The organism is Pseudomonas sp. B329 (assembly GCF_023127835.1).
In the GTDB taxonomy this organism is placed as follows: domain Bacteria; phylum Pseudomonadota; class Gammaproteobacteria; order Pseudomonadales; family Pseudomonadaceae; genus Aquipseudomonas; species Aquipseudomonas synxantha_A.
Genome location: NZ_SPKP01000003.1, coordinates 57,091 through 168,234 on the forward strand (window position 1 = coordinate 57,091; position 111,144 = coordinate 168,234).

Annotated in this window: 114 protein-coding genes, 2 tRNA genes and 3 pseudogenes (2 of these 119 cut by a window edge); 62 read left to right on the top strand and 57 right to left on the bottom strand. The window is 59.3% G+C overall.

The annotated features are described in order from the left end of the window. Together E4P00_RS00800 and E4P00_RS00805 are read right to left on the bottom strand one after the other, a co-directional pair. Window positions 1-807, bottom strand: the beginning of a protein-coding gene (locus tag E4P00_RS00800) for an efflux RND transporter permease subunit (protein ID WP_032877315.1). The gene continues 2,355 nt to the left of window position 1, outside the view; the window shows 807 of its 3,162 coding nt (coding positions 1-807); its start codon is at window positions 805-807; the stop codon falls past the left edge of the window. A 3-nt stretch (window positions 808-810) separates the two neighbouring features. Next, window positions 811-1,959 (bottom strand): efflux RND transporter periplasmic adaptor subunit, encoded by a 1,149-nt coding sequence (locus E4P00_RS00805; protein ID WP_078820508.1) that lies wholly within the window; start codon window positions 1,957-1,959, stop codon window positions 811-813. Between the two features lie 265 nt (window positions 1,960-2,224). Between E4P00_RS00805 and E4P00_RS00810 the strand changes: the two genes are divergently transcribed. Continuing rightward, a complete protein-coding gene (locus tag E4P00_RS00810; RefSeq protein WP_005785903.1) occupies window positions 2,225-2,857 on the top strand; it encodes a TetR family transcriptional regulator in 633 nt (210 codons plus the stop codon). A gap of 301 nt (window positions 2,858-3,158) precedes the next feature. On the opposite strand, the gene E4P00_RS00815 is transcribed toward E4P00_RS00810, so the two are convergent. Genes E4P00_RS00815 through E4P00_RS00825 form a run of 3 tightly spaced genes read right to left on the bottom strand, consistent with a single transcriptional unit; the run spans window position 3,159 to window position 5,737 of the window. Then, complete coding sequence (locus tag E4P00_RS00815) at window positions 3,159-4,214, bottom strand: alkene reductase (RefSeq protein ID WP_248130495.1); 1,056 nt, start codon at window positions 4,212-4,214, stop codon at window positions 3,159-3,161. Window positions 4,215-4,241: 27 nt separating this feature from the next. Beyond that, a complete protein-coding gene (locus tag E4P00_RS00820; RefSeq protein WP_005785906.1) occupies window positions 4,242-5,408 on the bottom strand; it encodes an MFS transporter in 1,167 nt (388 codons plus the stop codon). 14 nt (window positions 5,409-5,422) lie between these two features. After that, window positions 5,423-5,737 (bottom strand): helix-turn-helix transcriptional regulator, encoded by a 315-nt coding sequence (locus E4P00_RS00825; RefSeq protein ID WP_032877312.1) that lies wholly within the window; start codon window positions 5,735-5,737, stop codon window positions 5,423-5,425. A gap of 155 nt (window positions 5,738-5,892) precedes the next feature. On the opposite strand from E4P00_RS00825, the gene E4P00_RS00830 reads away from it, so the two are divergent. After that, complete coding sequence (locus tag E4P00_RS00830) at window positions 5,893-6,477, top strand: ACP phosphodiesterase (RefSeq protein WP_032877311.1); 585 nt, start codon at window positions 5,893-5,895, stop codon at window positions 6,475-6,477. Between the two features lie 107 nt (window positions 6,478-6,584). Here E4P00_RS00830 and E4P00_RS00835 read toward each other — a convergent pair whose 3' ends face one another. Both E4P00_RS00835 and olsB read right to left on the bottom strand, forming a co-directional pair. Further along, on the bottom strand, window positions 6,585-7,376 hold the full coding sequence (locus E4P00_RS00835; RefSeq protein ID WP_032877310.1) for a lysophospholipid acyltransferase family protein: 792 nt from the start codon (window positions 7,374-7,376) through the stop codon (window positions 6,585-6,587). Then, window positions 7,376-8,131: an L-ornithine N(alpha)-acyltransferase gene (gene olsB, locus E4P00_RS00840; RefSeq protein WP_005785912.1), complete on the bottom strand. Its 756-nt coding sequence runs from the start codon at window positions 8,129-8,131 to the stop codon at window positions 7,376-7,378. The genes E4P00_RS00835 and olsB overlap by 1 nt, the downstream gene beginning before the upstream one ends. Before the next feature lie 184 nt (window positions 8,132-8,315). Between olsB and E4P00_RS00845 the strand changes: the two genes are divergently transcribed. From E4P00_RS00845 to E4P00_RS00880, 8 genes are all read left to right on the top strand, one after another. Then, window positions 8,316-9,389, top strand: a complete 1,074-nt coding sequence (locus tag E4P00_RS00845) for a serine hydrolase (protein ID WP_248130496.1) — start codon at window positions 8,316-8,318, stop codon at window positions 9,387-9,389. Beyond that, window positions 9,386-9,700 carry an amidase gene (locus tag E4P00_RS00850; protein ID WP_078820511.1) on the top strand — a complete coding sequence of 105 codons (315 nt, stop codon included), beginning with the start codon at window positions 9,386-9,388 and terminating at the stop codon, window positions 9,698-9,700. Before E4P00_RS00845 ends, E4P00_RS00850 begins: the two co-directional genes overlap by 4 nt. A gap of 258 nt (window positions 9,701-9,958) precedes the next feature. Continuing rightward, a complete protein-coding gene (locus E4P00_RS00855; RefSeq protein WP_248130497.1) occupies window positions 9,959-11,134 on the top strand; it encodes a M20 aminoacylase family protein in 1,176 nt (391 codons plus the stop codon). Window positions 11,135-11,194: 60 nt separating this feature from the next. Further along, window positions 11,195-12,505 (top strand): citrate-proton symporter, encoded by a 1,311-nt coding sequence (locus E4P00_RS00860; protein ID WP_248130498.1) that lies wholly within the window; start codon window positions 11,195-11,197, stop codon window positions 12,503-12,505. After that, window positions 12,502-13,944, top strand: coding sequence for an amidase (locus E4P00_RS00865; protein WP_248130499.1), 1,443 nt, complete (start codon window positions 12,502-12,504; stop codon window positions 13,942-13,944). Before E4P00_RS00860 ends, E4P00_RS00865 begins: the two co-directional genes overlap by 4 nt. A 65-nt stretch (window positions 13,945-14,009) precedes the next feature. Next, on the top strand, window positions 14,010-14,768 hold the full coding sequence (locus E4P00_RS00870; protein WP_078820513.1) for a helix-turn-helix domain-containing protein: 759 nt from the start codon (window positions 14,010-14,012) through the stop codon (window positions 14,766-14,768). A gap of 171 nt (window positions 14,769-14,939) precedes the next feature. Continuing rightward, window positions 14,940-15,521: a YceI family protein gene (locus E4P00_RS00875; RefSeq protein ID WP_248130500.1), complete on the top strand. Its 582-nt coding sequence runs from the start codon at window positions 14,940-14,942 to the stop codon at window positions 15,519-15,521. A gap of 1 nt (window position 15,522) precedes the next feature. Then, a complete protein-coding gene (locus E4P00_RS00880; RefSeq protein ID WP_005785930.1) occupies window positions 15,523-16,680 on the top strand; it encodes a phosphatidylserine/phosphatidylglycerophosphate/cardiolipin synthase family protein in 1,158 nt (385 codons plus the stop codon). Between the two features lie 128 nt (window positions 16,681-16,808). Here the strand turns inward: E4P00_RS00880 and bglX are convergent, their stop codons facing one another. Continuing rightward, a complete protein-coding gene (bglX, locus tag E4P00_RS00885) occupies window positions 16,809-19,100 on the bottom strand; it encodes a beta-glucosidase BglX (RefSeq protein ID WP_032877304.1) in 2,292 nt (763 codons plus the stop codon). Between the two features lie 238 nt (window positions 19,101-19,338). On the opposite strand from bglX, the gene E4P00_RS00890 reads away from it, so the two are divergent. The 4 genes from E4P00_RS00890 to E4P00_RS00910 all read left to right on the top strand — a co-directional run bounded on the left by E4P00_RS00890 (window position 19,339) and on the right by E4P00_RS00910 (window position 22,785). Beyond that, window positions 19,339-19,950, top strand: a complete 612-nt coding sequence (locus E4P00_RS00890; protein ID WP_078820514.1) for a LemA family protein — start codon at window positions 19,339-19,341, stop codon at window positions 19,948-19,950. A gap of 18 nt (window positions 19,951-19,968) precedes the next feature. Then, window positions 19,969-20,697, top strand: coding sequence for a TPM domain-containing protein (locus E4P00_RS28955; protein ID WP_032877302.1), 729 nt, complete (start codon window positions 19,969-19,971; stop codon window positions 20,695-20,697). Between the two features lie 31 nt (window positions 20,698-20,728). Further along, complete coding sequence (locus tag E4P00_RS00905) at window positions 20,729-21,346, top strand: TPM domain-containing protein (protein ID WP_078820516.1); 618 nt, start codon at window positions 20,729-20,731, stop codon at window positions 21,344-21,346. A gap of 221 nt (window positions 21,347-21,567) precedes the next feature. After that, complete coding sequence (locus E4P00_RS00910) at window positions 21,568-22,785, top strand: SAM-dependent methyltransferase (protein ID WP_078820517.1); 1,218 nt, start codon at window positions 21,568-21,570, stop codon at window positions 22,783-22,785. 105 nt (window positions 22,786-22,890) lie between these two features. Here the strand turns inward: E4P00_RS00910 and E4P00_RS00915 are convergent, their stop codons facing one another. The 5 genes from E4P00_RS00915 to E4P00_RS00935 form a co-directional block, all read right to left on the bottom strand. Next, window positions 22,891-25,449 carry a TonB-dependent receptor gene (locus E4P00_RS00915; protein WP_248130501.1) on the bottom strand — a complete coding sequence of 853 codons (2,559 nt, stop codon included), beginning with the start codon at window positions 25,447-25,449 and terminating at the stop codon, window positions 22,891-22,893. A gap of 127 nt (window positions 25,450-25,576) precedes the next feature. Next, entirely contained in the window at window positions 25,577-26,545 is a 969-nt protein-coding gene (locus tag E4P00_RS00920) for a FecR domain-containing protein (RefSeq protein ID WP_216090870.1), read from the bottom strand. Next, entirely contained in the window at window positions 26,542-27,081 is a 540-nt protein-coding gene (locus tag E4P00_RS00925; protein ID WP_032877298.1) for an RNA polymerase sigma factor, read from the bottom strand. Before E4P00_RS00925 ends, E4P00_RS00920 begins: the two co-directional genes overlap by 4 nt. 137 nt (window positions 27,082-27,218) lie before the next feature. Beyond that, window positions 27,219-28,091 (bottom strand): dihydrodipicolinate synthase family protein, encoded by an 873-nt coding sequence (locus E4P00_RS00930; RefSeq protein WP_078820521.1) that lies wholly within the window; start codon window positions 28,089-28,091, stop codon window positions 27,219-27,221. A gap of 29 nt (window positions 28,092-28,120) precedes the next feature. Then, window positions 28,121-28,903: an aldolase gene (locus E4P00_RS00935; protein ID WP_005785944.1), complete on the bottom strand. Its 783-nt coding sequence runs from the start codon at window positions 28,901-28,903 to the stop codon at window positions 28,121-28,123. 160 nt (window positions 28,904-29,063) lie between these two features. On the opposite strand from E4P00_RS00935, the gene E4P00_RS00940 reads away from it, so the two are divergent. Next, the gene (locus tag E4P00_RS00940; RefSeq protein WP_005785945.1) at window positions 29,064-29,591 is read left to right on the top strand and encodes an XRE family transcriptional regulator; all 528 of its coding nucleotides are present in this window, start codon (window positions 29,064-29,066) and stop codon (window positions 29,589-29,591) included. 125 nt (window positions 29,592-29,716) lie between these two features. Here E4P00_RS00940 and E4P00_RS00945 read toward each other — a convergent pair whose 3' ends face one another. Further along, a complete protein-coding gene (locus tag E4P00_RS00945) occupies window positions 29,717-30,733 on the bottom strand; it encodes a DUF4917 family protein (protein WP_248130502.1) in 1,017 nt (338 codons plus the stop codon). 123 nt (window positions 30,734-30,856) lie between these two features. On the opposite strand from E4P00_RS00945, the gene yiaY reads away from it, so the two are divergent. After that, entirely contained in the window at window positions 30,857-32,005 is a 1,149-nt protein-coding gene (gene yiaY, locus E4P00_RS00950) for an L-threonine dehydrogenase (protein WP_078820523.1), read from the top strand. 87 nt (window positions 32,006-32,092) lie between these two features. Next, window positions 32,093-32,767, top strand: a complete 675-nt coding sequence (locus E4P00_RS00955) for an NAD(P)H-binding protein (protein WP_216090871.1) — start codon at window positions 32,093-32,095, stop codon at window positions 32,765-32,767. Here E4P00_RS00955 and E4P00_RS00960 read toward each other — a convergent pair. Then, window positions 32,739-33,215 (bottom strand): DMT family transporter, encoded by a 477-nt coding sequence (locus E4P00_RS00960; RefSeq protein ID WP_032877293.1) that lies wholly within the window; start codon window positions 33,213-33,215, stop codon window positions 32,739-32,741. The two genes, E4P00_RS00955 and E4P00_RS00960, sit on opposite strands and share 29 nt — an antisense overlap. A gap of 77 nt (window positions 33,216-33,292) precedes the next feature. On the opposite strand from E4P00_RS00960, the gene E4P00_RS00965 reads away from it, so the two are divergent. From E4P00_RS00965 to E4P00_RS00980, 4 genes are all read left to right on the top strand, one after another. Continuing rightward, the gene (locus tag E4P00_RS00965; RefSeq protein ID WP_177327396.1) at window positions 33,293-34,210 is read left to right on the top strand and encodes a LysR substrate-binding domain-containing protein; all 918 of its coding nucleotides are present in this window, start codon (window positions 33,293-33,295) and stop codon (window positions 34,208-34,210) included. A 15-nt stretch (window positions 34,211-34,225) separates the two neighbouring features. Next, window positions 34,226-34,642 (top strand): fosfomycin resistance glutathione transferase, encoded by a 417-nt coding sequence (fos, locus tag E4P00_RS00970; RefSeq protein WP_248130503.1) that lies wholly within the window; start codon window positions 34,226-34,228, stop codon window positions 34,640-34,642. Between the two features lie 47 nt (window positions 34,643-34,689). Next, a complete protein-coding gene (locus tag E4P00_RS00975) occupies window positions 34,690-35,331 on the top strand; it encodes a LysE family translocator (protein ID WP_248130504.1) in 642 nt (213 codons plus the stop codon). Window positions 35,332-35,449: 118 nt separating this feature from the next. Beyond that, window positions 35,450-35,977 (top strand): DUF4142 domain-containing protein, encoded by a 528-nt coding sequence (locus E4P00_RS00980; RefSeq protein WP_005785958.1) that lies wholly within the window; start codon window positions 35,450-35,452, stop codon window positions 35,975-35,977. Between the two features lie 53 nt (window positions 35,978-36,030). Here the strand turns inward: E4P00_RS00980 and E4P00_RS00985 are convergent, their stop codons facing one another. The 5 genes from E4P00_RS00985 to E4P00_RS01005 form a co-directional block, all read right to left on the bottom strand. Continuing rightward, window positions 36,031-36,447: a low affinity iron permease family protein gene (locus E4P00_RS00985; protein WP_103733494.1), complete on the bottom strand. Its 417-nt coding sequence runs from the start codon at window positions 36,445-36,447 to the stop codon at window positions 36,031-36,033. Window positions 36,448-36,548: 101 nt separating this feature from the next. Beyond that, window positions 36,549-37,049: a methylated-DNA--[protein]-cysteine S-methyltransferase gene (locus E4P00_RS00990; RefSeq protein ID WP_032877289.1), complete on the bottom strand. Its 501-nt coding sequence runs from the start codon at window positions 37,047-37,049 to the stop codon at window positions 36,549-36,551. Between the two features lie 139 nt (window positions 37,050-37,188). Continuing rightward, the gene (locus E4P00_RS00995; RefSeq protein WP_032877288.1) at window positions 37,189-37,599 is read right to left on the bottom strand and encodes a type II toxin-antitoxin system HicB family antitoxin; all 411 of its coding nucleotides are present in this window, start codon (window positions 37,597-37,599) and stop codon (window positions 37,189-37,191) included. Between the two features lie 22 nt (window positions 37,600-37,621). After that, window positions 37,622-37,804, bottom strand: a complete 183-nt coding sequence (locus tag E4P00_RS01000) for a type II toxin-antitoxin system HicA family toxin (protein ID WP_078820528.1) — start codon at window positions 37,802-37,804, stop codon at window positions 37,622-37,624. Between the two features lie 167 nt (window positions 37,805-37,971). Beyond that, window positions 37,972-38,865, bottom strand: coding sequence for a LysR family transcriptional regulator (locus tag E4P00_RS01005; RefSeq protein WP_078820529.1), 894 nt, complete (start codon window positions 38,863-38,865; stop codon window positions 37,972-37,974). Window positions 38,866-38,960: 95 nt separating this feature from the next. On the opposite strand from E4P00_RS01005, the gene E4P00_RS01010 reads away from it, so the two are divergent. Next, window positions 38,961-40,130, top strand: coding sequence for an MFS transporter (locus E4P00_RS01010; RefSeq protein WP_078820530.1), 1,170 nt, complete (start codon window positions 38,961-38,963; stop codon window positions 40,128-40,130). Window positions 40,131-40,224: 94 nt separating this feature from the next. Here E4P00_RS01010 and E4P00_RS01015 read toward each other — a convergent pair. The 4 genes from E4P00_RS01015 to E4P00_RS01030 form a co-directional block, all read right to left on the bottom strand. Continuing rightward, window positions 40,225-40,298: transfer RNA gene (locus tag E4P00_RS01015), tRNA-Gly, on the bottom strand. Window positions 40,299-40,409: 111 nt separating this feature from the next. Continuing rightward, window positions 40,410-41,294 (bottom strand): alpha/beta hydrolase, encoded by an 885-nt coding sequence (locus E4P00_RS01020; RefSeq protein WP_005785967.1) that lies wholly within the window; start codon window positions 41,292-41,294, stop codon window positions 40,410-40,412. Between the two features lie 304 nt (window positions 41,295-41,598). Continuing rightward, on the bottom strand, window positions 41,599-42,291 hold the full coding sequence (locus tag E4P00_RS01025) for a pseudouridine synthase (RefSeq protein ID WP_216090875.1): 693 nt from the start codon (window positions 42,289-42,291) through the stop codon (window positions 41,599-41,601). Further along, the gene (locus tag E4P00_RS01030) at window positions 42,281-42,493 is read right to left on the bottom strand and encodes a cysteine-rich CWC family protein (protein WP_216090876.1); all 213 of its coding nucleotides are present in this window, start codon (window positions 42,491-42,493) and stop codon (window positions 42,281-42,283) included. Before E4P00_RS01030 ends, E4P00_RS01025 begins: the two co-directional genes overlap by 11 nt. A 244-nt stretch (window positions 42,494-42,737) precedes the next feature. On the opposite strand from E4P00_RS01030, the gene E4P00_RS01035 reads away from it, so the two are divergent. Both E4P00_RS01035 and E4P00_RS01040 read left to right on the top strand, forming a co-directional pair. Then, window positions 42,738-43,097 carry a hypothetical protein gene (locus tag E4P00_RS01035; RefSeq protein WP_081883289.1) on the top strand — a complete coding sequence of 120 codons (360 nt, stop codon included), beginning with the start codon at window positions 42,738-42,740 and terminating at the stop codon, window positions 43,095-43,097. Window positions 43,098-43,253: 156 nt separating this feature from the next. Then, entirely contained in the window at window positions 43,254-43,706 is a 453-nt protein-coding gene (locus E4P00_RS01040; protein WP_078820534.1) for a DUF3757 domain-containing protein, read from the top strand. Here E4P00_RS01040 and E4P00_RS01045 read toward each other — a convergent pair. Continuing rightward, entirely contained in the window at window positions 43,692-44,804 is a 1,113-nt protein-coding gene (locus tag E4P00_RS01045) for an enoyl-CoA hydratase/isomerase family protein (protein WP_248130505.1), read from the bottom strand. The genes E4P00_RS01040 and E4P00_RS01045 overlap by 15 nt on opposite strands. Window positions 44,805-44,940: 136 nt before the next feature. Between E4P00_RS01045 and ung the strand changes: the two genes are divergently transcribed. After that, window positions 44,941-45,633, top strand: coding sequence for a uracil-DNA glycosylase (ung, locus tag E4P00_RS01050; protein ID WP_032877279.1), 693 nt, complete (start codon window positions 44,941-44,943; stop codon window positions 45,631-45,633). A 15-nt stretch (window positions 45,634-45,648) separates the two neighbouring features. On the opposite strand, the gene E4P00_RS01055 is transcribed toward ung, so the two are convergent. The 6 genes from E4P00_RS01055 to E4P00_RS01080 all read right to left on the bottom strand — a co-directional run bounded on the left by E4P00_RS01055 (window position 45,649) and on the right by E4P00_RS01080 (window position 52,083). After that, on the bottom strand, window positions 45,649-46,584 hold the full coding sequence (locus E4P00_RS01055; RefSeq protein ID WP_248130506.1) for a YncE family protein: 936 nt from the start codon (window positions 46,582-46,584) through the stop codon (window positions 45,649-45,651). 118 nt (window positions 46,585-46,702) lie between these two features. Beyond that, on the bottom strand, window positions 46,703-47,731 hold the full coding sequence (locus E4P00_RS01060; RefSeq protein WP_248130507.1) for an AbrB family transcriptional regulator: 1,029 nt from the start codon (window positions 47,729-47,731) through the stop codon (window positions 46,703-46,705). Continuing rightward, a complete protein-coding gene (locus E4P00_RS01065) occupies window positions 47,724-49,238 on the bottom strand; it encodes a tripartite tricarboxylate transporter permease (protein WP_057701193.1) in 1,515 nt (504 codons plus the stop codon). The genes E4P00_RS01060 and E4P00_RS01065 overlap by 8 nt, the downstream gene beginning before the upstream one ends. A gap of 1 nt (window position 49,239) precedes the next feature. Next, window positions 49,240-49,698 carry a tripartite tricarboxylate transporter TctB family protein gene (locus tag E4P00_RS01070; protein WP_078820537.1) on the bottom strand — a complete coding sequence of 153 codons (459 nt, stop codon included), beginning with the start codon at window positions 49,696-49,698 and terminating at the stop codon, window positions 49,240-49,242. Between the two features lie 61 nt (window positions 49,699-49,759). Continuing rightward, window positions 49,760-50,743 carry a tripartite tricarboxylate transporter substrate binding protein gene (locus E4P00_RS01075; protein ID WP_248130508.1) on the bottom strand — a complete coding sequence of 328 codons (984 nt, stop codon included), beginning with the start codon at window positions 50,741-50,743 and terminating at the stop codon, window positions 49,760-49,762. Window positions 50,744-50,790: 47 nt separating this feature from the next. Beyond that, the gene (locus tag E4P00_RS01080; RefSeq protein WP_078820539.1) at window positions 50,791-52,083 is read right to left on the bottom strand and encodes an OprD family porin; all 1,293 of its coding nucleotides are present in this window, start codon (window positions 52,081-52,083) and stop codon (window positions 50,791-50,793) included. A 247-nt stretch (window positions 52,084-52,330) separates the two neighbouring features. Here E4P00_RS01080 and E4P00_RS01085 point away from each other — a divergent pair, with 247 nt between their 5' ends. Both E4P00_RS01085 and E4P00_RS01090 read left to right on the top strand, forming a co-directional pair. Then, entirely contained in the window at window positions 52,331-53,002 is a 672-nt protein-coding gene (locus tag E4P00_RS01085; RefSeq protein WP_005785982.1) for a response regulator, read from the top strand. Next, window positions 52,995-54,380: a sensor histidine kinase gene (locus tag E4P00_RS01090; protein WP_078820540.1), complete on the top strand. Its 1,386-nt coding sequence runs from the start codon at window positions 52,995-52,997 to the stop codon at window positions 54,378-54,380. The genes E4P00_RS01085 and E4P00_RS01090 overlap by 8 nt, the downstream gene beginning before the upstream one ends. On the opposite strand, the gene E4P00_RS01095 is transcribed toward E4P00_RS01090, so the two are convergent. Continuing rightward, window positions 54,381-55,202 carry an HDOD domain-containing protein gene (locus tag E4P00_RS01095; RefSeq protein ID WP_032877272.1) on the bottom strand — a complete coding sequence of 274 codons (822 nt, stop codon included), beginning with the start codon at window positions 55,200-55,202 and terminating at the stop codon, window positions 54,381-54,383. It abuts the gene before it with no gap. A gap of 36 nt (window positions 55,203-55,238) precedes the next feature. Further along, a complete protein-coding gene (locus tag E4P00_RS01100; RefSeq protein WP_248130509.1) occupies window positions 55,239-56,180 on the bottom strand; it encodes a folate-binding protein YgfZ in 942 nt (313 codons plus the stop codon). A 139-nt stretch (window positions 56,181-56,319) separates the two neighbouring features. On the opposite strand from E4P00_RS01100, the gene E4P00_RS01105 reads away from it, so the two are divergent. Continuing rightward, window positions 56,320-56,574, top strand: coding sequence for a succinate dehydrogenase assembly factor 2 (locus E4P00_RS01105; protein ID WP_005785986.1), 255 nt, complete (start codon window positions 56,320-56,322; stop codon window positions 56,572-56,574). Continuing rightward, the gene (locus E4P00_RS01110; protein WP_248130510.1) at window positions 56,558-57,004 is read left to right on the top strand and encodes a protein YgfX; all 447 of its coding nucleotides are present in this window, start codon (window positions 56,558-56,560) and stop codon (window positions 57,002-57,004) included. Before E4P00_RS01105 ends, E4P00_RS01110 begins: the two co-directional genes overlap by 17 nt. On the opposite strand, the gene nadB is transcribed toward E4P00_RS01110, so the two are convergent. After that, window positions 56,973-58,589: an L-aspartate oxidase gene (gene nadB, locus E4P00_RS01115; RefSeq protein ID WP_078820542.1), complete on the bottom strand. Its 1,617-nt coding sequence runs from the start codon at window positions 58,587-58,589 to the stop codon at window positions 56,973-56,975. The two genes, E4P00_RS01110 and nadB, sit on opposite strands and share 32 nt — an antisense overlap. A gap of 461 nt (window positions 58,590-59,050) precedes the next feature. Here nadB and rpoE point away from each other — a divergent pair, with 461 nt between their 5' ends. From rpoE to E4P00_RS01135, 4 genes are all read left to right on the top strand, one after another. Further along, window positions 59,051-59,632: an RNA polymerase sigma factor RpoE gene (gene rpoE / locus E4P00_RS01120; RefSeq protein WP_003172477.1), complete on the top strand. Its 582-nt coding sequence runs from the start codon at window positions 59,051-59,053 to the stop codon at window positions 59,630-59,632. 32 nt (window positions 59,633-59,664) lie between these two features. Continuing rightward, the gene (locus E4P00_RS01125) at window positions 59,665-60,252 is read left to right on the top strand and encodes an RseA family anti-sigma factor (RefSeq protein WP_005786011.1); all 588 of its coding nucleotides are present in this window, start codon (window positions 59,665-59,667) and stop codon (window positions 60,250-60,252) included. A 16-nt stretch (window positions 60,253-60,268) separates the two neighbouring features. After that, window positions 60,269-61,228: a MucB/RseB C-terminal domain-containing protein gene (locus E4P00_RS01130; RefSeq protein WP_216090882.1), complete on the top strand. Its 960-nt coding sequence runs from the start codon at window positions 60,269-60,271 to the stop codon at window positions 61,226-61,228. 235 nt (window positions 61,229-61,463) lie between these two features. After that, window positions 61,464-62,900, top strand: a complete 1,437-nt coding sequence (locus E4P00_RS01135; protein ID WP_005786015.1) for a DegQ family serine endoprotease — start codon at window positions 61,464-61,466, stop codon at window positions 62,898-62,900. An 80-nt stretch (window positions 62,901-62,980) separates the two neighbouring features. On the opposite strand, the gene E4P00_RS01140 is transcribed toward E4P00_RS01135, so the two are convergent. After that, window positions 62,981-64,414: a M48 family metalloprotease gene (locus E4P00_RS01140; RefSeq protein WP_032877266.1), complete on the bottom strand. Its 1,434-nt coding sequence runs from the start codon at window positions 64,412-64,414 to the stop codon at window positions 62,981-62,983. 95 nt (window positions 64,415-64,509) lie between these two features. Here E4P00_RS01140 and E4P00_RS01145 point away from each other — a divergent pair, with 95 nt between their 5' ends. Further along, complete coding sequence (locus tag E4P00_RS01145) at window positions 64,510-64,749, top strand: sulfurtransferase TusA family protein (protein WP_148852374.1); 240 nt, start codon at window positions 64,510-64,512, stop codon at window positions 64,747-64,749. 19 nt (window positions 64,750-64,768) lie between these two features. On the opposite strand, the gene E4P00_RS01150 is transcribed toward E4P00_RS01145, so the two are convergent. After that, the gene (locus tag E4P00_RS01150; RefSeq protein WP_005786022.1) at window positions 64,769-65,242 is read right to left on the bottom strand and encodes a peroxiredoxin; all 474 of its coding nucleotides are present in this window, start codon (window positions 65,240-65,242) and stop codon (window positions 64,769-64,771) included. Window positions 65,243-65,252: 10 nt separating this feature from the next. Beyond that, window positions 65,253-65,813, bottom strand: coding sequence for a glycine cleavage system protein R (locus tag E4P00_RS01155; protein WP_003189463.1), 561 nt, complete (start codon window positions 65,811-65,813; stop codon window positions 65,253-65,255). Between the two features lie 262 nt (window positions 65,814-66,075). Between E4P00_RS01155 and dapA the strand changes: the two genes are divergently transcribed. The 6 genes from dapA (at window position 66,076) to E4P00_RS01185 (ending at window position 71,465) form a co-directional block, all read left to right on the top strand. After that, window positions 66,076-66,954, top strand: coding sequence for a 4-hydroxy-tetrahydrodipicolinate synthase (gene dapA, locus E4P00_RS01160; RefSeq protein WP_032877264.1), 879 nt, complete (start codon window positions 66,076-66,078; stop codon window positions 66,952-66,954). A gap of 17 nt (window positions 66,955-66,971) precedes the next feature. Then, window positions 66,972-68,087, top strand: coding sequence for an outer membrane protein assembly factor BamC (gene bamC / locus E4P00_RS01165; protein WP_078820545.1), 1,116 nt, complete (start codon window positions 66,972-66,974; stop codon window positions 68,085-68,087). Window positions 68,088-68,091: 4 nt separating this feature from the next. After that, on the top strand, window positions 68,092-68,850 hold the full coding sequence (locus E4P00_RS01170; protein ID WP_005786028.1) for an MBL fold metallo-hydrolase: 759 nt from the start codon (window positions 68,092-68,094) through the stop codon (window positions 68,848-68,850). Between the two features lie 27 nt (window positions 68,851-68,877). Beyond that, on the top strand, window positions 68,878-69,591 hold the full coding sequence (gene purC, locus E4P00_RS01175) for a phosphoribosylaminoimidazolesuccinocarboxamide synthase (RefSeq protein WP_005786030.1): 714 nt from the start codon (window positions 68,878-68,880) through the stop codon (window positions 69,589-69,591). Window positions 69,592-69,674: 83 nt separating this feature from the next. Beyond that, window positions 69,675-69,764: transfer RNA gene (locus E4P00_RS01180), tRNA-Ser, on the top strand. A 550-nt stretch (window positions 69,765-70,314) separates the two neighbouring features. Further along, window positions 70,315-71,465 (top strand): IS3 family transposase gene (locus E4P00_RS01185; protein WP_248130511.1). Its coding sequence is split into 2 segments (ribosomal slippage): window positions 70,315-70,549 and window positions 70,549-71,465, totalling 1,152 coding nucleotides; the frame shifts between segments, so codons are not numbered across the junction. A gap of 16 nt (window positions 71,466-71,481) precedes the next feature. Here E4P00_RS01185 and E4P00_RS01190 read toward each other — a convergent pair. The 4 genes and pseudogenes from E4P00_RS01190 to E4P00_RS01205 all read right to left on the bottom strand — a co-directional run. Further along, window positions 71,482-71,760: pseudogene (locus tag E4P00_RS01190) on the bottom strand (hypothetical protein); the annotation flags it as partial. A 92-nt stretch (window positions 71,761-71,852) separates the two neighbouring features. Continuing rightward, window positions 71,853-72,182, bottom strand: a complete 330-nt coding sequence (locus E4P00_RS01195) for a hypothetical protein (protein WP_248130512.1) — start codon at window positions 72,180-72,182, stop codon at window positions 71,853-71,855. Window positions 72,183-73,119: 937 nt separating this feature from the next. Next, a complete protein-coding gene (locus E4P00_RS01200; RefSeq protein WP_248130513.1) occupies window positions 73,120-73,746 on the bottom strand; it encodes a LysE family translocator in 627 nt (208 codons plus the stop codon). A gap of 81 nt (window positions 73,747-73,827) precedes the next feature. Further along, on the bottom strand, window positions 73,828-74,541 hold the full coding sequence (locus tag E4P00_RS01205) for an autoinducer binding domain-containing protein (protein WP_248130514.1): 714 nt from the start codon (window positions 74,539-74,541) through the stop codon (window positions 73,828-73,830). A 355-nt stretch (window positions 74,542-74,896) separates the two neighbouring features. Here E4P00_RS01205 and E4P00_RS01210 point away from each other — a divergent pair, with 355 nt between their 5' ends. The 15 genes and pseudogenes from E4P00_RS01210 to E4P00_RS01280 all read left to right on the top strand — a co-directional run bounded on the left by E4P00_RS01210 (window position 74,897) and on the right by E4P00_RS01280 (window position 89,244). Then, a complete protein-coding gene (locus E4P00_RS01210) occupies window positions 74,897-75,685 on the top strand; it encodes an indole-3-glycerol phosphate synthase TrpC (protein ID WP_248130515.1) in 789 nt (262 codons plus the stop codon). 5 nt (window positions 75,686-75,690) lie between these two features. Then, window positions 75,691-76,740 carry a Gfo/Idh/MocA family oxidoreductase gene (locus E4P00_RS01215; RefSeq protein ID WP_282443160.1) on the top strand — a complete coding sequence of 350 codons (1,050 nt, stop codon included), beginning with the start codon at window positions 75,691-75,693 and terminating at the stop codon, window positions 76,738-76,740. Window positions 76,741-76,751: 11 nt separating this feature from the next. After that, window positions 76,752-77,885 carry a DegT/DnrJ/EryC1/StrS family aminotransferase gene (locus E4P00_RS01220; protein WP_248130517.1) on the top strand — a complete coding sequence of 378 codons (1,134 nt, stop codon included), beginning with the start codon at window positions 76,752-76,754 and terminating at the stop codon, window positions 77,883-77,885. Then, a complete protein-coding gene (locus E4P00_RS01225; protein WP_248130518.1) occupies window positions 77,882-78,997 on the top strand; it encodes a DegT/DnrJ/EryC1/StrS family aminotransferase in 1,116 nt (371 codons plus the stop codon). Before E4P00_RS01220 ends, E4P00_RS01225 begins: the two co-directional genes overlap by 4 nt. Further along, window positions 78,981-79,850: a sugar phosphate isomerase/epimerase family protein gene (locus E4P00_RS01230; RefSeq protein ID WP_248130519.1), complete on the top strand. Its 870-nt coding sequence runs from the start codon at window positions 78,981-78,983 to the stop codon at window positions 79,848-79,850. The genes E4P00_RS01225 and E4P00_RS01230 overlap by 17 nt, the downstream gene beginning before the upstream one ends. Next, the gene (locus E4P00_RS01235; protein ID WP_248130520.1) at window positions 79,834-81,108 is read left to right on the top strand and encodes a M20/M25/M40 family metallo-hydrolase; all 1,275 of its coding nucleotides are present in this window, start codon (window positions 79,834-79,836) and stop codon (window positions 81,106-81,108) included. The genes E4P00_RS01230 and E4P00_RS01235 overlap by 17 nt, the downstream gene beginning before the upstream one ends. 10 nt (window positions 81,109-81,118) lie before the next feature. Beyond that, window positions 81,119-82,204, top strand: a complete 1,086-nt coding sequence (locus E4P00_RS01240; RefSeq protein WP_248130521.1) for an Ldh family oxidoreductase — start codon at window positions 81,119-81,121, stop codon at window positions 82,202-82,204. After that, a complete protein-coding gene (locus tag E4P00_RS01245; protein WP_248130522.1) occupies window positions 82,201-83,118 on the top strand; it encodes a Gfo/Idh/MocA family oxidoreductase in 918 nt (305 codons plus the stop codon). Before E4P00_RS01240 ends, E4P00_RS01245 begins: the two co-directional genes overlap by 4 nt. Next, on the top strand, window positions 83,115-83,531 hold the full coding sequence (locus E4P00_RS01250) for a hypothetical protein (protein WP_248130523.1): 417 nt from the start codon (window positions 83,115-83,117) through the stop codon (window positions 83,529-83,531). Before E4P00_RS01245 ends, E4P00_RS01250 begins: the two co-directional genes overlap by 4 nt. Then, window positions 83,528-84,091: pseudogene (locus E4P00_RS28960) on the top strand (B3/4 domain-containing protein); the annotation flags it as partial. The gene E4P00_RS01250 and the pseudogene E4P00_RS28960, both read left to right, overlap by 4 nt. 87 nt (window positions 84,092-84,178) lie before the next feature. Continuing rightward, a complete protein-coding gene (trpB, locus tag E4P00_RS01260; protein WP_248130591.1) occupies window positions 84,179-85,405 on the top strand; it encodes a tryptophan synthase subunit beta in 1,227 nt (408 codons plus the stop codon). Beyond that, the gene (gene trpA / locus E4P00_RS01265; protein ID WP_282443150.1) at window positions 85,402-86,202 is read left to right on the top strand and encodes a tryptophan synthase subunit alpha; all 801 of its coding nucleotides are present in this window, start codon (window positions 85,402-85,404) and stop codon (window positions 86,200-86,202) included. Before trpB ends, trpA begins: the two co-directional genes overlap by 4 nt. Before the next feature lie 22 nt (window positions 86,203-86,224). Further along, window positions 86,225-86,791: a phosphoribosylanthranilate isomerase gene (locus E4P00_RS01270; protein ID WP_248130525.1), complete on the top strand. Its 567-nt coding sequence runs from the start codon at window positions 86,225-86,227 to the stop codon at window positions 86,789-86,791. 74 nt (window positions 86,792-86,865) lie between these two features. After that, window positions 86,866-87,924: an anthranilate phosphoribosyltransferase gene (gene trpD / locus E4P00_RS01275; protein WP_282443152.1), complete on the top strand. Its 1,059-nt coding sequence runs from the start codon at window positions 86,866-86,868 to the stop codon at window positions 87,922-87,924. Between the two features lie 27 nt (window positions 87,925-87,951). After that, window positions 87,952-89,244, top strand: a complete 1,293-nt coding sequence (locus tag E4P00_RS01280; protein ID WP_248130526.1) for a nucleotide sugar dehydrogenase — start codon at window positions 87,952-87,954, stop codon at window positions 89,242-89,244. Between the two features lie 300 nt (window positions 89,245-89,544). Here the strand turns inward: E4P00_RS01280 and E4P00_RS01285 are convergent, their stop codons facing one another. The 3 genes and pseudogenes from E4P00_RS01285 to E4P00_RS01295 all read right to left on the bottom strand — a co-directional run bounded on the left by E4P00_RS01285 (window position 89,545) and on the right by E4P00_RS01295 (window position 91,609). Then, complete coding sequence (locus E4P00_RS01285) at window positions 89,545-90,813, bottom strand: integrase arm-type DNA-binding domain-containing protein (protein WP_248130527.1); 1,269 nt, start codon at window positions 90,811-90,813, stop codon at window positions 89,545-89,547. 273 nt (window positions 90,814-91,086) lie between these two features. After that, window positions 91,087-91,380: pseudogene (locus tag E4P00_RS01290) on the bottom strand (type II toxin-antitoxin system RelE/ParE family toxin). Further along, window positions 91,370-91,609 carry a type II toxin-antitoxin system RelB/DinJ family antitoxin gene (locus E4P00_RS01295; protein ID WP_014717442.1) on the bottom strand — a complete coding sequence of 80 codons (240 nt, stop codon included), beginning with the start codon at window positions 91,607-91,609 and terminating at the stop codon, window positions 91,370-91,372. The pseudogene E4P00_RS01290 and the gene E4P00_RS01295 overlap by 11 nt, the downstream one beginning before the upstream one ends. A gap of 651 nt (window positions 91,610-92,260) precedes the next feature. Between E4P00_RS01295 and E4P00_RS01300 the strand changes: the two genes are divergently transcribed. Then, the gene (locus E4P00_RS01300; protein ID WP_248130528.1) at window positions 92,261-92,515 is read left to right on the top strand and encodes a DUF3077 domain-containing protein; all 255 of its coding nucleotides are present in this window, start codon (window positions 92,261-92,263) and stop codon (window positions 92,513-92,515) included. Window positions 92,516-92,589: 74 nt separating this feature from the next. On the opposite strand, the gene E4P00_RS01305 is transcribed toward E4P00_RS01300, so the two are convergent. The 4 genes from E4P00_RS01305 to E4P00_RS01320 all read right to left on the bottom strand — a co-directional run bounded on the left by E4P00_RS01305 (window position 92,590) and on the right by E4P00_RS01320 (window position 95,706). Continuing rightward, entirely contained in the window at window positions 92,590-93,816 is a 1,227-nt protein-coding gene (locus E4P00_RS01305) for an MFS transporter (RefSeq protein WP_248130529.1), read from the bottom strand. A 238-nt stretch (window positions 93,817-94,054) separates the two neighbouring features. Then, window positions 94,055-94,342, bottom strand: coding sequence for a NadS family protein (nadS, locus tag E4P00_RS01310; RefSeq protein WP_003189536.1), 288 nt, complete (start codon window positions 94,340-94,342; stop codon window positions 94,055-94,057). A gap of 2 nt (window positions 94,343-94,344) precedes the next feature. Next, window positions 94,345-94,659: a type II toxin-antitoxin system RelE/ParE family toxin gene (locus E4P00_RS01315; protein WP_248130530.1), complete on the bottom strand. Its 315-nt coding sequence runs from the start codon at window positions 94,657-94,659 to the stop codon at window positions 94,345-94,347. 105 nt (window positions 94,660-94,764) lie between these two features. Further along, window positions 94,765-95,706 (bottom strand): LysR family transcriptional regulator, encoded by a 942-nt coding sequence (locus E4P00_RS01320; RefSeq protein WP_248130531.1) that lies wholly within the window; start codon window positions 95,704-95,706, stop codon window positions 94,765-94,767. 157 nt (window positions 95,707-95,863) lie between these two features. On the opposite strand from E4P00_RS01320, the gene E4P00_RS01325 reads away from it, so the two are divergent. The 3 genes from E4P00_RS01325 to E4P00_RS01335 all read left to right on the top strand — a co-directional run bounded on the left by E4P00_RS01325 (window position 95,864) and on the right by E4P00_RS01335 (window position 99,596). Further along, the gene (locus E4P00_RS01325; RefSeq protein WP_103733515.1) at window positions 95,864-97,180 is read left to right on the top strand and encodes an MFS transporter; all 1,317 of its coding nucleotides are present in this window, start codon (window positions 95,864-95,866) and stop codon (window positions 97,178-97,180) included. Between the two features lie 11 nt (window positions 97,181-97,191). After that, entirely contained in the window at window positions 97,192-98,424 is a 1,233-nt protein-coding gene (locus E4P00_RS01330) for a Zn-dependent hydrolase (protein ID WP_248130532.1), read from the top strand. Between the two features lie 134 nt (window positions 98,425-98,558). Further along, window positions 98,559-99,596: a histone deacetylase family protein gene (locus tag E4P00_RS01335; RefSeq protein WP_248130533.1), complete on the top strand. Its 1,038-nt coding sequence runs from the start codon at window positions 98,559-98,561 to the stop codon at window positions 99,594-99,596. A gap of 18 nt (window positions 99,597-99,614) precedes the next feature. Here the strand turns inward: E4P00_RS01335 and E4P00_RS01340 are convergent, their stop codons facing one another. Together E4P00_RS01340 and E4P00_RS01345 are read right to left on the bottom strand one after the other, a co-directional pair. Continuing rightward, on the bottom strand, window positions 99,615-99,968 hold the full coding sequence (locus tag E4P00_RS01340) for a type II toxin-antitoxin system RelE/ParE family toxin (protein ID WP_248130534.1): 354 nt from the start codon (window positions 99,966-99,968) through the stop codon (window positions 99,615-99,617). Next, window positions 99,965-100,369 carry a type II toxin-antitoxin system ParD family antitoxin gene (locus E4P00_RS01345; RefSeq protein WP_248130535.1) on the bottom strand — a complete coding sequence of 135 codons (405 nt, stop codon included), beginning with the start codon at window positions 100,367-100,369 and terminating at the stop codon, window positions 99,965-99,967. The genes E4P00_RS01340 and E4P00_RS01345 overlap by 4 nt, the downstream gene beginning before the upstream one ends. A 210-nt stretch (window positions 100,370-100,579) precedes the next feature. Here E4P00_RS01345 and E4P00_RS01350 point away from each other — a divergent pair, with 210 nt between their 5' ends. Then, window positions 100,580-101,482, top strand: a complete 903-nt coding sequence (locus tag E4P00_RS01350; RefSeq protein WP_248130536.1) for a LysR family transcriptional regulator — start codon at window positions 100,580-100,582, stop codon at window positions 101,480-101,482. On the opposite strand, the gene E4P00_RS01355 is transcribed toward E4P00_RS01350, so the two are convergent. Both E4P00_RS01355 and E4P00_RS01360 read right to left on the bottom strand, forming a co-directional pair. Next, complete coding sequence (locus E4P00_RS01355) at window positions 101,474-102,232, bottom strand: substrate-binding domain-containing protein (RefSeq protein WP_078820596.1); 759 nt, start codon at window positions 102,230-102,232, stop codon at window positions 101,474-101,476. The genes E4P00_RS01350 and E4P00_RS01355 overlap by 9 nt on opposite strands. Then, window positions 102,229-103,536, bottom strand: coding sequence for an MFS transporter (locus E4P00_RS01360; protein ID WP_032877256.1), 1,308 nt, complete (start codon window positions 103,534-103,536; stop codon window positions 102,229-102,231). The genes E4P00_RS01355 and E4P00_RS01360 overlap by 4 nt, the downstream gene beginning before the upstream one ends. Before the next feature lie 532 nt (window positions 103,537-104,068). On the opposite strand from E4P00_RS01360, the gene E4P00_RS01365 reads away from it, so the two are divergent. After that, window positions 104,069-104,989: a LysR substrate-binding domain-containing protein gene (locus tag E4P00_RS01365; RefSeq protein WP_032877255.1), complete on the top strand. Its 921-nt coding sequence runs from the start codon at window positions 104,069-104,071 to the stop codon at window positions 104,987-104,989. Window positions 104,990-105,017: 28 nt separating this feature from the next. On the opposite strand, the gene E4P00_RS01370 is transcribed toward E4P00_RS01365, so the two are convergent. The 3 genes from E4P00_RS01370 to E4P00_RS01380 all read right to left on the bottom strand — a co-directional run bounded on the left by E4P00_RS01370 (window position 105,018) and on the right by E4P00_RS01380 (window position 109,053). After that, entirely contained in the window at window positions 105,018-105,959 is a 942-nt protein-coding gene (locus E4P00_RS01370) for a LysR family transcriptional regulator (protein ID WP_032877254.1), read from the bottom strand. Window positions 105,960-106,096: 137 nt separating this feature from the next. After that, window positions 106,097-107,284: a cyanate transporter gene (locus E4P00_RS01375; RefSeq protein ID WP_103733519.1), complete on the bottom strand. Its 1,188-nt coding sequence runs from the start codon at window positions 107,282-107,284 to the stop codon at window positions 106,097-106,099. A 131-nt stretch (window positions 107,285-107,415) separates the two neighbouring features. Then, a complete protein-coding gene (locus E4P00_RS01380; protein WP_248130537.1) occupies window positions 107,416-109,053 on the bottom strand; it encodes a 5-guanidino-2-oxopentanoate decarboxylase in 1,638 nt (545 codons plus the stop codon). A 111-nt stretch (window positions 109,054-109,164) separates the two neighbouring features. Between E4P00_RS01380 and E4P00_RS01385 the strand changes: the two genes are divergently transcribed. Continuing rightward, window positions 109,165-110,034, top strand: coding sequence for a LysR substrate-binding domain-containing protein (locus tag E4P00_RS01385; RefSeq protein WP_032877251.1), 870 nt, complete (start codon window positions 109,165-109,167; stop codon window positions 110,032-110,034). Between the two features lie 38 nt (window positions 110,035-110,072). Here the strand turns inward: E4P00_RS01385 and E4P00_RS01390 are convergent, their stop codons facing one another. Both E4P00_RS01390 and E4P00_RS01395 read right to left on the bottom strand, forming a co-directional pair. Further along, window positions 110,073-110,687 (bottom strand): NAD(P)-dependent oxidoreductase, encoded by a 615-nt coding sequence (locus E4P00_RS01390; RefSeq protein ID WP_216090891.1) that lies wholly within the window; start codon window positions 110,685-110,687, stop codon window positions 110,073-110,075. Between the two features lie 34 nt (window positions 110,688-110,721). Next, a protein-coding gene (locus E4P00_RS01395; protein WP_216090892.1) for an MBL fold metallo-hydrolase crosses the window boundary here: on the bottom strand, window positions 110,722-111,144 show its 3' end. Its footprint extends 444 nt past the window's final position; only the last 423 of its 867 coding nucleotides appear in the window; its start codon lies beyond the right edge, outside the window; the stop codon is at window positions 110,722-110,724.

Consider the following 111,144-nt stretch of genomic DNA (forward strand, 5'->3'; position numbering starts at 1 on the left):
TTCGATACGCGCGACGTCACCTAGGCGAACCTGGGAGCCGTCGGTGTTCACCTTCATCAGGATCTTGGCGAATTCCTCTGTGCTTTGCAGGCGCGTCTTGCCGATGATGGTGGCGTTCAGTTGGGTGCCGGGCAGCGCAGGCAGGCCGCCCAGTTGGCCGGTGGCCACCTGCACGTTCTGGGCCTTGATGGCATTGCTGACGTCCACTGGCGTGAGCTGGTAATTGTTCAGTTTGGCCGGGTCGAGCCAGATACGCATGGCGTACTGCGAACCGAACACCTGGAAGTCACCCACCCCCGCGGTACGGGAGATCGGGTCCTGGATGTTGGACACGATGTAGTTGGAGAGGTCGTCCTTGGTCATGCTGCCGTCTTCCGACACCAGACCGATCACCATCAGGAAGTTCTTCACCGACTTGGTGACGCGGATACCCTGTTGCTGCACTTCTTGCGGCAGCAGCGGGGTGGCCAGGTTCAGCTTGTTCTGTACCTGAACCTGGGCGATATCCGGGTTGGTACCCTGGTTGAACGTCACGGTGATGGTCATGCTGCCGTCGGAGTTACTGTCCGAGGAAACATAACGCAGGTTGTCGATACCGTTGAGCTGTTGCTCGATGACCTGCACCACGGTGTCCTGCACGGTTTGTGCGGAAGCGCCCGGGTAGGTCACCTGGATATCAATGGCCGTTGGCGCAATGGCCGGGTATTGGTTGATGGGCAACTTCAGGATCGAGAGTGCCCCGACCAGCATGATCACCAGGGCAATTACCCAGGCGAAAATGGGACGGTCGATAAAAAATTTCGACATGGATTACTCCCCTTGACCAGCAGCGGCAGCAGGCGCTGCAGCAGTACCTGCGGGTTTAGCGTTGGAGGCTTCCGTGACCTTCACCTCGGCGCCCGGCTTGACGTACTGCAAGCCTTCGGTGATGACGCGGTCACCGGCATTGAGGCCTTTTTCCACCAGCCAGTAGGCACCCGCGGTACGGTTGGCAACCAGTTCGCGTTGCTCGACCTTGTTGTCCTTGTTCACGATCAGCGCCGTCGGAATGCCGCGCAGGTCACGGGTCACGCCTTGCTGCGGAGCCAGGATGGCCTTGCTGTTCACACCGGCCAGCAACTGGGCGTGTACGAACATGCCCGGCAGCAGCACGTGGTCAGGGTTGGGGAACACGGCACGCAGGGTCACGGAACCGGTGGTCTGGTCGACCGACACTTCGGAGAATTCCAGCTTGCCGTCCTGGGCGTAAGGCGTGCCGTCTTCCAGGGTCAGCTTGACCTTGGCTGCGTTTTCGCCGGCCTTCTCCAGCTGGCCGCTTTCCAGGTCGCGGCGCAGTTTCAGCATTTCAGCCGAGGACTGCGTAACGTCGACGTAGATCGGGTCCAGTTGCTGAATCACGGCCATGGCATCGGCCTGGCCATTGCTGACCAGTGCGCCTTCGGTCACCGAAGAACGACCAATGCGCCCGGAGATCGGTGCAAACACTTTGGTGTAGCGCACGTTGATCTGGGCGGTTTGAACGTTTGCTTCGGCGGTCATGCGGTTGGCGACGGCGGTGTCGTATTCCTGACGGCTGACGGCCTGTTCATCGACCAACTGCTTGTAGCGGTCGCTGATGGACTTGGTCTGGGACAGGCTGGCTTGTGCGCTTTTCAGCGTGGCCTCATACACCGACGGGTCGATCTGGTAGAGCTGTTGCCCTTCCTTCACGTCGGCGCCTTCCTTGAACAGGCGCTTGAGAATGATGCCGTTGACCTGAGGCCGGACTTCCGCGATGCGAAAGGCCGTGGTGCGGCCTGGCAGCTCGGTGGTCAGGGTATAGGCTTGCGGTTGAATGGTGACCACGCCGACCTGAGGGGTTTGAGCGGGCGGTGCCGCTTCTTCCTTTTTACATCCGCTGAGCAGCGATGCCAGGGCGACGGCAGTGACCAGAGCGGTAACAGCTGGCTTAAGTTGCATGAAGATCCTCGGGTCAGGCGCGCAGAGTGCGCACAAGAAGTGTGGAAGGGTAAAAAACAAGCCGTGAGTGGATAAGTAGCTTGCTACGCAATATACTTACGTTCATGGTTGTTTGTAAACTCTTGACAGGCTTGGCGCATTGTTGACAAAGCACTGCCGCAAGCCTCGATTCTAGTACGTTCGGTGCCCATGACGGCGTCGTCCCATAATTATTCAGATGATGGTCAAGTACCATCCACAGTGTCCCGATTGAGGTTTTACTGCCATGGTTCGTCGCACCAAAGAGGAAGCTCAGGAAACGCGCAGCCAGATTCTCCAAGCCGCCGAGCAAGCCTTTTATGAGCGCGGCGTCGCGCGGACCACCCTGGCGGACATCGCCACGCTGGCAGGGGTGACGCGCGGGGCTATCTACTGGCACTTCAGCAACAAGTCCGACTTGCTTCAGGCACTGCTCGACACGTTGCACGAGCCCCTGGACGAACTGGCGCGGGCCAGTGAAAGCGAGGACGAAGCCGACCCGCTGGGCTGTATGCGCAAGCTGCTGATTCATCTCTACCATGAAGTGGCCCTGGACCCGAAAACCCGGCGCATCAACGAGATTCTGTTTCATAAGTGCGAGTTCACCGATGAAATGTGTGACATGCGCCGCCAACGCCAGACCCACACCCTTGAGTGCAACCTGCGCATCGGCTTGACGTTGCGTAACGCGGTCCATCGCGGGCAACTTCCAGCCACGCTGGATACCACCCGCGGCGCCGTGTGTATTCATGCCTTTATCCACGGCTTGATCGGCCAGTGGCTGCTGGTGCCTGACAGTTTTCAATTGCATCAGGACGCCGAGCGTTGGGCTGATATAGGGCTGGACATGCTGCGCCTGAGCCCCAGCCTGCGCAATTGAGACAAAATGCGTAATTGCGACCAGTTGTGTCAACAGTAAAGCCTAAGGACGGTCAATCGTCCTCCTGCCTGATTTGTGGGATGACTTTATATACGGGCTGGCGGGCCGTTGATAGGTAGCCGGCTAAGTATTTTGTAGCGATATTGTTGCCGTTCTGTGAAGCAATGTTTCCGCAGGCGCTACAAACAGGCAAATGTGGGAGGGGGCTTGCCCCCGATAGCGGTGGATCAGTCACTGATGTGTTGACTGAAGCACTGCTATCGGGGGCAAGCCCCCTCCCACATTGGTTTTGCGGATCAGGTTAGATCGGCAGCGTCGGGTAGTCGATGTAACCCACCGGGCCTTTGCCATAGAAGGTTTCTGGGTGCGGTTCGTTCAACGGCGCATCAGCCTTCAAGCGCGCCGGCAGGTCCGGGTTGGCGATGAAAGGAATACCGAAGGCCACCGCATCCGCTTTGCCCGCCGCCAGCCAGGCGTTGGCGCTGTCTTTGGTGAAACGTTCGTTGGCGATGTAGACGCCGCCGAAGGCTTTTTTCAGTTGTGGGCCGAGGCTGTCCGCGCCTTCTTTTTCACGGGAGCAGATGAACGCGATGCCACGCTTGCCCAGTTTGCTGGCGACGTAGGTGAAGGTTTCGGCCAGGTTGGCGTCGCCCATGTCGTGCGCATCGCCACGCGGTGCCAGGTGCACGCCCACGCGGCCGGCGCCCCATACTTCGATGGCGGCGTCGGTGACTTCCAGCAGCAGGCGCGCACGGTTTTCCAGGGAACCGCCGTATTGGTCGGTGCGCTGGTTGGTGCTGCTTTGCAGGAACTGGTCGAGCAGGTAGCCGTTGGCGCCGTGGATTTCCACGCCGTCAAAGCCTGCGGCCTTGGCGTTTTCGGCGCCCACGCGGTAAGCGTCGACGATGTCGGCGATTTCAGCGGTTTCCAGGGCGCGCGGGGTAGGGTAGTCGGCCAGTGGGCGCACCAGGCTGACGTGGCCTTTAGGCTGGATCGCGCTTGGCGCCACCGGGGTTTCGCCGTTCAGGTAGGACTCATGGGAGATGCGACCCACATGCCACAGTTGCAGGAAGATCTTGCCGCCCGCGCCATGCACAGCCTTGGTGATGTTGGCCCAGCCGCGCACCTGGTCGTTGGACCAGATGCCCGGCGTGTCCGGGTAGCCCACGCCCATGGGCGTCACGGAGGTGGCTTCGCTGAGGATCAGCCCGGCGGATGCGCGCTGCACGTAATACTCGGCCATCAGCGCGTTGGGCACGCGGCCGGCATCGGCACGGCAGCGGGTCAGTGGCGCCATGATGATGCGGTTCGACAGTTCCAGGTCGCCCAGTGTGATCGGATCGAAAATAGTCGTCATGGGAAAACACCTTTGTCTTTAAGTTGATCAGTTGGTCGCGGGGGCCAGGTCGGCATCGCCGCTCTGGCGGAAGGTAATCAGGGTCACCAGCAGCGCGAGAATCGCCAGTGCTGCTGCGGCCAGGGGCACGCTGGTCAGGCCGAAGCCGTGGGCAATCACGCTGCCACCGACCCAGGCGCCGAGGGCGTTACCGATGTTGAAGGCACCGATGTTCAGGGTGGACACCAGGTTGGGGGCGGCCTTGCCGAAGGTCACCACGTTGATCTGCAGCGCTGGTACGGCGGCAAACGAGGCGGTGGCCCACAGGAACAGGGTGATTTCGGTCGGTATCAGTGCAACGCTGGTCCAGCTCAACACCGTGGAAACCACCGCCATGCTGATGAACACGCCGATCAGGGTGGCCGCCAGGCGTTTGTCGGCCAGCTTGCCGCCGATGATGTTGCCCACCGTGAGGCCCAGGCCGATCAACAGCAGGGTCCAGGTCACGCCTTTGGGCGACACGCCGGTCACATCGCCCAGCAGCGGGGCTACGTAGGTAAAGAGGGTGAACATGGAGGCGGCGAACAGCGCCGTCATGCTCAGCGACAACCAGATACCCGCGCCTTTGAGGGCAGCGAGTTCGGCGCGCATGTCGAGTTTTTCTTCGTCACGCTTGGCCGGCAGGAAGCGGATCAGGCCGATCAAGGCGATCACGCCAATCACGGTCACTGCCCAAAAGGTCGAGCGCCAGCCAGCTTCCTGACCCAGTGCAGTGCCCAACGGCACGCCGAGCACGTTGGCCAGGGTCAAACCGGTGAACATCAAGGCCACCGCAGAAGCGCGTTTATTGGCCGGCACCAGGTTGGCCGCCACCACGGAACCGATCCCGAAGAAGGCACCGTGGCACAGCGCCGTGACGACGCGGGCAAACATCAGCACGTTGTAGTCACTGGCCAGGGCGCAGAGGAGGTTGCCGACAATAAAGATGCCCATCAACGCTACCAGAGCGGCCTTGCGTGGCAGCCTGGCGGTGGCCAGTGCCATGAAGGGCGCGCCGATGGCCACGCCCAAGGCGTAGCCGGTGACCAGCCAGCCGGCGCCGGGAATCGACACACCCAGGTCCGCCGCGACATCGGGCAGCAGCCCCATGATGACGAACTCGGTGGTGCCGATGGCGAAGGCGCTCAGGGCCAGTATGAGGAGCGAGAGGGGCATTTGCGTTTCCTTGGTTATTGCGGTGCGCTGAGTTCGGTTATGAGCGCCGTGAGAAAGGCTTGGATCGTCTCCTCATTGCGTTTGAAAAAGTGCCATTGCCCGGCCTTCTGGCTGCTGATCAATCCCGCCCGTTGCAAGGTTGCCAGGTGCGCCGACACGGTCGACTGGGACAGGCCGCAGCGCTGGTCGATCTGCCCGGCGCAGATGCCGTATTCGTGGTTGTGCAGTTGCTCGGGGAATTGCACTTTCGGGTCTTTGAGCCAGGTGAGGATGTCTCGTCGTACTGGGTGCGCCAGGGCTTTTATTATTTCGTCGAGGTCGATGGACATGGCAGGGTGCTCGGTGTCGTAAAGCGTTATATCGCGATGAGGCGAACTTTAAATCGTCATATCTCGATATACCAATATGATTTTGATCTGAGGCCAAAGCGAATCGGTATATCGGGTTATAACGATATGAGTGCGGCAGTGATAGACTGCGCGCCATGAATTATCTCGCACATCTGCACCTGGGCGGCCAACTTCCTGCGCAACTGCTGGGCAGCCTGTATGGCGACTTCGTCAAAGGCCGCCTGCAGGGCCAGTTCAGCCCGCAAATCGAAGCAGCGATCCAGTTGCACCGTTCGATTGACCGGTTTACCGATAGCCACCCGTTGGTGGGCGAGGCGTTGTCGCGCTTCAGCCTGACCCGCAGGCGCTATGCCGGGATCGTGCTCGATGTGTTTTTTGACCATTGCCTGGCGCGGGATTGGGCGTTGTATGCCGAGCAGCCCCTGGAGCGTTTTACCTCGCAGGTGTATCGCGTGCTGGCGGCAGAACCTGAGTTACCGGGGCGGCTGGCGCAGATTGCGCCGTATATGGCGGCGGATGACTGGCTGGGTTCGTATCGCGAGTTCGCGGTGATGGAGCAGGTGCTGCGTGGAATTTCGCGGCGGCTGACTGACCCGCAGGCACTCGGATTTGCGATGCACGAGTTGCGCGAGCTTTATAAGCCGTTAAGTGAAGATTTCCGGGTGTTCTATCCCCAATTGCAGAGATTTGCACAGATCCAACTGACCACCGATGTCTAAATGTGGGAGGGGGCTTGCTCCCGATTGCGGTGTGTCAGTCACTGTCTATGTTGACTGAACAACTGCTATCGGGAGCAAGCCCCCTCCCACATATGACTGTGCCCGCTTTATGCCGCGAACGCAGGTCGAGCAGCCACTTGCTCAGCTTCCGGCACCGGCCCAAACAACGCCTTTTGCACCGCCTGCTGAGCCTGATACGCCAATGCCGCGCGTTCCTGCCCGGCGCAGGCAATCGGCTTGAGCAGATGAATCTGCACATCGCCCTGGTCGTTGGAAAACAAGCGCATCAGGTGCGAGAGCAAATCGTCATCGCCAATGAACGGCGCCAGCGGATCAACCCCACCGTCACGCAAATAACGAATCGCCACCGGTTGCAGCGACACATCCGCATCGATTGCACTGGCCAGCAAACGCCCGTGAAACGTACGCAAGCTGCGTCCATCAGTGGTGGTGCCCTCGGGGAACATCAGCAGCGGGTGCTGTTGCTCCAGATGGCGGGTCATCTGTTTGCGGATCAACTGGCTGTCACCCGCGCCACGACGAATGAACAGACTGCCGGCCTTGGCCGCCAGCCAGCCGGCTACCGGCCAGGTGCGGACTTCGGCCTTGGACAAAAACGACAGCGGCGTGACCATGCCCAGCAGTGGAATGTCGGTCCAGGACACGTGATTGCTCACCCACAGCATCGGCGCTTGCGGCAACTCGCCGTGCACCGTTACGCGAAAGGGCAGGGCGTTGCTCAACCGCGCCATAAAGAACCGCGACCAACGCTGGCGCCGCACCATCGAATTGGCCACGCCCAGACGTTCGAACAGGCCAAACACACTGGCCATGCTCAAGCCCAGCGCCACCACCAACAGCACGCGGGCTATGCGCCCGTAGATGCGCAGGCGGTTCATCACATCGCCGCCTTGAAGTGGCGCGCGTAGCGCGGGCACAACTCATCGCGCTTGAGCAGGATGAACACATCGGCCACCTGGAAGTCTTCATCCCAGCACGGCTCGCCGCAGATCTTCGCGCCCAGGCGCATATAAGCTTTGAGCAGCGGTGGCATTTCGGCGATGACGTTGGACGGCAAGTCCAGGGCCGGCAGTGGCTTTTTCGGCTCGGCGCGCAGGTGTTCGTTGCACAGGTAGCGCTCGCGCAAGCGCTGCATGATTGCGTGGGCCTGAATGCCGCCATCGTGCATCGGGATGCTCGCGCAGCCCATCAGGTAGCTGTAGCTGCCCTGGTTGAGCACTTCGGCCAGTTCGCCCCAGAGCACCGCGATGGTGCCGCCGTTGCGGTAAGCCGGGTCGACGCAGGTGCGACCGATTTCCAGGATCGGGCCTTGCAAGTGCAGCAAGCCATGCAGGCTGAATTCTTCTTCGCTGTAGAACCGGCCCAAAGTGCTGGCGGCCTGGTGGTCGAGCAGACGGGTGGTGGCGACGAGTCGACCGCTGTTCAAGTCCCGCACGCCGATGTGGCTGCAGTGAACATCATAGTCATCCATGTCCAGGCCCAGTTCCGCGCCTTTCAGCTTGGCGTTGAACTCGCCGCTGAACACGTTGAACCGCAGGGCCTGGGCTTCCTGCAAGGCCTTGGCGCCCACCAGGCGTTCGGCTTGCAGACGGCGTTCATTGCCTTTGTCGCTGATGCGGGCGATCTGAGTCATAGCGAGTCTCCGGGTGCCGGCCAGGTTGCGGCCAGTCGACTTTGTTGTCCAAAGTCAGGCTATGTAGCCTCGGTGTCATCTCCATGAACTTACGGTGACGGTTGGGTGACAGCCCCCGTGTAGCAAATCTGTCATTGGTCTGCGCTAGGCTCGCGGGCTTGAATGCCCCCTTGAGTTCGTGCCCATGGTCCGAGGCCTGCTGTGCGTTATTGTGCTTTTAGTTACCGCTACCGTCCGCGCTGAAACCTGGCCCGAAAAAGAATGGGCCACGGGCACGTCACTTGAAGGTCCTGCTGTCGATGCCCTGAACGCCTATGCTTTCCCAACCCGTGACGACACCACCCGCAAAGGCATTCGTACCGACGCGCTGCTGGTCATTCGTGACGGCGAAATCATCTACGAACGCTACGCCGCGCCAACCACCGCCAGCACGCCGCACCTGACCTGGTCGGTGAGCAAAAGCCTGATGGCCACTGTGCTCGGCGTGGCCTACGGCGAAAACCGTTTCAAGCTCACCGACCCGGCCGCACGTTTTTACCCGCCAATGAAGCAACACCCCAAGGTGAGCATGGCCGACTTGCTCCATTGGGCTTCGGGGCTGGATTGGCAGGAGGACTATGAATACGCCCCGTTGAAGTCTTCTGTTGTGGCGATGCTCTATACCCGTGGGCGTGACGATATGGCGCAATTTGCCGCCGATACCGAAGCCGCCGCCGAGCCCGGCCAGGCGTTCCGTTATTCCAGTGGCGACAGCAATATTCTGTCCGCTGCGCTTAAAGGGATGCTCGGCCACCAGGCGTACATGAGCTATCCGTGGGATGCGCTGTTCAAGCCATTGGGCATTCGCAACGCGACGTGGGAAACCGATGCCGACGAAACCTTTGTTGCCTCGTCCTACGCCTACCTCACTGCTCGCGATCTGGCGCGGGTCGGGCTGCTGATGGCACGGGATGGGCGCTGGGGTGAGCAACAGTTGCTGCCCAAAGAGTGGGTGGCTTTCAATCGGCGGCCTTTCGACAAATACAAAGCCGGCCAGGATGAAGCGGTACCGGGCGGCCACTGGTGGCTCAACAAGGGGACGCCCCAACCCTGGCCCGACGCCCCGACCGACACCTTTGCTGCGCTGGGGCACTGGGGCCAGGCACTGTTTGTACTGCCCTACGAGCACTTGGTGATCGTGCGCTACGGCGATGACCGCGATGGCAGCTACCGCCACAACGAACTGCTCAAGCGCGTGCTGGCGGCGGTGCGGTCATGATTCGTCGTCGGCCATTTACCAGCCTGCTGCTACTGCTGTTGCTGGTCCTATTGGGCTGGGTGTGGCACGAGCGCGTCAACCTGCAAGCCTTCCCCGACATCATCGCGGCGTACACGGCCAAGGAGTATTGCTCGTGTCGGTATGTGGAGAACAACCCGGCGCAGTATTGCCTGGGGTATGTGAAGCAGTACGTGTCGACCAGTGCGTTCACTGACTCGCCGGAACGCAGTGAAGTCACCACAAGCGGTTTAGGGCGTACGCACACGGCGCGGTGGTTGGGCGACCGTCAAGGCTGCCGCCTCAACCCCTGACACACCCAAATTCCCCTGTGGGAGCTGGCTTGCCTGCGATAGCGTCAGGTCAGCCAACATCACTGGTGCCTGTGCCGCCGTCATCGCAGGCAAGCCAGCTCCCACATTTAGATTATCTGCGTGGGTTCTCGGAAAAAGAACCGGCCTTGAGGTTCCACAGGGTGGAACCACCTTTGATTGTCCTCACGCCCACATCGCGCTTAGCTGTCGATGTGTCGCCAACAAGAACGGGACCACCCGCCTGTGAGGAGAATCACCATGCGCCCACACCAGCACATTCTGGATTGGCTCAGCGATGTTGCCAGCGACTTGCACGCTGTGCGCCACGATATCCACGCCCATCCCGAACTCGGCTTTGAAGAGAACCGCACCTCAGCGCTGGTCGCGCAGTCCCTGCGGGATTGGGGGTATGAGGTGCATACCGGCATCGGCAAGACCGGTGTGGTCGGGGTGCTGCGCAATGGCAGCAGTTCGCGCACGCTGGGTATTCGTGCCGATATGGACGCCTTGCCCATCATCGAAAACACCGGTGCGGCCTACACCAGCCAGCACGCCGGTTGCATGCACGCCTGCGGGCATGACGGCCACACCACCATGCTGCTCGGCGCTGCCCGCTACCTGGCGGCGACCCGGCAATTCGACGGCACCCTGAATCTGATTTTTCAACCCGCCGAAGAAGGCCAGGGCGGTGCCGAGGCGATGTTGGCGGATGGTTTGCTGGAGCGCTTCCCGTGTAACGGCCTGTTCGGCATGCACAATATGCCGGGCTTGCCGGCTGGGCATCTGGGCTTGCGAGTCGGGCCGATGATGGCCTCGCAAGACTTGCTCACGGTGACGCTGGAAGGTGTCGGCGGCCACGGTTCCATGCCGCATCTGACGGTGGATCCGCTGGTGGCGGCGGCGAGTATGGTCATGGCCTTGCAGACGGTAGTAGCGCGCAATATCGATACCCAGGAAGCCGCCGTGGTTACGGTCGGTGCGCTGCAAGCCGGCCAGGCCGCCAACGTGATTCCCCAGCAAGCCTTGCTGCGCCTGAGCCTGCGTGCACTCAACCCCAAGGTGCGCGAACAGATGCTGGAGCGGGTCAACGCGATCATCAACACCCAGGCCGCCAGCTTCGGCTGCACCGTGCAGATCGAGCACCGTCCGGCCTACCCGGTGCTGGTCAACCATGGCGAAGAAACCGAATTCGCTCGCCAGGTCGGTGTGGCCTTGCTCGGCGCCGATGCGGTGGACGGCAACACTCGCACGCTGATGGGCAGTGAAGACTTCGCCTGGATGCTGCAACGCTGCCCCGGCAGTTACCTGTTTATCGGCAACGGCGTGTCGCGGCCGATGGTGCATAACCCCGCCTATGACTTCAACGACGACATCCTGCTGACCGGCGCCGCCTATTGGGGCGCGTTGGCCGAGAGCTGGCTCAAGCCTGCCTGACGACCGCACTTTTTTCTGCCGCTGGACCCTTTCCCTTATAGGTTGAATGGAGTGCTCCTCATGCAGACTTTAAAACCAGGCGTCTCGCGCACCCGCCAAGTGGTGGCCGCCGTGATCGGCAATGCACTGGAATGGTATGACTTCATCGTCTACGGCTTTCTCGCCAGCATCATCGCCCGGCAGTTTTTCCCGTCGGAGGATGAATACGCTTCGCTGCTGATGGCCCTGGCCACCTTTGGCGTGGGCTTTTTCATGCGGCCGGTGGGCGGGATCCTGTTGGGTATCTACGCCGACCGCAAAGGCCGCAAAGCCGCGATGCAATTGATTATTCGGTTGATGACCGTGTCCATCGCGCTGATCGCCTTCGCCCCCAACTACGCCGCCATCGGCATGGGCGCGCCGTTGCTGATTGTGGTGGCGCGGATGCTTCAGGGGTTTGCCACGGGCGGTGAATATGCCAGCGCCACGGCGTTTCTGGTGGAGAGCGCACCGGCCCATCGCAAGGGGTTGTATGGTTCCTGGCAATTGGTGGGGCAGTGCCTGGCGGTGTTTGGTGGTGCGGCGATGGTGGCGCTGGTCACGCACTTCTTCTCCCCCGAAACCCTCGACCTGTGGGGCTGGCGCCTGCCGTTTGTGCTGGGCTTGCTGATCGGCCCGGTGGGGTTGTGGATCCGGCGGCACATGGAGGACCCGGAAGAGTTTATCCAGGCGCGTAAAAACGCCACCGGCCCGGCACCGAGCCTGATGCAGGTGCTGCGTGAGCATCGGCGCAGCATCCTGGTGTCCATGGGCCTGGCGTGCGGGGCGACGGTGTCGTTCTATGTGGTGTTGGTGAACATGCCGACCTTCGCCCACAAGAATCTCGGCCTGCCGTTGGACCAGGTGCTGATGGTGCAGATGTTTGCGGTGGCGCTGATGACCGTGGTGATTCCCTTGTCCGGCCTGCTCTCGGATCGCTTGGGGCGGCGACCGGTGTTGATGGCCTTCACCCTGGCGTTCTTCGTGATGGTCTACCCGTTGTATGTATGGGTGGCTGCCGCGCCGTCCATCGAGCGCTTGCTGGTGATGCAGGTAATGCTGTGCACGGCCATTGGCGGGTTCTTCGGCCCGGCGCCGACGGCGTTGGCTGAACAGTTTCCCATCGAGGTGCGCTCGACCGGCGTGTCGGTGGCCTATAACGTGGCGGTGATGGTGTTCGGCGGTTTTGCGCCGTTGATCGTGACCTGGTTGAGTAAGGTACTGGGCACGCCGGTGGCGCCGTCGTTCTACGTATTGTTCGCGTGCGTGCTGACGCTGCTCGGCACTTATTGCATGCGCGAGGCTCCGCGGGCGAGCAAGCCGCTGGCGTTTTCCAGAGAGGTGAAGCCTTGAGTATTGTCGATTGGGATGCCACGCAACTGTCGCAGGCGATCCATGGGCGGCAGGTGTCGTGCGAAGAGGTGATGCAGGCGTACCTGGCGCAGATCCAGCGTTTCAACCCCCGTGTGAATGCGTTGGTGTCGTTGCGCGACAGCGAGGTTGTGCTGGCCGAGGCAAGGGCCTGCGACCGGGAGTTGGCCCAGGGCCAATCCCGCGGTTGGATGCATGGCATGCCCCAGGCCATCAAGGATCTGGCGGCAACCCAAGGTTTGCGCACCACGTTGGGCTCACCATTGTTTGCCGAGCATGTACCCAGCGAAGACGTCATCAGCGTGGCGCGGGTGCGCGCCAGTGGCGCGATTATCATCGGCAAGACCAACGTGCCGGAGTTCGGCCTGGGGTCCCACACCTACAACACGCTGTTTGGCACCACCGGCAATGCCTATGACCCACGCCTGACGGCCGGCGGCAGCAGCGGCGGGGCAGCGGTGGCCCTCGCGTTGCGGATGTTGCCGGTGGCCGATGGCAGCGACATGATGGGCTCGCTGCGCAACCCGGCGGCGTTCAATAACGTGTTCGGCTTGCGCCCGTCCCAGGGCCGCGTGCCCCACGGGCCGATGCCGGAGCTGTTTGTGCAGCAACTGGGCACCGAAGGCCCGATGGGGCGCAGTGTCACGGATGTAGCGCGGCTGCTGAGCATCCAGGCCGGTTACGACCCCCGTGTGCCCTTGTCATCCCAGGACGATCCCGCGATGCTGGGCCAGTCGTTACAGCGCGACTTCAAAGGCACGCGCCTGGGTTGGCTGGGTGACTACAACGGTTATCTGCCGATGCAAGACGGCGTGCTGAGCCTGTGCGAGGCGGCACTCGATGATTTCGCCACGCTGGGCTGCGAGGTGCAAAGCTGCCAGCCGGACTTTTCCCTGGCGCGCCTGTGGCGTTGCTGGCTGGTACACCGCCATTGGCTGGTGCACGGCAACCTCGGCGCGGCCTACGCCAACCCGCGAAAACGCGCATTGCTCAAGCCCGAAGCGCAATGGGAAGTGGAGGGCGGCCAGGGCCTGAGTGCCCAGCAGGTGTACCAGGCGTCGGTGGATCGCAGCGAGTGGTATCGGGCCCTGGCCAAGTTGTTTGAGCGTTACGATTTTCTGCTGTTGCCCACCGCCCAAGTGTTCCCTTTCGATGCACAACAGCCTTGGCCACGCCTCGTTGGCGGGCGCGAAATGGACACCTATCACCGCTGGATGGAAGTGGTGATCGGCCCGACACTCGCCGGTTTGCCGAGCATGAGCATCCCGGTGGGCTTCGACCCCCAAGGGCTGCCCATGGGCCTGCAAGTCATCGGCCCGGCCCAGGCCGACCGAGCCGTGCTGCAACTGGCATTTGCCCATGAACAGCTGACTCAATGGGTGCAACGCCGGCCGCCGGCGTGCATTGCCACCACCACCTGACCTGCGACCGGGCCTGTATCTTGCTGTGTAAAACAGATCATCCACCAGCAACAGGGAGATCGAACATGGAGACAGGCACGGTACGCTCGGTTGAGCGCGCACTGGCAATCGTCGAGTTGCTGGGCGAGCACCAGGCCCTTGGGCTGGAAGAACTGCACTACCTTACGCGGCTGCCCAAGGCCACGGTGTCGCGCATGTTACTGACCTTGCAGGATCAGGGCTGGGTCTACCGCGGCCTGAGCGATCGGCGTTACCGCCTGCGCGCTCGGCGTTTGTTCGGTGATACCCAGCAACGCTTCAAGCGCCAGGTGGTGGAAAGCGCGGCGCCCTGGTTATTGGAGCTCAGCGAGCGCACGGGGTTGGTGGTGGACTTGTCGTGTTTCGACGGCGAGCGCCTGGAAGTCATGGAAAGCGCGATTCCCAGCGTGTTGCGCAAGCTCTACCCGAACAACTGCCAGATCGTCGGTCAGTACGCCAGCCTGTTTCACTCGGCGATGGGCAAGGCATGCCTGACGCAGTTGCCCCTTGATGAAGTGCAGCGGCTGGCGTGTCGCGATCGTGTGGCCGCCGATGAGCAAAGCCATGCTTGCGAGCAAACCCAGCACCAGGGGTTCGGCCAGCGTACCGAGGGCTATTGGGAATACCCGGTGCGTTTGCCCTTCCTGATTCGGGCGGTGGCGTTGCCGGTGCACGCCAATGGCCGGTTGGTGGGGAGCATGGCGTTGCATTGGCCCATGCATCAGGCGCCGGTGGAGCGGGTGTTGAATTTGCATATGGCCAGCCTTGAACAGGCGGTGTGCGAAGTTCAGCGAACGCTGGATTAAAAACACCGCAAAACCCTGTGGGAGCTGGCTTGCCTGCGATGGCGATGTATCAGTCAACCATTTCTCGCCTGGCACACCGCCATCGCAGGCAAGCCAGCTCCCACAATGGATTTGCGCCGTTCGTGAGATTGCGCTTAATGTTCGCCCAGGTTTTTTGCCCCATGAGTCTTTATGTTCAATGTCAAACCTCTGGTCTTCGCCCTGCTGACCTGCGCCACCGTGCCTGCCCACGCCGATTGGTACCTGGATAACGAATCCTCGCGCCTGTCTTTCGTCACCACCAAAAACACAGAGGTTGCTGAAGTCCACCGCTTCCTGGTGCTGCACGGCAAAGTCGATGCCAAAGGCGCGGCGCAGTTGCAAGTGGAGATGGAGTCGATCAACAGCGGCATCCCGCTGCGCGATGAGCGCATGCGCAAAGAGCTGTTCCAGATCAAGGCCTTTCCCGACGCATTGATCAGCGCACAGATCAATCTGCAACCGATCAACGACCTGGCATCCGGCGCGCAACTGGAGTTGCGCCTGCCGCTGAGCGTCACCCTGTACGGCAAGACCCAGACCTACAGCGCCGAATTGCTTGCCACGCGCCTGGATGAGCGACGTTTCCAGGTGGTGACCCTGGAGCCTGTGGTGTTGCACGCCGAGGACTTCGATCTGGCGCCGGGTGTGGCGGCGTTGCGCAAGGCGGCGGGGCTCAAGTCGATCAGTTTGTCGGTGCCGGTGGGTGCGGTACTGATCTTCACGGCGCGCTGACATGAGTGGCGCAGTGTTCCCGTGGCGCAGCGCCAATCAATTCGAACTGCTGATCGACGGGCCGAGTTTCTTCCCGCAGATGCTGGTGGGCATCGCCCGGGCCGAGCAGCAGGTGGATCTTGAGCTGTATCTGGTCGAAGCCGGCGCCTGTGCCGACGCGATGGTGCAGGCGCTGGTGCTGGCCGCCGAACGTGGGGTGCAGGTGCGCTGCTTGTTCGATGACTACGGCAGCCTGGCGTTTACCCTTGGGCTGCGCAAGCGCTTGACCGACGCCGGCGTGGAGCTGCGTTTTTACAACCGCCTGAATTGGCGGCGCTGGATGCGCAACCTGTATCGCGACCACCGCAAGCTGCTGCTGATCGACCAGCGCGTTGCCGTGGTCGGTGGTACGGGCGTCACCGATGAGTTCTGGACGCCGGGGCAAGACAGCGCCGATTGGCATGAAGTGATGGTGCAGATCAGCGGCCCGCTGGTACTGGACTGGCAGGCCCTGTTCGACCGGCAATGGCACGCTAACGCCGCGCGCCGTGAATGGAAACCGGCGACCCATTTCGGTTTGCCGCGCTTGCCGAAAGTGCCAGCGACGGGCCCTGGGCTTGGTCGCGTGGCGTACGCCGACGCTCGTCAGCACCGCGATATCCTGCAGTCGTTGATTCGCGCGTTGAACAGCAGCAAAGGGCGTATCTGGCTGGCGACTCCCTATTTTCTGCCGACCTGGAGCGTGCGTCGTGCCTTGCGCCGGGCGGCAGGGCGCGGGGTGGATGTGCGTTTGCTGCTCACCGGGCCCCGTACCGATCACCCGTCAGTACGCTACGCCGGCCATCGTTATTACCCGCGTCTGCTGCGTGCAGGCGTGCAGATTTTTGAATACCAGCCGTGCTTTTTGCACCTGAAGATGGTGCTGGTGGACGATTGGGTCAGCATTGGCTCGTGCAATTTCGACCACTGGAATTTGCGCTTCAACCTGGAAGCCAACCTCGAAGCGTTGGACCCGGGATTGACGGCGGCGGTGGTGGGCAGTTTCGAAGCGGATTTTGCCCAAAGCCAGGTGGTGAGCCTGGAGGCCTGGAAGGCGCGGCCGTTGTGGAAGCGGGTGAAGCAGCGGGTGTGGGGGTGGATTGATCGGTTGGTGGTCAATCTGCTCGACCGGCGCGGCTAACAAGAACAATGAGGTCAAATGTGGGAGGGGGCTTGCTCCCGATGGCGGTGTTTCAGTTAACAGATTCATTGACTGACCCACTGCTATCGGGAGCAAGCCCCCTCCCACATTTTTGACCGCGTCAGGCGTTAGAGCAGTTCAAAGGTCTGCTGCTGCACATCCTGGGAATCCAGCCCGATCTGCACATTGAACTCACCCGGTTCCGCCGCGAACTTGAGCTGGGCGTTGTAGAACTTCAAGTCGTCCTCGGTGATGGTGAAATGCAGCGTGCGCGCTTCGCCGGCCTTGAGCATGACCTTCTGGAAGTTCTTCAGCTCCTTGATCGGGCGGATCATCGAGCCGGCCACATCCTGGATATACAACTGCACCACGGTTTCACCATCGACCTTGCCGGTGTTCTTCACGGTGACGCTGGCGTCGAGCTTGCCGGTCTTGTTCAGGGTGGTGGACGACAGCGCCATGTCCGACAGGCTGAACTGGGTGTAGCTCAGGCCATAGCCAAAGGGAAACAGGGGGCCTGTGGTGTCATCGAAGTACTGCGAGGTGTAGTTGCCCGGCTTGCCTGGGGTGAACGGCCGGCCAATGGTCAGGTGGTTGTAGTAGGTGGGAATCTGCCCTACCGAACGCGGGAAGGTGATCGGCAGCTTGCCCGACGGGTTGTAGTCCCCGAACAGCACGTCGGCGATGGCGTTGCCGCCTTCGGTACCTGCGAACCAGGTTTCCAGGATCGCGTCAGCCTGTTGGTTCTCTTCGAGAATCGACAGCGGGCGGCCGTTCATCAGCACCAGCACCAACGGCTTGCCGGTCGCCTTGAGGGCCTTGATCAGGTCGCGCTGGCTTTGCGGGATGTTCAGGTCGGTACGGCTCGACGACTCGTGGGACATGCCACGGGATTCGCCCACGGCCGCGACGATGACGTCGGCGTTCTTCGCCGCTTTCACCGCTTCGTCGATCAATACTTGGGCAGGGCGTGGGTCATCCACCACTTCCGGAGCATCGAAGTTGAGGAAGTTGAGGTAGTCGAGCACCGCCTTGTCGCCGGTGATGTTGGCACCGCGGGCATAGATCACTTTGCCCTTTTCGCCGATCACGGCGTTCATGCCGTCGAGCAGGGTCACTGATTGCGCAGGTCGGCCGGCAGCCGCCCAACTGCCCATCATGTCGATCGGCGCCTTGGCCAGCGGGCCGACCAGGGCGATGGTCGCGGATTTTTTCAGCGGCAGGGTGTCGTTGTGGTTTTTCAGCAACACCAGGCTACGGCGCGCAATGTCGCGGGCCTCGGCGCGGTGCAGGCGGCTGTCGGCGTAGGTGTCGACCGGGTCATCCTCGGCCTTGCCGATGCGCAGGTACGGGTCCTTGAACAGGCCCATGTCGTACTTGGCGCCGAGCACTTCGCGCACGGCATTGTCGATGTCGCTCTGTTCGATCTCGCCGGACTTGAGCAGGCCGGGCAATTCCTTGCCGTACAGCGAGTCGTTCATGCTCATGTCGATGCCGGCCTTGATCGCCAGCTTGGCGGCTTCGCGCCCGTCCTTGGCCACGCCGTGCTTGATCAGCTCGAAGATCGCGCCGTGGTCGCTGACGGTCAGGCCCTTGAAGCCCCAGTCCTTGCGCAGCAGGTCGTTCATCAGCCAGGTGTTGGCGGTGGCAGGCACGCCGTTGATCGAGTTCAACGCGACCATCACGCCGCCGGAACCGGCCTTGATCGCCGCGTGGTAGGGCGGCAGGTAGTCCTGGTACATCTTGACCGGGCTCATGTCGACCACGTTGTAGTCGCGCCCGCCTTCCACCGCGCCATACAGGGCGAAGTGCTTGACGCTGGCCATCAGGCTGTCGGCATTCGCCGGGCTTGCGCCCTGGAACGCCTTGACCATGACTTCGGCAATCCGCGAGACCAGGTAGGTGTCTTCGCCGAAACCTTCGGAGGTACGGCCCCAGCGCGGGTCGCGGGAGATATCGACCATCGGCGCGAAGGTGATGTCGAGGCTGTCGGCAGCGGCTTCCTGGGCGGCGATACGCCCGGAGCGGCCGATGGCGTCCATGTCCCAGCTGGAGGCCAGGGCCAGGCTGATCGGGAAAATGGTGCGGTGGCCGTGGATCACGTCATAGGCGAAGAACATCGGGATCTTCAAGCGGCTGCGCATGGCCGCGTCCTGCATCGGACGGTTTTCCGGGCGGGTGATGGAGTTGAAGGTGCCACCGATGCGGCCGGCGGCGATTTCCTTGCGGATCATCTCGCGGGGCATTTCCGGGCCGATGCTGATCAGGCGCAATTGGCCGATCTTTTCATCCAGGGTCATTTGCTTGAGCAGGTCGCTGACAAAGGCGTCCTTGTCTTTAAGCGCAGCAGGCTTTGTTTCTGCCCAGACGGGGTGGGTGGCCAGCGTGGCAACAAGGCCGAGCAAACACAGCTTCTTCATGAATATCCTTTTTCGGCTCACTGCACAGCGGTTACGCTGGTCGGCCAAAATGTGGGGAGCGTCTATTGTTGTTCGGGTGTTGTTCAGATAAATGCAGCACACTCTGAACTCTTTTTCGCGCTGGGCATCTTTGTAGCTGATTGGCTCGATGCATTCCAGTGGTGGCGGATTATGCCCCAAGCGCGTGGTTTATAGGGTTAGTCGTCAAATTCCATCAAGATTGGGCAGGAGAAACACCATGCAAGCAGCACAGACTTACCGTTGGGGCTTCAAGGCCGCGGCTTTGCTATTGATCAGCAGCGTGCTGAGCGGTTGCGGCATCAACAACATCCCGACCCTGGACGAACAGGCCAAGGCGGCCTGGGGCCAGGTGCAGAACCAGTATCAACGCCGTGCCGACCTGATTCCCAACCTGGTGGAAACGGTGAAGGCCTATGCCGCCCACGAACAGGAGACCCTCACCGCCGTGATCGAAGCGCGGGCCAAGGCCACCTCGATCCAGGTGGACGCCAGCACCCTGGACAACCCGGAAAAACTCAAGCAGTTCCAGCAAGCCCAGGATGGCTTGAGCGGCGCACTCAGCCGTTTGATGGTGGTGTCCGAGCGTTACCCGGACCTCAAGGCCAACCAGAATTTCCTGGCCTTGCAATCCCAACTTGAAGGCACCGAGAACCGTATCGCCGTGGCCCGTCGTGATTTCATCCAGACCGTGCAAGCGTACAACACCGAAATCCGTACTTTCCCGGGCCGTCTGTGGCACAGCGTGATGTACAGCGATTTGCCGATTCGCGCCACGTTTGAAGCCACCAGCGCCGATGCCGACAAGGCGCCGCAGGTGAAATTCAAATAACGCTGCCTTGAGGTGTCGATGCGTTTATTACGGATAGGCCTGGCATTCTGGCTACTGGCCTGCATGGGCATGGCCCAGGCGGCCCTGACCTTCCCGGCACTGACCGGGCGGGTGGTGGACAACGCCCAGATGATCGACCCGGCAACGCGCCAGCAGCTCACTCAACAGCTGCAGGCGCTGGAGCAGACCTCCGGTGACCAGCTTGTGGTGGTCACCGTGCCCGACCTGCAGGGCGTTCCGATTGAAGACTACGGTTATCAATTGGGGCGCGCATGGGGCATCGGCCAGAAGGGCAAGGACAACGGCGCGCTGTTGATCGTTGCCCGTGATGAGCGCCAATTGCGCATCGAAGTCGGTTACGGCCTGGAAGGCGTGCTGACGGATGCGCAGTCCTGGGTGATCATCAACCAGGTGATCCTGCCCAAGTTCAAGACCGGCAATTTCAGCCAGGGCATCAGCGACGGCGTGGCGGCGATGATCCAGGTCGTGGGCGGTGAACCCCTGGCGGTGCCCGCCCATGTGGCGGATGCGAATTTCGCCAAGGATAATCCCGGGTTTTCCATCGGCCTGTTTATCCTGCTGATCGGCGTATTGTGGCTGTGCAATCGCATGGGCTTGCCGGTAGGCGCTATCCTGCTGGCCATTCTCAGCAGCAGCGGCCGCGGTGGTGGTGGGGGCGGCGGTGGCGGTGGTTTCCGTGGCGGCGGTGGTGGCTTCGGCGGTGGCGGGGCTTCGGGCGGCTGGTAATGACAATAACGAGAAAAGAGCATCTACAACCATGGCATTACTGACTGAACATGAGCAGCGCCAAGTCGCCGAAGCAATTGCCCGGGTCGAAAAAAACACCGACGCAGAACTGGTGACCGTGCTGGCGGCGCGTGCCGACGACTACGCCTACATCCCGTTGCTGTGGGCCAGCCTGATCGCGTTGGTGGTGCCGGGCGTGGTGCATTATTTGTCGGGCTACCTGACCATGTACACCTTGCTGTTGGCGCAATGGGCGACGTTTATTGTGTTGTGCCTGGTGTTTCGCTTGCCCAAGGTCACCACCCGCCTGATTCCCCGCTCCGTACGCCACTGGCGCGCCTCTAACCTGGCGCGTCGGCAGTTTCTGGAGCAGAACCTGCACCACACGTTGGGCAGCACTGGCGTGCTGATATTTGTCAGCGAGGCGGAACGTTACGTGGAAATCCTCGTCGATGACGGCATTTCCAAACGCCTGGATGACAGCAGTTGGGACGCCATCGTCAAGACGTTCACCCTGCAGGTGAAACAGGGGCAGACGCTGGCCGGGTTTATTGCGTGCATCGAGGCGTGCGGCGAGTTGCTCAAGGTGCATGTGCCGGTGACGCAAACGCGCAATGAGCTGCCCAATCGCCTGGTGGTACTCGAATAACCCGGCCAACTCAGTTCCAAATGTGGGAGGGGGCTTGCTCCCGATGGCGGTGCACCAGTCAATGAATCTGTTGGCTGACATACTGCAATCGGGGGCAAGCCCCCTCCCACATTTGGATCTACTGTGGCTGCTGGAACTGACCATTGGTCAAATAACCCCGTGCCCTGAACCCCTATCCCCCCTAAAATGCCCGGCATTCTTTGCCCGAGGCGTTTTTGTTCATGTCCGTCACCGCTCAACCCGCCAACCCTGCGCCGGATCATCACGCCCAGTTCATCCAATTGCTGAGCGCAAGCCTTGCGCAAAACGCCTTTATCAAGCTGGTGCTGGCCAAGTACGTCGGTGAGGAAGCCGAGCTGCAACGGCTGATCATCAAGCCGGTCACCGTCAAAGACCAGCCGTGCCTGTCCTTCGTGTACCGCTACAAGACCCGCGACATCACCAAGAATTTCCCCTCGGCCGACGGCGTGGCGGCGATTGCCGAGCTGTTGCCTGCATCATTCAAGAACGCGCACTTGCTGTCGCTGACTGACGAAGCCCAGCTGGAATACAGCAAGAAGAACAAAAGCTCGCTGTTCAAAAGCCAGCCGCAGCAACTGCGCGAAGCACCGTCAGCCGAGCATAACCGTGAGAAGAACCGCTACCTCGACCTGAGCCGGCCGTTTCTCGCCGATCTGGGAGTGACCGATGCCAGGCAGGCGTTGATTCCCTCGATGTCGCGCAAGTGGAAGCAGATCAACAAGTTCATCGAAGTGTTCAGCCATGCGCTGACGTCGTCGCCGTTGAAACTCGACCAACCGGTGCGCGTTGCCGATTTCGGCTCGGGCAAGGGCTACCTGACCTTCGCCATCCATGATTACCTGCGCAATACCCTCAAGGCCGAGGGCGAGGTTACCGGTGTTGAATTGCGCCAAGACATGGTCACCCTGTGCAACAGTGCTGCCGCACGCCTGGAGCACCCGGGGCTGGTGTTCAAGTGCGGGGACGTACGCAGTGTGGCGCCGAGCGAGCTGGACGTGATGATCGCTCTGCATGCCTGCGACATCGCCACCGATTACGCGATCCATACCGGCATCCGCTCCGGCGCGTCGATCATCATGTGCTCGCCATGCTGCCACAAGCAGATCCGCCTGCAGATCCAGAGCCCGGCGCTGCTCAAGCCGATGCTGCAATACGGCCTGCACCTGGGCCAGCAGGCAGAAATGGTCACCGACAGCTTGCGTGCGTTGTTCCTGGAAGCCTGTGGCTACGAGACCAAGGTGTTCGAGTTCATCTCGCTGGAGCACACCAACAAGAACAAGATGATTCTTGCGGTCAAGCGTGCGCAGCCTTTGGACAACGCGCAGTTGCTGGTGAAAATCCAGGAGCTCAAGGCGTTCTACCACATCACTGAGCACTGCCTGGAAACCCTGTTGCGCGGGGATGGCTACCTGGCCTGAAGTGAGCGCGTTCCCTGTGGGCGCTGGCTTGCCTGCGATGACGATGGTGGCTGTACCACGGCTATCGCAGGCAAGCCAGCTCCCACATTTGGAATGCGTGTGTGGTCAGAAGAATCGCGTCACGCTGATCTTCGCATCGCGCCCCTTGGTATAGGCGCGGTCGCCGCTCAACGCCGGGCGGAAGTTTTCGTTGAACAGGTTGTCCACCGTGAAGTTCACCTCGGTGCCTTTGAGGTAAGCCTGCTGCGGTTTCCATTTGGCGAACAGGCCTTGGGTGTTGTAACGCTTGTTGCCGTACTGGTCGAAGAACAAATCACCCACGCCGGAGCCCGGGCCACCGGAGTATTTGTCGCTGGGCAAGCGGTCGGTAGCGCCGATGAATTGACCCATCCAGCCCACCTGGGCATCCCAGGCCGGGATGTTGGTGCCCAGTACCAGCACCCATTTGGTCGGTGGGATATCCCGTGCCGCCACATCCGGGCCCCACGGGTTGGTGTAGGCGCCCTGGTGCTGGCCCTTGGCATAGGCAAACGATACCGAACCAAACAGGTAGGTGGAGTTATAGATCGATTCGAGTTCGACACCCTTGATGGTCATGCCACCGATATTGCGATAGTTGGACATCGGCCCCGGTGGGCACGCTGAGGAGATGCTGCCGCCGTTGATGGCCTGGTTCTGGCAGCCCACGCCGGTGGCCTTGAAGATTTCGTCTTCGACCTTGTTATGGAACAGGGTAGTGCGCAGTTGCAGATTGTCGTCCTGGGCCAACAGGTTGTCGAAGTTGGTGATGTTGCCCAGGGTGATCGAGGTGATGCGCTCCGGGTCCAGGTCCACGCTGGTGGCGGTGCGGCTGCCCAGGCCCTGTACTTCATATTGTTCGTCGATCACCGGGGCGCGCCAGGTCTGGCTCCAGTTGGCGAACAACCCCACATTCGGCGTCACGGTCCAGAACAGCGCCAGGCGTGGCGACCAGCCGGTGTAGGTGCGGTCGCTGTAATCGTGGCCAACCGCGGGGTCGGGGTTGTTGTAGTAGGGCGCATCGTTGCCCTCGCCGCGATTGCGCACGTGGTCATAGCGCAGCGACGGCGTGATCGTCACGTCGCCCAGGGTGACCGCGTCCTGGATAAAGAAGCTGCTGGTATCGACCTTACCTTGGGGCATGAAGCCCGGCTGGAAGTGCCCATAGTTGTAGCGCGGCGTGTTGTAGGTGGTGCCGGGCATCCACATTTCGGTTTCGCGGATGTGCTTGCGGATCTGCCCGCCGACGGTCACCGCGTGCTGCAAGGGCCCGGTGTCGAACAAGCTGACGTTGCGGATGTCGAGGTTTTTGTCGGTGTAGGCGGTGTCCATCTTGCGCCCGCCGGTAGCGAGTTGGAAAAACGCGGTAGCGTCACGCTCGTCGGTCTGTTCGGTATTGGACTGGGAGTATTTGACAGTGAGGTCCACCAGCGGGTTATCCAGCGGCTGGTAGTGATACTTGCCCGACCACGTGGTATCGACCGTATCGCGGTGCGCGAGGAAGCGCTTCAAGGCCCCTTCGTAGCCGTAGCGGTCGATGTTGAACTGGGTAGGCGGCGTCGGGTAGCTCGCGGCGGAAAACGGTGTCCAGCGGTTGCTGTGAGAACGCGAGTACGACAGGCCGACACTCTGCTCATCGGTGAAGTACGCGTTGACCTTGAACAACTTGCCGTCCACATCCTGCGCGCTGTTGGGCAAGCGCTGGGGGTTGATCGGGTACTCGTTGTTGTCGTTGGGCAACTTGGCGGCCACCTTCATATCGCCGCCGTCGCGTTGGGTCAGGTAGGCCAGGGCGTCGAAACGGCCATCGTCGGTGCGGCCATACACGGCACCGCTGTAGACCTGTTCATGATCATTGCTGGAGTAGCCGTATTTGAGCATCGCGCCGCTGTTGCGACCGTCCTGGAGCAGGTCCGGGGCGTCCTTGGTGATCATGTTGACGGTGCCGCCGAAGCCGCCATTGCCGGTGAACGGCGAGTTGGGGCCTTTTTCCACTTCGATGCGCTTGATCAGCTCGGGTTCGATAAACACTGTGCCTTGCTGGTAGCGCTCAAAGCCGGTCTTGGTGGCGCCGTCCACGGTCAACGGCACGTCTTCGGCATCGCCGAAACCACGGATGTTGATGGTCTGCCCGCCAGGTTTGAGCGAGCCGCCCTGGCTGACACCGGGCAGGGTCTGCAACAGGCTCGGAATGTTATTGGACTGGTAGCGGTCGATATCGGCCTGGGTCAGGGTGGAGCGGTTGACGGTGCCGGCGTTCACTTCGTTGCCGGTGCCGATCACGCTCAGCGTGTCCAGCTGGATCGCGGCGCTGCTGGTGGCCTTGCCCTCATCGGGGCGCACTACGTAGGTGCTGCCGACCTTGATCAGGGTGAACTCGCCGTTTTTCAGCAGGGAGCGAATCGCTACTTCCGCGGTGTAGTCACCGTCGAGCGCCGGCGCTTTCAGGTTTTTGAGCAGGCTTTCATCGAACAGCAGCTGGATTTTCGCCTGCTGTGCCACCTGGCTCAGGGACGCGGCCAGTGACTGGGCCGGCAGGTGCAGGGTATACGACTCGGCCTGGGCGTTGAGGCTGAAGGCCAGGCACGTGGCCAGGAGCGTGGGTCGAAGAAACAGGTGCGAAGCGTGGCAAGGCGCGCGAAACATGAAATCCCCCGGAGCGGCTAAATAGCCAAAAAGGTGTGCGTATCAAACACGGACAGGAGGAAGACGGGGCAGACCAAAAAAACCACACATGCGAATGCAAAATATTCTCATGTGGACAGTATGCAGGCTATTTGCTCGGCTCGATTTTCACACTGCCATCGGCCAAGACCACGGTTTTTACCGGCAACAGGGCGGGCAAGGCGTTGAGCAGGGCATCGGGGTCATTCACATCCAGGTTGCCCGACACCTTGAGTTGCGCCACGGCCTTGCTGACCTGCAACGGCGCCTGGGGACGGTACAGGCTCAGCTCGTCGATCAGGCTGGCCAGTTCGCGATTGCGAAACGATAAATGCCCGCTGCGCCAATCGGCCACTTCTTCAGCGCTGAGGGTTTGTTGTTGCAGGGTGCCTTTGGCGTAGCTGTAAGCGGCACGTTGCCGGGCGCCGAGCAGGGTGGTGGGGCTTTTGCTGTCCGGCTCGAACGCCACCTGGCCATGGGCAACGCTCACCACCAGTTGCTGCTGGCCGCGGCGCACGTCAAAACCAGTGCCCACCACCCGTATGATCGACTCGCCGGCTTGCACGTAGAGTGGCCGCTCCTTGTCGGCCGCCACTTCGATATACAGCTGGCCTTTGTCCAGATGCACGACACGTTGATGGGCGCTGAAGTCCACGCGGATGCGGGTGTTGGCATTCACGTACAGGGTGCTGCCATCGGGCAGGTTCAAGGTACGCATACTTTTGGCATGAGCGGCGACCTGGGTGTGATACAGCTCGCGGGGCGCGCCGATGTGGGTCGCCAACACGGCGCACAGCACGGCAGCGGCCACCGCAAGGGCTGGGCGCCAGAGGGGGCGTTTGCGTTTGGCCAGCGGCAGCGGTTTGTTCAGTTGTTGCAACTGGGCCAGGTCGGCCCACAGCTGTTCGAATTCGGCATAGGCACGCGCATGGGCTGGCACCGCCTGCCAGGCGGCAAAGGCTTTGCGGTCGGCACGGCTGGCAGCGTTGCGGTTGCGTGCAAACCAACTGGCGGCCTGGGCGTCGATGGAGTCGCTCGCTTGGCTGTCCAGGGCGTCGATGTCGCTCAGGCGGTTCATTCTGGCTGCTCCGTGCCGGGGTCGGATTGAAGGCGTCGCTTGCAATGCAGCAGGGCCAAGGCAATGTGCTTTTCTACCATGCTGGTCGAAATGCCCATGCGTTCGGCGATCTGTGCCTGGCTCAAGCCTTCGAAGCGGTGCAGCATAAGGGCTTCTCGCCGGCGGGGCGAGAGTTCGGCGAGGACTTCTTTCAACTGTTCCAGGCGTTGCAGGCGCAGGGCGGCGGCCATGGGGTCGTGCTGTTCGTCGGTGACCGGCTCGGTATCCATTTCGGCGTGATCGGGATGGGCGGTGTGCCGTACCTTCTGTTTGCGCCAGTGATCGCGCAACAGATTGCGCGCCATCTGGAACAGAAACGCCCGGGGCTGCTCGACCTTGGCTCGGTCGCGGTAGCCCAGCCACTGGGTAAAGACATCCTGAGTCATGTCCGCCGCGTCGCTGGCGTTGTCCGTGCGTTTACGCAGGAAATACAGAATATCTGCATAAAACCCGCGACAGGCATCGGCCGACGACGGGTCGGGCTTGGGACGAGACATGGATATCCTTCTTGACGAAGCACGAGGTGGAAAGGTCGTGAATGATATCGAGAATTATTGCTATTTGTCTCTATTTAAAGGCTGTACTCAATTCAACTGTGGGAGGGAGCAAGCCCCCTCCCACACAGGCCCTGAGTTTATTTCAGAAGTGTTTTGAGTTGCTCGATCCCCGCCTCACCCAGCGGGAACACCGGCAACCTGGGATCCCCCACCTCCAATCCAGTCAGGCGTAACCCGGCCTTGATCGTCGTCGGCAACCCGCCCTTGAGGATGAATTGCAGCAACGGCAACTGTCGGTAGAACAGCTCTCGCGCTTTATTCAAGTCATTGGCCAGCACTGCCTGATACAGGTCCAGATTGAGTTGGGGGATCAAGTTCGGCGCCGCGGTGCACCAGCCTTTGGCACCGGCCGCGAAGGCTTCCAGGGCCAGCGGGTTGCAGCCGTTGTAGAACGGCACGTCACTCTCCAGTTTTAACTGGTGCATGCGCTGGATGTCGCCCGTGCTCTCCTTGACCATGGTCACGTTGTCGACCTGCTTGAGGATGCGCAGGATCAACTCCACCGACATGTCGGTACCGCTGGTGGCCGGGTTGTTGTAGAGCATGATCGGCACGCCGATGCTGTCGCCGATTGCGGCGTAGTGGGCGAGGATTTGCGCTTCGCTGAGTTTCCAGTATGAGGCGGGCAGCACCATGACCACATCGGCACCGTGCGCCTCGGCATAGCGCGCACGGCGAACGGCCTTGGCGGTGGTCAGGTCGGACACGCTGACAATGGTCGGTACGCGTTTGGCGACTTTCTCGATGCTGTAGGCACTGACTTCGTCCCACTCGGCATCGCTCAGGTAAGCGCCTTCGCCGGTGCTGCCCAGCGGCGCGATAGCGTGGATGCCGCTGTCGATCAAGCGCTCGATAGAACGCCCGAGTGCGTCGAAGTCAACACGCTGGCCATCAGCACTGAACGGGGTGATGGTGTAGCCGATGATGCCGTGAATAGTTGGATTGGACATGGGAAAACTCCGGTCGAAAAAGGGGGCGATCAGTTCAGGCAATCGGCATGTTTACGCAGATTCTGCCGCGCGTAGTAATTGAACGCAGCGCCGTGGCGCTTGGGCTTGGAAATCCAGTCGTGGGCCTCGCGCCCCAGCTCTGGCAGGATCGGCTTGACGGTGCCCGCGGACATCGCCAGCAACTGCAACTTGGCCGCCCGCTCGATCAACTGCGCGATGACACAGGCTTCTTCGATGCTGGCCCCGGTGGACAACTGGCCGTGGTGCGAGAGCAGGATGGCGCGCTTGTCGCCCAGCGCCGTGGTGATGATTTCCCCCTCTTCATTGCCCACCGGCACGCCGGGCCAGGCCTCCAGGAACGCGCAATCTTCATACAGCGGGCAGAGGTCCATATGCGACACCTGCAACGGCACTTCCAGCATCGACAGCGCGGCAATGTGCGTGGGGTGTGTATGGATGATGCAGTTTACATCCGGGCGCCCGCGGTACACCCAGGTGTGAAAGCGGTTGGCCGGGTTGGGGATGCCATGACCTTCGAGCACTTCCAGGTCTTCGTTGACCAGCAGCAGGTTGCTGGCGGTGATTTCGTCAAAACCCAGGCCCAGTTGCTGAGTGTAGTAGGTGCCAGGCGCAGGCCCGCGTGCGGTAATTTGCCCGGCCAGGCCGGAGTCGTGGCCGTGTTCGAACAGAATTCGGCAAGTCAGCGCCAGCTTTTGGCGCTCGGTCCACGTATTATCTGCCAGGCTGTTTTGCATCTGGCTCAGGGCTTGCTTGACCAGTTGGTCTTTTGGGAGTGCTAATGTCTTGGCCATATCGGTGTCCTTTGGGTAGTTCAATGGACGTCGGATTTGCTGCTCGCCCGCTGCTCGCAAGGTCGTTGGGTGACTGCAAATGACACTAAAGATGCTATATGACACTTTGTGTCATTGGCAAGCACGGCTCATCGCTTTCTGCATGGATTAACCGCAGCAAATGTCTATCCGTTTGAAATTACTGAGAAAAAAACTTGGCGTAACCCTGGAGGCCCTGGCCGAAAAATCCGGGATGACCAAGAGTTACCTGTCGAAAGTGGAGCGTGGGCTCAACACACCGTCCATTGCTGCTGCGCTGAAACTGGCCAAGGCGCTGAACGTGAAAGTCGAAGAGCTGTTCAGCGAAGGCAACGTCAGCCTCGACAGCTACAGCCTGGTGCGCAGCCATGAACGGCCCGACACGTCACCGGGTTATGCGGTACTTGCCCATCAGGTGAGCGAGCGCAGCCTGTTGCCGTTCATCATCTACCCGCCGGCGGAGTTTACCGACAAGACCTTCAAGGAGCATTTGGGGGAAGAGTTTTTGTTCGTGCATGAAGGCCAGGTGGAAGTGGATTTCATGAGCGAGCGGGTGCTGTTGGAGCGCGGCGATGCGCTGCATTTCAATGCGCAGAAACCCCACCGGATTCGCTCGGTGGGAGAGGTGCAGGCGCAGTTGCTGGTGGTGGTGCACAGCGCTGAGGAATGACGCTGATCCCGATTTGAAATGCAATCAAATGTGGGAGCGGGCTTGCTCGCGAAAGCGCAGTGTCAGTCACTGAAAATGTTGACTGACCCACCACATTCGCGAGCAAGCCCGCTCCCACATTTTGCTCAGTGTTCGACCGGGACTGAAAGCGCCGGATTACCCAGCGGATGCGTGCGCGCCGCGAAGAATTCAAGCTGCGCTCCTGTCCCTTCAAACAGCTGCGAATACCGCTGTTTCTGCTGACGAATAAAGCCATCAGTGCGCCCCGACACCGAGATCGCCAGGGTGGTGATACCGGCCTGGCGAATCGCATCCGCCAGGTGTTTATCCTGCGGCCCCAAGTCATGGCCGAAAATGCACAACGCGCCTTCATGGCTCAGCAACTGCTCATAACAGAACGACAGATAATCCGAACTGCGAATGCTCTTGAGCTTTTCTTCCACCTTGCCTTCACTGACGAACAGCGGCACATCGTCCAGCGTCTTGATCGTGTTGTTGATCGCGAAACTGCTGAGCAAGGTGCTGTCGGTGGACGGCAGTTTGCGCGCTGTGCCGTCAAGGTTGCGCACCAGATGCAGGCCGCCGTGCAGGTAGAGAATGCGCGTGGTGTCGGTGTGGGTATTGCGCAGGTTGAAGCTTGAATCGGCGCTGCGGAACAGGTCGTCGATCCCGGGCGTGTGCAGGATTGCCCAGTAGTTGAGCAAATCGTAGTTGCTGGTGAAGACGGTGGCGTAGCGTGCCAACTCATTGTTGATCGTTGCCAGGGTCGATGGCTGCACCAGTCGCCAGGGGATATGTACGGTGTGAATGGTGTTGATCAGCGCTTCCTTGATCGCGTAATAGCGATTGCGCGGCGCCGCCGAACTGACTGCCAGGGCCTTGTTGACCCGGCTGGTGGTTTTCAAGGCGCCCAGGGCTTGCTCGAAACTGCGGGTTTGCAGGGCGTCGAAGACGCTGAGTTCGGACTGGCTCAGGGGTTTTTCTTCAACGGTGCGGGCGTTTTCAAACAGCGAGTCGTAGGCAAAGTCTTCCCAGATCGTGCGGCTGGCGCCGTTGCCGATCAGAATCCCGTTGAAGTCGATGGCGTCGCGCAGGGCGCTCCAGTCTTCAAGGTGGGCGTCAATATCCTGGAAATCCTTCATTGCGGCGGGTCTACTCGAAATCGGCTGGAGGGTGACTTTATCACGAGCTGAAGTTGATCCTGATCAAGATGCGCCATGCGGTACCGGTGGATTCTGTCGGCATAAAGCCTCTGAGGATCGACCATGAGCAGCACATTCTTCATCCCCGCCGTCAACATTATGGGCAGCGACTGCCTCGACGAAGCCATGACCGCCATTCGCGCCTACGGCTTTCGTAAAGCCTTGATCGTTACCGACGCCGGCCTGGCCAAGGCTGGCGTGGCCAGCATGATCGCCGAGAAGCTGGCGATGCAGGATATCGACTCGGTGATCTACGACGGCGCCAAGCCCAACCCCACGGTGGAAAACGTCGAGAAGGGGCTGGCGCTGTTGCAACAGACGGCCTGCGATTTCGTGGTGTCCCTGGGCGGCGGCTCGCCCCATGACTGCGCCAAGGGCATCGCCTTGTGCGCCACCAACGGCGGACGCATCGGCGACTATGAAGGCGTCGATCAGTCGAGCAAGCCGCAACTGCCACTGGTCGCCATCAACACCACCGCCGGCACTGCCAGCGAGATGACGCGGTTTTGCATCATCACCGACGAAACCCGTCACGTGAAAATGGCCATCGTCGATCGCAACGTCACGCCGCTGCTATCGGTCAACGACCCGGCGCTGATGGTCGGTATGCCCAAGGGCCTCACCGCCGCCACGGGGATGGATGCGCTGACCCACGCCATCGAAGCCTACGTGTCCACCGCCGCCACACCGATCACCGACGCCTGTGCGATCAAGGCCATCGAGCTGATCAGTGCCAACCTGCGCCTGGCGGTGCGCGACGGCAACGACATGGCCGCACGGGAAAATATGGCTTACGCGCAGTTCCTCGCCGGCATGGCATTCAACAACGCGTCCCTGGGATTTGTGCATGCCATGGCTCACCAACTGGGCGGTCTGTACGACTTGCCCCATGGCGTCTGCAACGCCGTGCTCCTGCCCCACGTACAAAGCTTCAATGCCAGCGTCAGTGCCAAGCGCCTGAGCGACGTGGCCCGCGCCCTCGGCGCGGACATCAAGGGCATCACCGTGGAGGAGGGCGCCCAGGCCGCCATTGCGGCAATCCGTCGGTTGTCCCAGGACGTGGAAATCCCCACCGGCCTGCGTGAGCTGGGTGCCAAGTTGCAGGACATCCCAGTGCTGGCCGCCAACGCCCTGAAGGACGCGTGCGGGCTGACCAACCCACGTCGGGCGGATCAGCGTCAGATTGAGGAGATATTTCGTAGCGCGTTTTGATAGGGCAGCCTCAGGCGGCAGGCGTTAAGCTACACGCTCAACGCGTTCTACTTGAGCAAGCTTGCGGCGTGCCGCTGAGGTTACCTAATGAGAGTTCTGTTATTCGGCGCCACCGGCATGGTCGGCCAAGGCGTGCTGCGCGAGTGCCTGCTGGCGGCGGATGTGCAGGAAGTGGTGGCCGTCGGCCGTACGCCCCTGACCCAGCAACACAGCAAGCTGCACCAGGTGCTGCACAGCGACATGCTCGACTTACAGCCCCTGGAGAACCTGCTGCAAGGGTTTGATGCGTGTTTCTTCTGCCTCGGTGTCTCGTCGGCGGGCATGAACGAAGCCCGGTATACCCACCTCACCTATGACCTCACCCTGGTAGCTGCCAGTACCCTGGCGCGGCTTAATCCGCAGATGACCTTTATCTACGTTTCCGGCGCCGGCACGGACAGTTCCGAGACGGGCCAATTGATGTGGGCGCGGGTCAAGGGCAAGACGGAAAACGCCTTGCTGCGCCTGCCGTTCAAGGCGGTGTACCTGTTCCGTCCGGGGATCATTCAGCCGTTGCACGGCGTGCGCTCAAAGACGCCCTTGTATCAAGCTTTCTATAGCCTACTGGGGCCGGTGCTTTCGTTTGTGCGGCGGGTAAAACCGGCTTGGGTGGTGAGCACCGAGACTGTCGGCCGGGCAATGTTACAGGCCGCGAGCCTGGGCGCGCCGCAGCCGGTGGTAGAGCAGGCCCAGATCAATCGCCTGGCGGCTGAGCGCCACTGAACTGGATCAATGCCACGCCGCCGATCAACAGCAACGCGCCCAACACCCGCGGCGTTGTCAGTTGGCGTTGCACCAGGCCGAACAGGCCGAAATGGTCGAGCAGCAACGACGCTAGAATCTGCCCGGCCATCGCCAACGCAATAAACCCTGACGCGCCGAGTTTGGGCAGCAGCATCAACGCCAGTGAAATAAAACAGACGCCGAAGGCGCCACCGGCCCACATCCACAACGGAGCCTTGGTGATAAACGTCAGGCTCGGCAAGGGCAGACGCAAAGCGATAATCACTGGCAGCAGCACGATGATACTCACCAGCAACGACGCCAAGGTGGCCCACAATGGATGGCCGAGGCCGCGCCCAAGATTAGCGTTGATTGCACTTTGAAACGGCACCACGGCTCCGGCGATCACCGCCAGCGCTAACAAACCCATCCAATGCAACACGCTCATCTCCATGCTCCCAGAAGTTTCGCTGGACTCTAGGCTATTCGTCGCGCAGATTTAAATTCCAAGTTCTTATACAGACCATGCAGCTGATGAATGATCTACGCCGCATCGACCTTAACCTGCTGGTGATCCTCGACGCCTTGCTCAGCGAGCAACACGTGACCCGCGCCGCCGAGCGCCTGCACCTGAGCCAGCCGGCGGTGAGCCACGCGTTGGCCCGGCTGCGCGATATGCTTGGCGACCCGCTGTTGGTGCGTCAGGGCGGCGCGCTGGTGCCCACGGCTCGGGCTCTGGAGTTGGCAGCGCCATTGGCCGAAGCGCTGGGCCAGGTGCAGGCATTATTGGCGCCGAATCGTTTTGACCCCACCTCGGCCAAGCGCCGCTTTCGCGTGGCGATGTCAGACTACAGCGCAGCGATCCTCCTACCTGGATTGGTCCGCGTCCTGCGCAGCGAAGCGCCGGGCATCGACCTGCAGATCATCCAGGCCAGCCGCGAAGGTATGGTTGACGGCGTGCTCAATGGCGATCTCGACCTGGCGGCGGGCGTATTCCCCGACATGCCCGCCGAACTGTGTACGACGCCATTGTTCGAAGAGCATTACACCTGCCTGGTCGACCGCCACAGCCTTGCACCCAGCGGTGCGCTGGACCTGCCGACTTACCTGTCACGCCCACATGTACTGTTGGAGATGCGCGGCAGCGGTACGCCGGAAATCGAACGGGCACTGGCTGCGATACGTGAACGGCGGCATGTGGCAATCAGCCTGCCACACTGGGGCGTGGCGCCTCAGTTGATCGAGGGCACGGATCTGATTTTGACGGTGTCGTCCCGGGGTTTACTGAATATCGACCATCAACATTTGCTGACCGTGCCACCGCCGTTTCATATTCCCTCGTTTGCTTTTGAGCTCGCCTGGCATGTGCGGCGGGGGGGGGATTCTGGGTTGCAGTGGTTGATTGGGCGGGTGCGCGGTGTATTGTCCGATGGTCACCGGTAATAAGAGAAAACCTAAATGCTAACCGGCTTCAACCACCTGACCCTGGCCGTCACCGACGTGCCGCGCAGCGTCAGTTTTTATCACGATCTGCTGCGTGTTCAACTCGATGCCACTTGGGACAATGGTGCTTACCTTTCCTTGCCCGGGCTTTGGCTGTGCCTGTCGCTGGATCCGGTGTGCTCGACCACTGCGGCAATGGATTACACCCACTATGCCTTCACCGTCGATGCCGCTGATTTCACCGCATTGGTCGAACGCCTGCGGGCCGCCGGCGTGCAGGAGTGGCGTGACAACCGCAGCGAAGGCGCGTCGTTTTATTTCCTCGATCCCGACGGCCACAAGCTGGAGGTTCATGTCGGCGATCTGGCCTCGCGCCTGCAAGCTTGTCGCGCCAAGCCTTACGCAGGAATGAAGTTTTACCCACCGCAGTGAAACATGCAGAATCAATCACCTTTAAGAGTCCCTCAGAGCGTCTATTCATGACCCCATCCTTGCTGCTCGCCGTCCTTGCTTCGGGTTTTATCTACGGTATTACACCTGGCCCAGGTGTTTTGGCCGTGTTCGGCATCGGTGCTGTGCGTGGCCGACGTGCCGGAGCGGGTTTTTTGTGCGGGCATTTGCTCGGTGATGTGGTGTGGTGCAGTACTGCGCTGATTGCCATCGTCGGTGCGCGAGAAGTGGGCAGCAGTGCGTTTGATGTATTGGGCGTACTCAGCGGTGTGTATCTGTTCTGGCTCGGCTGGCGTGCGATCCGTACCCAGCGCCGCAACGGCGATGCCCCCCAGGGCGCCGCGCGGCACCCGTTCTGGCATGGCATTGTGTTCGGCTTGACCAACCCCAAAGCCTATCCGGTTGCCGTGGCGACCTTCACCGCGTTGCTGTCCAGCCGTGCCGAGTTGTTGACGTGGTCGATGCTGCCGTCGCTGATCTTCCTGAGCTTTGTTGGCGGCCTGTTGGCCTATGGGATTTTGATCGGCGTGGTCGGCGCCCAACGAGTGCGCACGGTGTATCAACGCCATGAAATCCTGATCACCAAGCTCTGCGGCGTGATGTTCATCGGCTTTGCCATTAATGCCCTGGCGCATGCATTGCCGGGCTTGTTCGCAAGCAAGCCTGCATGAAATGACGACAACCGTTCGTCGCACTGACAAGTTTTTTCTAAACCTTTGCGGCTCTGAAAATTCGAATCCAGGGCGGGTGTAGATCCCCGTACCTATTTTTGCTCTGGAGGAACCCATCATGAGCCGCATGGCTATCCGGTTACGCACCGCCAGTTTCGCGATGCTGCTGGGCCTCGGCGCCAGCAATGCTTTCGCCCAGTCGCCTGCTGAATTTATCGAGCAGGCTTCGGCCAAAGGTATGGCCGATATCGAAACCAGTCGCATGGCCCACGCCAAGACCTCGTCCCAAGAGATCAAGGACTACACGATTGAGGTCATCAACGAGCGCACCCTGGCCAACCAGCACTTGGCAGCCATTGCCAAGAAGCTCGATTTGCCGGTCGCGCCACGGGAAAAGATCGTCGATAAAGCCGAAACCCTGATGCCTGAACTCAAGGATGGCGACTCCTTTGACGCTGCCTATACCGCACAGCAGGTCAAGGAAAACGAAGACGCCATCGCCCTGTTCAAGAAAGAAGGTGCCGCGTCGGATGTGCCGGAGATAAAAGCGCTGGTGGATGAGACGCTGCCCAAGCTCGAAGAGCGTCTGCAAAAAGCCCGTGCCCTGGCGTCAACCTATGGCAAGGGTCACCAAGGCGACGGTTGAGACCGTAGCGTGAAATGAAATCGGCGGTTGGGGCCTACCCAACCGCCGTTTTTTTATGCCTGGTTCAGGTCTGTCTTGGTCGGCGCAGCGTTGTCAGCGCAACCGTTGTTCAAACTCAGGCTGCTGGTGTTGCCAATGTCGCGGTATTCCTGGCGCAGCTTTTCCAGTTCCTTGCGGTCCAGGCCATCGAGGCTGAGCACGGCATTCTGGGCATCCTTGGATACGCGCAGCAGCTCATCAATCTTGATATGCAGGATATCGTTGTCGCGGTTTTGCGTGTTCTGGATCAGGAACACCATCAGGAACGTGATAATGGTCGTCGAGGTATTGATGATCAGTTGCCAGGTGTCGTTGTAGTGGAAATAGGGTCCGCTCAGGCTCCATATCAGGATCAGTGCGACGGCTGTGTAGAAGGTTCGGGGGCTGCCTGCCCAGCGGGACAGGGTTTGCGAGACCGTGGAGAACTTCATTACCGTTTCCTGTGTGAAGAGGTGATGAACAATTGACCACAGCAGTTCTCTGAAATTTCTTTTAACAAATATCTCGGCAAGCAGTTCAGTCGCCGCCAAAGTCAGAGCGCCAGCTCTGCCTGACCTGCGCCTTCCAGCGCCAGCAAATACTGCTTGGCCTGCAACCCCCCGGCAAATCCGGTCAGCCCGCCTGATGCGCCAATCACCCGGTGGCAGGGGGCGACAATCGAGATCGGATTACGCCCATTCGCCGCACCGACTGCGCGTACAGCCTTGGGGTTGCCGATCTGTTGGGCAATCTGGCTGTAGCTGCGCGTTTCGCCGAAGGGAATTGTCAGCAGAGCCCGCCAAACCTGTTTCTGAAAATCGGTACCGGCGAAATCCAGCTCCAGCTCAAACCGATTGCGCGATCCGGCAAAGTATTCCGTTAACTGGCGTTGGGTTTCCAGCAATACCGGGCTGTCATTGGCCTCGACCAATTCACCCAGGCGCACACGGTTCGCGCGTTCCACTTCCCATAAAATGGCGCTCAGTTTGCCGTTGCGCGCTACCAGGGTCAGTTCACCGACAGGGGAAGGCATGAGCTTGAATTGGTAAGTCATGAGCGTGCTCCTCGAACAGGCGTTTAATGGGGATGACGCTACTCTAGTTCCGCCAGCGGGCCTGGAAACTACGTTTCTTGCGGTCAAATTCTTGTCAGTTGAACGTTGCGGTAAACCCTTCGGTGTTGCTTCGCCGCGATTATCGATCCTGTTGCAATACCTTGAGTGCCGCGGACGCCAGAAACCCCGAACGGCTTTTTTCTTCCGGGTGATTCAGTACATAGTCATCGATGCGATTCAACAGATACCCCGGCAGGGTGATGTTGAGTTTTTGCGCCTTGCCCAGGTACTTGGTGACGTCGATGTCTACCACCGCCCAGGTGCAGCCTGCGTACTGTGGGTTGGCGGCGTGCAAGGTGACTTTCTGCGCGCTGGGAATCGGCGCGCCATCTTCTGCAAGGATCTCGAAGTGCCCCTCGATGGCTTCGCGGGCCATGGCCATGGCGTCGTCCAGGTCATCGCCGGCGGAATAGCACCCGGGAATATCCGGGACTTCCACGCCCCAGGCGTGGTCCTCGTCGCCCGTTGAAATTGCGATGGGATAAAGCATGTGTGTTGCCCTCCAGGGACGGTTAACTCAGCAGAGCCTGTTTCAAAATGCTCTTGGCGGTTTTATCCAGCAGGTCCTTTTTTGGATGAGGAATCGTGACCAGACCGGGCTTTGTCCGGTGCTTGAAGTGATGATGACTGCCCCTGATGCGCACCAGATACCAACCGTCTGCAACGATGTTACCTATCAAATAGCGGCTATCCACATCACCTCCTTGTGGTGTGTGTTGGTGGTGACTATAACTACTGAAAAAAAATTATCAACACTCTACCTACCGATGGTCGATGTCCGATATTTCGGTAGCGGTTGAAGGAAGTGTATGGCGGCGCTGGAATGGCGCCGCCGAGACGTATTGCGGGATTTTTCGCGGTATTACGGGATGTGTAATGCCTGTTCAAGTACACCAATAAATGCGTCCACTAATACGCCTCTTCCTGAAGTCGGGGTAAGTACCAATAACTGCGCACATGCGTCCACTTCCTGCAGCGGTCGATACGTCACGCCTTTGTTCATCAAGCTCCGGGTACATTCCGGGACCAGCGCAACGCCTTGCCCGGCCGCCACCAAGGCAATGATCGAAGTGATCTGTCGCCCGGTCGGCCCAGGGCGCAGGGGCTGGCCGTGGTGTCGGTAAAGTTGCTCGATGGACTGGTTCAAGCCAGACCCGTAATCGGCCGGAAACAGAATCAGCGGATAAGTGCTGAGTTGCGCCACGCCGAGCATCGTTTGGCTGGCCAATGGGCTGTCGCTGGAGACGGCGGCCACCAACCGCTCCTCACCCAGCGATAACGCCTGGACATCGGCGCTTTGCGGCATCAGGCGGCTCAAGCCGATATCCAGGCGTCCGTCCGCCACCTGGGCGCCCAGGCTGCCGGAGGCGCATTCCACCAGGGTCAACTGCACATCGGGAAAGCGCTGGGCGAATGCCTGGATCGCCTGGCTGAACAGGTCCGACAGCGCGATTGAACTGGCATATCCCAGTGCCAGTTGGCCCGCAGTGCCGGCGGCCAATTTACGCGCGATCACTTGCGCCAGTTCTACTTGCTCCAACACACCGCGGGCATAGGGCAGGAACGAACGTCCCTGAGCGGTGAGGGTGACCGTGCGGCTGGTGCGGTCAAACAGCTTGAACCCCAACTCTGCCTCCAGCGCAGAAATCTGCCGAGTCAGCGGCGGTTGGGCCAGATGCAGGCGAAGTGCCGCACGGCCGAAGTGCAGTTCTTCAGCGACCGTCAGAAAGTAACGCAGCTTGCGTAGGTCGAGCATCCTGATCCTTGGGTATCAATCGGTCGGAATTCGGTATTGGTTAAAGGCACGCCGGCCATTCTATAAAGGCCGCACAAAATAAAACGAGAGGTTTCATGAAACCGCGCCTGCATTGTGCCCGCCTTGCCCTGTTCCTGTGTGGCTGCGCGGCGTTCCTCAACCTCTACGCCACCCAGAGCATCCTGCAGGTGTTTGCGGCGCAGTTCGACATCAGCGCCAAGGCTGCCGGCTGGAGCATTACCGTGACCACGCTGGCGGTGGCGATCACTGCGCCATTTGTCAGCCACCTGACCCGACGCTTCGAGCAACGCACGGTGATAAGCCTGGCGGCGCTGTTGCTGGCGGGGCCGGCGTTGATGACGGCTTATGCTGACAGCTTCGCCGGAGTGTTGGTCTGGCGCTTTGTCGAGGGCATGCTGATCCCCATAGTGTTTGCCACGAGCGTGGCTTACATCGGCGATCGCTGGAGCGGTGGCACGGTGACTGAAGTCACCAGCCTGTATGTGGCGGGTACCGTGCTGGGTGGGTTCGCCGGGCGGTTCGTCACCGGGGTGGTGACCGAGTACGTGGGCTGGCGCGAAGCGTTTGAGTGGCTGGCCGTGTTGAGCTTGATGGTCGGCGGTTTTATCCAGTTTCTGCTGCCCGCCAATCGCCCGCGGGCGAAGCTGGCCAAGGCGGCTTGGTCAGGTGTTTTACGCACGCCGCTGATGGCTGCGTATGCCGTAGGTTTTTGCGTGTTATTTTCACAGGTCGCCGCCTTCACCTACGCAGGTTTGTACCTTGGCCTACCGCCTTTCAACCTCGGGCCTGCGGCCTTGGGAGCGCTGTACACCGTATTTCTGTTGGCGCTGATCGTGATACCCATCGCCGGCCGCCTCAGCAAAGCCCGCCCACAGGCAGAACTGCTGAGCATCGCCGCGGTGCTGGGCGTTTGTGGTTCGGCCCTGACCCTGGTGCCTTCCCTGGGGTGCATCGTGGTAGGCCTGGCCTTCAGCTCCACCGGCGTGTTCCTCGCCCAAGCCGCTGCCAATGCCTTCATCACCGCCAACGCTGGCGACAGCAAAGCAAGAGCAGTGGGGGTCTACCTGACCTGTTACTACCTGGGCGGTAGCTGCGGAGCTATCGTGCCGGCGCTGATTTGGGAGCGCTGGGGCTGGGCCGGGTGTGTGGGGCTGATCATCGGTTTGCAACTGCTGACCCTGTTGATCGCGTTGGTGGGCTGGAAGCCTGTCAAACCCGAACGGGTCAGTGCACAACGTTCTTGAATCTCAAATCCCACGCATAAAAAAACCGGTCACCAGGGACCGGTTTCTATGCATCCTTCGCCAGATTTAGCCTGACGCAGGTGCCACTTTCAAGTGGAGCGGGTAGAGGGAATCGAACCCTCAACTAAAGCTTGGGAAGCTTTCGTTTTGCCACTAAACTATACCCGCTCAGAGCGGCTGACTTTGTACCAGATGTTCGCCGCAATTTGAAGTTTTTCTTTGAAAAATGTGTGGGTTGCGTGTGGCGAGGGCGCTTGTTCGCCGTCGCTAGTCTCCATTTCAAAGGGTAGCTGCATGCTGCGTCTGCCCCTGGTGATAGCGCAGCCGGCTCACCTGTCGCTCTGGTTTCAAGAAGCCCACCACTGCCTCACGGCTATCCCGGCACGCCGCTTTGTGTTCCATATCCAGAAAGTGCCCCGTGGCCTGGATGGTGCTGAAGCTGCTCTTGGCCACATGCTGGCCAAACAGCCTGGCATCCTCGGCGCTGGTGTATTCATCCCATTCGCCGTTCAAGAACAACACCGGAATGTCGATCTGTTTGGCCGCCCTGAGGTAGCACAGCCGGTCGCTGTTGAGTACGTGGCTGATGTGAAAGTGCATCTGCCCATATTCGTGCTCGGCCAGGTTGCTGACGTGGCGGTAGTTGAAGCGCTTGAACAGCGACGGCAGATGCTTGCCGATGGTGCTGTTGACCAGGTGGCCGACGCGGTCGCGGTCGAGGTTGCCGAGGTAGTCGACACCGCGCTCAAGGTAATCGCGCATTGGTGCGTTGATCACTGGCGAGAATGAGCTGATCACGGCTTTTTCCACACGTCGAGGCCGGTGTGCAAGCGCGACCAGCGTGGCGGCACCGCCCCACGAAAAGGACAGCACATGCTCTGCGGCGAAGTGATCGAGCAGTTCCAGGAGAATCTGACCCTCAACTTCCTTTGTCAGCATCTGCTCATGGCGGTTATGGATTTTGGAACGGCCGGCGTAAGGCTGGTCGTACAAAACCACATTGAATTGCGGGTACAGGCTTTTCACGGTTTGAGCAAAGGACGCCGTGGTCGCCATGGAGCCGTTGACCAGGACGATGGTCTTTTCAGCCGCGTCCGCGCGATAGAACTCCGTGTACACCCGATACTGACCCTGTATATCCAGCACAGCGATTTCTGGCCTCATGTCGTAAGACTCCTGGCAAGCGGGTAGTGCGCGCAGATCACTCTGCACGAGCTTTGTGACAGGTAGGCATACGCCTTGAAATGAGGGCCCATGTCGGTCCGATGACGGCTGGCCGGCGGGTATTGTTATGAAGGGCGGTTTGCCGGGATGGCCCGCAGATCAAGCGCGGGCGAGGCAAGGTGTTTCTTGGAGATTATAGGGCGACTCATCAGTCATGATGTGGCGCAAGCCCTGAGTCAAGCAGCACAACCGGCAGGCCGCAAGTTGAACGGCCGGATTTTTGCCGGCGCTGGCCGAACGGTCGTCAGACCTGTCGGATTTCGTCGTCGGTCAATGGTCGGTATTGGCCCGGCGCAAGGCTTGTATCCAGAGCCAAGGGGCCCATCCGTTCGCGATGCAGGCCGGTCACCTTATTGTCGAAATGGCCAAACATCCGCTTCACTTGGTGATAGCGGCCTTCGATGATGCTCAAGCGCGCCGTCTTTGGGCCCAGCAACTCAAGTTCGGCAGGTTGGGTGGTGAGATCTTCGAAGGCGAAATACACACCCTCGGCAAAAGTCACCGCGTACTGTGCACCGATGTCCTGCTCGGTTTCCACGCGATAAACCTTGGGCAACTTGGTCTGTGGTTGCGTCAGGCGCCGCGACCACTGGCCGTCGTTGGTAATCAGCATCAGGCCGGTGGTATTGAAATCCAGGCGACCGGCGATATGCAGCTCGGCCTTGTCTGGTACATCCAGCAAGTCCAGGACAGTGGGGTGTTGCGGGTCCGATGTGGCACTCACGCAGCCCTGGGGTTTGTGCAGCATGAAATAGCGCGCCGGTTTGCCTGCCTGCAGTACTTCACCGTCAACGCAGACATGGCTGAATTCGCGCACTGGATGATGAGGGTCGCTGATCTCGACACCATCGACGGTCACCCGGCGCCCCGCCAGCAGCAGGCGCACTTGCTGGCGATTGAACTGCGCCAGGTTGCTGAGGAAACGATCAACGCGCATTGCGGTTACGCAACTGTTCGTCCGCCCGGGCACAGCGCGGGCACAGGCAGGCTTTATTGCGCAGTTCATCGGACAAGGCTTCAAGCACCGCCGGATCGATGGTTACGCTGAAGCACCAGCAGGGCTGGTCGGCGGTACGCGGATCGGCCAGGGTGCAGTCGTTGCGAGCGCCGCAGGCAGGGCAAAGGGTGGGTGTGGTCATCGGTCGGTTCAGGCAGGAATCGGGCAGGGGCGCACAAGTCCTTGCACGATACAGCGCCGCTGAGTCCGGTTCCATCGCCGCGTCCTGAAGGCGAGCATTCACTTCGTCTGAAACAGATGTTTCGACTTATGTCGTAGGCGCACCAGATTCGGTTTTTGATGTCAGATATTTCGTCATTCAGTGAAGGCTGAATGCCGCTCTCCAGCGTCGCTGGAGGAGCTCTTCCGCGGTCCAGGAGGCCGCCATGTATAGACGACTGCTGCTTATCGCTTTGCTCGGCCTGACCTTGTCAGCTTGTGTGCCCTACTACGATGGAGGCGCCACTTACTATCGCTCCGAAGTCTATACCGCACCGGCGCCCGCCTATTATTACGGCGGCCCGCGTTATTCTCCCTATGGGCGCAGTTATTACACCCCAGCGCCTCGCTACTATGCACCACAACCTCGCTATTATTCGGCGCCGCGTTATTACCAGCCGGCCCCGCGTTATTACCCAAGGGCGGGTTACCGACCTTACTCCAATCAAGGGTGGGGTAATCGCTGGGGCAACGGCGGGCATGGGCGTGGTTCCGATCACGGAGGTGGCCGCGGCGGTCATCGTTAAATATCTTGAAAAACAAGCGGCGCATCAAGCGCCGTTTTTTATAGGTACCGTATGTCCGTACTGTCAGATTTAACAGCTATCTTTGAGGCGATAGCTGTATTTCACTAGCGAAAAGCCCTGCGCTTTGCGTGGTGAAACTGAGCAGATGGAATCCCTATGTTCAAACAACTTATTTGCGTGCTCCTGCTGACGAGCTGCATCGTTGCATCGGCCAGAGCGGAGCAAGGCTGTCCTTACCCGGCGCAGGTCTTGTATGTCGACGGGCATTATCGCGTCGAGGATAACGGCCTGCGGTGGCAAAGCCCGAAGGTCAAGTATCGGGGCCTTATCGACGGATTCATCGGCGCGGTCTTCATACCGGGGGAGCAAGAGCAGAGGGAAAACGGCTACATGGATAAGTGCATCTACCGCACCGGTTGGGACGGGGTTGTAGCGCTGAGGCCCTACAAGGACAGTAAAATTATCAACATGTCATTGACCAGCACCTTGTATTGGGAACTGCGGCCCGGCGCGTTCACACTGCCGGTATATACCTGCACGGACAGCCAGCCGGACAACTGCGCTTTCAACGTCAACGACAAGCGAACGGACCTGTCAGTAGTCAGATAAATCCGCCAGAGGATTCCTACCTTCCCATGCCTTGCTGAAATGCGCGTGCACCACCGCTTCCGGAAGGGTATTGATATCCGGCCAATGCCAATGAGGTGTCTGGTCCTTGTCGATCAGGCGTGCTCGAACACCTTCGGCGAACTCTGGATGACGGCAGCAATTGAGGCTCATGGTGTACTCCATCTGAAACACCTGTGCCAGGGATAGATGACGGGCACGCTGAATCTGCTCCCACACCAGGTGTGCCGTCAGCGGGCAGCCTTCACTGAGGGTTTTACCCGCGCGGGCCAAGAGCGGATCGCTGTGATCACACAACAGGCTCAATGCACGCCAGGCACACCGTATATCACCCACATCCAGCCATTCGTCGATCAGCCCACGGCGCGGCAACCATTGCGCTTCGGGTTGGTGGCCGACCGCTTCCTGGGCAAGGGCCTTGAGCAAACTGTTGAGCTGCATTGCGGCCTGTTCCTGCCAGTTCAGTTGCAGCAAACCGTCAAGCAGCTCGTCTTGCTGGTCATCACGCAGGAAGCGGTCAGCCAGGCCCAGTTCCAGGGCATCGCGGCCGTTGACATGAGCACCGGTAAGGCCCAGGAACAAACCGAGCTTGCCCGGCAGGCGAGACAGAAACCAGCTGGCACCTACATCCGGGTACAACCCGATGCTGATCTCGGGCATGGCCAGGCGACTGCTCGGCGTAACAATACGTACCGAGGCACTTTGCAACAAACCCATGCCACCGCCCAATACATAGCCGTGGCCCCAGCAAATCAGCGGCTTGGGGTAGGTATGCAAGCGGTAGTCGAGGCGATATTCGGCAGCAAAAAACTGCGCGGCCAGGGCCGGTACTTCGCCGGGTTGTTCACGGCACTCCTGAGCCAGGCTGCGCACTTCACCCCCAGCGCAAAAGGCTTTTGGCCCGTTGCCGCGCAACAACACACAGGCGATTTGCGGGTCGTTGGCCCAGGCATCCAGGCGTTCTGCCAACGCCAGAATCATGGGCAGGGAGAGGGCGTTGAGGGATTTTTGAGCGTCCAGGCTGGCGATGCCTATGCGCGCACCGCCGTTGCCGGCCAGTTCTTCGAAGTGCAGGTTCATTGTGACCTCAATCGAGAAGGTGAAGGATGAGTATGATCCCTTCGTGGGAAAGTGCCGGTGGTGTGTCAGATCAATTGACAAGCGGGGTCGGCTTTCCTAGGGTTCGCCTCATTCTTTTTTACAAGACAATTCAACTATGACCGATGGCGACCGTATCAAACTCGAACCCAGCTGGAAACACGCCTTGCGCGATGAGTTCGAGAAGTCCTACATGGCCCAGTTGCGCGAATTCCTGCGCCAGGAACATGCCGCCGGCAAAGAGATCTACCCGCCCGGTCCGTTGATTTTCAACGCTCTCAACTCAACGCCCCTGGACAAGGTCAAGGTCGTGATCCTCGGCCAGGACCCCTACCACGGTCCCGGCCAGGCCCATGGCCTGTGCTTTTCGGTACAACCGGGGGTGCCGGCGCCGCCGTCGCTGGTCAATATCTATAAAGAGCTCAAGCGCGACCTGAACATCGACATCCCCAACCACGGCTACCTGCAAAGCTGGGCCGATCAGGGCGTGCTGATGCTCAACACCACCATGACCGTGGAGCGCGCCAACGCCAACGCCCATGCGGGCAAGGGCTGGCAGTTCTTCACCGATCGGATTATCGAGGTAGTCAGCGAGCATCAGCCGCACCTGGTGTTCCTGCTGTGGGGCGCTCATGCTCAAAGCAAGCAGAAGCTCATCGATGCCACCAAGCATCTGGTGCTGACGTCGGTGCATCCGTCGCCGTTGTCGGCGTATCGCGGGTTTCTGGGCTGCGGGCATTTCAGCCGGGCTAACAAGTTTCTTGAACAGAATGGCGAGGCACCGATCGAGTGGCGGCTGCCGCCACTCTGAACCGGACGACCATGGCTACAGACGGACTTGCGACACTGTGCTATTGCCAATATTGGCCACGTAGGCGGTTCGGCCGTTGGGTGTCACGACGATGCCCCGCGGTTTGTTGAAGCCTGTGAGGGTGTCCGTTACGGTTTGTGTGCGGGTGTGGAGGATACTCACGCGATCGCCATCGGTTTCCGTGATGTAGGCGAATTCGAGCATCGTATGAAATGCCACCTGATAGGGGCCTAGCAAACCGTCCAGTATGGTACTGACCTGTGCGGCGGAGGTATTGCCGATATAGACCTCACCACGGTCCTGGTAGGTGATGTAGACACGTGCGCTGAAGCGAGCATGAGCAATGGAGGTAGGTTGACCGGCAACGGTATTGGTTTGGGTCACAACCCTGTTGGTCCCCAGGTGGATGCTGGTCCACCCATCCAAATCCGAGGCAAGGTGTAAACGGGCGTTGCCGGGTGCTATCGCTATCTCTCGAGGGTAACGCACTGGGGTGGTGGCGATTCGCTGATGATTGGCGGTATCGATCACCACCACTTCCGATGCGGCGTGGTCGGCGACGTACAAGCGTGCTCCGGTAGAATTCAAGGCCAACCCATTGATGGCAGTAAACCCCCTGATCTGGTCACTGACGGTATCGGTCAAGGTGTCTATCACTGTGATCGGCGTATTGCTGGCCTGGCTGTTATCGCTGGCGTAAAGGCGCGGGGCCGTGGGGTGCATGGCCAGCCAAATGGGGGATCCCACATTGGTGATGGTCCTGACGACGCTAAAGTTCGCTGTGTCGATGACAGTAATGCCTTGTGGCAATGTGGAGCTTGCGACATACAGACGCGTTCCATCCCCATTGAGTACAAGGCGATTGGGGGAACCATGGACGGTAATCGTATTGACGATTGCGGCGGGCTCTTCATTCTCGTTTTCGAGCGTTGTTTCGGTTGGGGTCACCACGATTGCGCTCCTCAAAGGGAAGTCGCGCCATGGAACACCTGATAAGGTGAGCTTGGCTAGCTGTGAAGAGTGCCAGTTCAGACAAACGGTCGTGGCCCCTGAGGGGCCACTTCCAGAGTTAAGATTGGCGGTTCCAGTGCCTGAACAACGGCTCTGCCAAAAACAGCACAAACAGCAGACGCATCACCTGCATTGCTGTCACCAACGGCACCGACAATTGCAGGGTCTCTGCCGTCAGGCTCATCTCGGCAATGCCGCCAGGCATCATGCCCAACGTCAGTGAGCGCAGGTCCAGGTGGGTCAGCGCACTCAACCCTACCGCTGCCAACGTGGCGAGCGCCATGGTCAAGGCCGTGCCAATCAAGGTGCGGCCCATGAACGCCGGGGCGCTGCGGAAGAACTGCCGATTGAAGTGGCAGCCCAAACCGCTGCCGATCAGCCATTGGCCGATCTGGCTGCCGCCGTCGGGTAGGCCGATGTGCAAGTCCCACGTCACACTGGCGATGGCGCTCACCAGCAACGGCCCGAACAGCCAGGGATTGGGTTGGCGCAAACGCTGCCAGCCCCAGGCCACCAGCGCACCTACCGGGAACAGCAGGGCCAGCCAGGCCCAGTCCACAGGCGCCGGGTGAAACTGCGGTGCACCGCCGCCCAGCAAATACTTGAAGATCGCCGGCACACACAACACCACCACCAGCACACGCAGGCTTTGCCCTGCCGCCACCCGGCTGAGTACCGCACCATTGCGGGCGCCCAGGTTGACCATCTCCCCGGAGCCGCCCGGCATACTGGAGAAAAACGCCGTGGCGCGGTCTTCCCCACTGCTGCGCATCAACCACACACCCACCACGCTCGACAAACTGGTGACCAGAGCACCGAAAAAGATCAAGCCGAAGTGGCTCATCACTTGTTCAATCACCAGCGGCGTGAAGTGCAAGCCGATGCCGATGCCCACCACCCATTGGCCGCACTTGCGCCCGCCGGGAATCTCTGCCAACTGCCAGGGCGTGAGGCAGCGAACCAGGATGATCGCCAGCAACGCGCCGACCATATACGGCAAAGGCCAGCCGACGAGGCTGGCCAGGTAACCGCCGGCCAGGCCGACCAGCGGTGTTCCCCACCAATGTTTGAAGGTGACTTCAGACATCGGCTACGGCACGGCGCTGCAAGGAGCGCTTGCGCCAGATACGCAGCAATGGCACGAGCAGCATGATGGCGGTCAGTACCCATACACCGAAGGTGATCGGGCTGGACCACAGGATCTCCAGCGCGCCATTGGAAATCGACAATGCGCGACGCAGGTTCTGCTCCATCAGACCACCGAGGATAAAGCCCAGCAGCAACGGCGACAGTGGGAAGTCCAGCTTGCGCAGGATGTAGCCGAAGATGCCGATGGCGATCATCAGGAACAGATCGAAGGTGGTGGCATGGACGGCGTACACGCCAATCGCGGTGATGATAGCGATCACCGGTACCAGCGCCCAGTTCGGCACGGCAAGGATGCGCGTGAAGATACGGATCATCGGGATGTTGAGGACCACCAGCATGATGTTGGCAATAAACAACGAGGCGATCAGGCCCCAGACGATATCAGGTTGCTGTTGAAACAGCAGCGGACCGGGGGTGATGTTGTACAGCGACAGCGCGCCGATCATCACGGCCGTGGTACCCGAGCCGGGAACGCCGAGGGTCAGCATCGGCACCATGGCGCCGCAGACAGAAGCGCCGATGGCGGTTTCCGGTGCGGCCAGGCCGCGCATGTCGCCTTGGCCGAATTTGCCGCTGGCGCCGGCGATACGTTTTTCGGTCATGTAGGCCACGGCCGAGGCCATGGTCGCGCCGGCACCGGGCAACACGCCGATGATAAAGCCCGACACCCCGCAACGCAGGTTCACGGTCAACACCGACAAGGCTTCCTTGACGTTAAACATCATGCGCCCGGTGGCTTTCACCGCTTCCTGGCCGCGGTGAGTTTTCTCCAGCAGCAGCAGGATTTCACTGATGGAGAACAGGCCCAGCACCAGCACCACGAACTGGATGCCGTCGGTCAGGTGAATATTGTCGCCGGTAAAGCGGTACACACCACTGTTGGCGTCGATGCCCACGCAGGCAAGGAACAGGCCGATCAGCGCCGACACAAAGGTTTTCAGTGGTTTGTCACCGGCCATGCCGCCCAGGCAGACAATCGCAAATACCATCAACACGAAGTATTCCGCCGGCCCAAAGGCAATTGCCCATTTGGCCAGCAGCGGGGCGAACAGCACCATGCCGCAGGTGGCGATAAAAGCACCAATGAACGAGCTCCAGGCAGACAGCGACAACGCCACGCCGGCCATACCTTTACGAGCCATCGGGTAGCCGTCGAGGGTGGTCATCACGGTGGAGGCTTCGCCCGGGATATTAAGCAGGATCGAGCTGATCCGGCCGCCGTATTCACAACCCAGGTACACGGCTGCCAGCAGGATCAGCGCTGACTCGGGCGGCAGGCCCAGGGCAAACGCGATGGGGATCAACAGTGCCACACCGTTGATCGGTCCCAGGCCCGGCAGCAGGCCGACCACGGTGCCGATCAGGGTGCCGCACAATGCGGTTACCAGGTTGTAGGGGCTCAGCGCGACGCCGAAACCCTGGCCCAAATAGCCAAAAGTATCCATATCAGTTCTCCAGAACGTCGAGCAGACCGAGGGGCAGTGGCACATCCATGGTTTTATCGAACAACAGATAAAGACCGATGCTCATCAAGGTGATGATGACCACGCTGTGCAACCAGCGGCCGCCATACAGCCGCGCCATCGGAATACCGATCAGCATGCTGCTGAGAATGAAACCCAGGGATTCGAAAGTGCTGGCAAACACCAGCAGCAAAGCCACGCAAATCCCGATTTTGATCAGGGTCGGGCGGTCCAAAGCTGGCTCATCGTCGGTGTGCTTGGTCGGTTGCGGACGAATCAGCATGTAGATCAGCGCCAGGCCCATCAGCCCAATCAGCAGCAGGGGGAAAGCCCGAGGCCCTACCGGTTCGTAGGAAAAGGCCGCCTGATACGGCCAGGCCATCAATGCCAGGCCGATACAGGCCAATAACATCACGGCAGCGAAAATGCGTTGAAAGAGCATGGAAAACTCCTGGGCCACGCCCTCGATGCGTGAAGGCGTGGCCGCGCGAACAGGTAGGCAATTACTGGATCAGGCCGAACTCTTTGGCCAATACTTTGTAGTCGGCCACCTGTTTCTTCACGTAGGTGTCCAGCTCCTGGCCGGTCATGGCGAACGGGAACAGCTCGCGTTGGTCACGCAGCTTGGCGAAGTCCTCGGATGCCAGCAGTTTGTCGAACGCGTCTTTCCACCAGGCATAGTCGGCATCGCTGACTTTTGGCCCAAGGTAGAAACCGCGTACCACCGGCCAGACGATGTCGTAGCCTTGCTCCTTGGCCGTCGGAATATCTTTCATTTCCGGCTCGTCCAGGCGCTTTTCAGCGAACACGGCCAGTAGGCGCATATCGCCGCTTTGGATGTGTGGCATGGAGTCGGAAATGTCGGTACTGCCTACCTGGATATGGCCGCCCAGCAGCGCCGTGGCGATTTCGCCGCCACCTTCGAGCGCCACATAACGCAGGTCACGCGGGTTGATGCCGGCGGCCTTGGCGATCAGTGCGGTTTGCATCCAGTCCTGGCTGCCGACGGTGCCACCGGAACCAATCACCACCTTGCTCGGATCTTTCTTCAACGCCTGGACCAGATCGTCGAGGGTCTTGTAGGGCGAATCGTTTTTCACTGCGATGGCACCGTAGCTGGTGCCTACCGCCGCCAGCCAGCGCACGGCGCTTTCATCAAAGCGACCGAACTTGCCCTGGGCCAGGTTCAGCAGCGAACCACTGGACCAGGCCACCAAAGTGCCTGCGTCCGCAGGGCGCTGGGCAACCACTGCGTTGTAGGCCACCGCGCCAACGCCGCCGGGCATGTAGGTCACACGCATCGGCTTGCTCAGCAGCTTCTGGTTGACCAGCGCGCTTTGCGCCAGCTTGCAGGTCAGGTCAAAACCACCGCCGGGGGAGGCCGGGGCGATGCATTCCGGGCGCTTGGGCTCGTCGGCGGCCAGCAACTGGCCGGCGAACAACATGCAGCCGGCGACGAGGGCAAATTTACGCAGTGAAGGGTTCATGGTTATCTCCATCGTTGTTGTTATAAGGTTTTAGTACCAACGCACATTTACCAAAGGGCAATGCTATAGCTGACCAGCAAGCGCATTTCATCCGCATCGCGGGCTGAATAGTTGGAGCGGTAGGTCGCGTTACGCAGGCGCACAGCCACATCCTTGAACGTGCCGCTTTGCACCACGTACTTGATCTCGCTGTTGCGCTCCCACTCTTTGCCCGTTTGGCCGTTCTTGAGCTTGATGTTGTCGCCCGACAGGTAACGGCTCATGAAACTCAGGCCGGGAATCCCCAGCTTGGCGAAGTCGTAGTCGTAGCGTGCCTGCCAGGAGCGTTCTTCGGCGCCGGCAAAGTCGTTGATCTGTACGAAGTTGACCAGGTACGGGTCGCTGCCATCCACATACGGAAAGGCGCTGTCGCCGGACATGTGCTGGTAGCCGGCGCTGAGCTTATGGCCATTGAGGGCATAGCTGAACAGGCCGTTGAGGGATGTGTTGTCGATATTGCCGCCGCGGGCGCTACCGGTGTCGTCACTGATGGCCATGCGCAGGTCGGCGGCAAACGTGCCGGGGCCCATCGGGCGCGCGGCGACCAGGCCGAGGAAATGCTGGCGGTACACGTCATCGAGTTGGGCGAAGTGATAGCTGCCGGTGATTTTGTCGGCGAACTTGTAGTCCACGCCGCCGAAGTTGAAGTGCTTGCCGGTGGCGCCACTGAGGAAGCGGCTGTTCTTGTTATTGAGCGCAATATCTTCGTAATTGGTGTCGTCGCGGTCCTTGGCCTTATCCAGGCGGCCACCAGTGAACACAAGGTTCTTGAATTCCTTGGACGTCAGCAGGCCACCGTTGAAGGTCTGCGGCAGGATGCGACCGTCGTTGGGCTTGAGGATTGGCAATTCGGGTATCAGCGCGCCGATCTTCAGCTCGGTGGCGGAGATTTTCACTTTGCCGGTCAGGCCCAGCTTGGAGTACTCATTGGCGGCACGGCCGTCGTCGTGGGTCGGCAGCAGGCCGGTGCCGGTGCGGTCGGGGCTGGAGTCGAGCTTGATGCCGAGCATACCCAGCGCATCCACGCCAAAACCGACAGTGCCGTCGGTGTAGCCCGATTGCAGGTTGAGCATGAAACCCTGGGCCCATTCATCGCGTTTGGATTGCTGCGCACGGGTACCGTCGCGAAAGTCGCGGTTGAAGTACATGTTGCGGGTTTCCAGGGTCGCGCTACTGTCTTCGAAGAAGGCAGCCTGGCTTAGCGGCGAAAAGCCGGCGAGGGCGCAAGCACTGGCGAGAGCGGTGTGGCTCAGACGGCAAGAACGAACAGGCGTGCAAGCCTGGGGCTGTGTCGACAGCATCGTGATGGACTCCGTTATTGTTCTTATTTTTGGCGAAAACGCTTCGAGGCGTTTTTCGGGCGCTACGGATGAGGCAGCTCGGCGGGCAGAAACCACCGTAGCTGGATGCTAAAGGGCGAAGCTTTCACTAACCTTTCAATTGTCTTTCAATGTTTTCGGGCTTCACAGGGCAGGTTGCGCCTGTAAACTCGCCGGCCAGCGGGCCAATAAAACGCCGCGCCGACCACTCCTCATGAGGTAGAAATCCATGCGTGTCCTCCTGGTTGAAGACCATCTGCAACTTGCCGAAAGTGTTGCACAAGCGCTCAAGGGCATGGGTCTGACCGTCGACGTGCTGCACGATGGTGTGGCCGCGGACCTGGCCTTGGGCAGCGAGGAATACGCGGCGGCGATCCTCGATGTGGGCCTGCCGCGCATGGATGGTTTCGAGGTGCTGGCGCGCTTGCGGGCCCGAGGGAAAAACCTGCCGGTGCTGATGCTGACGGCACGCAGTGATGTCAAAGACCGCGTGCACGGCCTGAACCTGGGCGCCGACGACTACCTCGCCAAGCCGTTCGAACTGACAGAGCTGGAAGCGCGGGTCAAGGCGCTGCTGCGCCGCAGTGTATTGGGCGGGGAGCGCCAGCAGACGTGCGGGGTGCTGGTATACGACCTGGACACACGACGCTTCACGGTTGGCGGTGAATTGATGACGTTGACCTCCCGCGAACAAGCCGTACTCGAAGCCTTGATCGCCCGACCGGGCCGCGTGATGAGCAAAGAGCAATTGGCCTCTCAGGTTTTCGGCCTGGACGAGGAGGCCAGCCCCGATGCCATCGAAATCTACGTGCACCGCCTGCGCAAGAAGCTCGACGGCCAGCCCATCGCCATCGTGACGTTCCGCGGCTTGGGCTACTTGCTGGAAGCCCGCGATGCATAAGCCCAGCAGTCTGCGCTGGCGCTTGCTGTGGAACCTGGCGCTGTTGCTGGTGCTGTTGATGCTCGCCAGCGGCATGAGCGCCTACTGGAACGGGCGCGAAGCCGCCGACACGGCCTATGACCGCACGCTGTTGGCTTCGGCGCGCACCATTGCCGCAGGCTTGACCCAGGTGGACGGCACCCTCAGCGCCAATGTGCCGTATGTGGCCCTCGACACTTTCGCCTACGACAGTGCCGGGCGCATCTATTATCAGGTCAACGATATCCATCAGAAGCTGATTTCCGGTTACGAAAACCTCCCAGGCCCGCCGCCCGGCACCCCCCGCACCGACGATTACCCGGCCTTGGCGCGCTTCTACAACGCCATGTACCAGGGCCAGCACGTGCGAGTGGTGAGCCTGCTCAAGGCCGTTTCCGAGCCGAACATGAATGGGATGGCCGAGATTCGTGTCGCGGAGACCGACGAAGCACGCGTTGCCATGGCCCGCAGCTTGATGGCCGACACGTTGCTGCGCCTGGGGATGCTGGCCATCGGCGCGTTGCTGCTGGTGTGGTTTGCGGTGAGCGCTGCACTGCGTCCGCTCGAACGCCTGCGTACAGCGGTGGAAGAACGCCAACCCGATGATTTGCGGCCGCTGCCATTGGTGGAAGTTCAGGATGAGTTCGGCCCGCTGGTGCGCTCCCTCAACCATTTCACCGAACGTCTGCGCGGCCAGTTCGAGCGCCAGGCCCAGTTTATTGCCGATGCAGCCCACGAACTGCGTACGCCCTTGGCGGCGCTCAAGGCTCGCCTGGAACTGGGCTTGCGTGCCCAGGAGCCGTCCACCTGGCACAGCACCCTGGAAAGCGCTGCCCAGGGCACCGACCGCCTGACCCATCTGGCTAATCAATTGTTGTCCCTGGCCCGTATCGAAAACGGTGCCCGAGCCATTGCTGAAGGAGGCGCGCAGTTGCTCGACCTCAGCCAGTTGGCGCGCGAACTGGGCATGGCCATGGCGCCGCTGGCTCACGCACGCGGGGTGGCCCTGGCACTGGAGGCGGACGAGCCGGTCTGGTTGCGCGGTGAACCGACGCTGTTGAATGAGCTGCTGAGCAATCTGGTGGACAACGCTATGGCCCATACGCCACCTGGCGGCAATGTGATTTTGCGCGTGACCGCGCCGGCGGTGCTGGAGGTTGAGGATGATGGCCCAGGCATCCCGTTGGATGAGCGGGACCGGGTATTCGAGCGCTTTTATCGCCGTAGCCAGCAGGGCATGGGGTCGGGCTTGGGGCTGGCAATTGTCGGGGAGATCTGCCGTGCGCACCTGGCGCAGATCAGCCTGCATGATGGCGAGTTGGCTGGGTTGAAAGTGCGCGTGAGTTTTATCGCCGGTTGATCAGTAGAACATCGACCGTGCTTCATCCAGTTCGGTGCGCGATTTCTCGCTGTAGAGATCAATTCGCAGCTTTTTCATCGCAGGCACGCTGGTAATGTCGACTTTCGCCAGCGGATGGTCGGTGTTGTGATGGCAGTAGAGCACGGCGATCTGCACCAGATCCACATAGTCGAGTGTGGCAGAGTTGCGTTCCAGGTTCAGGTACTGGCCCGGCAGTTTCGCCAGCATTTCGGGGAAGTCCCAGCCACTCAGCAGTTTGTCGCCCAGTAACGGATGAATGCTTTCGATGACGTGGTTGAGGCTGACCGGGTCGGAAAGCAGCTCGTAGTGGTCTTCGGCGTAGGTGAGGATCGGCAGCACGCCGATCTGATGCACCAACCCGCCGAGGGCCGCCTGGTCGGCCTTGAGGTGACTATGCCGGCGACACAAGGCATAGCTGACGCCGGCGACTTCCAGGCTACGGCACCACACATCGCGCATTTTCTGTGCGACCACTTCGGAGCGGGCGTGAAAAATCTGCTCCATCACCAGGCCGATGGCCAGGTTGCTGCTGTAGTTGGTGCCCAGCCGCGTGATGGCCGTGTGCAGGTCGGTGACTTCCTGGCTCGCCCGTAACAGCGGGCTGTTGACCACCTTGATCAGGCGCGCCGACAGGGCGGTGTCGCGACTGATCACCTTGCTCAAATGACTGATGCTGATCTCAGGGTCTTCGGCGGCCTGGCGAATTTTCAGGGCCACCTCCGGCAATGTCGGCAGAACCAGGTCATCGTTGTCGATGGCCGTCACCAACGCCTGTTGGACTTTTTCCGCCAGCTTGTTCATTCATGCTCTCTAGGGTGCTGCAAAAAGGTATGGCGATTAACGCTGGATCTCGCGATCACGGTCCAGTTGGTAAGGCAGATCAAGCAGCTGCAGGCCGGGCCCTTCCAGGCTGCCTGTACGCACGTCGCCACTCTCGGCAGCTTCGGCTTGCAGCACAGCGAGAAGTTCAATCGACTGGTCAGCTTTTGCCGCGATCACGACCTCGCCAACCGCGCTGTTATGGCCTGGGGAAAACAACGGCGTGCCGGGCTCGGGTAATTGCGTGGCTTCAAGGCTCAGTCGATACAGGCGTCGCTTGAGTTTGCCCAGGTATTGCATGCGCGCGACGATTTCCTGGCCGGTGTAGCAGCCTTTCTTGAAACTGACGCCGCCCACGGCTTGCAGGTTGAGCATCTGCGGGATGAACAGTTCGCGGGTCTGCGCCATTACCTGGCCGATACCCGCGCGAATCTGGCCAAGTAGCCAGGCATTCAACTCAGCCTGTGGCAATTGTGCGGCCAGTTGGTTGCGCACGGTGTCGGCTTGTTCGGTGGGCACCCAGAGTTCGGCACGGCCAGGGGACACGCGAATAGCGATCAAGGTGTCGGTGCGCACCACGCTGTCGGTTTCGGCGGGTAGCGTCAGGCCAAGGGCGGCCAGGGACGCGTCTGCGTTCGCCAATCCGAAGCGCACCCAGGCGGCGCTTTCGTCGGTAAGTTTGGATTTGGAGAACACCGCGTATTTCTTCAGGTCTGCCAACTGCGGTTCGAGCAGCTCCGTGGCCATGGCCAGGAGTACGCCATCACCTTGCAGCAGGATGCGGAAGCTGGACTGCATCCGGCCTTTTTGCGTGCAGCGCGCGCCCAGGCTGGCCTGGGTATCACTCAGGTAATTGAGGTTGCAGGTCAGCTGGCCTTGCAGGAATTTGGCAGCATCAGAACCGCGGACGGCGAGAACGCCTTCGTGGGACAGGGGGCAGAAGAAAGCAGAGTCAGCCATGGGTCATCGCAGGTTAAAAAGTCATGGGTGCATCATAGAGGGGCGTCCGGCAAATGCATAGTTTCGTCGCGGGCGACCAAAGCCGACTGTTCCGGTGTCGCCGGGCCTGTATACTTGCGCTCTATTTGAGGAGGGCTCCATGGTCGAAGATGTAGAAATCAATCGCCTCTACTGGCACAGCCGTCGTGGCATGCTGGAGCTGGATGTATTGCTGGTGCCTTTCACCAAAGAGGTGTACGCGACGCTCGATCAGGTGGACCGCGAGCTCTACGTCAGGTTGCTGACCTGTGAAGATCAGGACATGTTCGGCTGGTTCATGGAGCGCGCTGAATCTGAAGATCCAGAGCTGCAGCGCATGGTTCGGATGATCCTGGATCGTGTCCAGCCCAAGTAATGGTTTTGAATGCCGCTGGCAGGCCTCGCGGCGGTTGCTGGCGGCGTATCTGCTTGCCCTGCTGATCGCACTGGGCAGCCTGCTGGTTTTGAACCTGCCTTATTCGAGCCTCGGCATCCTGTTATGCCTGGCACACTGTGCGTGGGTGCTACCGCGCCATGTTCTGCTTACTCACGGTTCGTCGATTCGTGGCCTGCGCCGCGACGAAGATGGCTGGCAGTTATGGAGCTCTGCGCGCGGCTGGCACGCCGTGCAACTTCGCCCCGACAGCCTGGCGTTACCGTTGATCGTGGTGTTGCGTTATCGCGTGCAGGGTGAGCGGCGAGTACGCGCGGTCTGTGTGCCCAAGGACGCGCAGGCCGCCGATGTGCATCGGCGCCTGCGGGTACGCCTGAAGTTCAGCCGCCGTAGGTGGTTGGCACCAGAATAGTGTCGCGGGCTTCGGGCAACATCTGCGGATAATCGAGGGTGTAATGCAGGCCCCGGCTTTCCTTGCGCTCCATGGCTGAGCGGATCATCAACTCGGCCACTTGCGCCAGGTTGCGTAATTCGATCAGGTCGCGGCTGACTTTATAGTTGCTGTAGAACTCGTCGATCTCGTCCAACAGCAAACGTACCCGGTGCTGCGCCCGTTGCAGGCGCTTGTTGGTGCGCACAATGCCCACGTAGTCCCACATGAAACGCCGCAACTCGTCCCAGTTGTGCGCGATGATCACGTCTTCGTCCGAATCGGTGACCTGGCTGGCGTCCCAGCGGGGCAGGGCGGCTGGAACCTTGATGCGCGGCAGTTGTTCAAGGATATCCGCTGCTGCCGAGCGAGCGTACACGAAGCACTCGAGCAGCGAATTGCTGGCCATGCGGTTGGCGCCGTGCAGACCGGTAAAGCTGGTTTCACCGATGGCGTAGAGGCCGGGCACGTCGGTGCGCCCGTGCTGGTCAACCATCACGCCGCCGCAGGTGTAGTGCGCAGCCGGCACTACCGGGATCGGGCCTTTGGTGATATCGATATTGAACGTCAGGCAGCGTTCATAGACGGTCGGGAAGTGGGTCTTGATAAACGCTTCGGGCTTGTGGCTGATGTCCAGGTATACGCAATCGATCCCCAGACGCTTCATCTCGTGGTCGATGGCGCGGGCGACAATGTCGCGCGGTGCCAGCTCGGCGCGTGGGTCGAAGCGCTGCATGAAGCGCTCGCCATTGGGCAGCTTCAAGTGCGCACCTTCGCCGCGCAGGGCTTCGGTGATCAGGAAGCTCTTGGCTTGCGGGTGATACAGGCAGGTGGGGTGGAACTGATTGAACTCCAGGTTGGCCACCCGGCAGCCCGAGCGCCAGGCCATGGCAATGCCGTCACCGCAGGCGCCGTCAGGGTTGCTGGTATAGAGGTAAACCTTGGCGGCCCCGCCCGAGGCAAGAATAGTGAAGCGCGCCCCGTAGGTATCGACTTCGCCACTGGTGCGATTGAGTACGTAGGCGCCGAGGCAGCGCTCGCCCGCAAGGCCCAGGCGTTTTTCGGTGATCAGGTCGACAGCGACGCGTTGCTCCAGCAATTGGATGTTGGGCCGTTGGCGAGCCTGATCGAGCAAGGTCTTGAAAATCGCGGCACCCGTGGCGTCGGCGGCGTGAATGATACGGCGATGGCTGTGGCCGCCTTCGCGTGTCAGGTGGAACTCAAAGCCGCCGTCGTCGCTGCCGGCATGTTCATCACGGGTGAAGGGCACACCTTGGTCGATCAGCCATTGGATGGCTTCCCGGCTGTGCTCGACGGTGAAGCGCACGGCCTCCTCATTGCACAGGCCGCCGCCAGCGTTAAGGGTGTCTTCGACATGCGATTGCACCGTGTCGGTGTCGTCCAGTACCGCCGCGACACCGCCCTGGGCCCAGAATGTCGAGCCGTTGGCCAGGTCGCCTTTGCTCAAAACCGCAATGCGCAGGTGGCTGGGTAGGGTCAGGGCAAGGCTCAAGCCGGCTGCGCCGCTGCCGATCACCAGCACATCGTGTTGAAACTGTTGGCTCATTGGAAGGATTCCGCAAAAAGCGATCCGAAGGAGCGGCGCAAACAGGACGCCTGGATCGGCGAATCAAAGGGTCACACGGGCCACTAGTATATAGAGGGGTGGAGCGGCACAATAGCCACGCATTCGTGGCATTGTGAGATTATGCTGCGCAGCTTTGGGAAACAGCCGGTTGGCGGGACGGGAACTTTTTGCATGGGCCCCGACTCAATAGCAGGTTGCCCGAAAGCTGGGAAAACGTTGAGTTTATTGGCCCGTCGGGAGCATTGGACGCGTCACGAAACCGGCGACAAGATTATTCGCGCAGCCGGCCCCGCCCGGGCTGCGTTTTTCGTGTGTGCCAAATCAGTGCATGCCGGAAACTTGCTTGAAGGGGGAGAACTTTTGCGAAAAGCCCGAGTCTATGTTTGCAAGCCTGATCGTTTAGTTATGCAAGCCTCCTTCAAGTACAACGAGGAGTGTTCATGCTAACCCAGGAAGAGGATCAGCAGCTGGTCGAGCGCGTACAACGCGGCGACAAGCGAGCATTTGATCTGCTAGTGCTGAAATACCAGCACAAAATTCTCGGGTTGATCGTGCGGTTTGTGCACGACACCCATGAAGCGCAGGACGTTGCACAGGAAGCCTTTATCAAGGCGTACCGTGCACTTGGAAATTTCCGCGGTGATAGTGCGTTTTATACGTGGCTATATCGCATCGCCATTAACACGGCGAAGAACTATCTGGTGTCTCGCGGCCGCCGCCCACCAGACAGTGATGTCAGTTCAGAAGATGCTGAATTTTATGATGGTGATCACGGCCTCAAAGATCTCGAGTCGCCGGAGCGTGCATTGCTGCGCGACGAGATCGAAGGCACCGTCCATCGAACAATTCAGCAACTGCCAGAAGATTTGCGTACGGCATTAACTTTACGTGAATTCGATGGTCTGAGTTACGAAGACATTGCGAGCGTCATGCAATGTCCGGTGGGGACTGTAAGGTCACGGATTTTCCGGGCCCGGGAAGCCATCGACAAAGCCTTGCAACCATTGTTGCAGGAAAACTAAAGACAGCGGCGACAGCCAAGAGAGGAACCGCCATGAGTCGTGATGCCCTGCAGGAATCGCTGTCCGCAGTGATGGATAACGAAGCGGATGAACTGGAACTTCGTCGAGTGCTTAACGCATTTGATGATGCCGAAACCCGTGATACCTGGTCTCGTTACCAAGTCGCTCGGGCGGTGATGCACAAGGATCTTTTAATCCCTCGTCTGGATATTGCTGCGGCCGTTTCTGCCGCGCTGGCTGATGAAGCCGTTCCGGCCAAAGCTGCTCGTGGCCCGTGGCGTAGCCTGGGTCGACTGGCAGTGGCTGCCTCGGTGACCGTCGCCGTACTGGCTGGTGTTCGCCTGTACAACCAGGACGAAATTGCCGGTGCCGAACTGGCCCAGCAAACTCAGCAGCCCGTCATGGCGGGTCCGCAAGTCAAAGGCCCGGCTGTACTGGCAGGCTACAAGGAAAGCTCTGATACCACAGGTCCGATGGCCAATGGTGTGCTTCAAGGGCAATCCGGCTGGCAAGATCAGCGTCTACCAGGCTACCTGCGTCAGCACGCACAGGAATCGGCCGCCAAAGGCACCGAAAGCGCTCTGCCATACGCTCGCGCAGCCAGTCAGGAAAACCGCTGATCCGTTAGGGAGCTCTATGCGCGCCATACCGCTCCTTGCGCTTTTGCTCAGTAGTTGGATTGCACAGTCCGCCCATGCCGATGAAGCCCAAGACTGGCTGACTCGACTTGGGCGTGCAGAGCAGCAGCAAAGCTTTGAAGGTACGTTTGTTTACGAACGTAATGGCAGTTTTTCTACCCACGCTATCTGGCACCGTGTGCAGGACGGTCATGTCCGTGAGCGGTTGCTGCAACTGGACGGCTCGCCTCAGGAAACCGTACGGTTGGATGGCCGGACGCACTGCGTCAGTGGCGATCTGAGTGCTGGGTTGGTTGCTTCTTCTGATGCACCTTCGCGTGCTCTCGATTCAAAAAAACTCACTCAATTCTATGAACTTGCCGTCATTGGCAAATCCCGCGTGGCCGGTCGTCATGCTGTGATTGTGTCAATCAGCCCGCGAGATCACTACCGCTACGGCTTTGAATTGCACCTGGATCGTGAGACGGCTCTGCCGCTCAAATCCCTGCTGCTCAATGATCAGGGGCAGTTGCTGGAGCGCTTTCAGTATGCGCGCCTGGATACCTCGGTCGTTCCTGCCGAGCATGACTTACAGCCTGGCAGCGAATGCTCGCCTGTTGCTGCTTCCACCGACAAAGCCTCTGACATGCCTGCCTCCCAGGCGTGGCATCTGGATTGGCTGCCGCCTGGCTTCCAGCAGGTCAGCAGCACCACGCGCAAAGACAGCCAAACGAAATCGACCGTCGATAGCCTGATGTATGACGATGGGCTCGCACGCTTTTCTGTATTTCTTGAGTCCGCCAAGGGCGCCGACATGAATGAAACCCGCGCTCAGCTCGGCCCGACGGTGGCGGTTTCTCGGCGTTTGAATACGGTTGACGGTGAGATGATGGTCACCGTAGTAGGGGAGATCCCCGTCGGCACTGCTGAGCGTATCGCGCTGTCGGTACGCGGTGAAAATGCCGCTGCCAAGCCGTGAGATTGTTAATTCTATGTTCATCCTGACCTTTCAATCTGTGCTCAAGTTAGGTTGAGGGCCGATCGTATGAAATTTCTGGATCAGCATTTTCACTTGCAAAAACTTCCCATGTTTTTTATAGGTCAGGGTTTGTTGGCTCTGGCCTTGTTTTGTTCGCGGAACAAAAATGTCGTTTGCCGCATTCGGCGTTTATTGGACCCTGTCGCTTAACCCTGCTCGTCGTAACGGGAGCTGTATGTCGATACCACGTTTGAAGTCTTACCTATCCATAGTCGCCACAGTGCTAGTACTGGGTCAGGCCTTGCCTGCGCAAGCAGTTGAGCTGCCTGACTTCACCCAACTGGTAGAGCAAGCCTCACCGGCGGTGGTGAATATCAGTACCACCCAGAAACTGCCGGATCGCAAAGTCTCGAACCAGCAGATGCCCGACCTGGAAGGCTTGCCGCCCATGCTGCGCGAGTTCTTCGAGCGCGGTATGCCGCAACCGCGCACCCCTCGTGGTGGCGGTGGTCAGCGCGAAGCCCAATCCCTGGGGTCCGGCTTCATCATTTCGCCTGACGGCTATATTCTGACCAACAACCACGTGATTGCCGATGCCGACGAAATCCTCGTGCGCCTGGCTGATCGCAGTGAGCTCAAGGCCAAGCTGATCGGTACCGACCCGCGTTCCGACGTAGCCTTGCTTAAAATCGATGGCAAGGACCTGCCGGTTCTCAAGCTGGGCAAATCCCAGGACTTGAAGGCCGGCCAATGGGTCGTCGCGATCGGTTCGCCGTTCGGCTTTGACCATACCGTCACCCAGGGTATCGTCAGTGCTATCGGCCGCAGCCTGCCGAATGAAAACTACGTACCGTTTATCCAGACCGACGTGCCGATCAACCCGGGCAACTCTGGGGGGCCATTGTTCAACCTGGCTGGCGAAGTGGTAGGCATCAACTCACAGATCTACACCCGTTCCGGTGGTTTCATGGGCGTGTCTTTCGCGATCCCAATCGACGTGGCCATGGACGTCTCCAATCAGCTCAAAAGCGGTGGCAAAGTCAGCCGTGGCTGGTTGGGCGTAGTGATCCAGGAAGTCAACAAAGACCTGGCTGAATCCTTCGGCCTCGACAAGCCGGCCGGTGCTCTGGTTGCGCAAATCCAGGACAATGGTCCAGCGGCCAAAGGCGGCCTGAAAGTCGGCGACGTGATTCTGAGCATGAACGGCCAACCCATCGTGATGTCAGCGGACCTGCCTCATCTGGTCGGCGCGCTCAAGGCTGGCGGCAAAGCCAAACTGGAAGTGATTCGTGACGGCAAGCGCCAGAACGTGGAGCTGACCGTCGGTGCGATCCCGGAAGAAGGTGCGACGCTGGATGCCCTGGGTAATGCCAAGCCGGGTGCAGAGCGCAGCAGTAACCGCCTGGGCATCGCCGTGGTTGAACTGACCGCCGAGCAGAAGAAGACGTTTGACCTGCAAAGCGGTGTGGTGATCAAGGAAGTCCAGGATGGCCCAGCCGCCTTGATCGGCCTGCAGCCGGGCGACGTGATCACTCACCTGAACAATCAGGCGATCAACACCACCAAGGAGTTCACCGACATCGCCAAGGCGTTGCCGAAGAACCGTTCGGTGTCGATGCGCGTACTGCGTCAAGGTCGTGCCAGCTTCATTACCTTCAAGTTGGCCGAGTAATCGTCAAGCCTGCATTGCAATAGAAACAAAAAGCCCCGCTGCCGGTTAACGGCCGCGGGGCTTTTTTGTGGGTGACGGGTTTAGCTCATCATCCCTTTCACCAGGCGTTCCTGTTCGATCAGCTCACGCTGACGTGCGTCGATACGTGAGGACAGTGGGAAATTACTGCCGGCGCGGCGCTTGGCAAAGTCCAGTTGCTGGATGGCCTGCTGGAAGTCCCCCACCAGTGCGAAGTATTCGGCGCGGGCCTGATGCAGGCCGATGATGTTGCCGGACAGGCCGCGTGTTTCGGCCACCTGATACCACACGTCCGGATCGTCGGGGCGTGACTTGAGCAAGCCATCCAGCGCCTTTTCGGCATCGGCGGTGCGGTTCTGCTTAAGCAGCAGGTCTACCCGCACCTGGTTCAGCGGATAGTTGCTGGGGTACTGGGTGAGCATACGGTCAGTCCGTTGCTGGGCATCCGCCATGCGGTTGTTGGTAATGTCCAGTTCGATCTGCGCCAGATTGTAGGTGATGTCATTGGGTGCCTTGGCCAGCAGCGGTGCCAGGCTTTCCCGTGCTTCCTTGAGTTGGACTCCCTTGATCTGCGCAATGGCGAGGCCATAACGCGCTACATCGTTTTTGGGGTTGTCGTCCAACTGCGCCTGGAAGCGCTTGGCAGCCAGGCCAGGCGTGTCTTCGTATTTCAACTGCACGCGTGCGCGAATCAGTTGATAGCGCAGGCTGTCTTCCTTGCCGCCGAGTTTGGCCTGCTCGGCGCGGTTGCGGGTGTCGGCAATACGCGATTCGGTCACTGGGTGCGTCAACAGGAACTCCGGTGGCTTGGCATCGAAGCGGTACTGACGCATCAGGCGTTCGAACATGGTGGGCATCGACCGCGGGTCGTAGCCGGCTTTCTCCAGGTTGAGGATGCCGATGCGGTCTGCCTCTTGTTCGTTCTGCCGGGAGAACCGGCGCTGCTCCTGGATCGCAGCCGCTTGTGAACCGGCAATCGCGGCGATACCCGCATCGCCGGCACCCGCGGCGGCGGCAATAATGCCGCCAAGCAGCGCCGCCATCATTGGCAGTTGCATGCGTGACTGGGCTTCCACGCCCCTGGCAAAGTGACGCTGGGACAAGTGCGCCAGTTCGTGGGCCAGTACCGACGCGTACTCACCTTCGGTCTGGGCGTTGAGGAACAAGCCGCCGTTCACCCCAATGATCCCGCCGGGTGCCGCAAAGGCGTTGAGCTGCGGGCTGTTGATCAGGATGAATTCCAGGCGCCGATCGTTGACCTGGCTGGTTTCCACCAGCTTGTACACGCTGGTTTCTACGTAGTCCTTGAGTTGCGGGTCGTTAAGCTGCGACACCTGACCGCGCAAATAGGCCAGCCAGGCGCGGCCCAGTTGATATTCCTGTTGGGGCGAGACAATGGCAGAACTGGCGTCACCAAGTGACGGCAGCTCGTCAGCGAAGGCCGGGGAGGCCAGCAGGCAGGCGAGCGTCAGCAGGGTAGGGCGCAAAAAAGTCATGCACAAAGCCTTTCGACAAAGAGCTTACTGTAGCCGGACACTGCGCTTGGGACCAGATATTCTAAGCAACCCGAATGTTTGCCTGGAGTAACACCATGACCGACGCTGTAGCCTTTGACGCCGAACTCGATGCCAGCGGCCTCAACTGCCCGTTGCCCCTGCTCAAGGCCAAGCTGGAACTCAATAAAATGGCCGGCGGTGCGGTGCTCAAGGTGACCGCCACCGACGCAGGCTCCCAGCGTGACTTCCGCACCTTTGCCAAACTCGCCGGCCACACTCTGGAGCATGAAGAAGAAGCCGAGGGTGTGTACCGGTATTGGTTGCGCAAGGCCTGACGGCCTTATCGACGCACAATCAGGCCTTGTTCAGCGCCTGCGCTGCCGCCAACACGGCATCCACATGCCCCGGCACTTTCACGCCACGCCATTCCTGACGCAGCACGCCTTCGCTGTCGATCAGAAAGGTGCTGCGATCTACGCCCAGGTATTCCTTGCCGTACAGCTTCTTGAGCTTGATCACATCAAACAGCTGGCAGACCGCTTCGTCCTTGTCGCTGATCAGCTCGAAAGGAAACTCCTGCTTGGCCTTGAAGTTCTCGTGGGACTTCACGCTGTCACGCGACACACCAAACACTTCAGTGTTGGCGGCCTGGAAAGCTGCGTACTGGTCACGAAAGCCCTGGCCTTCAGTGGTGCAGCCCGGGGTGCTGTCCTTGGGGTAGAAGTAGATCACCACTTGCTTGCCCTTGAGAGCTGCGAGGCTGAAAGTCTGGCCGCTGGTGGCCTGGGCTTCGAAGTCTGCGACGGGTTTGTCGATGGCTACCGGCATGAGTCTTTCCTTACATTGGGTTCTGTGGGCGCCATGGCTCGATCAGCGCGTCGAGGTTCAGGGCATCGGCAAAATCCAGGAACTGGTCGCGCAACCAACTGATCTGTACGCCGGCCGGCAGGGTAACGGTGAACGTGGCGTTGAGCATGGTGCCGCCGGTTTGAGGCGCCTGGTAGGTGTCGCAGGTCAGGTTTTCCAGCTCGACGTTGTGGTCGATGAAGAACTGGCACAACTCGTTGACGATGTCCGAGCGGTAGGCCGAGCTGACGTACGCCACATAAGGCAAGGCCTGTGGGCGATTTTCCAAGGCGGCGCTGCGCACCACATTGACGGTGAAGTCGTGCTTTTTGGCCAGGCCCGGCAGGCCGGTTTCCAGGCGCGCCAATGCGTCCCAGGAGCCGGAAATCTGCAAGACCAGCGCGCTGCACTCGCCGTGGCGAGTCAGGCGCGAGGTCACGACCGCGCAGCGGTTCTCATGGCTGGCGCGGCACAGGACGTTGGTCAGCTCCATGGGGTTGGCGCCGAGGGCACTGATAACAAGGAATTGTTCGCGAACTGTGGGGGTGGACATGCAGCCTTCCTAAAGCGATGAGCGGTCAATACTGTGTGGGCCGTATCGATCAAAGGATCAAGGGTAGCGAAAAGCGTCGCCAAGGGCTAGGAGGTGGCGTTTTCATTGCGTGATCGGCCGGCTTGAAGCGGTGCTTTGGCCCAATGATGGCATTGCCCGACGTTTAGTTGCTCCAGAACGCATCCTCACGCGGTACTTCGCTTGTACAAGCATCTTGGCGCCAGTACCATTACGGCTCTCTTTTTCCGGCAGGAGCGGTTGCATGATTGCGGGCAGTATGGTGGCACTGGTCACACCCATGGATGCACAAGGTCGTCTCGACTGGGACAGCCTGGGCAAACTGGTGGACTTCCACCTGCAAGAGGGCACCAACGCCATCGTGGCGGTCGGCACCACAGGTGAATCGGCCACCCTCGATGTGGAAGAACACATCCAGGTGATCGAGTTCGTGGTCAAGCGCGTTGCGGGCCGCATCGCCGTGATCGCCGGAACGGGCGCCAACTCCACGCGCGAAGCGATCGAGCTGACCCGCAACGCCAAGAAAGCCGGCGCCGATGCGTGCCTGCTGGTGACCCCGTACTACAACAAGCCGACCCAGGAAGGCTTGTACCAGCACTTCAAAGCCATCGCCGAAGCCGTCCAGATCCCGCAGATCCTCTATAACGTACCGGGTCGTACCGCGTGCGATATGAAGGCCGAGACCGTGATCCGCCTGTCCACCGTGCCGAACATCATCGGTATCAAGGAAGCCACTGGCGACCTGCAGCGCGCCAAGGACATCCTGGCCGGCGTGAGCAGTGACTTCCTGGTGTATTCCGGTGACGACGCCACCGCTGTCGAACTGATCCTGCTGGGTGGCAAGGGCAACATCTCCGTGACCGCCAACGTGGCTCCGCGTGCCATGAGCCAAATGTGCGCCGCCGCCATCGCCGGCGATGCCGCGACGGCCCGTGCGATCCACGAGAAGCTGATGCCGCTCAACAAGACACTGTTTATCGAATCCAATCCTATTCCCGTGAAATGGGCGCTGACTGAGATGGGCCTGATGCCGGACGGTATCCGTCTGCCGCTCACCCGGCTCAGCGAAGCCTGTCACGAACCGCTGCGACAGGCCCTGCGCCAGTCCGGCGTCCTGGTTTAATTGAGGAAGCACTACGCATGAAGCGATTGGCCGGACTTTCCGCACTTGCCTTGATTATCTCCAGCACCAGTGGCTGCGGTTGGGTATGGGGCCCGGAAGGCTACTTCCGTGACCGCGGCAGCGATTACCTGGAAGCGCAAGCAACCAAACCGATGCAGTTGCCGCCTGATGTCAATGTCGCCAAGCGTCTTGACCCCTTGTTGCCGATCCCACGCAACGTTGCCGACGACACCGTCAAGGGCGAGTACGTAGTACCACGCCCGCAGCCGATCACGGCAGTGGCCGATGCCAGCGACTACAGCCTGCAGAAAAGTGGCGACAACCGCTGGATCGTGGCTCAGCGCCCACCTGCCGAAGTCTGGCCGGTGGCAGTGCAGTTCTTCCAGGACAACGGTTTCCGTCTCGACCAGCAACGCCCGCAAACCGGTGAGTTCACCACGGCGTGGCAGCAAGGCCGCGAGTTGTCCGCCAACATGGCTCAGCGCCTGCTGGCCGGCGGTGTAGCCGCCGAAAGCGAGGCCCGTGTGCGTGTGCGCATCGAGCCAGGCGTGCAGCGCAATACCAGTGAAGTCTATGTGGTCAGCGCCGAGCGCCCTGCCGGCAGCACGGCCAACGTCGATTTCACCCCGCGTTCGGTCAACACCGGCGTCGATGCCGCGCTGGTCGACGAGATGCTCGCCAGCATGAGCCGTATCTCCGAGAAGGGCGGTTCCGTTTCCTTGCTCGCGGCCCGTGACTACGACACCCCTAACCGCGTCAGCCTCACCGAAGACGGCAGCGGTAACGTGGTGCTCAACCTGGGTGAAGACCTCGACCGTGCCTGGGCCAGTGTTGGCCGTGCGTTGGAGCAAGGCCCTTGGCGCGTTGAAGACATCAACCGCAGCCTGGGCCTGTACTACATCAACGTGGCTGAAAAGGCCGAGAAGAAAGACGACGAGCCAGGTTTCTTCGGCAAACTGTTCGGCAGCGCGCCGACCAAGGAAGAGATCGAAACCCGTGCCGAGCGTTATCAGGTTCGTTTGAGCAAGGTTGGCGAAAGCGTGCAAGTCACCGTCGAGAAGAACATCAACACCGTCGCGCCAGCTGAAACAGCGCGCAAAGTGTTGGGCGTGATTCAAGACAACCTGGGCTGATTCGGTGCGCTTTGCCGTTCTCGGCAGCGGTAGCCAAGGGAACGGTACGCTGGTCGCCCACGATGACACGTATGTGCTGGTCGATTGTGGTTTCTCGTTAAGAGAAACCGAGCGACGCCTGCTGCGCCTCGGGGTTCACCCCACGCAGTTGAGCGCAATTCTGGTCACCCACGAACATGCCGACCACGTGCATGGCGTGGGTTTACTGTCTCGGCGCTACAATCTGCCGGTGTACTTGAGTCGCGGCACGCTGCGCGGGATGCGCAAACCCATCGAGCCGGCAGGTTTTCTGGCCGGTGGCGAGCAACTGCAAATCGGTGCCTTGAGCATCAATGTCATCGCGGTTGCCCACGATGCCCAGGAGCCTACGCAATACGTATTCAGTGACGGCCAGCGGCGTTTTGGCGTGCTGACCGACCTGGGTTCCTACTGCGCCAGGGTGCTGGACGGTTACCGGGACCTCGATGCCTTGATGATCGAGTCCAACCACTGCAGGGATCTGCTGGCGCGCGGTCACTACCCTTACTTTCTCAAGCAGCGGGTGGGCGGCGAGCTGGGACATTTGAACAATCACCAGGCGGCGTACCTGGTGTATGAGTTGGGCTGGCAAGACCTGCAACACCTGGTCCTGGCTCACCTCAGCAGCAAGAACAACCTGCCGACGCTTGCCCGGCAATGTTTTGTCGACACCCTCGGGTGCGACCCGGACTGGCTGCAACTGGCCGATCAAGATTCAGGGCTCGATTGGCGACACATCGCCTAGCCCACCTTACTCAAAGCGGAGCCCATCATGGAAAAACGTGAAGAACTCTACCGCGGCAAAGCCAAGTCGGTGTACAAGACCGACGACGCCAACCGCCTGATCCTGCTGTTTCGCAACGACACCTCGGCGTTCGACGGCAAGCGCATCGAACAGCTTGATCGCAAGGGCATGGTGAACAACAAGTTCAACGCCTTCATCATGCAGAAGCTCGAAGCGGCCGGTATCCCGACCCAATTCGACAAACTGCTGGGCGACAACGAGTGCCTGGTCAAGAAGCTCGACATGATCCCGGTGGAATGCGTCGTGCGTAACTACGCTGCCGGCAGCCTGGTCAAGCGCCTGGGCGTGGAAGAGGGCCTCAAGCTCAACCCTTACACGTTTGAACTGTTCCTGAAGGACGACGCCAAGGGCGACCCGTTCATCAACGAATCCCACGTTGTGGCGTTCGGCTGGGGCACCGCTGAACAACTGGCGCGCATGAAGGAGTTGTCCCTCAAGGTCAACGACGTGCTGACCAAGCTGTTCGACGACGCAGGCCTGTTGCTGGTGGACTTCAAGCTCGAATTCGGCGTGTTCCACGACGGCTCCATCGTCCTGGGCGACGAATTCAGCCCGGACGGCTGCCGCCTGTGGGACAAGGACACCAAGAAAAAGATGGACAAAGACCGCTTCCGCCAGGGCCTCGGTGACGTGATCGAAGCCTACGAAGAAGTCGCCAATCGTCTCGGCGTACCGCTGTAATCGACGCAAGCATCTGATAGCACGGAAAAAAATCGCTTCGGCGCTTTGCATCCATCAATCATGCTGTTATGATGCGCGCCGTTGGAGAGATGCCAGAGTGGCCGAATGGGACGGATTCGAAATCCGTTGTACCTTCACCGGTACCTAGGGTTCGAATCCCTATCTCTCCGCCATATTTTATTGAAAAGCCCCGTTTTTACGGGGCTTTTTTGTATCTGGTGATTTTGTTCCCCCATCTGTTCCCCCATCTGGATTTCGAGGCATTTCTTGCCTCGGAAGCCTGTCGATAGTTTCCGCTGCAAGTCTGTCCATCATTGCGACGTGCGGCATTGCGTCGATTCAAGTTGCAAGGAGTCTTTTCCGCACGTGTTGTAGCTTCAACTCAAATTCACCTTTCTCTAGCAGTCATATTTGAACGCAATGAGGTTGAGCTGCATCCTTTTCCTCCTCATCCGTTATCGGCCTTTCGAAGTGCATCTATCTCGTCGCGATTCAAGGGTGGCTAGCGCGCATCGTCGATGAGTCCTCACCAAGTCTCTCCATGCGTCACTCATTTGGCTCATCAGTCCCATAATATTCGAGAGTGTCCTACCTTGGGCGTGCCACCGATTTTGTGATTTTCCTCAGTTGCTTAATTTGCCTCGGCCTAGCTTGGTTAGAGTGAATCGCCCCGGGTTTCGTAGACACCTCCATGCCTTAAACTGAGGCCAATCAGGAGGTGCCATGAGCAACCCACGTTATCCCGAAGAATTCAAAATCCAAGCGGTCAATCAAGTGACCGAAAAGAAGCTTCCCGTCGCTGACGTAGCGGCGCGTCTTGGCGTGTCGACGCATAGCCTCTATGCCTGGATAAAGCGCTACAGCAAACCTCAGGCAGAACGGCAGCAAGACGATGATCAGCACGCTGAACTGCGTCGTCTGCGAGCGGAACTCAAGCGGGTCACTGAAGAGCGAGACATCTTAAAAAAGGCCGCCGCGTACTTTGCCAAGGAGTGCGGCTGAAGTACGCCTTTATCAAGCAGCGCGCGGGCGACTATTCCATTCGACGGCTTTGCCTGACGCTGAAAGTCCATCCCAGTGGTTATTACGCTTGGTTGTCTGAGCCGCAATCTGCACGCGCTAAAGACGACCAGCGATTGCTGGGTTTGATCAAGCACTCGTGGCTGGAGAGCGGCGGAGTTTATGGCTATCGCAAAATCCATGACGACCTGCGCGAGGTCGGTGAAGATTGTGGTCGGCATCGTGTGGCGAGGTTGATGCGTCTTGAAGGTCTACGCTCTCAGACAGGGTATCGACGTCGCCCTGGAAAGTACGGCGGTAAGCCAGCGGTCGCCTCACCCAATTTGCTGAAGCGCCAGTTCGATGTCGGGGAACCCAACAAGGTTTGGGTCACCGACATCACCTATATTCGTACGTATGAAGGCTGGCTGTATTTGGCGGTGGTGCTGGATCTGTTTTCCCGTCAGGTCGTTGGCTGGTCAATGAAGTCGCAGATGACCAGTGATTTGGCCATTGATGCGTTATTGATGGCGGTTTGGAGGCGAAAACCGAAACAGGAGGTGATGGTTCACTCTGATCAGGGCAGCCAGTACAGCAGCTCCTATTGGCGCAGCTTTTTGAAGGCAAACAATTTGGTCGCCAGCATGAGCCGCCGAGGCAATTGTCATGACAACGCCGTGGCCGAGAGCTTTTTCCAGCTTCTGAAACGGGAACGGATCAAGCGAAAAATCTACATCACGCGGGAAGATGCTCGGAGTGATGTGTTCGATTACATCGAGATGTTCTACAACGCAAAACGCCGCCATGGTTTCAACAATCAGCTGTCACCGGTAGAGTTTGAAAAACGTTACGCAATGAGTTTGCAAGGTGTCTAAAGAATCCGGGGCGATTCACCTCACGTGGCTGAACTATTTGATAGCGATTGGAAACCACCGACAGCGGTGCTTTGGTATCGGAACGGTACAACACCTTTTGCTCCGGGAATGAGTGAATGCTGCCCATATGGCCGATAGCGTCGGCCTTGAAGTGAACCGGGCTTTCCTGGATCTGCCAGTCCATACCAGCTTCACGCTGCCAGATTTCGATAGGTTGTTTTTGAGTCAGTTGACTTCCTAGGCCGTGCCACGGAGTTGCACCAACGTAAGCCATTTGTTCGATTTGATGAGCCATGATTAAGGTTCCTTGGGGTGCAGGTCGGCATAAACGCCACGCATCGCGTGGCACTGTCCAGACGTAATAGAAAGAAAGGGGTAGAAGACGGATTAAGCAGGTAGATTGAAGCGATGCCCACAGATCAGGCAGAGATTGTGGGCGAGGACATGGCGGTCAAGTTTGTCGCCGAGTTGAGCGCCCAATGCACAGCCACCAGCGCCGCCAACAAGTCCTCCTAGGATGGCGCCAGAAACGGCTCCGAGGGTGACTCCGAGCGGGCCGGCAATAGCGCCGACGGTGGCACCTGCCTGACTGCCGGCTAATGCTGCACTGACACCGCGTGCTGCGCCGCCGACCGTACCGAGTGCAGCTGCAATTTGCATAGCCTGGTGGAGAGAGGCGATTTTGGATGAGTTACAGCTAGGGCACTGCAATGACATGGGACGAACCTCTGTGGTGGTGATGTCATAGCAGTTATGTAGGGCTGAATTTTTTTCGAATTAACTTCGGCATGCTCGGCGGCTAATTGCTTGTTACCGGGGTAATACTTTACCGACATACTTAGTCCCGACGCCGGACGAGATCCCTGAAGAGAGATGACCATAGGAGATACATCTACGTAGCGACTAAGACCATTGGGCTGAGACCGAGCGCATCGTCGAACCGTTACGCGAAAAGATATTCGTTACGATGAGCTAATCATGGCGTTTGCCGACCATACCGAAGCACTGACCGCTCGCCTTGATCAGAGCCCGACCAAAGTCAGGAACTTGACGATCACCACTGACGTTCTTCTCGGTTGATGGCGGTCTACGTGGTGTATGGCTTGCTGGGGCAATTGAGCTGACGTGCGATTGCGCCTGTCGTTTTGCGACTAGCGGTAGCTGCATACGCGCACGACTCAATGATAGTCCTACCCTTTGGCAAAAAAGAGAGTAGGCGTATGGCGCTTTTACGTAGTCAATCAGACTTGCTTGCAGGGCCTCATTAACTTGCTGGCCATCTGGAGTACAAATCATGTGACAATTGGTTGACGCTATGGCGGCGTAGAGATCGCCAAGGGCTTTGGCGGTGAAGACGACACGAAAATCGATGCAGTCGATGAACTTACTACCTTCACACTTTGACTCACCGGGATTCGACCCATCCCGAACCCAGCGATGGGTTTGGGCTGAAGGCTGGGCTTCCTTGCGCGGCGCCTAGAAATGGGCTGTGCTTGTTCTGGGGGATACAAGATCAGAATGTCGTCATCGCCGCAGCAACAGCGGCGGGGATAACCAAATCCACCTTCCTTCCCAGACTGACGAATTTCTTTACGACGATGGCCCGCGCAACGTTATATTTTATAGCAAGCTTCGCCGGACGGTCATCATCATGTTATTTCTGGCTCAGGGTTGCTATCGAAAGTCCGGAAACAACAAAGGTGAAACCGGCGCCCAGATTAAGTCCGTTGACCACCTTTGGCTTGCGTTGCAGCCACGCCGAAAGACCCGTGGCGAAAATCCCCATGAGGGCGAAACCAAGTGCGGTCAAACCAGCGAACCACGCTCCGTAAACCATCATTTGTACAGTGACAGAGCCCAGCTTGGGGTTGACGAATTGTGGAATGAAGGCGAGCACAAACAGGCCCGGCTTTGGGTTAAGGGCTGCGGACAGAAAACCGGTGAGAAATATCTTCTTAAGGGGTTGGCGCGCGGTGGACTGGAAGTTGATCAGGCTGCGAGAGCGCAGAACTTTAATGCCCAGCCAAAGTAGATAGCTGGCCCCAATCACCTTAACGATCCAGAAGGCCAACGCCGAGGTCTGCATCAAGAGAGTTAACCCAAGGGAGGCGGTTGTAACGTGGAACAGAATACCAGTGCCAGAAGCTATTCCTGAAATGGCTGCTGCCAGTCTGCCCTGGCTTAGTCCTCTGGCGATTGCCAGCACGTTATCCGGCCCAGGGGAAAGCACCAGTAGTAAGCAGGCGGCGGTATAGGTTAACCAAATATCCAATGGGAACACACGTAATCTCCTTCGTTTTGGGCGCTAACCTCAATGCCTTCGGTGAGCATTATGAGGTGTGGTGAAAGGATAGCAGCCATATTAACCCAACACCCCTAGGACGGCAGCTCTCACCACGGCCGCGGTTTTGTTAGTAGTGCCCAGTTTGGCGATAGCATTTTTGCTGTGAAACTTTACAGTGTCGAAAGATACCGAGAGAATTTGTGATATCTCGCCCTGTGTTTTTCCGTCAGCGGTCCATCGCAGAATCTCGATTTCCCGAGCGGTAAGTCGCGAGCAAGACTCCTCCAGTTCCTTAGGTTTGAATAAGCGGCTGAGTGCAGCGTGAGTGGCATCCGCCAACCAGCGCATCTTCAGCTCTTTATCAGTCAGTTCGCTAATTGTGAGCGGATCTTCGCTACGGGCGAGCGTCAGCATACTAAAGGTACTGCTGGCGCAGCTATTGGAGCATGTCCAACCCACATTTAGACCCGCATCGCACGCTTCCTTCCAGAAGCAGGGCTCCTGTTCAAGCAGTGTACTTTCCCAGAGAAAGGGCAGTCGGGTCAATTGAGCCTTTTTCACGACCGGGTCCAGTTGGACATAATCCATAGTGCGATAACGCCGCTGCCACGCCTTGGGATAATTGCTCGCATAGGTCGTAACAGGATTGGAAATGGGGAGGGGTAGCTTGACGTGGTAGCAGTACCATTCAAACTCCAGCGACTGGGCAAACTGACACGCCCTATACAGAAAGTCAGCTTCAGACTCGACCTTTGTTGCCCATTCAAGTAGGTCATTACGCCAGTTGCACATTGATATTTCCTTATTCACTGGTCCAGTTAAAACTTTTATACCTATATGAAATACAAATGGGAAGTGAAGATGGTTGCAATATTTTGGCGTTCAAAAACTGACGGTCAGTTTGAAAATTTAGTCATAAAAATGACTCGTCGATAGCTGAGGCTGATTAATTGGCATGGTGTCAATTTGGTTTTTGCGGTGGCGAGCGCCTACCCAATAAGGTAGGTAGACGGCTTGCGGGCTTTTCCTTTTAATTGTTTTTCAATCACCAAAGTAGCTTATAAGTTGGACTAATTTCTCGTCCTGAAGATTTATTGAGTGGTGCTTGTTGGGCGACTTGTCTTATAACTGTCATGCGAGATAATTTATGCTTGAAGAGATAGTTGCGTTTAAGGCTATTGAAACGGCCCAAAGAAAAGCCAGTCACTCCCTGCTTTCCTTGGAACGTCGTATAGCCAGTGCCAGAGCGCCACGGGCATTTGCCCGGGCGATTACAGCTTCAAACGTTGCGGTAATTGCGGAGGCTAAGTATCGCTCTCCGTCAAAAGGCGTTTTGCGTGCCGACTATGATCCTCTCGCCCTAGCCCATGCTTACCAATCAGGAGGTTCAAGTGCGCTTTCAGTACTGGCGGACAGTCGGTTTTTTGGCAATGCGCCCTACGTGGTGGGGATGTTGGCGAATGCACCAGGCTTGAACCTGCCAGTGATGTACAAAGACTTTATTGTTGATGAGTTCCAAGTCTACGAAGCTCGTGCGCTAGGGGCTGACGCAATTCTGATCATTGTGCGCATCCTTCCTTTCGAGACTTTCAGGCGACTCTACACGCTGGCTTTAGAGTTGGGGCTCGATGTGTTGGTGGAAACTTTTGATGAGCGCGATATAGCTCAAGCGTTGGATGTAGGTGCCGGGGTCGTCGGTATAAATAATCGTGACTTAGATACATTTAAGGTTAACTTTGATCGCACTGCTGAACTCTTTGAGTTGTTACCTGCTCACGTCATTGGGGTGGCGGAAAGTGGTATCTCCAGTGCTGCAGATTTTAATCGGATCAATACTATCGGTTTTCGTGCGGCGCTTATTGGTGAGTTTTTATTGGGTGCTGAAGATCCAAGTCGGCGATTACGTTCTTTGACCGCTGGAGGCACCGAAAATTGACATCATTGAATTCAATAATAGTTGGCTACGGGCACTGTGGAAAGAACTTGCATCATGTATGTCTGCGCAAGCTGCAGCCGTTAATGACCTTGAGTGGAGTGTGTGAGCAGGTGCATGTCGTAGATCCGTTGGTTTCATTGCCCGCGTCTGCGTACTTGGTCAGCCATGAGCAGTTACCGTCCCCCTCCAGCCTACGTGAAAGTGTCGGTGTGGTACATATATGCACGCCTCCAGCGTTGCATTTGCAACACGTACGGGAGGCGCTCCACGCTGGCTATCGCTACATCATTCTCGAAAAGCCGATGGTGATCAGCCAAGCACAAGCCACCGAACTGTCGGACCTGCAGCGTATGTTTAATGCACACATCCTTGTGGTGGCAGTGTGGGCCCACAGTTCGCTGGTCAAGCTCATGGCGCAGTGGGTCCAGGCTTCGAGTAGCGGCATTACACACTTGCAGGTAGTGCATAACAAGCCACGTTTCTCGCGCACGCTGCAGCGCCACGCGGAGCACATATTTGATATTGAAATGCCTCACCAAGTCAGCTTGGCACTGCTGTTCGCGGGAGACGCACTGAAGCTCGTCGATGCGCGTAGCGAGTCATTGCACTTGGAAGGTGAAACCCGGCCTTCAATGAAGTCAGGGTATCTGCAACTTGAGGGGCCGCAAGGCGAACGGGTCCGGCTGACGTCGGATTTGAGTTCTCCCACACGTGAGCGGCGCTTGTCTGTGGAGTTTGATGATGGTGCATTTTACCAAGGCTATTTTCCCATTAGCGCCGACGACAGTTACTCGCAGTTCGAGGCATACGACTGTTCGGGCGCGCGCATCGCCTGTGAGGTTTTGGCGGATGACCCCCTTACGGCCTGCCTGGAAGCGTACTACCAGTATTTTCTGGCCTGCGAGCGGGGCGAGTCTCCACTCCCGCCTCGCGGCAGCTCGATTACCTTCAATCAGCGAATCGTCGAGTTGCTGGAGCAAGCACGCCATCTTTCCGAGACCTCTGATGCCCCAGCTGCGGGCTCAATTGACCAAACGTGCGAATTCGGAGCCTAGGAGGCCCCCCCATGACTGTGCCTTTTTTTGCCATGAACCATTCGTTCTCCAGCGCTCTACCGCTGCTTGAAGAGGGTCTTGATGCTTTTCTCGATCAGTCCGGTTGGGTCAATGACAAGCAGGTGCGTCTGTTGGAGCAGGCGATCGAAGTCTACACCGGCGCGCCATTCGCGATTGCCACCGGTAACGCGACAGACTCGCTGATCATCAGTCTGATGGCTCTGGGGATTGGTCCTGGCGACGAAGTCATAGTGCCCTGTTACAGTTTTTTTGCCTCGCTCTCGTGTGTATTGCATGTGGGGGCGACGCCGGTATTCGTTGATATCGAGCCCGGAGGCTATGGCCTAGATTGCGCGCTTGTCGAGGCCGCCATCACCCTTCGAACCAAGGCGATCATGCCGGTCCATCTGTTTAGGCAAATGGTGGATATGCAGGCGTTGAAAGTTATCGCTCAACAGCATCGGTTGTGGGTGATCGAAGACAGCGCGGAAGGCATTGGCATGCGTTGGGATGGTGAGCATGCCGGATTGATCGGGGATATTGGCGTTCTCTCGTTTTTCCCGACTAAGACCTTGGGTGCTCTTGGTGACGCTGGCATGATTTTGACCCGTGATCCGCTGCTGGCGAGCAGGGTCCGGCAGATCATGGACAACGGTCGCGATGCTGCGGGTCTGGCTCAGTGCCTGGGTTACAACAGCCGGATGGATGATGTGCAGGCGTTGTGGTTGCGTGCGCGTATGCTGGAGCTGGAGCCCGACATTGCCCGTCGGGCGGCGCATTGCGCGGCATACGATGAATACCTTGAGCCCCTTAAGCAGTGGGTGCAGCGGCCTGTGACTCTAGCCCGCGACTGCCTCCAGCGCACCGTCAATTACGTGTACCTGATCGAGGTACCGCAACGCGACGCGCTGGCCGCTTTCCTTACGGCGCGCCACATAGGAACCGAAGCCTATTACCCACTGCCACTGCACCTTCAACCGGTGTGTGAATACCTGGACTATCAATCGGGTGATTTCCCAGTGGCAGAGCGTGCCTCCACCCGAGCCCTTGGCCTGCCCTTGTACCCGGATTTGACGCCGGCTTCCATTGGGCTGGTATGCACGGCCATTGGTGAGTTCTACGCGGCACAAGGAACAGCCCAATGATCAAGTACTACGACTACAACCGCCGTCACCCTGGCGCACGTTCCGACATTTTGCAGATGATTGAGCATCAGGTTTGTCGGGGTGAGTTCATCCTCAAAGACGCGGTTAGCACCTTCGAACGGGCGCTGGCCGACAAGGTCGGCACCCGGCATGTCATCTGCGTCAGTTCGGGCACCTCGGCGATGACGCTGGGGCTCATCGCGGCCGGTATCGGGCCCGGCGACGAGGTCATCACGCCGGCGTTCTGTTACGTGGCCGCGGCGTCAGCAGTCACCCATGCGGGGGCTACGCCAGTGTTTGCCGACGTACTACCCGACTGTTTCACACTGGACCCTCAATCCGTGGCGCGGTTGATCACACCGCGCACGCGGGCGGTGTTAGTGGCCCATGTCTTTTCCGGCCTGGCCGACATCGCCGCAATACGTGCAGTGTTGCCGTCCCACGTGTTGATTCTCGAAGACAGTGCCACCGCGTTCGGCGCGCGGCATGACAATAAACCGGCCGGTACCCTCGGAGACGTGGGGGTCTATTCGTTTTTCCCGGCTAAGCCCTTGGGCGGCTTGGGCGACGGCGGTGCTGTGATTACCGAGGATGACGAGGTGGCTCGTCGGGTGCGCATGTTGCGCAACCATGGACAGGACGGGACACGTCGCTTCTATCACCAGATGCTCGGGTTCAACAGCCGGATGGATGACCTCAACGCAACTTGGTTAAGCCGGCAGTTGCGCGACAACGACCGGCAATTGGCGCGCAAGCAAGCCATTGCCCTTCGCTATGATGCCGCTGTTGCACAGTCGGCGGGCTTCCTGACGGCGCAGCGTCGTTGCACAGCGGATTTTTCGCCCCATGCCTACGTTGTGCGCTGCCGTTCCCGCGATCGATTTGTGCGGTACATGAACCAGGCGAATGTGCAGACGAAGATCCACTTTGGAACCGTGCTGCCCGATCAACCTGCCTTCCAGCAGTGGGCGGGCGCCAAGGCCACGTACCCCCAGGCACGTACCCTGGCGGAGGAGTGCGTGGCTATTCCGCTGTGCGCGGGCATGAACGAACAGCAGGTCACACGGGTCATCGACAGCGTGTTGGAGTTCGCCCATGAATCAGCCCTTTGAACTGACTGGCGTGGCCGATGAAGGCGCAAGTTCGATCGTCGACCAGATAGCGTGTCACCTTGCGCTGGGGTGGAACCATCTGGAGTTGCGCAGTGTTGACGGTTTACCGATTGCCCGACTGACGGATGACGCCTTGCGCATGGTGGTTGACCAGTTGCAGAAGCGCTCCATTGCGGTGCCTGTGTTGGCATCGCAGATCGGTAATTGGGGCAGTCAGATTGAAGGGGACTTTGCCGTCGACCTCACAGAACTGGATCGGTTACTGGAGATTGCCGCGACGTTGGGTACTCGAATGATTCGCATCATGTCGTACCCTAACAGCGGCTGGGAGGAGGCTCGCTGGCGCAGCGCGGTCATCGACCGGTTATGCAGGCTGACCGAGATCGCGCAGCGGCACGATGTGGTGTTAGTTCACGAAAACTGCGCGGGCTGGGCCGGGCGCAACGCCGAATACACCTTGGACATGCTCCAGGCCGTTGGCTCGGATCACTTGAAGTTGCTGTTTGATGTGGGCAACGGCTTGAGTTACGGCTATCAGGCACTCGACTTCCTGCGCCAGGTCTTGCCTCACGTGGCACATGTCCATCTCAAGGATGGCCTATGTACCGATCAAGGCGTTCGTTATCAGGAGCTCGGCGAGGGTGAGGCAGGCGCTATTGAGTGCATCGATTTCCTGATTCGCAACGGTTATGAAGGCTGGTTCTCCATCGAGCCACACCTGAGCCTGATCCCTCATTTGCAGGTGTCTGACGCTGATCCTCAGCGCAAGCAGGCTACCTATATGGCTTACGCCCAGCGCGTCGAGCAAACTCTGAACTTACGGCAAAGGAGCGCCCATGTTATTCACGGATAGGTATGTGCAACGTCTGGTGCAACTGCTGGAAATCGACACGGTAACGCCGATGGAAAGCCATCAAGCGTCGCAGATAGCCCACGCTAATGCGGTCTTTGCCGATTGGGCAGCGAGCCTAGGTATGCACGTAGCGTTTGCCGGGCCGGGAGACGTGTGCGCCGACGCCGACTATGTCACGCCGAAGACGGTCGAGCGTCTATGCTACGAGCATGAGGACTTCCTCGCCTGGCAGCCTCACACAGTACTGGAGATCGGGGAAGGGCCGAAACAACGCACCCTGATGTTCAACTTTCACATGGACACCGTTTCCCCGCATCTGCCGGTGTTGCTGCGCGATGGTTGTGTACAGGGACGTGGCGCGGTGGATAACAAGGGGCCGGGGCTTGCCATACTGGCCGCGATTGAAGAGGTGCAGCGTACTCAACCGCAGGTCTTGCGCGATATTCGTCTATTGATTCAAGTGGTGGCGGGCGAGGAGGGCGGTGCCATGGGGGTATACGGCACGCGCTATCTGTGTAACCGCGGCCATGTTGGCGCACTGAATGTGTTCGTCGAGCCCTCAGGCGACGGTTACTTCGATGCTTCCACGACGTCTATGACTTATGAAATTCGCATGGATGGTAATGACTCAACGGATGACTTCCCCGAACGGGGCGACAATGCGTCGCTGATCCTCTCCTTCATGGCGCAAGAGATGGCGCGCTTGCTGGCTGAACCGGTCAAGGCCCTGGAGGTAAAGATTACGCTGGCGGGAATCCATACCGGTTTGCATCACAACCGGGTCTATGGCAGCGGACATTGCTTGTTCAATTTCAGCTACGGCAGTGTCGATGCGGGACGCCAGTTGGCCGCACAGGTCGACCAGGCCTACGTCGTAGCGCTGGCGCGTTGCCGGGCGTTGTTTGCCGAGCTCCATCCCTTCAGCGCCACCATCGAACGTCTGACGTCCACGTGTTCGTCCAGTTGGCTCAAGCGTGACTTGCCGGTGCTAAACAACCGCGATGCTGCCATGGAGGCTATCTTGATGAGCGCCGGCATCAGCCGCAACACATGCAGTGCTGAGGCCTTCACCTGCGATGCAATGTGGGCCCAGGCAGAGGGCGCCTACAGCATCGTCTGGGGCCCGGGTTCACTGGCCGTCAACGGTGCGCATACCGCTCTCGAATATGTGCGCCTGGATGACCTCGAGTCATTCACCTGTGCGGTTCATCGTTTGATCACACAGTTCGCGACTGCGACTGCCCACACCAAGAGTTAAGGATATCGCTATGGATTTCTATAAGGTGAAAGCGCACGCGCTGCACGCTTTTATGGTGGCTGCATTCCGAGGGACCGGATTCGATGGTGCGCAAGCGCAGCGGGCAGCCGATGTGCTGCATTACGCTGATCTCAATGGCCATGACACCCACGGTGTAGCCAACCTCGCCAATATTTACCTTGCAGGTGCCAGAAGCGGTGAAATCGACCCGCAGGCCGAAGGCACCTGGGTCGCAGACCTGGGCGCGTGTGCCACATTCGATGCCCGGGGTGGGTTGGGGTTGTTGGCCGGTCAAGTTGCCATGACCCGCGCGCTGGACAAGGCTCGGGACTTCGGTATCGGCTGCACCGTGGTGAACAATAGCTCGCATTTCGGCGCGGCAGGTTTTTATGCCAGCATGGCCTTGGACCAGGCAATGATCGGAATGGCGATGACCAACCTGGGACGCGACCCAGTAGCTCACCCGCTGGGCAGTGTTGCCCCCTTGCTTGGGACCAATCCCATCAGCTTCGCAGCACCATCCGCCAAGGCGCGCGTACCTTTTGTGCTGGACATGAGCACCACCGTGTGTGCCAGCGGCAAGATCAAGCAGGCCATGCGACTGGAGCGGGAAGTCCCTACGGGCTGGTTGTTCGATGCCCAGGGCGGAACCTCCCGTAACCCACGGGACTACCTTGACCAAACCGCCAACTTGCCGATGTTAGGTGGTGCATTCGCCGAACAGGGTGGCCACAAGGGGATGGGGCTAGGGCTGATGGTCGAAATCCTCTGCGGTGCACTGGCCGGAGCGCAAACTGGCGCCGATAAAGGACAGGGCCCGCGCAACAATATCGGGCACTTTTTCCTGGCGATAAACCCGAGTTTCTTTAGTGGCAACAGCGCTTTCACCGGCAGTATTGATGCGTTGCTTGGCTCCATCAGCGGGGCACCGGTTCACCCCGCCTACGCACCCCTTAGCTACCCCGGTCAACCCGACGCAGTGAGCAGGGTCGAGCGCCTGGAATACGGCATCCGGCTGGACAGCACCCTTGTATCGCAGTTGGACGAAGTGGCGGACCACTGCGCAATTCCACGACTTGCGAGGGTCGCATTATGACGATCGGTGTGGGCGTTATCGGGATGGGCGTTATTTCCCACTACTACCTGAAAGCGTTTGAGTGCGAACAGGCCTGCCGTCTCGTCGCAGTTTGCGACAAGGCGTCAGCGCGGCTACGGGCGTATGCCGATTCCTCCAGTGTTCGCACCTATGGTGATTATCACGCGTTGCTGGAAGACCCACATGTCGACGCGGTAGTCATCAACTTGCCAAATAATCTGCATTTCCTGGCCTGCATGGACGCTCTCAAGGCGGGCAAGCATGTCTGCTGTGAAAAGCCCCTGACCCTCGATTTGGAGCAGGCCGAGCAATTGCGTGAAATGGCCCGCCAGTTGAATTTGACGCTGCTGACCGCTTTTCACCGACGCTACAACACCTATCTAATTAGTGCGGTGGAGCACGATGCGTTTGCTCGTGCGGTGCATGTGCGTGCCCGTTATCACGAACGTATCGAAGACCATGCCGGGCACGACACTTGGTACCTCAATGCGGCGGCATGCGGCGGCGGATGCATCGCAGACAATGGGCCGAATGTGTTCGACACCTTGCACGTGGCCGTTGGCCCCTTGCGCGTGGTGAGCCTGCAGGTTCGTCATGGCGAGACAGGCATCGACTTGGGGGCGGATATTTCCCTGGTCACCCCGCAGGGGCTTGCCGTCAGCGCCGAATTGAGCTGGGACTACGCCCATGGCGAGCAGAAGGATCTGATTATCACCTACGCCGACGGCACCACGGCCATGGTCGATCTGCTGCAGGACTCGGCTGGTTTCAAGACATCGCTGTACCACGAGTACGAAGGTGTGCTGTCTCATCTGGCACGGTCGATCCAAGGGGGGGCCGAAGACGGCACGATGGGGGTGGACGCAGTTCGGCTGGTACGTGACTGCTATGCCATGGCGCGGTCACCGACATGAAGATCGAGTCCCGTGGCATCCCGTCAAAAGGTCCGATCAGTGCGCGCCTGATCAAGCTTTTGTTTCACAAACAGATGACGCGTGGCATGAGGCTGATGGAGTTTCAATCCCGCTGCGTGCGCCGAACCGAGGTGCATGAACTGGTCACCACGGATCAGCGTGATGCCCAGCCGGGTGATCGTATCGATAGGGTGGGTTTTATTGGTTTTGTCGAAGTGCTTGAGGCGGGTGTGGTTGAGGCAGGCGATGCCTTTTACATTGACGGGCGCTGTGTCGGCCACGTGTTGGGGTTTGACGAGTGCCATTTTCCAAATCATTACAACATCCTGATCAGCACGCAGACGTTGTTGTCGGGTGACGATATCGAAGGGTGTGTGCTGGGCAACGATGTCGAGTTCAAGGAGTTGATATGACAGTGATATTCGAAGTGGCGGTGACCGCTGCCGCTCGTGATGCGTTCCCAGGGGCGGGGGTTTATGCAGCCTGGCACAGGGGCGCAGCCCCAGTGTCCGCCGATGCACTGGACTGGTCCTTGAACCGGGCGATATGGTCGGGGGTGGACAAGGGTCAGTTGCTATTGCATCCGGCCGTTGCGCCATTCTGCGAGTACTACCGTCAAGTAGCAATAAACCCCCGGAAGAGCCCGCCTTCGGTGGCCAATTATATCTATCGGGCGTTCTGCAGGCCTGATGCACGTTTGCCACGGATCAACGCCATCGTCGACACCGTCAACTGGGTAGCTGTGTCGACGATGACTTCCCTGGGCGCCTTCGACGCACGTTCGATCACTGGTGAGCTGTGCCTTGACGTGAGTATGGAAGGTGACTGGTTCGAGCCGGTGGGCAGCGAGTCACGAGAAGTGTTGCCCTGCGGCCGCTTGGTGCTGCGTGATGGGCAGAAAATTCTGTCGCTGTTCTCCATACGCGATACGGTGCATACAGCAATTAATGGGGATACGCGTGACCTGCTGTTACTGGGCTGTGTGATGCCTGGCATCAATCCGATGCAAGTGCGATCTGCATTGGACCTGGTGGACCGGAAACTGCGCGGCGAAAACGCCCTGTCCGGGGCCGAGGTACCGCCCAAAGGTCCCTGGTACGGTCCCTATGGCGGTAGCTTTATTGCCGAAACCCTTTCGCCGCCCGTGGCAGAGCTGACCGAGCGTTATGCAAGCATCATAGCCAGCGAGTCTTTTCAGCAACGCTACCGGTCTTTGCTCAAACATTACGTGGGACGACAAACCCCACTGACCCTGGCCGAGAATCTCTCCCGGCATCTTGGCGTCAAGATTTACCTCAAGCGCGAGGACCTTGCCCACACCGGCGCCCACAAAATCAACAACGCGCTTGGCCAGGCGTTGCTCGCCCAGGCCATGGGCAAGCGGCGGGTCGTGGCTGAAACCGGCGCGGGGCAGCACGGAGTGGCAACGGCTGCCGCCTGTGCATTACTGGGCATCGAGTGCGTTATCTACATGGGCCTGAGGGATATGCAGCGCCAAGCCTTGAACGTTCAGCGCATGCGCTTGATGGGCGCAACGGTAGTACCCGCTGAAGGGGGCAGCCAGACGCTCAAGGACGCCATCAATGATGCACTTCGGGACTGGGTAGCGCATGCCGATACCACCTACTACCTGCTGGGGTCAGCCCTTGGGCCACATCCTTATCCGGCAATCGTGCGTTACTTCCAGAGCGTGATCGGCGAGGAAGCCAGGCAGCAATTCGCAGCTCTGGAAAACGGTGACTTGCCGGATGCCGTGGTGGCATGTGTTGGCGGGGGATCGAATGCAATCGGGCTGTTTTCTGCCTTTATCGACGAGCCGCAGGTAATCCTGTGTGGCGTAGAAGCAGCAGGCCAAGGCGAAGCGTCGGGCCAACACTCGATTCGCTTTGGCGAGTCCGGCCAAAGCCGCGTGGGTGTCCTGCAAGGTTGCCAATCCTACGTCCTGCAAGATGAGCACGGCCAGATCATGGAAACCCATAGCATTGCGCCAGGTCTGGACTATGCCATGGTCGGTCCGGAACATGCGCAACTGCGGGATGATGGGCGTGCGCAGTATCTGCAGGCGACTGATGAAGAGGCGATTGATGCGCTGAAATTGTTGTCATGCTGCGAAGGAATTATTCCTGCCCTGGAAAGTGCCCATGCGGTCGCCGGGGCGATCAAGCTGGCCAAGGTGCTTCCCGCCGGTGTCCGCATCATTATCAACATTAGTGGTCGTGGCGATAAAGACATGGAAACCATCAGTCGGCTGGTGGCCGATACTTTCCAGGAGGGTACCCCCCAATGAATCTCATTGACCGGTGTTTTGCAGGCTTGGCCCTGCAGGGTCGTAAAGCTCTAATGCCCTATCTCACGATGGGTTACCCGGCTCTTGACTCACTGCCCAAGCTGGTGGCGGCCGCTGTGGCCGGCGGGGCTGACATCGTCGAGGTGGGGATTCCGTTCTCCGACCCGGTGGCTGATGGCCCGGTGATTCAGGCCACCAGCCAGCGCGCAATTGAAAATGGCATGACGCTGACCCTGGCTCTCCATCAGATTGCTGAGTTGCCCCGGGATGATCACACGCCGCCGATCGTGGTTATGACATACACCAATGTATTGATGAACCATGGCTACGCGCGCTTTGCTGCCCAGGCTAGCGCTGCGGGCGTCAGCGGGTTGATTGTCCCGGACATGCCGGTGGAAGCCAGCGATGAATTGCGGGCGCAGCTGGAACCGGCAGGCATCCACATGATTTTCATGGTTACGCCGAACCTGAGTGATGCCCGTCTGCAACGTATTGCCGTGCAAGCCAAGGGTTTTTTGTACTTGGTCTCGGTGCTCGGCACTACCGGGGAGCGCAGCGAAATGGCCGATATTTCTTCGTTTATCACCAGGGTCAGGCAGCACACCACGCTGCCCCTGGCCGTTGGTTTCGGAGTCGGTACGCCGGAGCAGGCGCGGCATCTGTGGGAGCAGGTCGAAGGCGTCATCATCGGAAGTGCCTTGGCCCGTCGGCTGAGCGACACCGATCAGGCGCCCATTGAGGCTCAACGATACTTGGCAAGCTTCAAGGATCGGGCCCGCAACCATGCCAGTGTCTAGGGGCTTGATCAAAGTGTGTGGTGTGCGTTCGCTTGAGGATGTCCAGGCGTGCCTGGAGGCGGGCGCGGACATGATTGGCTTGGTGATGGTCCCGGGATCGAAGCGTCAGCTTCTTGAGCACCAAGCCCTGATTTTACGCGAGCGCATTGCTGCTGATGCCCAAGTGGTGGGCGTGTTTATGGATCAACCCTGGCATGAAGTCCGCCGGTTGAGCGAGGTCCTTGCTCTGGACCATATCCAGTTGCACGGCAGTGAGCACGGCCAACAGTGGGAGCAGTTGGGCCGTTGCACGATTCGGCGGATCCAGCCCGCGTGCTATCGCATCGGTTGCCAGTCACCCACGGTAATACCGCTGGTGGATGCCGGCGCCGGTGACGGGGTGGCTTTCGATTGGCCTGCATGGGCGACGTACCCCGACGCTCTGATTGCTGGTGGCCTGACGATGGAGGGCGTGGGGGCGTTGATCAAACGGTTGAGACCGCGGGGAGTTGACGTTTCATCCGGTGTCGAGGAGCCGCCGGGTATTAAGTCTGCCCGGTTGATTCATGGTTTTTGCCGCAACGCGAGGGCGGCCTTTCAACAGCTTTAGTGTTCCAGATAGTTAGATAAAAACATGCATATCGGGGCGTCTGCAACTGCAGGACGCGGCTCCCGGCTGCGCGAATGCTAACGCGTGTGAGGGATTGGAAAGTGCCAGAGAATGTTCAGCTAGTTGTATCCAGGCTTATTGAAGGGCTGCCCGTTTGCCAAGAGAAAATGCAATGTGCGTTTAGAACTATGATGCGTGGAGAGTTGCCTGACTCGCTCGTGGCGGCCCTTTTGGTGAGATTGCCTACCCAGCACTTGACCGCCGCTGAGTTAACAGCCACGACTCGAGTAGTGCGTGAGTTTCTTATTCCAGTAAACGCCAAGTGTGCTCAGCCACCAATTGATTTGTGCGGTACCGGTGGCGATTCACAAGGGACTTTTAATGTTTCTACTACCGCCAGTTTTGTGGCCGCAGCTGCAGGCTGTTATGTGGCCAAGCATGGCAACCGCAGCGTTAGTTCAAGTTGTGGCAGCGCTGATTTGCTGGAGGCTGTGGGCATCAATCTGACTCTGACTCCCGAGCAAATAGCCTTGTGCCTTGAACAAGTGGGCATGGGTTTTATGTTTACCCCATTACACCGTCCCGCATTGCCCGGCCTTAACAAGGTGCGCAAGGAACTTGCAGTTCGGACGGTATTTAACGCGATGGGACCGCTAACGAACCCGGCGGGCGCGAAAGTCCAACTGGTGGGCGTATTCGGCCGAGAACTGGTCCCGGTGATGGCCCAAACACTGCGGGCGCTGGACAGCGAGCGCGCACTGGTGGTTCACGGCGAAGACGGGCTGGACGAGATCTCGCTTTCCGGCCCTACCTTCGTCGCCGAACTGCGCTCTGGCCAGATCCGTGAGTACACCCTGCATCCCCATGACCTAGGCCTCGACACTGCTCCATTGGATGCTATTCGGGTGCGCAGTGCCGAGCATGCCAAGGCCATATTTATGGGAGTGCTGCATAACGAAGCGGGGCCTCCCAGGGACATTGTCATGCTCAACAGCGCTGCGGCGCTTTACCTGGCCGGAAAGGTTGAGACGCTCGTCGAAGGGGTGCATATGGCCGCAGAAACATTGAAGACCGGTAAAGCCCTGGGCAAATACGAATCGCTGGTGGCCTACACACAAAGCTTTTTATGCTGAACGATGCGACCACTTAAGGGAAGAGCTATGAACAATACATTTGGAACCGTTGCTGTCGTGGGGCTGGGGTATGTTGGGTTACCGCTGGCGGTCGAGTTTGGCAAACACTTGCCTACCATTGGCTTTGATATTTCGACTACCGCTATTGAACAGTACCGGGATGCAATCGATCCCAGTGGGGAGCTGACCTCTCAGCAATTGCAGGCAGCGACTCACCTGTCTTATACCCACTTGCCCGAAAGCTTGCGCCAGGCGGATATAATCATTGTGGCCGTGCCGACGCCAGTGGATGTGGCGCACCAGCCGGATCTTTCGCCTTTACTCAAGGCGACAGAATGTGTGGGCCGGCATATGCGGCGCGGGGCGTTGGTCATCTTTGAGTCGACGGTGTACCCGGGAGCAACGGAGGAGCAATGCATACCGGTGCTGGAACAACATTCGGGACTGATCTGGAAGCGCGATTTCAACGTGGGCTATTCACCAGAGCGAATAAATCCAGGAGACCGAACCCATACATTGACCCGAGTGATCAAGGTTGTGTCTGGCGACTGCAGCGACTCGCTTGATTGTGTGGCGTGCCTTTATGAGTTGATTGTAGAACCAGGCGTCCACCGAGCACCCTCGATTAAGGTGGCTGAAGCCGCCAAGGTAATCGAAAATACCCAGCGCGATCTGAACATTGCACTGATGAACGAGCTCTCGATTATTTTTTCCGGGCTAGCTATAGACACTTCCCAAGTACTGGCGGCTGCCAATACCAAATGGAACTTTCTTGACTTCAAACCAGGCCTTGTCGGCGGACATTGCATTGGCGTAGACCCCTACTACTTAACCTACAAGGCCGAGGCCAGCGGCTATCACCCCCAAATCATCCTTGCGGGGCGACGGATTAATGACGGCATGGGGAAGTGGATAGCCGAAAAAATCATAAAGATGCTGATCGCCTCTGGTCGTACGATCAAAGGGGCCACCGTCAATATGTTGGGAGTGACCTTCAAGGAAAACTGCAGTGATGTCAGGAACTCCAAGGTGATCGACATCGTGCAAGAGCTTGTATCCTATGGTGTTACAGTGCATATCCACGACCCGGTGGCAGACCCGAACAAAGTACAGCGAGAGTACGGTTTGTCCTTAACGTGCTGGGAACAATTGCCTCAGGCCGACGCACTGGTGGTTGCAGTTCCTCATGAGGAGTTCAAGACCCAATACCTGAATCAAATGAGTCTGAAACTATTGCCGCGAGGCTGCGTAGTCGATGTTAAATCGGTGCTTGATCGACAGCAGTTCATTGATAGCGGCTACAGCTTTTGGCGTCTTTGATCAACTGGCTCATGTCAAAGTATCGACAGGTTTTGCGAATGTGTCGTTTTCGGCCGGAGACCTAGCAGCCACGATGCACTGCTTGCATTGACGGCCCTTTTTAAAAGAGTTGAAGTTAGGGTAGAAATCTTTAATGCCAGTCATTAGGGCCTTCAAAGAACGCGGCCAATTTCGAAAAAATGGGCCAAATACCTAGGGGATCGCTGATTAATTCGACTTTTCGCCCCCGAAGTACGCGGGAGCCCTTGATTTATCAGGGGATGTCTGCGCGTTTTCTGAATTAATTAGCGCCTCCCTAAGCTATATTTTATTTAGCAGTGCTTGTCCCCTCGTATTGAGAGTCACAAAGTCAGCCCAATCAGCCATCAATACACGGCGTTTTTCCAATAAGTCACTTCGCCAATAGGCCGCCTCAGCACCGCTGGCGACAACGTGAGCCAAAGCCATCTCGCAGACTTCACGCGCATGTGGTGTACATTCAGCAGCCCAGTCCCTGAATGTGCTGCGAAACCCGTGAGCAGTAATGACTTTGTCATTGCTATCACGCCAGCCCTTGCCACCATCTTCCTGGTCCTTTTGGTCCATGCGACGCAAAGTCATTAACATGGCCATATTACTAATGGGGCGACCTTTACGAGCCCCTGGAAACAGCAACGAACTACCTTTGATCCGTGGGAGAGCTTCGAGCAGTGCGATGAGCGCGTCCGATAACGGCACGGTATGAATTTTTCCCGCTTTCATTCGCACCGCTGGAATCGTCCATAGCTTGGTTTTTAAATCAACCTCACTCCAGTCGGCTTCAAGAACCTCGCTGGTTCGGCACGCAGTGAGGATCGTCATTTTGAGTGCGTAGGCGGATTGACCTTCGACACTTTCGAGCGCCGGCATGAAACGAGCCAATTCCGAGTAGGGTAATGCAGGGTGGTTTTGGGTACGTTTAGCCTTGGAACTCGGTGGTAACAGCTTGTCTAGGTGTCCACGCCAGCGCGCTGGGTTTTCACCGTCTCGCAGACCACGCGCTTTGGCGGCATCGAGCACTAGTTCGATTCTGTTGCGAACCCGGCTAGCTGTTTCGGCTTTGCTGCCCCAGATGGGTTTTAGAATTTCGAGGATGTGCTCGGTGGTGATCTGGTTGGTGGCGAGGTCACCGATGACGGGAGCGGCGTAGGTAGCTAGTGTGTTCGTCCATTGTTGGGCATGTTTGACGTTTTTCCAGCCAGCACGATGAGCCTCTATGTAATCGTCTGACACGTCCCGGAACGTGATGGATTTGTTTTTACGTTGCAGCTCGGCAGCCACCTGTGCCGCTCGTTCATCGTCACGAGCCTGTAAGGGGTCAACACCATCGCGCAGTAAACGGCGCTTATCGCTGCTGTTTTGTCGAGCCTCTTTAAGCCCTATTGCAGGATAGGTGCCCATGCCCATTTCCCTACGCTTTCCGGAGAGCTGGAAGCGCAGTACCCAATACTTCTTCCCATTGGGCTTGATTAGGAGACGTAGGCCATCTCCGTCTTCGTAGGTGCCAGGGGTCGTCAGATTTTCAATTTGCTTAGCGGTTAGCTTTCCCATGGGAATAATCCTTTATCAGCTTTGTTCCCCCATCTGTCCCCCCACAAAGGCTAGGAAGGTGACGAATGCTGGTGGATATCTTGAGACGATAATAGGCTTACACCCCCTTTGAAATAAAGGGCTGTAGAGTTTTATCGGTTGTTGGTGGATTTTGATTAGGCGGACTATCTCTCCGCCATTACATAGAGAAAGCCCCGTAGCTGAATAAGCTGCGGGGCTTTTTCGTTTCCAGCCTTTATCTACGACTGCTTCAGTGATTTTTTCCAGTCCTGCCTAGCGCTGATCAAGGCGCTCTGACGCTTTGCGATAAGCCTGATCTCGTTCACGTTTATCAATAGCGACCACGAACACGGTAACTTCCTGATCTATCACTTGATAGACCAGCCTTTACCCGCTACTACGCAGTTTGATCTTGTAGCAGTCAGGCAGGCCATGTAGGCGGTTAGCCTCAATACGTGGGTTGTTCAGGATTTCCATCAGCTCCTTCTTGAGTTGCTGACGGAGGGTGTCGCCGAGTTTCTGCCATTCCTTCAATGCACGCGCATCAAAATCAAGGCTATAGGTCATCCAAAGAAACCCTCACGCGTTGAGGCGACGCAAGGCGCTCACGTACGGTCGCCATCAAGGCTTCATCCTCTTCAGTCATGAGGACAGGCTTAAATGGCAACTGGCCGCGTTCGGCAACATATTGCAACGCCTGACGTATCAGTTCGGAAGGGGTGACACCGAGTTTCTCCAACTCAAGGTAGGCGCGAGCTTTCAGGTCGTCATCGATACGGATGTTGATAGATGCCAAGGGATAGCTCCTTGTGTAATGACGTTGGTCATTACATTGGGGCAATCGGGTTTCATTGGCAAGTCTGTCTGGACATACGGCAGTCGCTCTCATCTGTTGATCCTACTTCTTGGCCGGCGGCTTTGCCGGGCGCTTTTTATCGGTTTCCTTCACCGTTTCCCTTGGTCTTTTCTTCGCCTCTTGCTCGGTTACGTATTCACCTGTGACCGCATCGCGATATCTCGTTGGCATATCAGCATCCTTGACAGTATGTCGCCACGGCGGCGACTTTTTGAGACTAGCTCGCAGGCTTATGCACACAAGGTTCCCGGTGGGGATTCTGGTTACCAAGCTTTTCCGAAACAGGTGCTTACGTTGTGCAGGTTTGGCAGTTTTCGAGCAGGGTTGCGTTGACTGGGGTAGGGCGCTAATCTTCCGCCGTCGTCCTCATGGCGACCGGTTTTGACAGGCCGAATAACGTGCGATCTCTGTGCATCCCCAAACTGGTTCCAGGCGTCTGTCTGTGCCCATTTGTTATGGCGGCTGTGCGTGGGGCATCTTCGGGTGCGCCGGGTTTCCACGTTTCCGGTCTGTCAACCCGCGTACAGCTGCCACCCAATCCTGTTTGACAGCAGGGAGTGGTAGCTTCTTTTCATAACGTGGAGTTACATCATGAAGAAGAGCACCGCTGATTCTACCGAAGGGCAAGCACGCAAAATCTTTTGCGTAGCCGATGATGTCCGCACCGAAGAAGCCCTCACCAACGCCACCGAAATCCTCTCATCCGCCCTTCAAACCGCCTACCAATGCGCCGAAGATCCAGACAGCACGCAGTCGCCCGTGATCATGGCCCTGGCTCAATTGATCGAAAACGCGCAAATACTGGTGGATGCCGTCCTCGAGCGTGATTTCCCCACGGCCAAATAAATACCTGCTCCCTGAAACGAAAAAAAGCCTGCTGAACTCAATGCTCAGCAGGCTTTTTTGCGCATACAACCCGGTCAGGCAGGCTGTGCCACCAGGTTATTACTGACCTTGCGTCCCAACACCAGCACGGTCGCAAACCCGAACCACACCAACACCGTGGCCAGGCTCAACAACACCGAGCTGCCCAGCTGGTCGACGATGCGCCCGCCAAAGAACGAACCCAGGGCGATGATGACCTGAAACAGCGCCACAAACAGTGGCATGCCGCGCTCTACATCCTTGGGTGCCACTACAAACATCCAGATACTGGCGCAGGCTGGGAAGGCGCCGAAGGCGAAACCCCAGAGTGCGATCAGCATCGAGGCGCCGGAAAGGCCGGTGGCGAAGTAGGGGAACAGTGCTGTGCTGGTGCCAATCATCAGTGCAACCAGCAGCAGGGTGTGACGCACACTGCGGTTAGCGGCGAAACCGGCAAAAACATTGCCCATTACCCCGGCTACGCCATAGAGCAGCAGCAATGAACCAATTGTCGGGCCGTCAAAGCCGGAACTGTGTTTGAAAAACGGTGCGACATAGGTATATGCGGCAAAGTGCGCCAGGCCGATCAGCAGCACGGCGATCAACCCGACCCGTGCTTGTGGGTTGATAAACAAAGCCGGCAGGTCACGGATCTCAATGGCCTTTTCCGGGGTCAGTCGCGGTAGCAGGAAGATCTGCGCCAGCAGCACCGGAATGCCCACCAACGCCGTGACGAGGAAGGTCATGCGCCAGCCCATCAGGCCGCTGAGCCAGGTACCCACAGGCACGCCCAGTACGGTGGCGAGCGTTACGCCCATCATGATGATCGAGGTGGCTTTCGCAACCCCAACGCCTTTGGGCGCCAGCCGCCCGCTGAGGGCAATGGCCGTGGCCCAGAAGCCGCCGATGCTGATGCCGAGCAATACACGGCCGAACAGCAGCAGGCTGAAATCGGTGGCGAAGGCCACCACCGAGTTGGCGATGATCATCACCAGTGTCAGGCCAATCAGCAGATAGCGACGGTCCATGGCGCCAATGCTGACCGACAGAAACGGCGCGGCGAGGGCGGCCATGATGCCGGGCAATGTGACCATCAATCCGGCGTGACCGGCACTGATGCCCAGGTCGCTGGCAACGTCGTTGAGTACGCCCACCGGCAGGAATTCACTGGTCACCAGGGCGAAGGCACCCACGGCGACTGAAAGAATCGCCAGCCACTGCTGTTTGACGCTTTGTTGATTATGTTCGGGAAGCCCGCTAGGGGCCTGGCTCGCGCTTGGCATGGGATTGGGTTCCGGGAGGATGTCGCCTGAAGCCAGGCGGGGAGGGAATTTGGAGCGATTATAGGAATCAGTGGCGGCAATCGTTCAGGCGCTCGTTTCGATAGTAATCATCAGTGGTATCGATGTGAGATTTTAAAGAGCCTTAAATCTGCCGTACAAACGAAAAAGCCCGTCGCTGAGTCAGCTCCGAGCTTTTCCGGTTATGACGATGTTTAAGGCGCAGCAGTGGAGTCTTATTTTAGCTAGCCAACGCATTCAGTACATGGACTGGGTCATTATGGATAGCTTTCAACAATGCCTTTGCTGGTCCGGTAGGTTCACGACGACCCTGCTCCCAGTTACGTAATGTGCCAAGTTGCACATCAATCAGCGCTGCGAATTTAGCCTGGGTCAGCCCTGTCGCCTTACGGATCTCTTTGACTCGCATTGAATCAACATGGAATTCACGAGAAGGTTCGCGTTCTCCGCGCAGGATCTCGTTCATCTCTTGAACGCTTTCCATCAATTCATCAAAAAATCTGCTCATAGCTATCTCCAGTGCTCAATCGCAGCCTTCAGTGACTTGCGCTCGTCGGCAGTCAAGTCCTGCTGTTCATTTTTGGGATAGATCATCAGTAGAACAATCTGTGATGCCGAGACGAAGTGGTAATAGATCACCCGCGCCCCGCCTCGTTTGCCATGGCCCTTGGCTGCTACTCGTATCTTGCGAACTCCACCCGTACCCTCGATTACATCGCTAGCAGAAGGGTTGACTACCAACACGTTCTGAAGAGCCGTGTAGGCATCCTCGTCGATCAATTCTTTAACGCGACGGGTGAAGACTGACGTCTCTATGAAAATCATCGCTAATGTACGCCATTGGCTTAGTTGACTGCAATCCTAGCCGTGCGTGCTTCGACGTGCATCCAGTGAGTTGTAACTGCTTTTTGACACGCAGGATGTGGCCAATTATACGTCGGCCAACCGCCCCATAAGACACTCAATAAACACCCCCTCCGCCCGACTCATCTTCTGCTCGCGATTCCACAACAGGTGAATATCCACATCCGCAATCCCCTCATCCGGCGGCAACCGCCACAGCAGCCCGTTTTTCACATCGTCCGCCACCACATGAGTCGGTAAGCAACCCAAACCAAACCCGGCAATCACCAAACGCCGCACTTCTTCCAGGCTGGAGGATGACGCCACGATCCGCCCACCGAAGCCTTGCTGATCACGGAAAATCGTCAGCGGCGAGAGCATCCCGCCAATCTGGTCGCTGGTAAAACTCACGAAGTTTTCCGACTGCAAATCCCCCTCGGCCAGGTTTGTGCGCCCGAACAATGGGTGATGTTTTCCGCAAAAGAACGCGTAGCGCTGACGCAGAAACAGGTGCTGTTCCAGGCGCGGCTGAGGCCGACGATTGAGGCTCAACCCCAGGGTCGCGGTTTTTTCCAGCAAGGCGGCGACGATGTCGGAGCTGCGCATCACTTCGACTTCCAGATCGACCCGCGGATGTTCGCGATGAAAGCTGGCGAGAAAGTCATCGAAAGTGTCGGAATTAATCCGGCTGATCATCAGCAAGCGCACTTTGCCGATCACTTCATCGCCGGGCTTTTGCAGGGCGTTGCTCATTTGCGAAACCTGGCCGTACATCTCGCCGGCAATCGCGAAAATCTGTTCACCTGCCTCGGTGAGCACGAAGCGCGGGCCACGGCGCAGGATGAGCTGGCAATCCAGCTGTTCCTCCAGGCGCTTGAGCGCCTGGCTGATGGCCGGCTGCGTCAGGTGCAGGCGGGCGGCAGCGCGGCTGATGCTCAGTTCCTGGCCGATCACGCGGAAGGTGCGCAGCAGGTTCCAGTCCAGGCGGTCGTTGAGCAGGGGGTGAATATCGCGGCGGGATTCGGCCATGGTGTCGCTCGATAATAAGCAGTATTTATAATCAAGATAATAAATAGAAAATTGACTAATCATAGCCCCAGGCTGAAAAATCGGGCTCAACAAGCGCCATCAGAGCGCACCGGTTCGACCATCTCCTGCCAAAAAAATAACCAAAGGAGCCAGCCCCATGAAGCCTTCCGCTTCGCCGCAGCCTCGCCGTGCCGCGGCCGCCGCTTTTATCGGCACCATGATCGAGTGGTACGACTTTTACATCTATGCCACCGCTGCGGCGCTGGTGTTCGGTCAGTTGTTCTTCCCCTCCGACGATAAATTGTTCAGCACCATGGCTGCGTTCGGCACCTTCGCCGTGGGCTTCTTTGCGCGGCCGTTGGGCGGCATCGTGTTTGGCCATATCGGCGACCGCATCGGCCGCAAGAAATCCCTGGTGATTACCCTCGTGATGATGGGCGTGGTCACGGTATGCATCGGCCTGTTGCCGACCTATGCGCAGATCGGCGCCGCGGCACCGGTGCTGCTGATACTGCTGCGAGTGGTGCAAGGCATTGCGGTCGGCGGTGAGTGGGGCGGGGCGGTGTTGATGGCCGGAGAACATGCGCCAAAGGGGCGGCGTAACTTCTTTGCATCCTTCGCGCAATTGGGCAGCCCGGCCGGTTTGATTCTTTCCCTGCTGGCGTTCAGTGCGGTGACCCGCTTACCGGAAGAAGACCTGCTCAGTTGGGGCTGGCGCCTGCCGTTCCTGGCCAGTGCCTTGTTGTTGGTTGTCGGCCTGGCGATCCGCCTGGGTGTGAACGAGTCGCCGGAGTTCCTCGAAGACAAGGCCCAGGCGGAAAAAGCTCGGGCGATCAAGAAGGACCAAGCCCCCGTGCTGGAAGTGCTGAAGACCGCATGGCGTCCACTGTTGTTGTGCATTGGCGCCAACACATTGGGGATTGCCGGCGTGTATTTCACCAACACCTTCATGATTGCCTACAGCACTCAGCAACTGAACCTGCCGCGCTCGCTGATTCTGGAATGCCTGTTCTTCGTCGCCATTATCCAGTTCTGCGTTCAGCCACTGGCCGCCTGGGTGGCAGAGAAGGTCGGCGCTACACGGTTCCTGTGCGCCATGTGCGTACTGGCAATGGCGTCGCCGTACCCCATGTTTGTGCTGGTCAGCAGCGGCCAGGCGCCCTTGATCATCCTCGGCATTGCCCTGGCGGTGGTGTGCATGGCGTCGTTCTATGCCGTCATCGCAGGCTTTGTCAGCGGCCTGTTTGAAACCCGTGTGCGCTACACCGCGATCTCTCTGGCTTACCAGGTATGCGGCGCATTGGCCGGCGGCCTGACACCGTTGATCGGCACCTGGCTGGCCCATCAATACCTGGGCCAATGGTGGCCGATGGCAGTGTTTTACAGCGTGATCGCGGCGGTCTCGTTGGTGTGCGTCCTGGCCTTGTCCCGCCGCCACGCCACGGCTCACCGCCTGGAAATGGCACACAGTTGAGGAAGTCAGCAATGTTGAAGATCAATGGCGAGCGCCTGTGGCATAGCTTGATGGCCATGGCCGAGATCGGCGCGACTGCACGCGGTGGCAGCTGCCGCCTGGCGTTGAGCGCCGAAGACAAGGCCGGTCGCGAGCTGTTCAGCCACTGGTGTACAGCGGCTGGCCTGACGTTGAGCGTGGATGCCATCGGCAATCTGTTCGCCCGTCGTGCGGGTACCGACAATGAGGCCGCGCCGGTGATGATCGGCAGCCATCTCGATACCCAGCCCGAAGGCGGGCGCTTCGATGGCGTGTACGGTGTATTGGCTGGCCTGGAAGTGATCCGCAGCCTCGATGACCACGGTATCCAGACGCGCAAACCCCTGGAAATTGCGGTGTGGACCAACGAAGAAGGCGCGCGTTTCACCCCGGCGATGCTGGGCTCGGCGGTCTTCACCGGCGCCCTCGCGCTGGACAAGGCGCTGGCGACCACCGACGGTGATGGCGTCAGCGTGGCCGAGGCGTTGCGCACCACCGGTTATAACGGCGAGCGTGCATTGGGTGGGGCAGTGGATGCGTATTTCGAAGCGCATATCGAGCAAGGCCCGATCCTGGAAGACAACGCCAACAGTATCGGCGTGGTGACCGGCGGCCAGGCGATTCGCTGGCTCGACGTGCGGGTCGAAGGCATGGCTGCCCATGCTGGCACCACGCCGATGGCGCTGCGCAAAGACGCGTTGTATGGCGCCGCAAAAATGATCCAGGCCCTGGAAAACCTCGCTGCCGATTTTGCCCCATATGGCCTGACCACCGTAGGTGAGTTGAGCATCGCCAAGTCGTCGCGCAACACTATTCCCGGTGTGCTCGACTTCACTGTCGATCTGCGCCATCACCGCGACGCCGATATCGACGCCATGGAGCAGCAAGTGCGCGCACGCCTGCAGGCGATTGCCGACAACCGTGGCCTCAGCGTGACTATCACACCGCACTGGATCAGCCCGGCCACGCCGTTCGATGCTGAGTGCGTGGCCTGCGTACAAGCGTCGGTGGATGCTCTGGGCTACAGCCAGCAGACCATCATCAGCGGTGCCGGCCACGATGCTATCCACCTGGCGCGCTATTGCCCGACTGCGATGATCTTCATCCCCTGTGTCGGTGGCCTGAGCCACAACGAAGCCGAAGATGTCTTGCCTGAAGACGTGCGCCAGGGCACAGATGTATTGCTCAACGCCGTGTTGAAACGCGCCGGCCAGGTTCATTTCTAAAGGCTGACGCCGTGCCCATGTGGGAGCTGGCTTGCCTGCGATAGCGGTGAAGCAGGCAGTACATTGTGCTCTGACCGTGCGCAATCGCAGGCAAGCCAGCTCCCACAGATTCTGTGTTTATCCAGGAGCATCCTATGAATACGTTTTTCCATCCCGAACAACTGCTGCATCACCCACGCAGCTACTATTCTCGTGGCCAGATGCGCACGCCACAGGAGGTCCCCGAGCGTGCGCGCAACCTGCTGCTGGCTGCGCAAACCCTGGGCTTTGATATCCAGCAACCAAGCGACTACGGTATGGAACCGCTGCTCGCCGTGCATGGCGCGGCCTACCTGGGTTTTCTTCAAGAGGCTCACCAGCGCTGGAAGGAAATTCCTGAAGACTGGGGCGACGAAGTCATGTCCAACATCTTCGTACGCGAGCCCAATGCCCTGCGCGGCATTCTGGCCCAGGCGGCACGTTACCTGGCTGATGGCAGTTGCCCGATCGGTGAACTGACCTGGCGCTCGGCGTACTGGTCAGCCCAAAGCGCCGTCGCCGCTGCCCAGGCGATCCTCGATGGCGCACCAGCCGCCTACGCCTTGTGCCGACCACCGGGTCATCACGCCCGCTTCGATGCGGCGGGTGGTTTCTGTTACATCAATAATGCGGCGGTGGCTGCGCAAGCGTTACGCCAAGGCTTCCAGCGCGTCGCGGTGCTCGATACCGACATGCACCACGGCCAAGGCATCCAGGAGATTTTCTACCAGCGCGATGACGTGCTCTACACGTCGATCCATGGCGATCCCACCAACTTTTATCCCGGGGTGGCGGGCTTTGCCGAAGAAAAAGGCGATGGCCCAGGCTCAGGGTTCAACCTCAACCTGCCCATGCCCCACGGTGCCAGCGAAGCGCTGTTTTTCGAAAAGCTGGAACTGGCCCTGGCAGCGGTGAAGGACTTCTCGGCGGATGTGCTGGTGTTGTCACTGGGCTTCGATATTTACGAGTTGGACCCGCAAAGCAAGGTCGCGGTGACGCGGGAAGGCTTTGCGCGGCTGGGGCAGTGCATTCGAGGGCTGGGGTTGCCGTGCTTGATCGTGCAGGAAGGGGGTTATCACCTGGAGACGCTGGACAGTAACGCGCAGGCGTTTTTCAGTGCGCCAGCGGCGTGGGAGAAGCTATCAGTCGATTAAGCGCTAAAAGCCTGCCGATCAGTTTTCAGCAGGCTTTTCATCTATCAATGAGCAGCCGTTCCCCTCACCCTGGAACAGCGCCGTGTAGTTTTGCCCGCCATAAAATACCCCCACTATCGACACCGTTTCGCAATCAGGCCTCACCCTGAACGCGATGATGGTGCTGCGACGATAGTGCGTGATGCGCAAGCCTGTAAGCAGGTCGTCACGGCGCGTGCCACGCAAGGGGAACAGGGCGAGGCTTTCACAGTAGCTGACGAAATTGTCGATAAAGCGCGTCGCTGCCAAGGGGGAGCCGGCATCGCAGATGTAATCCTCAAGGGCATCGAGTTGCGTCAGGACTTCAGGCGAAAAAACCACCGAGTAGCTCACGCGTTCCCGATGCCTTTGCGCTGACGCCTGGTTGCCATATGCTCGCGAACCTGTTCTGCAGATAACCCGAGCTCAGGTTGTGCCTCAAGAGCGGTCGCTGCCGGGATGACTTCGTCCCTCAGCCAATCTTCCATGGCACGGTCACGTGCCAGCAGCACCCGCAATCCGTCGCGAATCACTTCGCTTTCGCTGGCATATTCGCCGGCAGCCACCTTGGCTTTGACCAGGGCCGCCATTTCAAGGGGCAAGGTGATGCTCATTTGCTGGGTTGAGCGCATTGGGATGTCCGCCAGAAGTGAGTAGGATTCAATCCTACTTGACCATTGGCGCGATGCAAGAAGCAACTGATCGATGCCGATCTCCGGCGTCTCGTCGTCCATCCAGAAGGGGTAGGTTTGCATAAGTTGCTGCGTCTCCAGTTGTGTGGGTCAGGCCGCAAGTATTGACCCGTTTTGGCGATCGCGTGGCCGCAGGTGGCCGATAAGCTGCTGAAATGTATGACTTGATATCTGTAACAGGATTATCTCGATATAGCCGCCCCGGCTCGCATGGCATCGCATCGGCTCCCATACGATAATGCTCGTCACCCCGACCACTTTGGCCCGCCTCCCGTGATCATCAATTTCGACCTCAACGACCTCCAAGCCTTCCGCGCCGTGGTAGACAAGGGCAGTTTCCGTGGCGCCGCCGAGGCCATCCGTATCTCGCAGCCGGCCCTCAGCCGACGCATCGAGAAGCTTGAATCCGCCCTGGATGTAAAGCTGTTCGAACGCACCACACGGCGGGTCAGTCTGACCATGGTCGGTCGTGCCTTCTTGCCCCAGGTGGAGCGAATGCTCGACGATCTCGACATCGCCTTGATGGGTATCAGCAACGTTGCGTCCACACGTATGGGCAACGTCACCATCGCCTGTGTGCCGTCTACCGCGTATTACTTCATGCCCCACGTGATCTCCGAATTCCACAAGCTGTATCCGAAGATTCGCCTGCGGGTGCTCGATGCCAGTGCTGGCGAAGTGAGCAATGCGGTGGCAAGCGGTGAAGCGGATTTCGGCGTGAGCTTCAGCGGTAGCCTGGCCGACGAGGTCGAGTTCGAGCTGTTGTTGCAGGAACGCTATGTACTCGCCTGTCGGCGTGACCATCCGTTGGCCATGCGTGAGAGCGTGACCTGGACCGAAGCCTATGAGTACGACTACATCAGCGTGGACAAAACCTCGGGCAACCGTTTCCTGCTCGACCAGGCGCTGCGTGGCGTGCGGGTGAAAAAGCCGAGTATCTGCGAGACCCACCACGTGACCACGATGATCGGGCTGGTGGAGGCGGGGCTGGGCGTGGCGATGGTGCCGTCGATTGCGATGCCGGCGTGCGAGCACCCGATTCTGGTGAGTGTGCCGCTGGTAGAGCCGCAGGTGATGCGCAATGTGGGCTTGATCAAGCGCCGCGGGCGGACATTGCCGCCCGCGGCGCTGGAGTTGGAACGATTGGTGCGGGAGATGCCGTTTCGGTCAGCGTGACACCGAGTCCAGGCCGGTGGATTGCACCGCCGGTTGAGCTTCGGGCGAGGCCATGAACTCCAGCAGCGCCTTGGCTTCGTCCGGGTGTTCGGCGTTGACCGGAATGCCCGCCGCAAAGCGTGTCACCGATTGCACGTTTTCCGGGATCTTGCCGACAAACGTCACACCCTTGACCGGCAACAATTCAGCCACCTGTTGCAAGCCCACTTCGTAGTCACCCTTGGCCACCTGCTCGCCCACCGGCACGCGTTCGATCATGGTGCCTTTGGCCGGCATACCGAGTTTCTTGAACAACTCTTTCTCGACGTACACACCGCTGGCGCTGTCCGAATACGCCACGGATTTGGCTTTGCTCAGCACGGCCTTGAGTTCGGCGTCGGTATTGATCGCAGGTTTTTGCGCGCCTTCCTTCACCACCAGGCCAATGCGCGAATCGGCCAGTTCCACGCGGGACGCGGGGTCGACCTTGCCTTGCTTGATCAGCTCATCCAGGGCGTAGCCGACCATGATCACCACGTCGGCGTGCTCGCCGCGGGCCAGGCGGTTGGGAATCGCTTCCGGCGCCTTGCCCATGGACGGGCCGAGAATGGTGTCGAGGGTGTCACCGCTTTGCTTGGCGTATTGCGGGCCAAGCAGTTTATAGGCGGCGGTGAAACCACCGGAGGTCATCACCTTGAGCTCTTCGGCCTGGGCCGTCAGCGCCAGGGCGCCGAGGACGACGGCAGTGAGGGATTTGAACAAAGGCTTCATTGCACCGCCTCCTGCATGACTTGGCCACGGGTATTGGCGTGGCGATACAACGCCAGGGTTGAACACAGCGCACACAGTGCGGCGAACATCATCCAATAGGCGGGAGATGCCTTGTCTTCAGTGATGTGGATGAACCAGGTGGAAATCGCCGGCGTGAAGCCACCGAAGACTGCAGTCGCCAGGCTGTAAGCCAGGGAGAAACCCGCCACGCGCACTTCCACCGGCATGATTTCGGTCAGCGCCGGGATCATTGCGCCGTTGTACAGGCCGTAGAGGAAGGAGAACCACAACAGGGTTTCCAGCATGTGCGCAAAGCTTGGCGCGTTGACCACGTAGGACAGCGCTGGATAAGCAGTGAGAACAGTCAGCACGGTCATGGCGATCAGTACCGGTTTGCGGCCGAAGCGATCACTGAGGATGCCGCCGATCGGCAGCCAGAAAAAGTTCGACACCGCCACCAGCAAGGTCACCAGCAGGGCATCGGAAGTGCTCAGTTGCAGTACGGTCTTGCCGAAGGTCGGTGCGTACACAGTGATCAGGTAGAACGCGGTGGTGGTCATGGCCACCATCAACATGCCGCCGATGACTACGGTCCAGTTCTTCACCAGGGTCGCCATCACTTCACGCATGGTCGGGCGATGCTTGCGGTTGGCAAACTCTTCGGTTTCCTGCAGGTTGCGACGCAGCACAAAGATAAACGGAATGATCACGCAACCTACGGCAAATGGAATACGCCAGCCCCAATCGGCCACCACTGCCGGTTCCATCCACACGTTCAAGCCATAGCCCAGCGCTGCGGCGACCACGATGGAGATCTGCTGGCTGCCCGACTGCCAGCTGGTGTAGAACCCTTTGCGGCCCGGCGTAGCCATTTCAGACAGGTAAACCGAGACACCGCCCAATTCCGCACCGGCCGAGAAACCTTGCAGCAGGCGGCCCAGCAGCACCAGCAGCGGCGCCCATAGGCCAATGGTGTGATAACTGGGCACCAGCACGATCAACAGCGTGCCGCTGGCCATGATCGACAACGTCACGATCAAGCCTTTGCGACGGCCCACGTCATCGATATAGGCACCCAGAATTATTGCGCCCAGTGGTCGCATCAGGAAGCCCGCGCCGAACACGGCGAAGGTCATCATTAATGACGCAAACTCATTAGCGGCGGGGAAGAACGCGGCAGCGATATAGGTTGCGTAGAAACCGAACAGAAAGAAATCGAACTGTTCGAGGAAGTTGCCCGAAGTAACGCGCAATACAGCGCCTACTTTCGAGCTGGCAGGGGCGGGCCGGGAAGGGCTAGTCATGATTTTGTGTCTCCAGCGTTCTTTTTAAAGTGCTTGTTTCGCTTAAGACTGGGGATAGTGGCTGACACATTTAGAAATGATAAGTGACAAATATGGATGCATTGATGTGTTTTGGCTATCAGTCAAAAGGGCCATCCGATTTTTCAGACCTGTTCTATGCTTGAGCTTGTGTCCAATTCTTACGGATGGGAGGTGGCTATGGGCAACGAACACCAGCAGCACAGTGAGCCAGAACGTGAACATCCTCGGCGGCGGCCAGAGGAAGAAAAGCCGCAAACCTGGAAGCACCCAGACGACGGCACGGAGCTTTCCGAACGGGACCAGGAGCGCCCGCTGAAACCCTGACTTCAAGGTAAACACAATCTAGCTGTGGGAGTGGGATAGGCCGTTCCCACAGTTGTTCTGTGAGGCTTACATAACCCTCAAGCGCTGATTTATAGTCCCCAAACCGCCTGATGAACAGCGCGCACATAGACGCAGCCCCGTGGCCTTTCTAAACTGCGGCTTGTCTTGGGGAAAGGGGCGGGCGCCGATGAATCGCAATGAACTACGCAAGGCCGACATCAACCTGATGGTGGTCTTCGAAGCGTTGATGCTTGAGCGCAATGTGACGCGGGTGGCGGAGAAGCTGTTTCTCGGCCAGCCCACCATCAGTTCGGCCCTCAACCGCCTGCGCACCCTGTTCAACGACCCGTTGTTCATTCGTGTCGGCCATCGCATGGAGCCCACGGCCCGTGCCGAGGAAATCATCCAGCACCTGTCGCCGGCCCTGGATTCCTTGTCATCGGCCCTGAGCCTGACCCATGACTTTGATCCGTCCATCAGTACCATGACCTTTCGCATCGGCCTGTCCGATGACGTCGAGTTCGGCCTGCTGCCACCGTTGCTGCGTGCCTTGCGCCAGGAGGCGCCGCAGGTGGTGTTCGTGGTGCAGCACGTGGATTACTGGCGTATTCCCGACTTGCTGGCGTCGGGCGATATCACCGTCGGCATCACCCAGACCCGCGGCCTGCCGGCAAATGCCAAGCGCAAGCTGTTGCGGCATATCCGCCCCTGCCTGCTGCGCGCCGATGCCTCGGACACGCCGCTGACCCTCGATGAATATTGCGCACGGCCCCATGTGCTGGTGTCCCACACTGCCAACGTGGCCGGGTTTGCCGATGAGTGGCTGGCGGAGGTGGGCCGCAAGCGCCATGTGGTGCTGTCGGTGCCGCAATACAGTTCGCTGCCGGCGTTGCTCGCCGGCACCGACATGATCGCCAGCCTGCCGGATTACACTGCCCAAGCCATGGCCGCCGGCGGCAATTTGTACTGCGAGCCGTTTCCCTTCCAGACCCCGACCCTGGATTTGTCGATGGTCTGGCTCAGCCACGTCGACACCGACCCGGCGGAGCGCTGGATGCGTTCGCGACTGGAGGCGTTCATGAGTGACAAGCTCCCGGCTCCAAGCTAAAAGCAACTGTAGAGACTGCTTGGCGCCTTCAACTTGCCGCTTGCAGCTGTTCCTCACACACCCTCACCACTTGCTCACGAAACCAGCTATTGGCGCTGTCTTGCCCATTGGTTTCCTTCCAGTGCATATCCAGGGTGAACCCCGGCAAACCGTTGGGTGCTTCGCACACACCGAACCCCGGTGCCGGCGCCAGCAACTTTTGCACGCGACGCGGCAGGGTGACGATGAAGTCGGTGCCGGTAATCATCTTCAACGCTGCGCTGTAGCTATTGGCCCGCGCGATCACCTGGCGCTTGCGCGCCTGACGTGCGAGCCAGCCGTCGATCATGTTGGTGTCGGAGGACCATGGCGTGGGGAATATGTGACGCCGCTCGACGAAAGATTGCAGGCTGAACGCCGGCTCCCTGGGCGCCGAGCGCTGGTCGAACACGCAAACCAGGTCATCCTCCAGCAGCATCTGGGTCTTGAAGTCTTTATGGGTGCGATGAAAGTGTGGGCCGAAGCAGATCACCAGGTCGAGGCGGCCTTCACGCAGGTCATCGACGGGAATGTCGGTTTCCAGCTTCTGCACATTGACGATCACCGGCAGGTCGGCATGGTCGAAGTGCTTCAACAGCCGTGGCAGGATCAGTTGCTCGAAGTATTCCGGGGCGCACACATTGAAGGTCACCGCCTGTTGGGTCGGGTCAAAGGCCTGGCCACCGGCGTGACACAGGTTGATGCTTTCCAGGATCTTCTGCACATGCCCGTACATGGTGGTGGCCTTGTACGTCGGACGCATACCGGCCCGTGTGTTGATAAACAGCTCATCCTCAAAGCTGGTGCGCAACTTCTTCAGGCTGTAGCTCACCGTGGACTGGCTGACGAACAGCGTTTCGGACACATCAGTAACGCTGCTCTGGTCGTAGACGGCGATAAACACCATCAAATCCTGCATATCGAGCTTTCTGAGCGAGTTACTGTTTAGCATCGGTTTCGTCCGTAAACCCTTTGTACCGAACTCAGTACAAGACTGGGCAAAATGTTAACGGAACGCTCGTACCAATAGAAAGCTCTGTAGGACTCGTCAATGTTTCGTGTGGGACAAATACTGTTTGTAATACGACGTCAGCGGATATGTCGTACGTAATGCCGGGGGTTGAAGCGCAGGACCATCAGCAGCATCACCACAGTCACCGCGGTCAGCGACCACCAGGCTCCTTCAAAGCTGCCCAATTGATCGCGGATCACTCCGGCAATCAAGGGCGACACGCCGGCAATCAGGTAACCGATGCCCTGTACAAATGCGGTAAGGCTACCGGCGCGCCGTGGGTTGTCGAGATGGTCGAGGGACACAATCAGGCTCATGGGAAACAACCCGCCGATACCCAGGCCGAGCAGGCAAGGCCATAGCAGGCTCCAGTGTTGCGGGCTGAGGATCAGGCCGCAGAACCCGAGGATGATCAGCACCAGCAGCACCGCGATCACGCCGCGTTTATCCTGGCGTCGGTTGGCGATGGCCGGAGTGACCAGGCCGGAGATCACCTCCATGGCGGTCAGCAAGCCCAGCAGCAAGCCGGCATTCTGTTCGCTCCAGCCCTGTTCGACGTAGTACGGCGCCAGCCACGCCAATACACAGGTATAGGACGCCGTGCCCAGGCCAAAAAAGATCGCCAGCAACCAGGCGCGGCGATTGCTGAAAAATGATTCCCGAATGCTCGATTCTGCTTGAGGCAAGGGTGGCAGAGCCGAACGCTGGGCATACCAGAACACCAGCGCCAACAGCGCCAGTACCGCCCAGATCGCCAGGCCGATGCGCCAACTGCCAGTGCGCACTTGCACCAAGGGTGAGAGTGATGCCGCCAGCGCAGCGCCGCCCATGATCGCAGTCACATACAGGCCCATGAACAGCGAAACGTCAGCGCTGAATCGCGACTTGATCAGCGTCGGCATCAACGCCTGAATCAGCGCGATGCCGACCCCTGCGGCAATCGCGCTGACGATCAGCTCCAGCGCCGAATCCAGCAACAGCCGCGATAAGGTCGCCAGCCCAATCACCAGCAGCGACAGCATAATGCTGCGATGTTCGCCCAGGCGCTTGGCCAGGCCCATGCCAACAAACATCGCCAGGCCCATGGCCATGACCGGCAACATGGTCAGTAACGCGGCGCTGCTGAAACTCAACGGCACATCCACGCGAATCGACGATAACAACGGCCCCACAGCCGCCATTGACGGTCGCAGGTTAAGGGCGACCAGCACCACGCTGATCATCAGCCATACGGCGGTGGTGGGTTTTGCGTGAACGTTTTCCATGGGCCTGCCTTGTTCGAACAAGGGCGAATCAGGCCATGCAGGGGCAAGTGGGGCAAATCAGAAAGTCGCTGGGGCTATCTAAAAATTGCGGATAACTGACAGATCGCCCCTCTCACAGGGGAAAACCAGAGTCACATAGAGCGAGTTCCAGGCTTGGTCGACTCCCACCGCCCTTGGTCGATTTCAATCAGCGTCGGCCCCTGGCGATCAGCTGCGGCGCGCAGTGCCGAGCGCAGATGCTCGATGCCTTCGATGCTCTCTGCCGCGCAGCCCAGGGCCTTGGCCACGCCAATAAAGTCCGGGGTGTAAATGTCCACACCCACAGGCTCGATGGCCCGATTGAGCATGTATTTCTTGATCTCCTCATAGCCCTGGTTATTCCACAACAGCACGATCACCGGTGTGCGGGCTTCCACGGCGCTGGCCAGTTCCGGCAGGGTGAATTGCAGGCCACCGTCGCCGATCAGGCACACCACCGGTTGTTCATCGCCGCGCGCCAGCCAGGCGCCGATGGCGGCGGGCAGGGCATAGCCCAGGGTGCCGTAGCCGGTGGATGAATTGAACCAGTGACGTGGTCGGTCGAGGTTCAGGGTCAGGTTGGCGCTGTACACCGGTTGGGTGGAGTCGCCCACCAGCACGGCGCCGGGCAGTGCTTCCAGGACGGTGTTGAGAAGCCGCGTGTGTGCACGGGTGGCAGCGTCCCAAGTGGGCTCCAGCTCGGCCCACAAACGTGCGACGCGAACTGCGCCCCAATCGGTATTGCGCGGCGCCAGTGACTGGCGGTCCAGTTCGGTGAGCAGCGCCCGGGCGGCGATTTTCGCGTCGGCCACCAGAGCCACCTCGGGTGGGTAGTTGCGTACGGTCTGATCCGGGTCGATATCAATGCGCAGCAACGTACCGGGAATCTTGAAGCCGCCAGCGAAGGTCACGTCGTAATCGGTTTCCGCCAGTTCCGTGCCGATGGCCAGTACCACATCGGCCTCGGCGACCAGGGCGCGGGTGGCCGCCAGGGTCTGGGTCGAGCCGATCAACAACGAGTGTGCGGCAGGCAGCAGGCCTTTGGCATTGATGGTCAGGGCCACGGGCGCGCCGAGGGTTTCGGCCAGGCGGGTCAACTCGGGCGCCGCATCGATGGCGCCGCCACCGGCCAGAATCAGCGGGCGTTGGGCGGTGGCGAGCAAGCGGCTCATGTGCTCGATCGCCGCCGGTGCCGCTCCGGCGCGGGCCACGCTGACCGGCTGGCTGCCCAGCAGAGCGTCGGCATTCTCCACCAGCACATCCAACGGAATCTCGATATGCACCGGGCGCGGCCGCCCGGCCTGAAACAGTGCAAACGCCCGTGCCAGCACGCCGGGCAACTCGTGGGCCGACATCAAGGTATGGGAAAACGCCGCCACGCCGGCCACCAGTGCGCTCTGATTCGGCAACTCATGCAACTTGCCACGCCCGCCGCCCAACTGGCTGCGCGCCTGCACACTGGAAATCACCAGCATCGGGATCGAATCGGCATAGGCCTGGCCCATGGCCGTGGTGATATTGGTCATGCCCGGGCCGGTAATGATGAAACACACACCAGGCTTGCCGCAGGTGCGCGCGTAGCCGTCGGCCATAAACCCGGCGCCCTGTTCGTGGCGCGGGGTGACGTGACGGATGCCGGAGCGCGCCAAACCACGGTACAGCTCCACGGTATGCACACCGGGGATGCCGAACACATGATCGACACCGTAGCCTTTCAGGAGGTGGACCAATACTTCGCCGCAGGTTGCCATGCCGGTCGCTCTTGTTATGGATTGAAGGCGCTATTGGACCGGCTGGCCGGTAGCGGCAACAATCGATAAAAAGTCATACTCGCCATGTCCTCACGTCATGGCTGCGCCCTAATGAAACGCCTTCCACCGTTGCCCGCATTGCACACCTTCTGGGTCACGGCCCAATGCTGCAACTTCACCCGCGCCGCCGAGCAACTGCACATCACCCAGGGGGCGGTGAGCCGCCAGATCGCGGGGTTGGAACGGCATTTGGGCTATGGGTTGTTTGTGCGCCAGGCGCGGGGCTTGAGCCTGACCGAGGAAGGTCGCGAGTGGGCGCTGCGGGTGCAGCAGGTGTTCGGCGTGATCGGTGAGGCCGTGGAGCAAATCGGCAGTCGCCGCGAGGTTTTGCAGCTCAAGGCGTCCACCTGTGTGATGCGCTGGCTACTGCCACGCGTGCTGCAATGGCAAAGGGAGCGCCCGGATGTACCGGTGGAACTGACCACCACCGTGGCCTACACCGTGGATTTTCGTCGCGAGCCATTTGATGCGGCGGTGATCTATGCGCCCATCGCCGAGCAGTCCGAGCAGGCTCGGCATTTGTTCGATGAACAACTCACACCGGTCTGTGCGCCGGCCTTGCTGGACAACTTGCACACGCCAGCGGATCTGCAACACCAGGTGCTGCTGCACCCCACGCGGGATCAGCGGGATTGGGCATTGTGGTTAAAAGCGGCGGGTACGCGCCTGAGCAGTCTGAGCCAGGGGCATCATTTCGAAACGCTGGACCTGGCGATGACGGTGGCGGCACAAGGCTCGGGCGTGGCGATCGGTGATCGTGCGCTGATTGGCGAGGACCTGAAGGCGGGGCGCCTGGTGATGCCGTTTGAACTGCGGGTGCCGACAGGCATGGGCTACTTCCTGGTGTATCCGCCGCAGACAGTGCCTTCTGCCGGGTTGTTGGCCCTGATGGATTGGCTGACCAGCCAGGCACAAATGTAGGAGGGGTTTGCCCCCTCCCACATTTTTACCGCGTGGTGTCAGTAGCCAACGGTGAAGCGCTTACGCGAGTGCTTGGGTGTTTCAACCTCGTCGATCATGGCGATGGCGTAGTCGGCAAAGCTGATCGAGCTGTTACCGTCACTGCTCACCAACAGGTCATCCTGGCCCAGGCGGAATTTGCCGGTGCGCTCGGTCCCGTCGAACAGCGCCGATGGCGAGAGGAACGTCCAATCCAATTCCGTTTCCTGGCGCAGCGTTTTCAGGAAATCAGCCCCGGCACTGGCTTCGGCCTTGTACTCCGCAGGGAAACCCGGGCTATCGATGACGCGACTGCCGTCCGGTAGCAGCAACGAGCCTGCACCACCCACCACCAGCAGGCGTTTGACCCCGGCCTTTTTCACCGGGCCGATCACGGCGCTGGCGGGCAAGGTGGCAAAGTGCGCGGCGCTGATCACCACATCGCTGCCGCTGATAGCGTGTTGCAGGGCATCGGCGTCCAGGGCATCCACCTGCTTGACCGTGACGCCTGGGCGTACGCCCAGCTTGTCGGTGTTGCGAGCGATGGCGGTGACGGTATGCCCGCGGCGCAGGGCTTCTTCCAGCAGTTGGCTACCGGCACGGCCGGTGGCACCAATGATTGCGATTTTGCTCATGACGTTCTCCATCAGGGTTAGGGTTTAAAGCCGATCACCACTTCATTTCGCCCTTGGCGACTTTGGCGCTCAATTCCAGCGAGCTTTCGTCGGCGAGGGTGGGGTAACGCTGTTTCATGGCCGCAATCAGGGCGGCGGAATCCTTGGCCTTGGCGGTTTCGATGTCGAAGGCCTGGATGTAGTCGGCGGTGAATTTCACCGAGGCCAGCGATGGGGTGCCCAGGTAGTGACCAGGGATCACTGTTTTTGGCTTCAAGCCTTCAATACGCTCAAGGGTGCTCAACCAGTCTTTATGAGATTGCGCGCCCTGAGTGTCAGCCATCCACAGGTGAATGTTTTCGGCGACAACCACGCCACCGACTACAGCCTTGATCGACGGGATCCACACAAAGCTGCGATCCGGCTGCGGACCGTCCAGGCCGACCACTTCAAGCTGTTGCCCTTCAAGGGTCAGGCT

Bases quoted from the DNA above. Each gene is read 5' to 3' on its own strand.
- E4P00_RS01090 (WP_078820540.1), top strand. From the start codon at position 52,995: ATGCATAAGCCCAGCAGTCTGCGCTGGCGCTTGCTGTGGAACCTGGCG.
- E4P00_RS00955 (WP_216090871.1), top strand. From the start codon at position 32,093: ATGAGAGTTCTGTTATTCGGCGCCACCGGCATGGTCGGCCAAGGCGTG.
- E4P00_RS01075 (WP_248130508.1), bottom strand. From the start codon at position 50,743: ATGAACCCTTCACTGCGTAAATTTGCCCTCGTCGCCGGCTGCATGTTG.
- E4P00_RS00815 (WP_248130495.1), bottom strand. From the start codon at position 4,214: ATGACGACTATTTTCGATCCGATCACACTGGGCGACCTGGAACTGTCG.
- E4P00_RS01235 (WP_248130520.1), top strand. From the start codon at position 79,834: ATGTTATTCACGGATAGGTATGTGCAACGTCTGGTGCAACTGCTGGAA.
- E4P00_RS00905 (WP_078820516.1), top strand. From the start codon at position 20,729: ATGGCATTACTGACTGAACATGAGCAGCGCCAAGTCGCCGAAGCAATT.
- E4P00_RS00940 (WP_005785945.1), top strand. From the start codon at position 29,064: ATGTCTATCCGTTTGAAATTACTGAGAAAAAAACTTGGCGTAACCCTG.
- E4P00_RS01020 (WP_005785967.1), bottom strand. From the start codon at position 41,294: ATGAGGCCAGAAATCGCTGTGCTGGATATACAGGGTCAGTATCGGGTG.
- E4P00_RS01125 (WP_005786011.1), top strand. From the start codon at position 59,665: ATGAGTCGTGATGCCCTGCAGGAATCGCTGTCCGCAGTGATGGATAAC.
- E4P00_RS00990 (WP_032877289.1), bottom strand. From the start codon at position 37,049: ATGACTTACCAATTCAAGCTCATGCCTTCCCCTGTCGGTGAACTGACC.
- E4P00_RS00910 (WP_078820517.1), top strand. From the start codon at position 21,568: ATGTCCGTCACCGCTCAACCCGCCAACCCTGCGCCGGATCATCACGCC.
- E4P00_RS01370 (WP_032877254.1), bottom strand. From the start codon at position 105,959: ATGCTAAACAGTAACTCGCTCAGAAAGCTCGATATGCAGGATTTGATG.
- E4P00_RS01130 (WP_216090882.1), top strand. From the start codon at position 60,269: ATGCGCGCCATACCGCTCCTTGCGCTTTTGCTCAGTAGTTGGATTGCA.
- E4P00_RS00985 (WP_103733494.1), bottom strand. From the start codon at position 36,447: ATGAAGTTCTCCACGGTCTCGCAAACCCTGTCCCGCTGGGCAGGCAGC.
- E4P00_RS01245 (WP_248130522.1), top strand. From the start codon at position 82,201: ATGACGATCGGTGTGGGCGTTATCGGGATGGGCGTTATTTCCCACTAC.
- nadB (WP_078820542.1), bottom strand. From the start codon at position 58,589: ATGAGCCAACAGTTTCAACACGATGTGCTGGTGATCGGCAGCGGCGCA.
- E4P00_RS01225 (WP_248130518.1), top strand. From the start codon at position 77,882: ATGATCAAGTACTACGACTACAACCGCCGTCACCCTGGCGCACGTTCC.
- E4P00_RS00845 (WP_248130496.1), top strand. From the start codon at position 8,316: ATGGTCCGAGGCCTGCTGTGCGTTATTGTGCTTTTAGTTACCGCTACC.
- E4P00_RS01375 (WP_103733519.1), bottom strand. From the start codon at position 107,284: ATGGAAAACGTTCACGCAAAACCCACCACCGCCGTATGGCTGATGATC.
- nadS (WP_003189536.1), bottom strand. From the start codon at position 94,342: ATGAGCAGATTTTTTGATGAATTGATGGAAAGCGTTCAAGAGATGAAC.
- E4P00_RS01140 (WP_032877266.1), bottom strand. From the start codon at position 64,414: ATGACTTTTTTGCGCCCTACCCTGCTGACGCTCGCCTGCCTGCTGGCC.
- E4P00_RS00810 (WP_005785903.1), top strand. From the start codon at position 2,225: ATGGTTCGTCGCACCAAAGAGGAAGCTCAGGAAACGCGCAGCCAGATT.
- trpD (WP_282443152.1), top strand. From the start codon at position 86,866: ATGCTAACGCGTGTGAGGGATTGGAAAGTGCCAGAGAATGTTCAGCTA.
- rpoE (WP_003172477.1), top strand. From the start codon at position 59,051: ATGCTAACCCAGGAAGAGGATCAGCAGCTGGTCGAGCGCGTACAACGC.
- E4P00_RS01230 (WP_248130519.1), top strand. From the start codon at position 78,981: ATGAATCAGCCCTTTGAACTGACTGGCGTGGCCGATGAAGGCGCAAGT.
- E4P00_RS00975 (WP_248130504.1), top strand. From the start codon at position 34,690: ATGACCCCATCCTTGCTGCTCGCCGTCCTTGCTTCGGGTTTTATCTAC.
- E4P00_RS01060 (WP_248130507.1), bottom strand. From the start codon at position 47,731: ATGTCTGAAGTCACCTTCAAACATTGGTGGGGAACACCGCTGGTCGGC.
- E4P00_RS00855 (WP_248130497.1), top strand. From the start codon at position 9,959: ATGCGCCCACACCAGCACATTCTGGATTGGCTCAGCGATGTTGCCAGC.
- bamC (WP_078820545.1), top strand. From the start codon at position 66,972: ATGAAGCGATTGGCCGGACTTTCCGCACTTGCCTTGATTATCTCCAGC.
- E4P00_RS00820 (WP_005785906.1), bottom strand. From the start codon at position 5,408: ATGCCCCTCTCGCTCCTCATACTGGCCCTGAGCGCCTTCGCCATCGGC.
- E4P00_RS00825 (WP_032877312.1), bottom strand. From the start codon at position 5,737: ATGTCCATCGACCTCGACGAAATAATAAAAGCCCTGGCGCACCCAGTA.
- trpA (WP_282443150.1), top strand. From the start codon at position 85,402: ATGAATCTCATTGACCGGTGTTTTGCAGGCTTGGCCCTGCAGGGTCGT.
- E4P00_RS01045 (WP_248130505.1), bottom strand. From the start codon at position 44,804: ATGAACCTGCACTTCGAAGAACTGGCCGGCAACGGCGGTGCGCGCATA.
- E4P00_RS00835 (WP_032877310.1), bottom strand. From the start codon at position 7,376: ATGAACCGCCTGCGCATCTACGGGCGCATAGCCCGCGTGCTGTTGGTG.
- olsB (WP_005785912.1), bottom strand. From the start codon at position 8,131: ATGACTCAGATCGCCCGCATCAGCGACAAAGGCAATGAACGCCGTCTG.
- E4P00_RS01085 (WP_005785982.1), top strand. From the start codon at position 52,331: ATGCGTGTCCTCCTGGTTGAAGACCATCTGCAACTTGCCGAAAGTGTT.
- E4P00_RS01100 (WP_248130509.1), bottom strand. From the start codon at position 56,180: ATGGCTGACTCTGCTTTCTTCTGCCCCCTGTCCCACGAAGGCGTTCTC.
- dapA (WP_032877264.1), top strand. From the start codon at position 66,076: ATGATTGCGGGCAGTATGGTGGCACTGGTCACACCCATGGATGCACAA.
- E4P00_RS01315 (WP_248130530.1), bottom strand. From the start codon at position 94,659: ATGATTTTCATAGAGACGTCAGTCTTCACCCGTCGCGTTAAAGAATTG.
- E4P00_RS01345 (WP_248130535.1), bottom strand. From the start codon at position 100,369: ATGCAAACCTACCCCTTCTGGATGGACGACGAGACGCCGGAGATCGGC.
- E4P00_RS01010 (WP_078820530.1), top strand. From the start codon at position 38,961: ATGAAACCGCGCCTGCATTGTGCCCGCCTTGCCCTGTTCCTGTGTGGC.
- E4P00_RS00960 (WP_032877293.1), bottom strand. From the start codon at position 33,215: ATGAGCGTGTTGCATTGGATGGGTTTGTTAGCGCTGGCGGTGATCGCC.
- E4P00_RS01150 (WP_005786022.1), bottom strand. From the start codon at position 65,242: ATGCCGGTAGCCATCGACAAACCCGTCGCAGACTTCGAAGCCCAGGCC.
- E4P00_RS01385 (WP_032877251.1), top strand. From the start codon at position 109,165: ATGAAACGCCTTCCACCGTTGCCCGCATTGCACACCTTCTGGGTCACG.
- E4P00_RS01030 (WP_216090876.1), bottom strand. From the start codon at position 42,493: ATGACCACACCCACCCTTTGCCCTGCCTGCGGCGCTCGCAACGACTGC.
- E4P00_RS01365 (WP_032877255.1), top strand. From the start codon at position 104,069: ATGAATCGCAATGAACTACGCAAGGCCGACATCAACCTGATGGTGGTC.
- E4P00_RS00830 (WP_032877311.1), top strand. From the start codon at position 5,893: ATGAATTATCTCGCACATCTGCACCTGGGCGGCCAACTTCCTGCGCAA.
- E4P00_RS00805 (WP_078820508.1), bottom strand. From the start codon at position 1,959: ATGCAACTTAAGCCAGCTGTTACCGCTCTGGTCACTGCCGTCGCCCTG.
- E4P00_RS01025 (WP_216090875.1), bottom strand. From the start codon at position 42,291: ATGCGCGTTGATCGTTTCCTCAGCAACCTGGCGCAGTTCAATCGCCAG.
- E4P00_RS01250 (WP_248130523.1), top strand. From the start codon at position 83,115: ATGAAGATCGAGTCCCGTGGCATCCCGTCAAAAGGTCCGATCAGTGCG.
- E4P00_RS00850 (WP_078820511.1), top strand. From the start codon at position 9,386: ATGATTCGTCGTCGGCCATTTACCAGCCTGCTGCTACTGCTGTTGCTG.
- E4P00_RS01065 (WP_057701193.1), bottom strand. From the start codon at position 49,238: ATGGATACTTTTGGCTATTTGGGCCAGGGTTTCGGCGTCGCGCTGAGC.
- E4P00_RS00860 (WP_248130498.1), top strand. From the start codon at position 11,195: ATGCAGACTTTAAAACCAGGCGTCTCGCGCACCCGCCAAGTGGTGGCC.
- E4P00_RS01080 (WP_078820539.1), bottom strand. From the start codon at position 52,083: ATGCTGTCGACACAGCCCCAGGCTTGCACGCCTGTTCGTTCTTGCCGT.
- E4P00_RS01380 (WP_248130537.1), bottom strand. From the start codon at position 109,053: ATGGCAACCTGCGGCGAAGTATTGGTCCACCTCCTGAAAGGCTACGGT.
- E4P00_RS01320 (WP_248130531.1), bottom strand. From the start codon at position 95,706: ATGGCCGAATCCCGCCGCGATATTCACCCCCTGCTCAACGACCGCCTG.
- E4P00_RS01210 (WP_248130515.1), top strand. From the start codon at position 74,897: ATGCTTGAAGAGATAGTTGCGTTTAAGGCTATTGAAACGGCCCAAAGA.
- E4P00_RS01195 (WP_248130512.1), bottom strand. From the start codon at position 72,182: ATGTCATTGCAGTGCCCTAGCTGTAACTCATCCAAAATCGCCTCTCTC.
- yiaY (WP_078820523.1), top strand. From the start codon at position 30,857: ATGAGCAGCACATTCTTCATCCCCGCCGTCAACATTATGGGCAGCGAC.
- E4P00_RS00980 (WP_005785958.1), top strand. From the start codon at position 35,450: ATGAGCCGCATGGCTATCCGGTTACGCACCGCCAGTTTCGCGATGCTG.
- E4P00_RS00920 (WP_216090870.1), bottom strand. From the start codon at position 26,545: ATGAACCGCCTGAGCGACATCGACGCCCTGGACAGCCAAGCGAGCGAC.
- E4P00_RS00890 (WP_078820514.1), top strand. From the start codon at position 19,339: ATGCAAGCAGCACAGACTTACCGTTGGGGCTTCAAGGCCGCGGCTTTG.
- E4P00_RS01390 (WP_216090891.1), bottom strand. From the start codon at position 110,687: ATGAGCAAAATCGCAATCATTGGTGCCACCGGCCGTGCCGGTAGCCAA.
- E4P00_RS00945 (WP_248130502.1), bottom strand. From the start codon at position 30,733: ATGAAGGATTTCCAGGATATTGACGCCCACCTTGAAGACTGGAGCGCC.
- E4P00_RS01005 (WP_078820529.1), bottom strand. From the start codon at position 38,865: ATGCTCGACCTACGCAAGCTGCGTTACTTTCTGACGGTCGCTGAAGAA.
- E4P00_RS01240 (WP_248130521.1), top strand. From the start codon at position 81,119: ATGGATTTCTATAAGGTGAAAGCGCACGCGCTGCACGCTTTTATGGTG.
- E4P00_RS01035 (WP_081883289.1), top strand. From the start codon at position 42,738: ATGTATAGACGACTGCTGCTTATCGCTTTGCTCGGCCTGACCTTGTCA.
- E4P00_RS00930 (WP_078820521.1), bottom strand. From the start codon at position 28,091: ATGTCCAATCCAACTATTCACGGCATCATCGGCTACACCATCACCCCG.
- bglX (WP_032877304.1), bottom strand. From the start codon at position 19,100: ATGAAGAAGCTGTGTTTGCTCGGCCTTGTTGCCACGCTGGCCACCCAC.
- E4P00_RS01220 (WP_248130517.1), top strand. From the start codon at position 76,752: ATGACTGTGCCTTTTTTTGCCATGAACCATTCGTTCTCCAGCGCTCTA.
- E4P00_RS00995 (WP_032877288.1), bottom strand. From the start codon at position 37,599: ATGCTTTATCCCATCGCAATTTCAACGGGCGACGAGGACCACGCCTGG.
- E4P00_RS00880 (WP_005785930.1), top strand. From the start codon at position 15,523: ATGAGTGGCGCAGTGTTCCCGTGGCGCAGCGCCAATCAATTCGAACTG.
- E4P00_RS01305 (WP_248130529.1), bottom strand. From the start codon at position 93,816: ATGCCAAGCGCGAGCCAGGCCCCTAGCGGGCTTCCCGAACATAATCAA.
- E4P00_RS01145 (WP_148852374.1), top strand. From the start codon at position 64,510: ATGACCGACGCTGTAGCCTTTGACGCCGAACTCGATGCCAGCGGCCTC.
- purC (WP_005786030.1), top strand. From the start codon at position 68,878: ATGGAAAAACGTGAAGAACTCTACCGCGGCAAAGCCAAGTCGGTGTAC.
- ung (WP_032877279.1), top strand. From the start codon at position 44,941: ATGACCGATGGCGACCGTATCAAACTCGAACCCAGCTGGAAACACGCC.
- E4P00_RS01355 (WP_078820596.1), bottom strand. From the start codon at position 102,232: ATGAAGCCTTTGTTCAAATCCCTCACTGCCGTCGTCCTCGGCGCCCTG.
- E4P00_RS01325 (WP_103733515.1), top strand. From the start codon at position 95,864: ATGAAGCCTTCCGCTTCGCCGCAGCCTCGCCGTGCCGCGGCCGCCGCT.
- E4P00_RS00925 (WP_032877298.1), bottom strand. From the start codon at position 27,081: ATGTCTCGTCCCAAGCCCGACCCGTCGTCGGCCGATGCCTGTCGCGGG.
- E4P00_RS01095 (WP_032877272.1), bottom strand. From the start codon at position 55,202: ATGAACAAGCTGGCGGAAAAAGTCCAACAGGCGTTGGTGACGGCCATC.
- E4P00_RS01205 (WP_248130514.1), bottom strand. From the start codon at position 74,541: ATGTGCAACTGGCGTAATGACCTACTTGAATGGGCAACAAAGGTCGAG.
- E4P00_RS00935 (WP_005785944.1), bottom strand. From the start codon at position 28,903: ATGGCCAAGACATTAGCACTCCCAAAAGACCAACTGGTCAAGCAAGCC.
- E4P00_RS01330 (WP_248130532.1), top strand. From the start codon at position 97,192: ATGTTGAAGATCAATGGCGAGCGCCTGTGGCATAGCTTGATGGCCATG.
- E4P00_RS00965 (WP_177327396.1), top strand. From the start codon at position 33,293: ATGCAGCTGATGAATGATCTACGCCGCATCGACCTTAACCTGCTGGTG.
- E4P00_RS01360 (WP_032877256.1), bottom strand. From the start codon at position 103,536: ATGACTAGCCCTTCCCGGCCCGCCCCTGCCAGCTCGAAAGTAGGCGCT.
- E4P00_RS01040 (WP_078820534.1), top strand. From the start codon at position 43,254: ATGTTCAAACAACTTATTTGCGTGCTCCTGCTGACGAGCTGCATCGTT.
- E4P00_RS01285 (WP_248130527.1), bottom strand. From the start codon at position 90,813: ATGGGAAAGCTAACCGCTAAGCAAATTGAAAATCTGACGACCCCTGGC.
- E4P00_RS01155 (WP_003189463.1), bottom strand. From the start codon at position 65,813: ATGTCCACCCCCACAGTTCGCGAACAATTCCTTGTTATCAGTGCCCTC.
- E4P00_RS01280 (WP_248130526.1), top strand. From the start codon at position 87,952: ATGAACAATACATTTGGAACCGTTGCTGTCGTGGGGCTGGGGTATGTT.
- E4P00_RS01335 (WP_248130533.1), top strand. From the start codon at position 98,559: ATGAATACGTTTTTCCATCCCGAACAACTGCTGCATCACCCACGCAGC.
- E4P00_RS00870 (WP_078820513.1), top strand. From the start codon at position 14,010: ATGGAGACAGGCACGGTACGCTCGGTTGAGCGCGCACTGGCAATCGTC.
- E4P00_RS00875 (WP_248130500.1), top strand. From the start codon at position 14,940: ATGTTCAATGTCAAACCTCTGGTCTTCGCCCTGCTGACCTGCGCCACC.
- fos (WP_248130503.1), top strand. From the start codon at position 34,226: ATGCTAACCGGCTTCAACCACCTGACCCTGGCCGTCACCGACGTGCCG.
- E4P00_RS00915 (WP_248130501.1), bottom strand. From the start codon at position 25,449: ATGTTTCGCGCGCCTTGCCACGCTTCGCACCTGTTTCTTCGACCCACG.
- E4P00_RS01135 (WP_005786015.1), top strand. From the start codon at position 61,464: ATGTCGATACCACGTTTGAAGTCTTACCTATCCATAGTCGCCACAGTG.
- E4P00_RS28955 (WP_032877302.1), top strand. From the start codon at position 19,969: ATGCGTTTATTACGGATAGGCCTGGCATTCTGGCTACTGGCCTGCATG.
- E4P00_RS01070 (WP_078820537.1), bottom strand. From the start codon at position 49,698: ATGCTCTTTCAACGCATTTTCGCTGCCGTGATGTTATTGGCCTGTATC.
- E4P00_RS01300 (WP_248130528.1), top strand. From the start codon at position 92,261: ATGAAGAAGAGCACCGCTGATTCTACCGAAGGGCAAGCACGCAAAATC.
- E4P00_RS01105 (WP_005785986.1), top strand. From the start codon at position 56,320: ATGGTCGAAGATGTAGAAATCAATCGCCTCTACTGGCACAGCCGTCGT.